Raw genomic sequence first — 114,479 nt, forward strand, 5'->3', positions numbered from 1 at the left:
GCCCGGGCTCGCGTGAGCGGCCCGGGCGCCGGTGTGCTGGTCGTGTCCCGGTCAGGGGCGCGGGGTCGCCGCCCTGTCCAGCATGTCCCGCGCCACGGGGAGGACTTCGGCGCGGTCCTCGGGCACCACACCGATGCGGGTGCGGCGGTCCAGGAGGTCTGACTCGTCCAGGGCGCCCTCGTGGTGGACGGCCCACAGGAGTTCGGCGCGGGTGACGGGATGGCCGGGGAGCACCGGCTCGGCCAGGGCGGGGTCCTGCACGGCGAGGGCGTGGACCGCGACGGCCTCGGTGCCGTAGCGGCGGACCAGGCGGCGGGGTACGGGCAGCGCGCGCAGCCGTTCGGGGGCGGCGGCGCCGACCAGCGGCAGCGCGGCGGTGGGGGAGGGGGCCGTGCGCAGGCCCCGGGTCGCGGCGGCGGCGTCCACGGCGTCCTGTGCCATCCGCCGGTAGGTGGTGAGCTTGCCGCCGACCACGGTGGTGACACCGTCGGGGGAGGTCAGTACGGCGTGCCGGCGGGAGATGTCGGAGGTGCGGTCGGGTGAGCCGCCCGCGGACGTGTCGAGCAGCGGGCGCAGTCCCGCGAAGGCGCCGACCACCTCGTCCCGGCCGACCGGCGCGTCCAGGGCCGAGCCCAGCACGTCCAGCAGGAAGCCGATGTCGGTCTCGGGCACCTCCGGCACGTCCGGTATCCCGCCCTCGACCGGCTCGTCGGTGAGGCCCACGTAGACCCGGCCGTCCCCCTGCGGCAGGACCAGCACGAAGCGGTTGGTCTCCCCGGGGATCGGGATGTGCAGGCCGGCCGGCAGGGTGCCGAGCCGCTCCGAGCGCAGGACCAGGTGGGTGCCGCGGGACGGCCGGATCCGGATGCCGTCGGCGAGGGTGCCCGCCCACACCCCGGTGGCGTTGATCACGGCGCGCGCCCTGATCTCGCCCTCCTCACCGGTGAGTTCGTCCCGGACGCGGGCGCCCGTCCCGGTCAGCCGCAGCGCGCGCACCCGGGTCAGCACCCGGGCGCCGTGCGCGGCGGCCGTCCTGGCCAGGGCCGTCACCAGACGGGCGTCGTCGGTCACCTTGCCGTCCCAGGACAGCAGTCCGCCGCGCAGCCCGGCCGCGCGGACCGAGGGTGCCAGGTGCCGGGCCTCCGTCGCGGACAGCCGGCGCGGAGCGGGCAGGACCTGGCGCGGGGTCCGGGCGGCCAGCCGCAGCATGTCCCCGGCCCGGAACCCGGCCCATGCCAGCGAGGCCTGGGACCGGGACACCAGCGGGGTCAGCGGCAGCACGAACGGCTGGGCGGCCACCAGGTGCGGGGCCGTCCGGGTCATCAGCACCCCGCGTTCGACCGCGCTCTCGTGGGCGACGTCGAACTGCGCGGAGGCCAGATAGCGCAGCCCGCCGTGGATGAGCTTCGAACTCCAGCGGGAGGTGCCGAAGGCCAGGTCGTGGCTGTCCACCGCGACGACGTCCAGTCCGCGGGCGGCCGCGTCCAGCGCGACTCCGGCCCCGGTGGCGCCGAGCCCGACGACCAGGACGTCGACCGTCCGGCCGTCGGCGGCCTCGGCCAGTTCCCGGTGGCGCCGGTGTGCGCTCAGGGACGAGCCGGGCGCGGCCTCGGTGTGGCTCATGGCGTCAGGGTCCTCTCCAGGAGGGTGCGCAGCTCACCGAGGAACGCGGCGGAGTCCAGTTCCGGATCGTCCTCGTCGGTCATCGTGCGCAGGGACAGGGTGAAGGACTGCACGGTCAACAGCAGGGAGCGCGCCTGCCGTTCGGTGTGGCCGGGCCGTACGGACCCGTCCTTGTGGCCCTCGTCCAGCGCCTCGGCCAGCAGCGCCAGCAGCGCCTCCTGGCTCGCACCGCGCCGGTCGAGCACGTACGGCAGGAGCAGTTCCGGATCGACGTCGACGATCTTGCGGAAGAGCGGGTGGGCCCGGAACGCCTCGACCCCGGCCACGAGTCCGTCCACGATCCGGGCGCGCGTGCCGGTGCCGGGCGAGGGCTCCGGGATGGCCCGGGTGGCCACGTCGATCCACTCCCGCGTCATCAGGTCGCCCACCAGGGTCCGCAGGTCCGGCCAGCGCCGGTACAGCGTCATCCGGGAGACGCCGGCGCGGCGGGCCACGTCGGCGAGCGTGGTGCGCCGTACCCCGACGGCCAGTACACAGTCGCGTACCGCGTCGAGCACGGCGTCGTTGTCCGAACCGTTGCCCGAACCGTTGTGACGAATAGGCGTCATGTGTCACAGTGTAACGCCCCGGGGCCCGGACGGAAGCGGCCCGGCCCCGGAGGCGGCAGCAGAGCCGCGCGGACCGAGCGTCCCGACCGGCACACCGACCAGCACACCGACCTGTGAGGACGACCGTTCAATGGACATGCTGTGGAACGGCTGGGGCGACCCGGCCAAGGCGGCACCGCTGCCCGAGACGGTGACCGGGCTGCTGCGCGACCTGCTCGGTGTCAAGCCGCGCAGCACCCCCGCCCTCGCCCTGGAGGACATCCGCCCGCCCGCCCCCACAGCCGCCCCCGCCGCCCTGCGCGCCCTGGCCGCGGCCGTCGGCGACGAGCACGTGCGCACGGACGCGGAGAGCCGCGTCCGGCACACCCGCGGCAAGTCCACCCCCGACCTGCTGCGCCTGCGCGCCGGCGACGTCAGCGACGTCCCGCAGGCCGTCGTCCTGCCCGCCACGCACGACGAGGTCCTCGCCGTCCTGCGCGCCTGCGCCGCTCACGGCCTCGCCGCGGTGCCCTTCGGCGGCGGCACCTCGGTGGTGGGCGGACTCGCCCCGCAGCGCAGCGCGTTCATCGCCCTGGACCTGCGCCGCATGAACGGGCTGCTCGACCTCGACCCGGTCTCCCGCACCGCCGTCCTCCAGCCCGGCCTGCGCGCCCCCGAGGCCGAAGCCCTGCTCGCCGGACACGGCTTCACCCTCGGCCACTTCCCGCAGTCCTTCGAATGGGCCACCATCGGCGGCTTCGCGGCGGCCCGCTCCAGCGGCCAGGCGTCCGCGGGGTACGGCCGCTTCGACGAGATGGTGCTCGGACTGACCCTCGCCACCCCCGAGGGCACCATCGAGACCGGCCGCGCCCCCCGCTCCGCCGCCGGACCCGACCTGCGCCAGCTGATCCTCGGCTCCGAGGGCGCCTTCGGCGTCATCACCTCCGTCACCGTACGGATCCGCCCGCTGCCCGAGGCGCGGGTGTACGAGGGCTGGCGGTTCGGCTCCTTCGAGGAGGGCGCCGCCGCACTGCGCCGGCTCGCCCAGGACGGACCCCGGCCGACCGTGCTGCGCCTGTCCGACGAGACCGAGACGCTCATCGGCCTCGCCCAGCCCGACGCCATCGGCGCCGACCCGGCCCAGGGCGGCGCGGGCTGCCTGGCGATCGCCGGGTACGAGGGGACGGCCGAGGACACCGCCTACCGCCGCGAGCGGGCGGCGGCCGTCCTGACGGACTGCGGCGGCACCCCGGCCGGCGCCGAACCGGGCGAACGCTGGGCGCACGGCCGCTACTCCGCGCCGTACCTGCGCGACGCCCTGCTCGACGTCGGCGCCTTCGCCGAGACGCTGGAGACCGCGGCCTTCTGGTCCCGCGTCCCCGAGCTGTACACGGCCGTCCGCACCGCCCTGACCGACACCCTCACCCGGGCCGGCACCCCGCCCCTGGTGATGTGCCACATCTCCCACGTGTACGAGAACGGCGCCTCCCTGTACTTCACCGTCGTCAGCGCCCAGGGCGAGGACCCGGTGGCCCACTGGACGCCCGCCAAGCACGCGGCCAACGAGGCCGTGCTCGCGGCCGGCGGCACCATCTCCCACCACCACGGGGTCGGCACCGACCACCGCGACTGGTACGTCCGCGAGGCCGGCCCGCTCGGCGTCTCGGCCCTGCGCGCCGTCAAGCGCCGCCTGGACCCCGAGGGGCTGCTCAACCCCGGCGTCCTGCTGCCCACCGACTGACCCCACCCGATCCGACCGCCTGCCTCGGAGGCCCACCGATGCGCCAGTTCACCGCCGTCGTCAACCCCACCGCGGGCGGCTCCACCGGGGCGGCGACCCTGCTCCGGCTGGCCCGGCTGCTCCGCGCGGCCGGCGCCGGGCTGGAGACCGAGTACAGCCGGAGCCTCACCCACGCCCAGGACATCGCCCGCGCGGCCGGCGAGCGGGGCCGGATCGTCCTGGCCGTGGGCGGCGACGGCATCGCGGGCGGCATCGGCGGCGCGCTCAGCGGCACCGGGACCGTGCTGGGCCTCGTACCCGCCGGACGCGGCAACGACTTCGCCCGCGCGCTGGACCTGCCCGCCGAGCCGGAAGCCCTCGCGGACGTCCTGCTGCACGCCGAGCCCCGGCCCGTCGACACCATCGAGGTGGAGTCGGCCGTCCACCCGCGCACGGTGGTCCTGGGCAGCGTGTACGCCGGCGTCGACGCGGAGGCCAACCGGTACGCCAACGACGCGCGGCTGCTGCGCGGCGCCGCCTCCTACTACGCGGGCGGCCTGCGCGCCGTCACCACCTGGCGGCCGGCCGACTACCGGGTCACCGTCGACGGCGAGGAACACCTCCATCGCGGCTACACCGTCGTCGCGGCCAACTCCCCCTACTACGGCTCCGGCCGGCTCATCGCGCCCGGCGCGCGCGTCGACGACGGACTGCTGGACATCGTGCTGATCCGCGAGGCACCGCGCAGGCTGTTCTTCACCCTGATGAACGAGCTGAAGACCGGCGCCCACGTCCGCCGCCCCGAAGTACGCGTCCTGCGCGGCCGGGAACTGCGCATCGAGGCCGGCCGGCCCGTCCCCTACGGCGCCGACGGCGAGGTGGACGCCGTACTCCCGGTCACCGTGCGGGTACGGCCCGGAGACCTGCCGGTGCTGTACTGAGGCCCCGGCCCACCACCCGCCCGCCGTTCACGGCGGTAAACCCCTCGCTGCGCCGGTGGCGGGTGTGTCAGCCTGGTGATCATGCGCAGTGACGCTGATGCCCCGAGCCACCCCGTCAACCAGGCGCGGCGTCTCGCCGCGGAGTGTTTCCCGGACGCCTTGAGCGTGGTCCTCGCGGGCTCCGCTGCGTCCGGCCGCGTCACCACCACCAGCGACCTGGACGTCGCGGTCCTGATCGAGGACGGGGGTGAGACCCGCCGGGAGACTCTCCGATTCGAAGGACGGCTGGTCGAGTTGTTCCTCCACACGCGGGCTGGTCTCGCCGAGCTCTTCGCGGCTGACGCAGCCTCCCGTCGCGGCGTCATGCAGCGCATGTACGCCGAGGGACTGGTGCTGTGTGAGCGGGACGGAGCGGCCACCCGCATCAAGCAGCACGCCGAGGACGCGCTCCGTGAGGGCCCCGGCGCCCTGGCCTCCGCCACGGTCGAGAGCCGGCGCTACGTGCTCACCGACGCGCTGGACGACCTCGCCGACGCGGCTGACGTCGTCGAGCGCCTCGCCGTGGCCAACGTCGTCCTCGGCACCGCCGCCGACCTTCTCTTCGACCACCGCCGGGCATGGACCGGAAGCGGAAAGTGGCTTCCCCGCCGCCTGTTGGAGGCCGACCCCGAACACGGCGGAGCCCTCCTGGACGGCTACCGCCGCCTCTGCGAGAACGGCGAGCCGGAAGACTTCGCCGATGCCGCCATGGGAATCCTCACCCTCGTGGGCGGCCCCCTCCGCGAGGGCTACGCCCGAACGTGGCGCGCCGCCGCGGAGCCGGCCGCCCGCTGACTCCCGCAGCTGACGGCCCGGAAAACCGGGTGCGGTCGGCTGAGCTGGGCTGATAGGTAAGCGATGTGACAGAGTGTCTTGAGTATTCAGCCCTGCTGCAGCTGATCGACGAGCGGTCGGCCGCGTTCCGGAGTGCGGTTGCCGCCGCGCCCGGCCTTGACGCGCCGGTGCCGTCCTGCCCCGAGTGGACGTTGTTCGATCTGGTGCAGCACCTGGGTACGGGCCAGCGCTGGTGGGCCGCGATCGTCGCCGCGGGCCCGGCCGAGGCTCCGCCGGCCAAGGATGCCGCGGAGGCGCCCCGCGAGCTCGAGGCGCTGCTGGCCTGGTACGCCGAGTCGAACGAGCTGCTGCTGAGTGCGCTGCGCGAGGCCGGCCCGGAGCGCGAGTGCTGGGTGTGGTGGGGCGCCGGCGTGTCGCCGCCGAACGCCCGGGGCGTTGCCAGGCGCCGGGTGCACGAGGTGCTGGTGCACACCTACGACGCCCAGCTCGCCGCAGGCGCCGTGCAGCCGATGCCGGCGGACGTGGCGATCGACGGCGTGGCCGAGTTTCTCGACACCTGCAACTCCACCCCGGCGGCCTGGCCGCACGAGCCCGCCACCATCCACTACCACGCCACCGAGGGCCGCTCCTGGCTCCTCACGCTGGACGGCACCGGCGCCTGGCCCGCACCCCTCACGGACGACGCCGCGCCCGCCTCCGCTTCGGCCACGGGCACGGCCGAGCAACTGCTCCTCTTCGTCTGGGGCCGCCTCACGCTGGGCGACCTGAAGATCGACGGCGACCAGCAGGTGTTCGAGCGGCTGATCGCCTGGGAGCCCGAGGAGTAGCCATGCGAAGCCACTCCTTCTGCGCATCGCATCCGGTCTATTCGGCCCAGGCACGCTCCAGCAGGGCGCCGAAGGTGGCGGGCTCCCGCCCGATCAGCTCGGCGAGCGTCGGGTCCACGGCGGTGAACTCGCCATTCCGCGCCGCGGCGAAGATGCTCAGCAGCAGGTCGGCGATGGGTGCCGGGGTGCCGTGCGCCAGGGCCTGCTCGTGGAAGGCGTCGTCGGGGACGACGGTGCGGGTGAAGGGGCGTCCGGTGGCCTGGGACGCGATCTCGGCGATGGTGCCGAAGTCGAGCGCCGCCGCGCCGGTGAGCGGCGGGGTGGGCCCCTCGAAGCGGCCCTCCTCGACGAGGATCGCGGCGGTGGCCTCGGCGAGGTCGTCGTGGCCGGTCCAGGCAACGGGGCCGTCGGCGGGGAGGGCGATGTCGCCGGTGTGGCGGGCGGACTCCAGGAACAGCAGGGCGCTGGCCGCGTAGAAGCCGTTGCGCAGCGCGGTCCAGGGCAGGCCCGTGGAGCGCAGCAGGTCCTCGGTCCGGGCGTGATCGCGGCACGCCTGGAAGTGGGAGTCGTGGGCGGCGCCCATCTGACTGGTGTAGAGGATGCGGCCGACGCCGGCCTTCACGGCGGCGTCGATGGCGGTGCGATGGCCGGTGACGCACTCCTCGCCCGTGCGGTCGAGGGAGACGAGGAGCAGCTGCTCGGCCCCCTCGAAGGCGTGCACGAGCGAGGCGGGGTCGTCGAAGCTGCCCTGCCGGACACGGACGCCGCGGTCGGCGAGGTCCTGGGCCTTGCGGGGGTCGCGGACGCTGACGCCGACGCGGTCGGCGGGCACGCGCTCCAGGAGGCGTTCGACGGTGCGACGGCCGAGCTTTCCGGTGGCTCCGGTCACGATGATCATGGGTTCCCCCCACGTTGTTTCCAGTGGAATCATTCTTACGTTAACACCGGAATATCGCTGGAACCAAGTCCTCGATATCATTGGTTCATGGTCACGCGCGACACCACCGACAGCCCTCGCCGCCGCATCGTCGAGGCGGCCGTCGAGCTGCTGGAGAACGGCGGTCCGGACGCGGTGAGCACCCGTGCGGTCGCCGCCGCGGCCGGGATGCAGCCGCCGGCGATCTACCGTCTCTTCGGCGACAAGGAGGGTCTCCTCGAGGCCGTCGCCGAGCACGGCTACGCGCAGTTCCTGGAGAGCAAGCGCGCGCTGCTCGGTCTCGAACCTCAGGACGCGGTGGAGGACCTGCGCCGCGGCTGGGACATGGTGGTGGAGTTCGGGATCTCCCGCCCCGAGCTGTTCGCGGTGATGAACAGGGCCACCGGCCGGGGGGCGGACATGGCGCACCGCGCGGGCTTGGAGATCCTCCATGGCCGGGTGCGCCGGCTGGCGGCCGGGGGGTGGCTGCGCGTCGACGAGGAACTGGCTGCCCAGATCATCCAGGCCACCGGCCATGGTGCGGTCACCACCTGGCACTCCACCCCGGCAGACCGCCGCAATCCGACGCTGCTGACCACCCTTCGCGAGGCCATGGTCGCTGCCATCACGCGCGCCGAACCCACGGTCCCCGCCGCGGAGACCGGCCCCGCCGCGGCGGCCCGCGCACTGCGCGCCGCTCTCCCCGACGACGCCGATGTCCTGAGCGACGCCGAGCAGCACCTGCTGCGCGAGTGGCTCACCCGCCTTGCAGGGGACGGCGGCGCTCCACATGCCTGATCGCGCGGCAGGAGCCCTCGGACAGCTTGCGAGACGGCCGTGGTCTGCCGGCTGCCGAGTGAATCCCCGTCGACCGGGCGCCGCCTGACGCCGGACCAACTGCACCGGGCACCGACAGAGGAGACCGCCGGCACACCGTTGCCGGCCCCCGTGCGCTTACCTCCAGGGGCACACACCGGTGCCACGGCTCGGTGTGAACAGCCCTGTCCACTGGACCGACGTGAACCGCCGAACACCCCGGTCCGCTCAGCGACCCGCCCCCGTCTCGGACGGCGGCGCCAGGAATCGTTGCCGGTCGACGATCGCGCGTTCGATCTCGCCCGTCGCGACCACCCCGCCCGACCCGTCGACGGCCCGCACCGCGAAGGCCAGGCGGCGGCCCGCCGGGGCGGCGGTGGCGGGCTCGGCGGTCACCTCGATCTCCCCGCCCACCCGCGTGGCCCGCAGGTGCTGGACCCGCACCGCCGTACCCACGCTCGTCTGGCCCGCCCCCAGGAACGGCGCCGCGGCCCGCACGGTCGCCGCCTCCATCCACGCGATCAGCCGGGGCGTCGCGAGCACGGGCACGTCACCGCTGCCCAGCCGCACCGCGGTGTCGTCGTCGGTCACCTCGTACCGCATTCCACCAGGCTAGGGCTGTTCGCGGGTCCGCGGGAACCGGCGGTCTCCGCTTGCGGTGCCGTCCGCACGGGGTTTCAGTGAGTACTGACCCCGCGCAGACTCCCGTCCCGGATTGCTGCCCCCTCGCGCGCCAGGAGCCGTCATGTCGATGTCGTTCGGTGGGCCGTTCGCTTCGTCGGATTCGTTCAGCGAGCTGCTGAATCGATTCTTCGGGATGTCCCCGGCGTCCTCGCCCCCCGCGGTGCAGCGCGTCCCCATCGGACGGCTGCTGACGGAGTCGTCGCAGGAACTGCTGAACCTCGCCGCGCAGCGGGCCGCCGAGGACGGCACCTCCGACCTCGACACCGAGCACCTGCTCTGGGCGGCCACCCAGGTCGCCCCCACACGCCGGCTGCTCGCCCAGGTGGGCGTGGACCCCGACAGGGTCGCCGCCGAGTTGGCCAAGGTCCTGCCGCGTGAGTCCGGCGAGCCCTCCGCGCAGCCGGGCCTCACCCCGGCGGCCAAGCGCACGCTGGGGGCCGCCTTCGCCCAGTCGCAGGCGGCCGGCGTCTCCTACATCGGCCCCGAACACATCCTGAGCGCCCTGCTCGGCGACCGCGACACGGGTGCCGCCCGGATGCTGCGGGCCGAGGGCCTGGACACCGGGCGGCTGGCGGGCCTGACCGAACAGACGGCGGCGCGCGCCGAGGGGGCCCCGGCCGAGCGGAAGAAGCCGGCCACGACCCTGGACGAGTACGGCCGCGACCTGACGGAGGAGGCGAGGGCCGGCAAGCTCGACCCGGTGGTCGGGCGGGCCGAGGAGATCGAGCAGACCGTCGAGATCCTCTCCCGGCGCACCAAGAACAACCCCGTGCTGATCGGCGAACCGGGCGTCGGCAAGACCGCCATCGTGGAGGGACTTGCCCAGCGCATCGTGGCGGAGGAGGTCCCCGACGTCCTGAAGAACAAGCGGGTCGTCTCCCTGGACCTGTCGGGCATGGTGGCGGGCGCGCAGTACCGGGGACAGTTCGAGGAGCGGCTGAAGAAGGTCATCGAGGACGTCCAGGCGGCCGGCGGCGACGTCATCCTCTTCATCGACGAGCTGCACACGGTCGTCGGCGCCGGCGCCACCGGCGAGGGTTCCATGGACGCGGGCAACATGCTCAAGCCCGCCCTCGCGCGCGGGGAACTGCACGTGGTGGGCGCCACGACCATCGACGAGTACCGCAAGTACGTGGAGAAGGACGCCGCCCTGGAGCGCCGGTTCCAGCCGGTGATGGTCCCGGAGCCCACCGTGGAGGAGACGGTGCAGATCCTCGAAGGGCTGCGCGACTCCTACGAGGCGCACCACCAGGTCCGCTTCGACGACGCGGCGTTGGTGGCCGCCGCCGAACTCTCCGACCGCTACATCAGCGACCGCTTCCTGCCCGACAAGGCGATCGACGTGATGGACCAGGCGGGCGCCCGGGTGCGGCTGCGCAGCGCCGGACGCTCCACCGAGATCGTCAGCCGCGAGGACCGTATCGCCAAGCTGCGGCGGGAACTCGAACAGGCCGTGTCCGCCGAGGACTTCGAGAAGGCCTCGGGCCTCAAGCGGCAGATCGCCGAGGCGGAGGGCGAGCTCGCCGGCATCGAGGAGCGCCGCGAGGGCGTCGTCTCCGTCACCGCCTCCGACATCGCCGACGTCATCTCCCGTCGCACCGGGATCCCCGTCTCCCAACTCACCGCGAACGAGAAGGAGAAGCTGCTGCGGCTGGAGGAGGAGATGCACGCGAGGATCGTCGGCCAGGACGAGGCGGTCACCGCGGTCTCCCAGGCCGTACGCCGCAACCGCGCCGGCATGGGCGACCCGAACCGCCCCGTGGGATCCTTCCTGTTCCTCGGTCCGACCGGCGTCGGCAAGACCGAACTCGCCAAGACCCTCGCCGCCCTGCTGTTCGGCGAGGAGGACCGCATGATCCGGTTCGACATGAGCGAGTTCCAGGAGAAGCACACCGTCGCCCGGCTGGTCGGCGCGCCTCCCGGATACGTCGGCTACGAGGAGGCGGGCCAGCTCACCGAGAAGGTACGCCGCCAGCCGTACAGCGTGGTGCTGTTCGACGAGGTGGAGAAGGCCCACCCCGACGTCTTCAACACGCTGCTGCAGATCCTGGACGACGGGCGGCTGACCGACGCGCAGGGCCGCACCGTCGACTTCCGGCACTGCGTCGTCATCATGACGTCCAACATCGGCGCGCACCGGATCCTGGACCACAAGGGCGATGTGTCCGAACTCAAGGACGCGTTGATGGACGACCTGCGCGGCCGGTTCCTGCCCGAGTTCCTCAACCGGATCGACGACATCATCATCTTCCACGGCCTGACCGAGCACGACCTGGAGCAGATCCTGGACCACCTGCTGGACCGGAGCCGGCGCAAAGTGCACGCCCAGGGCATGGGCCTGGAGGTCACGGACGCGGCCAAGAGGCTGCTGATCGCGCACGGTTACCAGCCGGAGTTCGGTGCCCGCCCGCTGCGCCGCACGATCCAGGCCGAACTCGACAACCGCATCGCCTCCATCCTGCTCAGCGGCGAGGCCGAGCCCGGGGACACCATCGTCGCCGACGTCCGGGAGGACTCGCTGCACTGCTCGGTACGGCGGGGCGAGTCCGGACAGCCCGCGTGAAGGCCGGCGCGGCCCCGGGTGCCCCGGTCATTCCCCGATCGACACGACGACCGCCGTCGCCGGTCCGTCCGGGGTGTCGTAGTGCACGGTCTCCCCGGGCCGGCGTCCGATCAGTGCGCGCCCGAGCGGGCTGTCGGCGGTGACCAGCATCTGGTCCAGCGCCTCGGCGACCTCGCCGATCTGCAGGGTCTCCGTCGCGCCGTCGGAGAAGCGCACACCGACCGTGCTGCCCACGCCGACCACGTCGGTGGGGGCGGGCCCGGCCTCCGCCGCCTGGCGGAGCCGTACGGTGATGTCCTCGATACGGCGGTCCAGGCGCTCCAGCTGGTCGGCGCGCCGCAACTCGTCGGCCTGGTCGGCCTGATCGCCCACCGAGGCCGCGTCCCGAAGCGTGCCGGCGACCAGCCGGCGCTCGGCCCGGAGGTCGGTCAGTTCCTGCTCCAGCGCCCGGCGGGCCTGGGCGCTGATCGGCTCCGGATCACCGGTCATGGCGTCTGCTCCTCTGCGCGCGGACGGGCAGCCGGATGGAGTAGGGAAAAATCCGGCATTCTGCATCATAGTCAGGGGAGTAGTCGGAGCCCGGCTCCGGTGGAGTGGCGGGGAATGCGGGGATATCGTGCTTATGTCCCCGGACGGAGCCGATCGTGCTCCGCTCACTGCCGCCAGGAGGTGCCCATGTCCTCGAAGCGACGTCGGAAGAAGAAGGGGCGGCGCAAGCACGCGGCCAACCACGGGCGACGCCCGCAGTCCTGACACACACTCCTCTACGGGAGAAGGGGGGGGCGACTGAGGGGGGCGGCTCGTCAGCCCTCCAGGGCGTCGCCGACGCTGGGGTAGCAGGGGAGCAGGGGAGTGAGGCCGACGATCTCCAGGGTGCGCAGTACCGGCCTGCGCACGCCTGCCAGCCGTAGCCAGCCCGTGGGGGCGTGGGCCTGGTGGCCCGCGATGAGCACGTTGATGCCGCTGGAGTCCATGAACGGCACGCCGCTCAGGTCCGCCACGGTGCGTGCCCCGTCGGGGTCCGCCGGGGTGAGCGCCCGACGGAGGGCGCCGGAGGTGTGGTGGTCGACCTCGCCGACCACCGTGACGACGGTGACACCGTCGACGACCGACCGGGTGACCGACAGCCCGTCCGGTTCCGCCTGTTCGTTCGTGTCTGCCGCGCCTGCCGTGTCTGCCACGTGATCCTCGTCCACGCTCGCCCGATCCTTGCCCAGAGCTTTCCTCTCCGGGAGGCTGCCCAGGATCGCACGGAGGATGCCGGTCGGTCGCCCCGGGGCTCCCGCGACACCCGGTGAATTCCCTGCAACCTCTCACGCCTCTCGTGTGTCCAGTACATGACGACCGGGCCGTACCGGGCCCGGCCGCCGGCTGGTGGCATGCCGAGGTGCATACCCCTGTGCATACCGAAGAGGAGATTCACCGTGCGCTCACCCCTCCGTTCCACGGCGGCGGCCGCGGCCGCCGCAGCGATCGGTATCGGCGTTCCCGCCCTCGCCGTTCCCGTGGCGCACGCCGAGGAACTCGCCCCCGACCTGGTGATCTCCACCCTCCCGACCGCCTCTCCCAAGCCGGGCGAGATCTACGACCACGCCGTCACCGTCACCAACAAGGGCACGGCGCCCGCGGCCCACGTCACCTTCCGGATCCGGCTGACCCGCGGCCTGGACTTCCCGGACCAGGTCAAGGGCTGCACCTACACCACCCTCGCCGACCGCGTCCGCCAGGCGCTGTGCGAACTGGACACGCGTGTCGAACCGGGCGCCTCGATCACCACGCCGGTCCGGTTCAAGGCCCTGCCGCAGGCCCTGATGGAGGCCGTCGAGTACGGAACGGGCCGCACCGGCGAGACACCGGGGGAGGGCTTCGGCGACAGCTACCGGCGGCTGGCCCTGACCGCGGACAGCACCGCAGACCTGGCGGCGGAGGGGGACCTGGTGGAGGGCGCGCCCGGCAGCCGGGTCACGGTCACCGCGACGCTGCGCAACCACGGCCCCGGCTGGATCCGTGACGAGGAGAGCGACGACCAGCCGGCCCTGCTGGTGCGCATCCCGCAGGGAACCGTCGCCAAGGAGGTGCCCGAGGACTGCGAGCCGTTCGGCACCGACGGGCCGACGGGCCCCTCGGAGCCGGGCCACGCACGGTACGTCTGCCGGCCCACCGACCGCACCATCGAGGTCGACCAGTCCCTCGACTACACCTTCGTCCTGGAGATCGGGAAGACGGCACGCGACACCAAGGGCCGGGTGACGGCCAGTTCGGTGTACGGCATCCACCCCGCGTTCGACAAGAACCCGGCCAACGACACCGCCTACCTCGCCGTCGACGTCACCGGCAGCGAGGACCCGGGCACCAGCACCGCCGGCGGAACCACGACCGGCGGCGGCACCGGCAGCGGCGGCTCCGGCACCGGAGGCGGCGGCGACCCGCACGGCCAGTCGACGGGCGGCTCCGGCACGACGGGAACGACCGGTACGGCGGGCACGACCGGCACCACGGGCGCGACGGGCACGACGGGTACGTCCGGGGGCACCTCCGGTACGACGGGCACCTCGGGGTCGGCGGCCACCGGTTCCACGACCTCCGGTTCCGGCACCGCGACCGGCGGCACCCTCGCGAGCACCGGCAGCGACGGCATGCCGCTCCTGGCCGCCGGCGCGGTGGGCGCGACGGCCCTCGGCGGCCTCGTGCTGGTCGCCGTACGCCGCCGGAGCGGCGGGAAGTGACCGGTGGCTCCCGGCCCCACCGGGAGCCACCGGCCGGCCGCGCCGCCCCGCCCCGCCCCTTTCCATGCTCCCTACCCCCGCAGGAGAACACCTGTCCCACACCACCCGGTGAAGGGGTGCTTCTTGACGGCCGTACGCGCCACCGCGCTCGCCACGGCGCTGCCCTCCTCCGCGATCAACTCGTACAACGCCACGCCCGCGCCCGAACGCACCGAGGTCGGCGCGCTCGTGGCCACGTGGAACGACGACAGCGACCCGGCGACCCCGGACCGCGTCGACTGGGTCTGCTCCGGCACCGTGATCACCAACTAGCGAAATCGGAGGCTGGGTTGTCAACCAAAGGACCATCGGTGCATCCGCCTGGTGGCTGACGCCTCGCCGTGTCCCCGCTGCCTAGGGTCACTGGTGATCATTTCGTTCTTGGGTTCGAGAGGGGGGCGCTGGTGTTCACGGCGCGATCACTGACGTGGCCCAGCAGGTCCGCGGTGGCGGCCCTGGTGGCCGGGACTTTCCTGGTGGGATGCACGGTGTCGGCGGGTCGGACGGACCGGCAGGCGGAGGGCGGCAGGGCAGGCGCGTCGGTCGACCTGCTGGCGGGTCACGACTGGAGGCACTTCGCCGGTGCCCAGGTCACCTCGGGCAGCGTTCACATCACACCGCTCGACCGCAGAATCGTCAGGCAGGACGGCTCGGGAGGACAGCCCAACCCGCCCGTCAACCTCCGGGGTCCGAGATTGCTGGTCACGGATGACTTCGAGGTGTCGGCGGAGTTGGCCGGGACCGGGGACGCCCCGGCCTACCTCCAGTTGTACGGGGAGGTTCCCGTGGTCTATGACGAGTGGCGGCAGGAGCGGCCCAGTGTGCGGCTGGGCGTGGTCGGGGGCGCGCTGGAGGTCGCGCTCTGGGACGGCACGACGGCGAAGCCGGCGGTCACCAGGCACTTCGGCGCAGAGGTGCCCGCCGATGCCACGGTGACGGTGCGGCGGACCGGCACGGCTCTGCGGTTCCAGGTGGGGGACCGGACGGTCGGCAGCCTGCCCGATCCGGGTGTGTTCCGGTCCGGGCAGGTCTGGTTCGGCGCCGACGCGGGAAAGGGCGGTCCCGGCTGGGATCTCGAGGGGCTGCGGGCACGGGCGTTCGGCGGCGGTACGGTGCGGGTCGCGGACGCCCCTGCGCTCGCCCAGCGGCACGACGACCCCGGCGCGCTGCGCAGCCTGGCCGCCGGACGGGACCGGCCGCTGCCGATGGGCGCGGCTGTCGCCGGCGGCCCGCTGTTCACCGACGACGGCTACCGGGCCCTGGTCGCGGGCCAGTTCTCGATGCTCACCCCGGAGAACGACATGAAACCCCAGTTCGTCCATCCCCAGCCGGACGTCTACGACTTCACCGAGGCCGACTCGCTGATCGACTTCGCCGCGGCCAACGACATGCAGGTGCACGCCCACACGCTGGTGTTCGGCGAGGCGCTGCCGCGGTGGATGCGCCAGGTCCCGCCCGCCGGACTGGAGAAGGTGATGACCGACCACATCACCAGAGTGGTCGGGCACTTCCGCGGCCGGGTGGCCGAGTGGGACGTCGTCAACGAGCCCCTGTCGCCCGACGACTCCGACTTCGTCGACGGCAAGCCCGGACTGCGCCGCCACATCTGGGAGAAGGCCATGGGCGAGCGGTACATCGACACGGCGTTCCGGGCGGCCAGGGCGGCCGACCCCCGCGCGAAGCTCTTCCTCAACGAGTTCGGCCTCGAAGAGGATGGCGACCGGTGGGAAGCGCTGCTGAGCCTGGTCAAGCGGCTGAAGCAGCGCGGTGTCCCGATCGATGGTGTCGGTTTCCAGTCGCACATCCACGAGACCGGCGACCACGTCGACGCCGCCGTTTTCGCTGCCCACGTCAAGGCTCTGGCCGACCTGGGCCTGTCCTCCAGGGTCTCGGAGATCGACGTACACGGCGACGACACCGACGCGCAGGCCCAGCAGTACTCCCTGGTCCTGAGGGCGTGCGCCGACGCGCCGAGCTGTAGTTCCTACGGCACCTGGGGAGTCACCGACCGCTACGGTTCCACGGCGGAGGAAGACAGCTATCCGCTCGAGCCGGGCGACGAACTGCTCTGGGACGTCAGGCTGCGCCCCAAGCCCGCGGTGGAGGCCCTCCGCGACGCGCTGGCAGGCTGACCCGTCGCGACGGACGCGGGGACGGCCCAGGCCGGAGCGGATGCGACGGCATGGTTTCATGCTCATCATGCGACAACTGCTCCGGCCGCCGCACCCGCTGTGGAAGGTGGTCCGCGGCAGCGCGCCGACCTTGGTGGTCCTCCTGATCGGCGTACCGCTCGCCGCGGGCGACCCCGACGTCGGCCCGACCGGCCGGACCGGTGTGAATGCCGCGCTGATGGCCTTCGGCGGGCTGGCGCTGGCATTCCGCGACCGCGCGCCGCGGGCCGTCTTCCTCGCGGCGCTTCCCGCGGGTCAGCTCCCCCTGGCGGTCGCGCTCCACACTGCGGCTGCGCGCCGGTTGCGGACGTCGACCCTGCTGACCATGGCCGTGACATCGGCGGTCCGGCTGACGATTCCCTTCAGCTTCTCGGACCTGGCCGACTGGTCAGGACGGGCGGCCCTGGCCGAGGACCCGATCGTCTTCGGCGCGTTGCCGTTGCTGTTGGGTGTGACCGCCGCACTCAGGTCGTCGCAGATCGACGCCTTGTCGGAACAGGCCCGGAGGCTCGAGGCCGAGCAGACCCTCGCGCGGGAGCGGGCGGCGACGGTTGAGCGCAGCCGGCTGGCCAGAGAGATTCATGACGTGGTCTCCAACCGGGTGGCACTGATCGCCCTGCACGCAGGGGCCTGTCTGCACTCCGGCGTGGACGATCCCTCCACGGTCCGGACTGAACTGGAGATCATCCGTGGACTGGGCGACCAGGCCCTCGGTGAACTCCGCTCCATGCTGGGAGTGCTGCCGGTCGACGCTGTCGAGCCACCCTCGCTGAAAGGCCTTTCACACCTTGTCGAACAGTCCCGCGCCGCGGGGATGGACGTGCTGCTGACGGTGACCGGGCCGCTGGAACCGGCCGATTCCGCCGTGGAACACGCCGCCTACCGCATCGTCCAGGAGGCGCTCACCAACGCCCACAAGCACACCCGGGACGCACGCGTCCACGTCACGGTCACCCCTGCCCTCGACCACCTGGAACTGCTGATCTCCAACACCGCCGGATCTCCCGATGCCGTCGCTCCCTCCGCAGGCGGCCGTGGCATCGCGGGAATGCGCCGCCGGGTCGAGGAGCTGGCGGGCGAGTTCTCCGCCGGGCCCACCGACGAGGGCGGCTTCGCGGTCCGCGCGATACTCCCCGGCACGGCGAGGAACCAATGATCCACCTGGTGGTCGCCGATGACGAGGACCTGGTGCGCGCGGGGCTGCGGCTGCTGCTCAGGGCCGAGGACGACATCGAGATCGTCGCCGAGGCGGCCGACGGCGCCGCCGCGCTCGAGGCCGTACGTCTGCACAGGCCCGACGTATTGCTACTCGACCTACACATGCCAGGCCTTGACGGTCCAGGAGTGCTGCGAGCCCTGCGGCAGGAGGAACGGCCGCCCAGCGTACTGGTCCTCACCGCGCTGGACGGTGACGAGCACATCTTCACGTGCCTGCGAGCGGGGGCCGCCGGATACCTGCTCAAGTCCGCCCGACCGACCGAGCTCGTGCACGGCATCATGGCGGCAGCGGCGGGCGACGCGGTGCTGTCGCCTGCGGTGGCCGGCCGGGTCGTCGCGAGGATGCTGCGGCAGGAGGCGGCCCTCAACGGCCACGCCCCCGATGACCGCGAGCGACTGCTGGCCACCCTCACCGCCCGCGAACGAGCGGCACTCGGTCTACTGGCGGCAGGCATGTCCAACGAGCAGATCTCCGGAGAACTGGGCCTGTCCCTCTCCACCGTCAAGACCTACGTCAGCCGCCTGACCACTAAACTGGGCGTGTCCAGCCGCCTCCAGGCAGGTCTGCTCGCCCACCGCCTGGGTCTGCTCGACGACCCGGCCCCATCAGCCCGTGGCGGATAGGCACGGACATGATGATCAAGGACCCAGACCGCTACGCCACGTTCCGGCTGGAGTTCGGCACGGTCCTCAAGGAAGGACTGATCTTCTCCCGGTTCACCCCCGCTCTCGGCAAGGGCACGTAGACTCCCGCTTCCCGGGCCGCGCCGAGCGGATGCGCCTGCGCCGAACCGGGCCGCCTGTGAATCGGGTGTGCATCTGCGCTGTTCGGACGACGTGTTTGCTAGATTGCGCAACTACGCAATCGAGCGCTGGTGCGACCGTTCAGGGGAGTGGGAGATGAGCGACCCGTGGGACGGGCCGGCCGGCCAGGCCACGCGCAGCCGCGGCGCGCAGGTTCCCGGTCAGCGCGGAGCCGAGCCGGACGGCGCGCGTCCGCCGGGCGGCCGCGCCGCGGCCCGGGTCGCCACACGGGCGCGCGGCGGCTCACGGACCCGGCGAAGGGGCCGCCCGGCGGGCCGCGGCAAACGGTTCCTGAAGATCGCCGGTATCTGCCTGTCGGTCCTCATCGTGGTCACCGCCGGCGCGGGCTGGTGGTTCTACCAGCACCTGAACGGCAACATCCACAGCGTCTCGCTGGACGGCAAGGGCGGCACGGAGAAAGCCGACGCCTTCGGCCGCACCCCCATCAACATCCTCGTCATGGGCTCGGACGGCCGTACCAGCGCGACCGACTGCAAACTCGGCGGCGGCTGCGCGAAGACCGGGGTGCAGACCGGCAGCAACGCGGACGTGCAGATGGTGCTCCACATATCCGCCGACCGCTCCAACGCCACCGTGATGAGCATCCCCCGGGACACCATGACCAAGGTGCCGGCCTGCAAGGACCGTGAGACCGGCCGGTCCACCGCCGGCTACTACGGCCAGATCAACAGCGCGCTCCAGTACGGCCCCGCCTGCCAGGTGGCCACGGTCCACCGGCTCACCGGCATACCCGTCGACCACTTCGTCAAGCTCGACTTCTCCGGCGTCGTGAAGATGTCCGACGCGGTCGGCGGCGTCTCCGTGTGCGTCAGCGACGACGTCTACGACACCTACTCGCACCTGAAGCTCTCCCAGGGCACCCACACCCTCAAAGGCGTCGCGGCCCTGGAGTTCGTACGGTCCCGGCACGGCTTCGGCGACGGCAGCGACCTCGGCCGTACGATCTCGCAGCACATCTTCCTGAGCGCGATGATCCGCAAGTTCAAGAGCGCGGGCACGCTCACCGACCCCACCGCGGTCTACCACCTCGCCGACGCCGCCACCAAGGCCCTGACCGTGGACGACGGCCTGGGCACCGTGAAGAAGCTGATCGCGCTCGCGGACGACGTGAACAAGGTCCCGACCAAGCGGATCACCTTCACCACCATGCAGACGGCCCCCGATCCGGCCGACAGCGACCGGGTCGTGGTGGGCGCCGGCGCCCGGTCCCTGTTCTCCACGATCGCCGACGACCAGCCCCTGACCACCGGCTCCGGCAGGAAGTCGGCGGCGGCCTCGGTGACCGCGAAGGCGACGGCCACCGCCTCCGCCGTACCCGCCGCGCGCATCACGGTGACCGTGGAGAACGGCACCACGGTCACCGGCCGTGCCTCCGCAGTCGCCACCGCCCTCACCGACAAGGGCTTCAGCCCGGGCACCACCACGGCGAACGCCCCGAGCCCCGCGGCGAGCACCACGCTCACCTACGGCGCCGGCCACAAGCCTGAGGCGCAGACCGTGGCCAAGGCACTCGGCCTGCCCGCCTCGCACCTGAAAGAGGGCACCGGCCCGGGCCTGACCCTCGTGATCGGCGGCGACTGGCCCAGCGGCAACAGCTACCCGGGCGGCGGCTCCGCGCCCGCGCCCGCCGACACCAAGGCCGCCGTCGGGGGCGCCCACGCCTCCACCGCCGACCAGGCCAAGACCTGCGCGAAGGTCAGCCCGTACAAGACGGTCAGCATCGACGGCGTCGCCATGACCCCGGCCCAGGCGTACGCGGCGGCGCGGAACAAGCCCGACTCCGACGCCTGAGCGCGATGGCCGGGATCCGCCGGATCAGACCTTGCGCCAGCGCGCGTTGCACCAGGAGAAGACGCCGAACGCGGCCAGGCCCAGCGCGACCAGGGCGAGCAGCCACGGCCCGGCCGGCAGGTCCCGGAACCCGCGCAGGGTGTCGTCCATGCCCCTGGCCTTCCCTGGCTGGTGCTGGACGGCGGCGACGACGGCGAAGACCCCGGCCGCGGCGAAGACGACACCGCGGGCGCTGCCCCCGGTCACGCCGAGGGCTTCCACGACCTTGCGGGTCCTGGCGGACATGTCGTGGGTCCGCAGGTGCTTGCGGAACGTCCGCCGCACGGCCCGTACCGCCACCCACAGCCCCGCGATCACGACTCCGGCACCCGCGACGCCGAGGAGCCACTGGCCGCCGGGCCACTCCAGCACCCGGGCCGTGACGTCGTCGGACTGCCGGTCGGAGGACCCGCTGCCGCTGCCCCGGTCCCCGGCCGCGTAGGCGAGCACCGAGTACGACACGAAACAGTAGAAGACGAAACGGAACAGGTCCGCCGCCCGCCGGGAGAGCTTGGACCCGTCGGGTCCCGGCCCGCCGAACACCGCCTCCGACAGCCGCCACACCGCCATCCCGGCCAGTCCGATGCCCACGATCCACAGCATCGCCGACCCGAACGGCCGGCCGGCCAGCTCACCGAGGGCGCCACCGCGGTCGGCCTGGTGTCCGCCGCCGTCACCACCGAAGGCGATCTGCAGTGAGATGACCGCCACGAGTACGTAGATCAGCCCGCGTGCCGCGAAGCCCGCCCGGGCCGCCACGGCCATGGCCGTGCTGTCCGCTGCCCGGCGCGCCCCGAACCGTCCCCGCAGTGCCCATGAGCGTGCATTCATATACCGCCGATGCCCCCACACCGCGGTCCGACACCTGCCCACCGCGGCACGTCGGCGGCATCCCGCAGGGACCCGTCCCGCGCCCGGGGCAGGGGGGATCGACGAGTCAGCGGTGGCGGAGTGTGAGCAGGCGGCCGCCGAGCAGCACCGCGCACGCCCCCGCGGTCAGCAGTCCGCCGACGAGGAAGGTGCCCCGTACACCGGCGAGCGGCAGGACCAGCCCGCCGAGTGCGGCACCCGCCGCGATGCCGGCGTTGTAGGAGCCGGAGTTGGCCGCGAGCGCGATGTCCGTGCGGCCCGGCGCGCAGTGCAGCATCGCGTTCTGGGCCGTCATGAACACCGGCCCGAGCGCACCGCCCATCAGGACCAGGCCCAGCACCGCCGCCACCGGATGCGCGCCCGCCGCGTACAGGGCGAACATCCCTGCGGCCTGCGTGGCGACGGCCGTGGTCAGCGCGGAGTGCGGGAAGCGGTCCAGCAGGGCCGCCGTGAGGCTCACCCCGGCCAGGCACGCGACACCGAAGACCGCGAACAGGGCGCTGACCGTGTTCGCCGGGAACCCGCTGACGGTGCCCAGGAACGACACCAGGTAGGTGAACCCCGCGAACGCCCCGGTGGCGGACAGGAATCCCGCCGCCAGCACCGTCCCGAACCGGCGGGCGTCGGGGCTGCTCGCGTAGGCCGCGGGCTCCTCCTCCGGACGCGAGGTCGGCAGCAGGACGGCGATCGTCACCAGGGACGCGAGCCCCAGTACGGCCAGCAGCGCGACCGGCACCGGCCAGCCGCCGCGCCGGCCCAGCCACGTGCCGACGGGCACCCCGAGCACCAGGGCGAGCGAACCGGCGACCGACAGCGCCCCGACCACCCGCCCGCGGACCTCCGGCGCGAACAGTCCCACCGCGACCGGCCCCATCACGGCCCAGAACAGCGCCTGGGCCAGCGCGGTGAGCAGCCGCGCCACGAGGAGCAGCCAGTAGGACGTGGCGACTGCCGCGACCACACTGGACACGACCAGGGCCGCCAGCAGCCCCGTGAGGACATGACGGCGGGGGACCGCCCGCACGGCGTGGGCGAGCGGCAGCGAGGCGACGGCCACCGTCACGCCGTAGCCGGTGACCAGCAGACCGACCGTCGACAGCGACACCCGCAGGCTCTCGGAGATCAGTTCGAGAAGGCCGACCGGCAGGTTCTCCGCGGTGTTGAAGGTGAAGGCGGCCAGCATCAGGGCCCCCAGCACCGCGGCCCCGTGCCGGCGAGCCGGCCGCGCCGTGACCTCGCGGTCGCGTCCCGACCCGGACCGCCGCGCCTGTTCGGTGACACCGCCCATGGACCCACCTCAACGGCCGAACCGTTCCCGCCGCAACCGAATTGCGGCCCACGGCACCACCGCGGAACCGTCCCCGGACGACGGCGCTCGTCCGTATGCCGGGCGCATGTGCCAACTGTGCGCCAACCGCCCCGGCGCGCCTTCCCGTTGAGATCCGTGCGGTATGGTACGAGCTGTTTGGTTTAATTTTCAGCTTGGGGGAGGGTCCATGGCTCAGCAGGAGCGAGCTGTCCGGACCCGACGCGCTGTTCTGGAGGCCGCCGCGGCCGTCTTCGCCGAACGCGGCTACGCGGCCGCCACCATCGCCGAGATCCTCAACCGGGCCGGCGTCACCAAGGGCGCCCTGTACTTCCACTTCGACTCCAAGGCGGCCCTCGCCCGAGGCGTGCTCCAGGAGCAGATGCGGACCGAGTACCACATCCCCCGGGAACTCAAGCTCCAGGAGTGGGTGGACGCGGGCATGACCCTGGCCAAGCGGCTGCCCCAGGAACCCATACTGCTCGCCGGGGTCCGGCTCTCGGCCGACCTCCAGGGCCACGACGTCCTCGGCAGTGCCTGGCCGGCCTGGGCCCGGCTGACCTCGTGCGTCCTGACGGAGGCCAAGCAACGCGGCGAGGTGCTCCCGCACGTCGTGCCCGAGGAGACCGCCCAGGTCTTCCTCGGCGCCTGGATCGGCGTGCAGTTCGTCTCGCAGGCCGTGGCGGGCTGGGCCGACCTCGACGAGCGGATGTCGGCGCTGTACGGCCACCTGCTCCCCGCGATCGCCGCCCCGGCCGTCCTCGTCCGCCTGGACACCGCCCCGGACCGGGGCGCCCGCGTGATCGCCGAGGTCCACGAGAAGTCGGCGTCCCTCGCCGGCGTCCCCGGCTGACTCGTTCCCCCTACGGCCGCCTCCCGCGCGGCGCGACAGGCACACCCGCCGACGCGTACCAAACCGCTGAGACGGTTTATGTCCCACCCGGCCGACGGCGAACGGTCGGCCCGTTCGGGGGCGCTGGCGGCCGTGGCATCGTCACCGTCGTCCGTACGATCACGTCCCACCGGAAGGGCACGGGCCGCGATGACCGACTGGGAGTGGGACGAGACGCTCTTCGCGGGCACGGCCCCCTCCTACCAGCAGGGCCGGCTGCCGTACGCGCCCGGGCTGGTGCGGCGGCTCGCCGAGGTGCTCGCGGCCGACGGCACCGGACGCCTGCTCGGCGTGGGCTGCGGACCCGGCACGGTCACCCTGCCGATGGCACCCCTGTTCCGCGAGGCCGTCGGCGTGGACCCGGACCCCGGCATGATCGCCGAGGCCGAGCGCCGGGCCGCCGCCGCGGGACTGGCCGCGCGGACCCGCTGGCTACGGCTGCGTGCCGAGCAACTCCCCGCCGACCTCGGCACGTTCACGGTCGCGGTCTTCGCCCAGTCCTTCCACTGGACGGACCGGGAGCGGGTGGCGCGGACCGTCCTCGGCATGCTGGACCCCGGCGGCGCGCTGGTGCACCCGGCCGACCTGAAGACCGAGACCCGCACCACCGAAGGCCAGCCGTACCCGGCCGTGCCCTACGCGGACATCGCCGACCTGGTCACGCGGTACCTCGGCCCGTCCGCCGGGCCGGGCAGGGCCTGTTGCCGGACGGCACACCGGGCGGCGTGGCGGCGGTGCTCGCCGGGGCCGGGTTCGCGGGACCCGAGCGGCACGTCGTCCCCGGCGGGGAGGCCGTGGTGCGCACGACGGACGACGTCGTCGCCTGGACCTTCTCGATGTCCTTCTCCGCCCGCACCTGTTCGGCCCGCACCGCGAGTCCTTCGAGGCGGACCTGCGCCGCCTGCTCGGCACCACGTCCCCGCCGGGCCGGTTCGCCGAACGCCTCCCGAGCACCGAGGTGTTCGTCTGGCGCCGGCGTCTCCCGTGAGCCGCCCGAGGCCACCGGGGAAGTCCACCAGCAACGCGTGGAGCACGCCCTGTGACCACGACATTCCAGCCCCCGGCCGGCCGGCGTGGGCTCAGGGCCGGCCGCCGCGCTCCAACGGGATCCGCTCACCGGCCTCGACCGCGACCGGCAGCCGGTTCTCGGCGGGCGGCAGCGGGCAGGTCGCCAGGTCGGTGTAGGCGCAGGGCAGGTTCGCGGCGCGGTTGAAGTCGAGGGTGACCGAACCGTCGGGGCCGGGCGCGGCGATCTGCAGGGAGCGGTTCGCGGCGTACGTCGTCACGCCCGAGGTGGTGTCGGTGAACAGCACCATGAGGCCGCCGGGCGCCGAGCCGTTGAACGCGGTGAGACGGTGGCGCGCGCCGGCCAGCTCGAACTCGACCTGGCCGGGGGAGTCGTAGACGTGCTCCAGTCCCTCCACGGCGGCGCCGACCGTGACGGGCCGGGGCTCCGCGAAGGGCAGGAAGCGGCCGGTGACCACCCAGCGCGGGTCCGGTTCGTAGGCGGGCGTGTAACGGAACGCGGTGCGCAGCGCGTTGCCGGGATGGCGGGGGCGCAGGATGTCGTGGCCGCCGCGCCGGGCGACCTCCAGCACGGCGTCGCCCCAGCCGGCGTACCGGCTGTCCCGCTCGGGGACGACCCCGAACGCGTACCGGCCGCGCACCACCGTTCCGTCCACGGTCAGTTCCTCGCCCTCGGCCAGCTCGACCACCACCCCGTCGGCGGTCGCCGACCAGGCGCCGGGGGCGTCGGAGAACCGCTCCGGTTCGGGACCGAGCCAGTGCAGTCCGGTGATGGCGAGGAAGCCGTGCGGTCCGGCCAGTACCTCCTCCTTGGCCCGGTGCCACTCCTCCCACTGCTTGGCGAAGTCCGCTCGGTCAATGCCCTGCACGGTCATGTCCGCTCCCTCGGTACGGTGCTGCCGGTCGGGTCCCGCCCACCTGCCAACCACCGCACCCCACCGGTTCATCCCATCCCGTCGGCCGACTTCCCGCCGATCTCCCGCGCGGCAGCCCTCCGTTGGCGGGCCGTTCACCGTCTGGCCTCGGCTTTGTCCGGAAAATTGGCCGGTTTGCCTGTCCGGCCCCCACCGCGCGCGTCTCGTGCGGGAACGCGTGTTCACGGTCACTAGGATGTGAGACCAAGACAACCATGCGACCGGCCCGTTGGATCCGGGCCGGTCGGGTCGCCGATGCCAGGGACCGCTCCCCGGGCTGCGGTGATCTTCCTTCCCAGGAGGACCCTCCGCATGTTCCGACGAATAGGCAACGCCGTCGTCCGTCATCCCATTTGGACGATAGTGGCGTGGCTGATCGCCGCGGTGGCGATTGTCGCCACCGCCCCGAGCCTGCCCTCCAACAGTGACGAGAGCAGTTTCCTGCCCAAGAGTTACGAGTCCATCAAAGCGGCGGATCTCCAGCAGAAGGCGTTCCCCAGCGCCTTCACCCCGTCCGCGATCGCGCTCTACCAGCGCACCGACGGCGGCAAGCTCACCGCCGCCGACCAGAAGGACGTCGCCCGGATCACCACCCAGCTGGGCGACAAGCACATCGACCAGGTGCAGAAGGTCATCCCCGGCCAGCCGTCCAAGGACGGCAGGTATGCCCTGACCCTGGTGCAGATGGACAGCAAGAACGCCGGTCAGCCCAAACAGGCCGACGCGGCGAAGGAGTTGCGTGACGAGGCCAAGAAACTGGCCAAGGGCACCCATCTTGACGTCAAGCTCGGCGGCTCCGCCGCGCAGGCGCTCGACCAGCAGGACTCGTCCAAGCGCGGCGAGGCGTTGATCGGAATCGGTACCTTCGTCATCATCCTGGTGACGCTGCTGATCATCTTCCGGGCGCCGCTCCTCGCCATCCTGCCCCTGGTGCTGATCGGACTCGTGTCCGCCGTCGCCAACGGGCTGATCGCCTACGCCACCAAGCTGTTCGACCTGGAGGCCAACAGCTCGATCTCCTCCATCCTGATCGTCGTGCTCTTCGGTGTGGGCACGGACTACTTCCTGTTCCTGATATTCCGTTACCGCGAGCGTCTGCGGGCCGGTGACGAACCCAAGCTGGCCATGATCAACGCGGTGGGCCGGGTCGGCGAGGCCATCGCCTCGGCGGCGGGCGCGGTCATCATCGCGTTCCTCGCCCTGGTGCTGTCCACGCTGGGCTTCCTGAAGCAGATGGGCCCGGCGCTCGCCATCGCGGTCGGTGCCACCCTGGTCGCGGGCCTGACCCTGATCCCCGCCGTGGTCTCGCTCATCGGACCGAAGGTCTTCTGGCCCTCGAAGTCCTGGCAGAAGGAACCGCAGAACGCCCGCTTCGCCGCCCTCGGCCGGGGCGTCCAGCGCCGCCCGGCGCTGACCGCCGTCGCGTCCGGACTCGTCCTGCTCGCCCTGTCGACCGGCATCCTCGGCTACAAGGCCACCTTCGACCTGGCGTCCGGCTCCATGCCCAAGACGAAGGAGTCGATGGTCGTCCAGGACGAGATGCAGAAGGCGTACTCGGCGGGCGCCGCGGCACCCACCGACGTCTACCTGTCCAGCACCGACGGCAAGCCGCTGCAGCGGGCCGCCTTCGACGCGTACGCGCAGAAGCTCGGCGCCGTGGATGGTGTGGCGAGCGCCCGCATGACCCAGGTGAACAAGGGCGGCACCACCGCGGACTTCACCGTCACGCTCAAGTACGAGGCGTCGACGGACAAGGCGATCGACGCCGTGGGCCGGGTCCGTGACGTCGCGCACTCCTCGGCGCCCGACGGCACCGAGGCCCTGGTCGGCGGCATGTCCTCGATCTACAAGGACATCGACGCGGCGGTCAACCACGACTACCGCACGGTCTTCCCCGTCGCCGCCCTCCTCATCATGGTCATCCTGGGCCTGCTGCTGCGCAGTGTGGTCGCCCCCTGGTACCTCATCGCCTCCGTGGGCCTCGGCTTCGGCGCCACCCTCGGTGCCACCGTGTGGATCTTCCAGGAGGGGCAGGGCCACTCGGGCCTGATGTTCATGCTGCCGGTGATCATGTACCTCTTCGTGGTCGCGATCGGCACCGACTACAACATCCTCATGATCGCCCGACTGCGGGAGGAGGCCCGCGAGGGCCGGGAGCCGCGCGAGGCCGCCGGCATGGCACTCCGGCACGCCGGGCCGACCGTCGCCGCTGCGGGCTTCATCCTGGCGGCGACCTTCGCCACGATGATGCTCGCGGGCAACTCGCTGCTCTCGGAGATGGGCTTCGCGGTCTCCTTCGGCATCGCGGTGGCCGCGTTCGTCATGGCGATGTTCTTCACGCCGAGCCTCACGGCCCTGATCGGCCACGCGGCCTGGTGGCCGGGCCACGGGGACCGGGCGGAGGTGCCGGCCGCCGGCACCGCGGGTTCCGGTCCCGTCCGGGGCGACGAGGAGCGGGACGGCACCGCCCACGATCCCGCCGGGCGCCGCGGCTAGGGTCTTTCTTCCGGATCAAGCCCCGCGACACCGGCAAGATCCGGAAGAGAGGCCCTGGCGGCACGCGGTGTGAGCGACGAGTCCTGCCGGGCCCCGCGGCCCGGCAGGACTTTTTCCTGCCCGCGACCGCGTGCCCGTACGGCTCAGCGGCCGGCGTCCGCCAGCCGGCGCAGGACCTGCACCGCCTGCTCGGCCTGCTCGTACGGCACGAAGAGGTGGTCGTGGTGGAAGCCCGCCACGACGTTGCAGCTCAGGCCCGCGTCGGCGAGAGCCCGGGCGACCGCGGCGGTCAGACCGACCGCGTCCAGCGCGGAGTGGACGCGCAGGGTGATCCACCCGGCCACGTAGTCGTACGCCATCCCGGCCGCGTCCGCGTCCGCCTGCGGCACCACGAGGGTCAGCCCCTCCTGCTCGGCGACCGTGACCACCGGAGAGACCCCGGAGGGCACACCGCCCTCGGCCATGGTGAAGACATAGCGGCCCGGGTTCAGCTCCGGCCGCATGTCGCTCAGGAGTGTGCGCAGATCCGTCTCACCGGTCACGACACCCACCCTAGGAACCCCTGACGGAAAGCCGCCGTGCCACCCTCCGCTTCCTAGTGGCTCGGTCCGGCCGCGTAGGCCAGCGGAGGGGCGATTGCCTGGGCGTCCGCTCCCTCGCCGACCCACAGCGCGATGAACAGCGCGGCGGTCGCTTCCAGCAGTCCCGCACGTTCGAGACCGCCGCCGGCCACGGGTTCACAGCCCACGTCCCGTACCAACTCACGCACACGCACGAGTGCCGTCTCGTCGTCCCCGCAGACCGGAACAGCCAATGGTCGCCCATCGAAGACGGGCGGCCGCATGCGCCACACGTCCTCGTGGCAGAGGTTGAAAGCCTTGACCACATGGGCTCCCGGGGCCGCCGCAGCCAGTTGCTGCGCGGCGGAAGGACCGCCTTCCGTCAGCAGCCGGAAGCCCGGCCCGACCGGATTGGAGCAGTCCAGCACCACCTTGCCCTCCAGGGCCGCGTGCAGGTCCCGCACCACGTCTACTCCCGCCCCGAAGGGCAGCGCGGCCAACACGACCTGACCGGAGGCGGCCGCCGCGCGCAGACTGGCAGGCTTCGCGCTGCCTCCCATGCGCGTCGCCAGCCGCTCAGCCTTGTGTGGGTCCCGTCCCCCGATAGTCACCTCGTGCCCGGCCCGCACCCAGTGGGTGGCGAGCGCGTCGGCCATGTTGCCCGTGCCCAGTACACCGATTCTCATCACGTGGTACCTCTCCGTGCTTGTTTCGACCGTTCGCACCGACGCTAGATGGCCGTGCGGGCACCATTTGGTACGTGACGACCGACGCCTTCCTCGCCGACTGCCGCGCCCGCCTCGCCTTCGACCTGCTCTCCAACACATGGAACGCCGTGGTGCTCTGGGCACTGCGCGACGGCCCCAGGCGCCCGGTCGAACTACGAGAGCGGATCGGGGGCATCAGCTCCAAGGTTCTCACCGAGACTCTGCGCCGGCTGCAGTTCAACGGACTGGTCGACCGGCAGGCAGACGACGACCGCCCATCACGGGTTGAGTACCAACTCACCGCTCTGGGCCGGACCTTGCTGGCACCCATCGACGCCGTCGGTGCATGGGCCTTCGAACACGGCGATGAGGTTTTGGCCGCCCAGGAAGCAGCATGCACTCCCGACCCGCAGTCTCCTCGTCCACCTTGCTAGGTCGTGTATCGAGAGTGGATCTTGAGCCGTGAATGATCTCGGTTCATGGGTCAGGGAGATCTCACGGACGAACCGTGGGCGGTGCTGGAGCCGTTGTTGCCGAAGGGTACGAGGGTCGGGCGGCCACCCGTCTGGCCTCGGCGGCAGTTGATCGACGGCATACGGTTCCGAGTCCGAACCGGTGTTCCGTCGTGGAGACCGGTCGACCGGCCGTCATGGAACCGGACCCGGTGCCAGCCGAGCTCGTCCTGCCGCGCAAGGTCGCCGCGGGACTCCGGGCCGCGCGGTCGAGCGGCTGGACACCCCGCTCCGACGGCTCGCCGTTCGAGCCGCGCCTTTCCGCCGCCGGCTGACCGGGACGGAGCGCCGGAGGGTCCAAGAAATGGTTTGCCGACCCGGTGGCTGTGTGTCACCGTTCGGCCTGGACCGGCAGTTGATCATCGGCGGCCGGTCGATGTCGACATGTCGGCGGCCTCTCGGGGATCCACCGGAGAGGTGACGAAACGATGGGAACCGGTGCCGTGGGGAACAATTACGAGGACGAGTGTCGCCGGTCGTTGGCCGAGGAGCAGGCGAAGAGCCTTGCCGGGACCAACAACTGGGAACATGTGGACAGGGAGCGGGTCCACCAGGACTGGGACGTCCTGTACCGGGAGATCACGGCTTTCCTGGACGGCGGCTCCCTGCCAGGCGACCAGCAGATCCAGGAGCTCGTCCGCAGGCACTTCGACATCGCCTGCCGGTTCTACACCCCCTCCAGGGAGGCTTACGTCGGCATGGCGCTCTTCTACGCCGAGGACGAGGCCATGAGGGCGTTCCACGATTCCTACCACCCCGGGATGGTGGATTTCCTGGGCGCCGCGATCAAGGTGTTCGCCGAGCAGGGGAGCGGGTTCGCCCCCAGCGCAGGGGCCGAGGCTTCGGCGTAGTCGGGCGGCACGGGCCAGGAAGCAGAGACCGGGGTCTCGGGCTGGTACCGAGACAACATCGTGCGTGAGGACGACTTCGCCTGCGTCTTCTGCGGGAGCGATCTGCCAGCGGCGTGGAACGTGGATCCCGCTGCGTGAGACGGCGGGTCACTGCCACTCGTTAATGGTCGCGACGAGGACGGTCGCCTCGTAGCGGACGGCGAGCTTGTCGTATCGCGTGGCGACAGCGCGATGTCTCTTGAGGCGGTTGATCCCGCACTCGACCGCGTGACGCTCGCGGTAGTCGGCCGGGTCGAATCGCGGCGGCCGGCCGCCGCGGGAGCCGAGCTTCCGGCGGTTGCGCGCCTGGTCGGCCTTGTCTGGGATGGTGCAGCGGATCCCGCGTCCGCGCAGATAGGCGCGGTTCTTGCGGGAAGCGTACGCCTTATCGGCCCGCACCCGGTCGGGGCGGAGGCGTGGCCGGCCCGGCCCGGTGCGAGGCACGCGGATCTTCCCCAGCACGGGCTCGAACTGAGGCGAGTCGCCGCGCTGACCGGCCGTGACCACGATCGCCATGGGCTTCTGACCGTGCTCGACAGCCAGGTGCAGCTTGGTGGTGAACCCGCCGCGCGAACGTCCCAGCCCGTGATCGCCGGGCTCGGTTAACACGCCACCCGGTGGTTCTTTCTGCAGGTCATCCTGCTTGTGGGCCCCGGCCGCATGCTGATGAGCTCGGCACACCGTGGAGTCGACGCTCAGGTCCCATGTGATCGCACCTTCCGCGTCGGCCAGGGGCTGGAGACGGGTGAGGATCCGGTGCCAGGTGCCATTCCGCTGCCATCGGCGGAATAGGTCGTAGATCCGGCCCCACGGTCCGTACTCGACGGGCACGTCCCGCCACGGAACACCGGTTCGGACGCGGAACCGTATACCGTCGATCAACTGCCGCCGAGGCCAGATGGGTGGCCGCCCGACCCTCGTACCCTTCGGCAACAACAGCTCCAGCAGCGCCCACGGTTCGTCCGTGAGATCTCCCCGACCCATGAACCGAGATCATTCACAGCTCAAGATCCACTTTCGATACACGGCCTAGAAGGGTCAACCGCATGAGTGCAGACGTCGCCAGCAGATGAGTGCACATCCCAGGGTGAGGAAGGCTTCGTGGATGTCGTCGCGGATCTCCCAGCGGATCCGCAGGCGGCGGAACCAGCGCAGGTGGGCGAATGCGCGCTCGCTTCCCGCCACCGTGCACCGCGCCGGCCGAGCACCTCCAGTGCCGCCTGCCGGGTGCGCAGCGCGTGCGCCAGCTGGATCGTGTCGCTCCCCAGCGCGTTGAGGGACTTCGCCGACACATCCGGGGCGGCGGCCAGCTCGGGTTTGCCGGGAAGAGCAGGGTCGCCGGCGAACAGTCTCGTCGAGCGTGACCGCCCGTCCTGCCCCCGAACCCTCCCCTTCCGCAGCGGCCTTGCGCATACCCACTGGCACACCGCTTCTGCTGTACCTCTCGGCAAGCTTGGACGGGTGATCGAGGCGGGTCGCGTCCCACGGAGTTCGTTCCCCAACGCCGCCCGTGCGTGTGAACTACCGGATCAGCTCACGATGTTCTGGGTTGTTCTCAAGGAAGTTGACGCGTCAATTACGTAAGCTGGACACAAGTCGACAAAGCATCCACCGCTCGCTACGGTCGATTTGTAGGCGTCGCAAGGCGGAATCCACCGGCCCACATGGTTCCCAACGCATCGCGGTGCAAATGCTGTGGTCTGCTCCGGCCGGGTCAAGGCGCCGGGTGCGCGTTCCATCTCGAAGGAGAGGATAGCTATGCGTGCGAAGCGAATCATGGCAGTCCTGGCGAGCCCCCTCGCCGCAGCAGCACTGGCGTTCTCGCCGACGCTGGTGGCGCAGGCGGCAGTCGGTACCGGTCAAGCGTCGACGGTGGTCGCCCCGCAGGTCCCAGAAGCAAAGAGTCCCAGCAAGCAGGGTGCGATAGACGGAGCAGCGGCCGGAAGCAAGGACGGAAAGCACTGCAATTGGGGATTGCACGATAACCCCGAAGCAAAAAAGAGCGCTTATAAGAAGGAGAGGGACTACAAGGCGTACGAGGACGCCTATGAAGCGGCGTACAAGACGGCCTACGAGAAGCTCGACGATACCTGCGACCCCGATGAGTAGTGCTCAGTGCCCGTACGGGTCGCCCACTCGGTGAGAATTGCCGCACGCCACGTGCGTGAGTCCGTCAAGACACTGATCGGCCTTCTGAGCGGCGGGACTCTCGCTCCCGACGTACGCGAAGACGCCACGCTCGTTGCCCCAGTCGACCTGGGCCTGGGCGCCGGGGATCACCTCGAACCGCCGGTGCAGGACCACTCTGTAGAAGTGGTGCTCGGAGACTCCGGAGATAGCCCGCAATGACGATCGACCGTGTCGCCGGCCTCGCGGAGACCCGGCGCGCCCTCGCCGACGGGGACGTGACCTTCCGTGCGCTGGTGGAGCAGGCCCTGGCTCGGATCGAGACCACGCAGCCGACGCTGAACGCCTTCCGGATCGTGCGCACCGAGGCCGCGCCCGGCCGCCCGGGTCCCGGGCTGGCGCCCTGGCCGTCGGATGCGGGCAGTCGCGCACCAAAGCACAGGGACGCACGGTATCACTGGCAGGGCGCGCTCCTGGCGGTCGTCCACGGCCGCGCGCTGGCCGAAGCAACCGAACCAGGTGACTACCTGGCTTTACGCAACTCACGTTGCGACATGACAAGCGTGTCCGCACGGACGTGCGGATAACCGCGAGGCCTCGAGATCCACTGTCACACGGTTCGAGGCCCCGCATGGGAGTTATCCCGCAACCAGCCGCGGTCCTAGGTGTTGCGGGACATGGCGTTGGTGACACAGGCCGATGTCAGTGAAACCAAGATGCTTCGACGGGCATCGGTCGGGTACCGTGCGGGCCATGTCGAGTCCTGAGTCAGACAAGGTGGGGGCTTTCGGTCACGCCGTCAGCCCCTGAACTACTGAGCTCGTAGCCCTGTCGTCGCGCCGCATTCTGCGGCCGGGCGAGCGTGCCCTTGGGGCTGGCCGCGGTGACGAGATGACCTTCTCGTGCTTCTCCTCACCTCGGAGCCACTCGATGCCTCTCCCGCTGTACCTGCTTGCCATGGCGGTTTTCGCCATGGGCACCTCGGAATTCATGCTTGCCGGCCTCTTGCCGGACATCGCCTCAGACCTCGATGTCACAGTCGGGACCGCCGGAACGCTCACCTCGGCCTTCGCGGTCGGCATGATCGTCGGTGCCCCACTTTTGGCCGCGCTTGCCCGCAACTGGCCCAGGCGCGCCAGCCTTCTCGGGTTCGTCCTCGTTTTCGCGGCAGCTCATGCCGTGGGCGCCATGACCACCAGCTTCCCGGTCCTGTTCGCCACCCGGGTCGTCGCCGCGCTCGCGAACGCAGGGTTCCTTGCCGTCGGTCTGACGGCTGCCGCCACGCTGGTCTCACCCGACAAGAAGGGACGTGCGCTGGCCGTGCTGCTGTCCGGCACGACGGTGGCCACGATCGCCGGTGTCCCTGGCGGCTCGGTGCTCGGCACGTTGCTCGGCTGGCGGGCCACGTTCTGGACTGTCGCCGCTCTCTGCCTGCCGGCAGCTCTCGGCATCCTGAAGGGAATCCCAGCAGGACGTGATGAAGATGAGGCGACGGGCAGGCCAGCGTTGCGAGCGGAGCTCGCCCAGCTCACACGGCCGCGGATGATTCTGGTGATGCTGCTCGGCGCGCTGGTGAACGCGGCAACCTTCGGAAGCCTCACCTTCCTCGCCCCCGTGGTGACCGACAGCGCCGGCCTGGGCGAGTTGTGGATCTCTGTCGCTCTGGTGCTCTTCGGCGCCGGTTCCCTCGTGGGCGTCACCGTCGCCGGCCGGCTGTCCGACCGGCGTCCCGGTCCGGTCATCGCAGTCGGCGGCCCACTGCTGCTCATCGGCTGGCCGACCCTCGCGATGCTGGCCAACGAGCCGGTCGCCCTGTTCATCCTCGTGTTCATGCAGGGCGCACTGTCGTTCGCGCTGGGCAGCACGCTGATTACGCGGGTCCTCTACGAGGCCGCGGGAGCCCCCACCATGGCCGGCTCGTATGCGACCGCGGCGCTCAACGTGGGCGCCGCCGTCGGCCCCGTCATCGCTGCGGCCACCCTCAGCACCGAAGCCGGGGACCTCGGGCCGCTCTGGGCAAGCGGACTCCTCGTCGCGGTCGCGCTGCTCATCGCGTTCCCCCTCCTCACCGCCATCACGGCCGGCCGGAGCACCGAGGTGCTCCGGTGAGCCTTCCTCAGCCTCGCTTGCAGCATCATCTGCTGGCGACGGCTGAAAAGCTCCGGCCGCGTCAACCGTTGGCGTCCTGGGCGGCCCTGAAGCCGCGATCTTCGATCACAGGGAAGACCTGCTGCGTGGTGGTGATCCAGTTGTCGATGTCGGCATGAGACGACCTGATGGCGCTGATCAGCGCCTCAACCACGTCCAGCTTCGGCTTACCGACGTTCAGGCTGAGCTCGCCCATCGAGACCTCTCGGTACGACATGACCAGCTGCCACCAGAACCGCATCAGGCATCATCACGAAAGCCGTTGTTGAGGTCAGTCAGGGGCACGTCCAGACAGTAGCAACCACGTTCGCTCACGACGTGGGCACGCCCGCAGGCCCGCCTGGAGCATTCCGTTAGGAGTTCTAAGGGTCGTCGGGCCGGTCGGCCGCCCAGGCGTCCTGTGGGCGGACGGTCGGCATGCCGGGCAGCGCGAGGGACGCGACACCGCCGGGCCTGTGACAACGGGTCCCCGCGAGGCGACAGCCGCTCTGCTGCTCCACAACTCCCGTACGGCGCAAGGCGTTACGGAACCCCCGTCGGCCCACCGCGTTCTCGGAGCGCGGGGCGCATGCTCGTGTGAGCCCTGTATGCGCCCCCTGCCCCGCGACAAGACTGCGCTGTCGGCGGGCGGCGGCCGCCACCGTCCGCCCGTCGTCCGAGCCGAGAAAGGCAGGTGGCCCGCCGTGCTGTTGCGTCTGCCCACGTCCGTGACGGAAGCCCGGGAATGCCTGGCCGAGGGGGCCGTACCGATCGGCGGGGCGACGCTCGTGTGGGCGACCTGGCAGCGGGACGGATTCCCCGAAGCGGCGTTCTCCCTGCGGGAGTTGCCGGAGGCCAACGTCCTGGGGCCGGACACCGTCGGCGGTGCCGTGCTCCTGCACCGGATCGACGCCACCGTGCCGGACGTCCTGCGGCTGGCCGCCGGCACCGTCGGCACCGGTGCGGTGCGGCGGACGGCGACCGTCGGCGGCAACATCGTCGGCAGCACGCTGCGCTGCCTGCTGCCCGCCGCACTCGTCCTGGACGCCCGGGCGACCGTCCTGGAACCCGACGGCGTCCGCGAGGCGGACCTGGCCGAGGTGGTCGCCAAGCGTCCCGTCCTGCTCAGCCTGCGCTGGGACCCGCCGACGGCCTCCGCGTACCGCAAGCTGTCCGGCGAGGTGGGCGGAGCACCGCCCCTCGTCGTGGCCTCCGCGCTGCACGCCCGGATCGGGGCGCCCGACCGTCTGCGCGTCGCCGTACGGGACGGCTACGACGTCCTGAGCGGCACCACCCCGTGCGAGCCCGACGCCGGAGCGACCCTCGACGCGCTGCGCGCCACGGCCCTCGGTGACCTGCCCGCCGCCGCCTGGGACGTCGTCCGGCCCCAGGTCGTCGGCCTCCTGGAGAGCCGCGGCACGGACTGACGCGACGGCCGGCCCGCCGGTCGTTTGCGGTCTCGGCAAAGACGCTGGCCGGTCGGCGCCGTCCTGCCCGAACCTGGCCCGGTACCCGACCCGCGTACCGGAGAGGCGGACGATGACCGTGCCGACGACGTCCCTGGCCCAACCCCCTGCGCTGAGCAGACGCAGACGCTGGACGGTGCTGGCCGTCTGCTGTCTGAGCATGTTCCTGGTCGGCCTGGACACCACCATCGTGAACGTCGGCCTGCCCGCCATCGGGCGCGGCCTGGACGTGGGGACCCGCGGCCTGGAATGGACCGTGGACGCCTACACCATCGTCCTGGCGGGTCTGCTGATCTCCTCCGGCGCGCTGGCGGACCGCTTCGGCCGGCGGCGGGTGTTCCAGTGGGGGCTGACCGTCTTCGGGGTGGCCTCGCTGGGCTGCGCGCTGGCCCCGTCGGTGGGCGTGCTGGTCGCGGCCCGCGCGGTGCAGGGCATCGGCGCCTCCATGCTCAGCCCCGTCGCCCTCGCGATCGTGGTGAACGCGATGCCGGACCCGCGGGAGCGGGCGCAGGCGATCGGCGTGTGGGCCTCGGTGTTCGGGCTCAGCATGGCGGCGGGCCCGGTCACCGGCGGCGCCCTCGTCGCGGGCCTCGGCTGGCGGTCGCTGTTCTGGATCAACGCGCCGGTCATCGTGGCCGCCCTCGTGCTGAGCGCGGTGTTCGTGCCCGAGTCCCGGGCCCGGCAGGCGCGGCGGCTCGACCTTCCGGGGCAGCTGCTGCTGATCGTGACGATCGGGGTGTGGGTCGGCGTCCTCATCGAAGGGCCGCGCATCGGCTGGACGTCACCGGCGGCGCTGGCCGCCTACGCGGTCGCCACGGCGGCCACGGTGGCGTTCGGCCGGCTGGAGTTGCGCCGGGACGAGCCGCTCATGGATCCCCGGCTCTTCCGCGGCCCGGCGTTCAGCGGCGCGGTCCTGGGCGCCGTGGCCGTGTTCGTCGCCCTGAACGCGGCGCTGCTGCTCAACACCCTCTACCTGCAGCACACCCGGGGCTTCAGTCCGCTGGCCGCCGGGACGGCGACCCTGCCCATGGCGGTCGGTGCGACCGTCTGCGCCCCGTGGTCCGGCCGCCTGGTCGGCCGTAGCGGCCCGCGGTTGCCGTTGTGCCTGGCGGGCGGCTTCCTCACCGCCGGCGGGCTGTGCCTGTCCGGGCTCGACCGGGACACGGGCCTCCCGCTGCTGCTGTTCGCCTACCTGCTCATCGGGATCGGGTTCGGCTTCGCCAACGCGCCGATCACCAACACCGCGGTCAGCGGGCTGCCGCCCGCCCGGGCCGGCGTGGCGGGCGCGATCACGTCCACCGCGCGTCAGGTCGGCGCCGCCCTCGGGATCGCCCTCGCCGGCGGCCTGGTCGCGGACACCGGCCCGGCCGGGCTCGCCCACGCCGCCCGCCCGGGCTGGCTCCTGGTGGCCGGCTGCGGGCTCGTCGTACTCCTCGTGGCCCGCGCGGCGGGGCGCACGCCACGGACGCGGGTCTCCGGTACGGCGTCCGTGGCGGGGGCACGCTGAACGCCCGGGGTGTTCGCCGGGCCGCCGGGGGCGTGCCATCGTGGCGGGTATGGCGACGGAACCGGACGTGGCGGTGCTGGTCGGGCTGCAGGCCTCCGGGAAGACCACGTTCTACACGCGGTGCCTGTCCGACCGGTACGCGCTGGTCAGCAAGGACCTGTTCCCGCGCGGTGCCCGGAACAAGCAGCGCCGGCAGATGAGGCTGCTGGCGGAGCACCTGGCGGCCGGCCGGGCCGTGGCCGTGGACAACACCAACCCCTCGCCGCAGGAGTGGGGTCCGCTGGTGGAGGCGGCCCACGCCCGGGGCGCGACCGTCACGGCCTACTGGTTCCCGCCCGACGCGGCGGGTTCCCTCCGGCGCAACGCCGGCCGCGAGGGCCGCGACCGGGTTCCCGACGTCGGCGTCCTGGCCACCCTGAAGCGGCTGCGCAGGCCGACGGCGGCGGACGGGTTCGACGCGGTGCACGAGGTGCGGTTCGACGGGCGGGGCGGTTTCGAGGTACGGCCCTGAACTTCCCCCCGAGAGAGTGGGTTTCCCGGATTCGGCTGTTTTGTTCCCCACCCGGAAACCCCTGGTGAGAGGGGACCGGCGCCGGAAACACAAGGTCGGCGGGGCCTACCGGTTCGACGGCCGACGGGATACCCCTGGAAGGGCGGCCTCCGCCGAGGCCGCTACCCCGTGGAAGGAGTCCGGCCGTGGACGGATGGTACGTGGACGACCGCTGCACGAACTGCGACGTGGCCCGGCAGTTCGCACCCGAGCTGATCGTCGAGGCCGACGGGAAGTCGCGCATCCTGCGCCCGCCGGCCGACGAGGCGGAGAACCGGCGCTTACACGCGGCCGTCTTCGCCTGCCCCACCCGCTCGATCCGGCCGGTGACCGGCCGGGCGGACCAGACGCTGGACCCGTTCCCGATGCCCCTGGACGACGGCGTACTGATCTGCGGGCACAACTCGCCGCACACCGCCGGCGCCAACTCCTACCTGCTCCGGCGGCCCTCCGGCACCAGCATGATGATCGACACGCCCCGCTGGAGCCGCACCCTGGCCGAGCGCTACACGGCCGCGGGCCCCGTCACCGACGTGCTGCTCACCCACCGCGACCACGCCGCACACGGCCGCCGCTACGCCGACCACTTCGGCGCCCGGCTGTGGATCCACGAGGACGACCTCGACGCCGCCCCGGACGCCGACCAGGTGATCCGCGGCCTCGATCCGCTGGAGATCGCCGAAGGCGTCACCGTCCACCCCCTGCCCGGTCACACCCGGGGCAGCGTCCTCTACCTCGCCGACGACCGGTACTGCTTCAGCGGCGACAGTTTCTTCTGGTCGCGTACGACCGCTGATCTGGAGGTCGCCGAGAGCGTGACCTGGTACTCCATCGAGGAACTCGCCGCGTCCCTGGCCAGGACGGCAGGGCGGCTGCGGTTCGAGTGGGTGCTGCCGGGCCACGGGGACCGGCGCCGCCTGCCGGCCGACGAGATGTCCCGGCGGCTGCACGCCCTGGCGGACCGCACCCGCCTGCTGCGCCCGCGCCCGATCGACTTCACAGGGCTCCGCTGGTGAGCACCGGCCGGGCCGTTCGCCGACGGGCCCAGAGGCGCTCGGAGTCGGGGATCACGTGGTGTCCGTCCGGCCGTCCTCATCCGACAGCGCCGCCGGTCACCCCGGCGGCGAGCCGGCGCTGGGCGACGACGAGGAGCGCGGACGCGGGGAGGGACGCCAGGACCGCGGTGGCCATGATGGCGTTCCACTGGTTGGTGTGGGCACCGATGTACTCGTAGATGCCGACGGTGACCGGTCGCACCGTGTCCGTGGTGTTCAGGGTCAGCGCGAAGAGGAAGTCGCCCCAGGCGAACAGGAAGCTGAACACGCCCGCGGTGATCAGTGCGTTGCGGCTCACCGGCAGCACCACCGACCACAGGACGCGCAGCCGCCCGGCGCCGTCCACGCGGGCGGCCTCGACGATCTCGCGTGGAACGGCCCGCATGGCCGCCCGCAGGACGAGGATCGCGAAGGGCACCCCGGCGGTGGAGTCGGCGAGGATCAGACCGGCGTACGAGTCGAGGAGCCCGAGGCCGGTGTAGGCGCCGTACAGCGCGTTGGCCACGACGATGCCCGGCACCATCTGGGTCACCAGGACGCCGAACAGCACGGGAGTGGTGCCCCGGAGCGGGAACCGGGCCAGCGCGTAGGCCGCCGGCACGGCGAGGGAGAGGCTCAGCACCACACTGCCGAGGGCCACGACGAGGCTGGTGAACAGGTTGCGGCCTTGGTCGTGCAGGGCGGTGGTGTAGCCGCTGAAGTCCGGGTGGCGGGGGAACCAGCCCGCCCCCGGGTCGGCGCCCGCCGGTTGCAGGGAGGCGTTCACCATCCAGTACACCGGGAACAGCATCACCGCGAGCAGGGCGACACCGGCGATCGTGGACAGCCGGCCGCGGGTGGGCTTCATGGCACCGTCCTTCAGGCGTTCCGGGCGCGACGGCCGGCGCGCAGGTGGACGAGGGCGAAGACGAGCGAGACGAGGATGAGGACGTTGCCCAGGGCGGCACCGCGTCCGAAGTCGAACTGCTCGAAGGAGAGCGCGTAGGACCGGGTGGCGAGCGTCTGCGTGGCCTCGGCCGGTCCGCCGCCGGTCACCACGAGGATGATGTCGAGGACCTTGACCGTGTAGACCGCGCCCAGCACCAGCACGACGCCGGTGACGGGCCGCAGCAGCGGCCAGGTGACGTGGCGGAACACGGCCAGCGGGCCGGCGCCGTCCAGCTTCGCCGCCTCGTACAGGTGCTCCGGGATGTCCTGGAGGCCGCCGTACAGGAGCGCGGTGTTGAAGGGGACGCCCACCCAGATGTTGACCAGGATCACCGAGACCAGCGCCTGGGAGGTGCCGGTGAGCCAGGGGATGCCGGAGGACACCAGGTGGAGGTCGCGCAGCACCCGGTTGACGACCCCGGAGTCGGTGTCGAGCATCCACCGCCAGGTCGTCCCGGAGACGACCAGGGGCAGCAGCCAGGGCAGCAGCAGGAGCGACCGCAGGACGCCGCCCAGCGGAAACCTGCGCCGGAAGAACAGGGCGATGCCCAGCCCGAGCACGAACTGCCCGGCGAGCGAACCGGCCGTGAACAGGACCGTGGTCAGCAGCGCCTCCCGGAACATGTCCGACGACAGGACGTCCGCGTAGTTGCGCAGCCCCACGAACGGCGCGGTACCGGTGTAGAACGTCGTGGTCGTGTACCGCTGGAAGCTCATCACGACGTTCCTGACGAGCGGGTAGCCGAAGAACAGCAGCAGGTAGGTCAGCGCGGGCAGGAGGAACAGCCACTGCGTGACGCGCTCCCGCAGCCGTGCCCGCCTCCGGTCAGGAGCCGGTCGCGGTCCGCTGCGCACGCCTGAGTGCTTCCTGCGGTGTCTGCTCACCCGTCAGCGCGGCCTGCACCGCGGTGTAGATCCCGGTCGCCGCGCGGGGCCACTCGACGCCGAGCCGGCTGGTGCGGGACCGGGCCCGCTGCACGCTCTCGGCGAACGCGGCCATCGAGGGGACCTCGTGGGCGTACCGGGACGCCACCGCGGAACGGGACGGTACCGTGTGGTACTGCTCGGCCAGGGCCAGCATGTTCTCCGGGTCGTTCAGACAGGCCAGCACCCGGGCGGCCGCGCGCTGCCGGGCCGCGGAGGAGTTCTGCGGCACGGTCCACACCTCACCGCCGAGCGGGGTGACGAGGGTCTGCCCGGGCACGCGGACCGGGAGCGGGGCCACGCCCCAGTGCAGGTGTCCGGCCTTGTTCAGCTCGGAGATCCGCCAGGGGCCGTTGACCATCATGGCCGTCTTCCCGGCCACGAACTGGTCGTGGACGTCGGCCTGCGTCCAGTTCAGCACCGACCTCGACATCGATCCGCTCTCGACCAGATCGACCCAGAGCCGGAGGGCCTGCGCGGCTTGCGGGGTGTCCAGCCGGGTCTCGTCGCCGCCGTTGGACCACAGGAAGGGCAGGAACTGCCAGGTGCCCTCGAAGGTGGCGTTCGCGTCCACCGCCATGCCGTAGCGCCCCGGGCGGGTCAGCTCGGCCGCGGCCGTCTTCAGCTGCGCCCACGTCTTCGGTACGGCGACCCCGGCCTCCGCGAGCATGTCCTTGTTGTAGAACAGGGCGATCGTGCTGACCGTGGGCGCCAGCCCGTACACCTTCCCCTGGTACGTGCCCGCCGACAGGATGCCCTCGGCGTAGCCGCCGGAGTCGACGCCGTACCGGTCCAGCGGCGTCAGGGCGCCGGTCCGCGCGATCTGCTGCACATCCGGGTTGTCGAGCATCAGTAGATCGGGCAGGGTCCGCGAGGACGCCTGCCGCAGCACCTGCGGGACGAGCGAGGCGCCCGGCACGCTCCGGTGCTCGACGGTGACCCCGGCGGCCTTGCCGCAGGCGGTGAGCCGCTCACCCCACTGGGCGTGCTCGGTCGCGTCGGTGTAGTAGTCGAGCGCGGTGATGGAGGTGGCCTTGCCGCCGGCGGACGCGGAGCCGGTCTCGCCCCCGCACCCGGCGGCGGCCAGGACCAGGGCGACGGTGCCGAACAGAGCGGTGAACCGCCGCCCCGACGGTATGGCCGCTGAGCTCATGTGGTGCCTTCCGCGCAAGATCCGGTGCCGCAGGGGAAGTGCGGGCGAGAGGGTCCATACCGGCATGTTCCGGTCCGGCCAGGGATGCTACCGCACACGACCGATCGGATGATCACAGGATCGGATGACTGCGGCCGCGGCCTCCCCGATCATCGCCGCCACGGCCTCGGGCCGGGACAGGGGAACGGCGTGCGAACCGTCCAGCAGGCTCTCGGTGGCCGCCATGCGCTGTGCCATGAAGCGCTGAGCCGTCGGGTTGAGCATCCGGTCGGCGGCGGCGACGGCGTACCAGGACGGTTTCGACGCCCACGCCGGCGAGCCCGAACCGGCGGTCAGCGCGCTCCGGGCGAGGGGCCGTTGCCGCACGGACAGGACACGGGCGGCCCGGGCGGACAGGTCGGCGGCGTACATCTCGGCGAAGCGCTCCCCGCGGAGGTACAGCTCGCCGTCCGTGCCCGCGGAAGGCCTCCCCGGGAGGGCGGCGGTGAACGCCGTGTCCGCCCCCGGCATCGGCGGGAAGCGGTCCGTGACGTCCAGCAGGCACTCGCCGGCGTCGAGCCCGAACGCCGCGACGTACGCCAGGGCCACGACGTTGTCGGCGTCGGCAGCCGTGACGACCGCGCCCCCGTAACCGTGGCCGACCAGCACCACCGGGGTGCCGAGCTGCCGCACCACGCTGCCGATGTAGGCGGCGTCGTGCGCCAGGCCGCGCAGCGGGTTCGCCGGGGCGCGCACCGCCAGCCCGGCCGCGTGCAGGAGCCGGATCACCCCCGTCCACGACGAGGCGTCGGTGAACGCCCCGTGGACGAGCACGACGGTCGGCGGTACGGGGATGGGTCCGGGCACGTCGGTGACCTCCGACTGGGTGGGGTTCCCAGCCAAGCCCATCCCGGTCCGCCCGGCATCGCGTGAACGTACCAGGGATTCGCTCAGTCCTCGGGCAGGGCCGTCACCAGGTTGGCCAGCTGTACCCGGGAGTTGACCGACAGCTTGCGGAAGGCGGCGGTCAGATGCGTGTTCACGGTGTGCGGGGACACGACGAGCAACTCCGCGGCCGTACGGTTGCTGTGGCCCTCGGCGACCAGCCGCGCCACCTTCCTCTCCGACGCCGTGAGCGCCTCCCAGCCCTGCACGGGACGCCGCCCGCCCGCCGCCCGCCGGCCCCCGGCGCCCGCACGCCGCAGCTCGCGCTGCAGCTGCGCCGCCACCGCGTGCGCGCCCGACGCGGCGAACGCGGCCTGGGCCTCGGTCAGAACGGTCACCGCCTCGGGCCTGCGCCCCGCCGCGAGCAGCGCCCGCCCGAGGTCGGCTCGGGCCGCAGCCCGGACCAGCGGGCGCGGGCTGCTCCGGAGCAGGGCGACGGAGCGTTCCAGCAGGGCCGGGTCGTCGAGCACCAGCCCGCGGGCCCGCGCCGCGATCCCCGTGGCCGTCGGCACCGACGGATTGCGCTCGGCGTGGGCCTCCGCCTGCGCGGCCAGGTCCTCGGCGAGCTCCCGGTCCGCGCCGCGCACAGCGATCCGGATCGCGGAACCCACCCAGGTGCGCAGCAGCCGCCAGCGCAGGAAGGGACCCTCCTCCTGCACCCGGCGGATCCGGTCGACGGCGAGCCGGACGTCCCCGTCGGCCTCGGCGTGGACCGCCTCCAGGAAGCGCACCGCGGCCGTGTTCCCCGGGTTCGGCTTGGCCGCCAGCCTCGCGCGCGCCTGGTCCAGGTGCTCCCGCGCCGCCTCCCGGTCACCGCGCAGCAGGGCGATCCGGGAGCGGATCACCCGGCCGTTCACCTGCTGGACGTGCGCCTGGACGTCGTCCTCCAGACGCTCCATCGTCACGAGGTCGGCCTCGGCGTCGTCGAGCCTGCCCAGCTCCAGGTGCTGCTGGCCCTGCGCCCACAGCAGCATCGCCTCGCGGACCCCGCCGGCCTCGTCGGCCGCCTTCGCCAGCAGCCGCTCGCCGGTCCCGAAGTCGTCCACGTGCTGGTGGGCGACGATCTCCTCGGGGACGTAGGCGGGGTCGACGGCGCAGAGCGCCGAGAAGCGCTCCCGGGCGAGGGCGTTCTCGCCCGCGTTCAGCGCGATCTCACCGAGCGCGAACAGCGCCTGGACATGGGCTTCCCGGTCGCCGATCGCCAGCGCCGCCCGCAGCGCCTCCTCGCCGGCCGCCCGCGCCGGCACCAGGTCGTGCGCCCGGGACAGGGCCAGCGCCCGCAGCGCGGCCAGCCGCGCGCCCACCTCCGGCGCGGCACCCCCGACCGCGAGGGCCGCCTCGGTGCGGCGGCGCAACTCGTCGGCGAGATCCAGGTTCCACAGCGTGCCGCCGAGGGCGGCGTGCAGCCGGCCGAAGACGTCCACGGGCGGCCGGCAGGCCAGCAACCGGTCACCGGTCGACAGCGCCTCCCGGTTGCGGCCGGCCCGGGTCAGGCAGACGATCGCGTGCTCACCCACGGCGAACCACGACGGCCGCGCGGTCGGCACCAGGTCCAGGGCGCGGGTCACGAGGTCGGCGGCGAGCTGCGGGGTGACCGGCAGCACGTCGTCGGCGGCCCGCCGCAGCAGCGCCACCGCCTCCTCGTCCCCGGGCTGGGCACCCCTGAGGACGTGGGACACCACGTCGATCGGCTGGTGGCCCGCGGCGACGAGCCGGCTCGCGGCCTCCCGGTGCAGCGCCTTGCGGGCCGACGGCGGGACATCCACGTACACCGCCTGGCGCAGCAGATCGTGCCGGAAGACCAGCTGGTCGCCGTCGTCCTCCAGCAGGCCAGCGCGCACCGCCTCCTCCAGCGCCGGGATCAGCTCGACCGGCGGCCGGCCGCAGAGCGCGGCGGCGTCCCGGAAGGCGAAAGCGCGCCCCAGCACCGCTCCCCTCTGCAGGAAACGCAGTGTGTCGGGGTGCAGCGAGCCGAGCCTGCCGCGCACACCCACCACCAGCCCCGGGGGCACCGGCTCGGCCGAGCCGTCGGCGGTCCGCAGTCCGGCGAGCATCTCGACGGCCAGGAACGGGTTGCCGCCGGCCCCTTCGAGCAGGTCACGCACCCGGTCGTCGACGGCGCCGCCCAGGACGTCGTCGGCCAGCAGGCCGATGGCCGCGCCGGACAGCGGGCCCAACGCCACGGTGTGCACCGGGAGTTCGTCCCGGACGGCCGAGACGATCTCCTCCGCGGGCCCGTCGGCGCCCCGCCGCTCGGACAGCAGCCACAGCACCGGCGAGGTCCGCAGCCGCCGCGGCAGCTGTTTGAGCGCGAACCGGCTGAGCGGGTCGGCCCACTGGACGTCGTCCAGGGCGAGCAGCACCGGCGTGCCGGCGGCCCGCTCCTCGATCACCTCGGCCAGGCGCTCCACCAGCCAGATCCGCTGATCGTGCCGGCGCGCGAGATCGACCAGCGCATCACCGGACAGCAGCGGCCTGTCGCCGTGCAGGACACAGGTCGCCAGCGACGACAGCGGCACGAGGTGATGCAGTTCGTCGGCCTTGCCGAGACCGACGGAGAACCCCGCCGCCGCGGCCCCGGCGACGACTTCGGTGAGCAGCGTGGTCTTGCCGATGCCCGGTTCCCCGCGGATCAGGGCCAGCGCCCCGCTCCCGGTGCGCGCCACCGAGCCGATCAGGGCCCGCAGCTCCGCCAGCTCGGCCTCCCGGCCGCGCAGACCGCTGCGGGACAGCGATCCGCCTGCCCCCGCCACTCGGGCCCTCCCCCTCTGCGCACGCACCGGCCGCGCCGGCGCCCCGGAGGCCCACTATGGCAAGACCAGCAGCTCAGCGCCTACGCGAGGGGTGCGGCGAGTGACCCAGCTCATGCCGCGCGGTGCCGGGCGGAGCTGCGCCACTCGGCCGGCGTGACGCCGTAGGCCGCCCGGAACACCCGGCTGAAGTGGGAGGCGCTGGTGAAGCCCCAGCGGTGCGCCACCGCGGCGATGGTCAGGTTCGCCGCCTCCCGGCGGGCCAGGTCACGCCGGCACCGCTCCAGCCGGCGCTGCTGGATCCACCGGCTGACGGTGATGTCCTCCAGCGCGAACAGCTTGTGCAGGTAGCGCACCGAGATGTGGTGGGCCCGGGCGATGGTGTCCGGCGTCAGGTCCGGGTGCGCGAGGTGCCGGTCGATGTACGCCCGGATCCGCACCAGCGACAGCCGGGCCGCGTCCGCCGTGTCCACGCCGTCCCTGCCGAGCCGCTCCTCGGCCAGCGTCTGCACCAGGTCCACGACATTGCGGGCGATCAGCTCGCCCGTCCGGTCCGGGTACGTTTCCGCGGTGTCCACAAGCCGGGACAGCAGCGGTGTCAGCAGCCCGCCGAGCGCCGAGTCGGCGCCGAGCGGGGACGCCGTGATCCGCTGCAGGTCCGATTCGCTCAGGCCCAGCAGCCGGCGGGGCAGGACCAGGGACTTCGTCCGGAAGCGCTCGGGGAGCGTCAGCCGGACCGGCCGGGCCATGTCGTAGACGAAGAGCTGCCCCGGCTGCACGAAGGCCTCACGGCCGTCCTGCTCGATGCGGGCCACCCCCCTGCTCAGCAGCTTCACCACCACGTGGTCGTCGTTGTCGCTGCCCGCGATGAGCCGCCGCGTGCGCAGGGCCCGCAGCGGATCGCCGTCCACGACGACGGCCTGCGCCGGGCCCAGCGGCGACGCACGGATCGCGCCGCACTCGACCTCGTCGGGCACGCCCATGTCCACGGCACCGAACGTACGGGAGAGGACTTCGCGCCAGTACGCCCGGCGCCGGTGGGTGGGGACCGTTTCGGTGGTGTAGAGGGTGCCCGGGGGCCCGGGTTCCGGTGTCGTTGCCTGCGGCGCCATGATCTCCGCCCTTCCCCAAGTGCGCTTTCCGGACAGACCCTGCCAGCGGGGGGAGGCCGCCACATCACGTGAATCCGTGAGACCAGGGGTACGGGGAAGGGCGCCGGGCTCCGTGTGAGGTGCCCCACGGGCCCTTGGCGTGGCCGAAAACTGTCCCTAAGTTCGGTCATATGTCCGATCAAGAACCCGCACTTCCCCCCGAGCCGGTCGACTTCGCCGTAGACCTCACCGGCCATGAAATGACCCGGCGGACCCACGTCATGGCCGCGCTGGGCGCCGACTGGGACCCCGTCGAGGCGCTGCGCGGCGAGGAGGAGGCGTACGACATGCTGTACTCGGGCCTCGACGAGGAACAGCAGCGACTGTACGACACCCTCGTCGAAGCGGGGGTCCTGCCGCGGCGCGGGAGCGGCCGTGCTGCCGCTTGATCCGCAGGCGGACATCGGGCGCCGCGCCTGGGTGACCTGCCCGAACTGCGAGGACCACCTCGCGTGCGCCACCTGCCGGCAGGGCCGCAGGTGCACGGACCACTGGCGCTACCTGCTCTCCAACACCGGCAGCCTCCTCCACCTGCAGTGCCCCTCGTGCACCCACATCTGGGACCACGAGACGGGCTTCGGCGCCACCCGCACCCGCTGGACCCGGCGCATCAGCGGCCGACGGCCGGAGTGACACCCCGCGTGCGCGCCCGGACCGTCCGGCGCGGTGCGCTGTGCGGGTGTGCGGGGTCGGCGTGCCGGTGCGGTGCGCTGTGCGGGTGTGGCGGGGCCGACGTGTCGGTGCGGTGCGGTGCGGTGTGCGGGTGTGCCGGGGTCGGCGTGCCGGTGCGGTGATTGCGTCCGTGCGGGGCGCCGGCCACCGTTGACGGGTGATGCTCGTTCCGGGCCGGCTGTGGCAGTGGGGGACGGTGGGCCGGGGCGTGGGGGCGGGGCTCGCCGCCGGGGTCTTCTCGGCGCTTTCGTCCTCGTCGAGTCGGGGGCATGGGCGGGCGCCGCGGTCGTGCTCGTGGTGCTCGGCCTGTTCTACGGGATCCGCGTGCCGCGCCGCATGAACCGGCTCTGGCCCGAGGCCGAGGACCTGAGCCGGGCCGAGCGGGCGGCGGTGGTGTGGGCCACCCGGCGGGGCGAGCCCGTCGCCGATCCCGGGCTGGCCCCCTCGGTCGTGGCGTACGCCGGCGCCCTGCGGCGGGCCGCGGAGGAGGACCGGCTGCGCCGCTGGGCCGTTCTGCTCGTCACCCTGCTCGTGATCGCCCTCGCCGTGTACGACACCCTGGCCGGGCCCACCGGCGAGAAGGTCTCCTCATGGCTGGTGGCCGTCCTCTGCCTGGCCGACCTGGCGTGGTGGCCCCGCAGACGGACCCGCCTGCTGGACCGGGCCGACCGGGCGGTGGCGTCGGCCCGTCCGTGACCCGGCCGGTGCGGTTCCCGGACCCGGCCGAGGCACCCGGCCGCGCAGGCCGACGTCTTGCTCCTGCGGGCGGCCCTGGCCCGCCGCGGATCGCGGATGTGCGCCGGTGTCCTGATGCCGGACGGGCGGGGGCACCGACGCAGCCGGCGGGACCGCGCACCCCCGCCCCCGCCCGGCTCAGGAGCGGACGAGCGGGGTGTCCACCAGGTGTTCGGCCAGGAACCAGGCCTGCAGCTCACCGGTGCGGATGATCTGCGAGACCAGCAGGTCGTTGGTGCCGTCGTCACCCAGCTCGGCGACCCGCGCGGCCGCGTCGTGGGCCTCGGTCAGGATGGTCTCGTGGGCCTCCAGCAGCCGCGAGAGCATCGCCGGGACCTCCTCGACACCGTCCGGCGGACGCGGGATCGAGGTGAGCTCGGCGACGTGCCGGGAGTCGCCCACCGCGACGCCGCCCAGGGTCTGCACGCGTTCGGCGAGGGTGTCCACGAGTTCCAGCTGCTCGCCGGCGTGCTTGTCCAGGAGCAGGTGCAGCTGGTAGAAGGTCGCGCCCCGCATGTTCCAGTGGTGCTTCTTGTACAGCCCGTAGAGGATCTGGGTGTCCGCCAGCACCTTGTTCAGGCGCTGGCTGGAGTACATGCGCGCCTCGTAGGACAGGGCGAGCGGGAACTGCTTGACGGTTCCGAACTCCTGGATGACCTCACCCTTCTGGTGCAGCCACGGCTGGCTGCTCGGCGGGTTGGTGCTGGTGGTCATGAGGTGCCTCCTGCGGACGGCGTGCTGTGTAGTGCTGTGTACGCGCTCGACGCTAGGGGCGCGATCAGGGGGCGGGTTGTCCAGGAGCGCACGTACGGGTGCTCGTCAGCGCACCGGGCGGATCACTCGCTGCCGGCCGTCAACTGCTCGACGACCCGGTCCAGATCGATGTGGCGGTGCTCGGTGCCCGGCGGCACCAGCGCGTCGGCGCGCCGCAGGAAGGCGGTGACGGCGGCGCCGGCGACCTCCACGACCGCCGCCCCGGTACGGGACCTGAGCAGGATGCGGATCGCGTCGGAACGGGGCCGCGGCCTGGGGAACACCACGACGTCCCCCGACCCGCTGGGCCGGCGCAGCCCCTGGGCGAGGAGCGACCGGGCGAAGACCCAGTCGACGGAGGGGGCGACGGGTGCGCCGAGGGACAGGCACACGGCGTAGGGGTCGGCCGCCGAGTACCGCAGCTCGGCGGGGAGCGGCACCGGCGGATCGTCGGCCACGGTGACGTGGACGCTCGTCCTGCATACGATCGGATCTTCGTCCGTGGCCCCGGCGGGCTCCTGAGACATGCCGTTCCCCTGTCTGCGACGGTTCGGTTCGGTTGTTCGGTCCGTGCCAGGGCGGCCCGAGGTGCTGACGACCGTACGGCGGGTCCGGGGGAGCGGGTTGCCGAGGAGTGCACGGGTTGTGGTCCGAAGACGCATCGGCTTGGCGCCCGGACCCGTCCGGCCGCATGATGGTTGAATATAGAACAACTAGCGGGTCGAGAGGTGGTCCACGATGAGCAATGTCGAGACGGAGCCCGTCGAAGTGCGCTGCGGTACGGCGGTGGCGGAGGAGCCGGTGGCCGGGACGCCCCGGGTCGATGTGCTCACCCCGCGCGACGTGCCCCTCGGCGGCCCCCGGGCGATGACCGTGCGGCGCACGCTGCCCCAGCGCACCCGGACCCTGATCGGCGCCTGGTGCTTCGCCGACCACTACGGCCCCGACGACGTCGCCGCGACCGGCGGCATGGACGTCGCCCCGCACCCCCACACCGGGCTGCAGACCGTGAGCTGGCTCTTCAGCGGGGAGATCGAGCACCGCGACAGCCTCGGCAGCCATGCCCTGGTACGCCCCGGCGAGCTGAACCTGATGACCGGCGGGTACGGCATCAGCCACTCCGAGGTCTCCACCCCGCGGACCACCGTCCTGCACGGCGTCCAGCTCTGGGTGGCCCTGCCGGAGGAACACCGGGCCGCCCCACGGGACTTCCAGCACCATGTGCCCGAGCCGGTGCGGACCGACGGCGCCGAGATCAGGGTCTTCCTCGGCTCCCTCGCCGGGGCGGCCTCCCCGGTACCGACCTTCACACCGCTGCTCGGCGCCGAGATCGTCCTCGAACCGCACGCGGTCCTCACGCTCGCCGTGGACCCCGGCTTCGAGCACGGCCTCCTGGTCGACCAGGGCGCCGTGCGCCTCGCGGACGTCCACCTGAAGCCCGCCGAGCTGGGCTACGTCCACCCCGGCCCCGGCGCGCTGACCCTGGCCAACGAATCGGACGACACCGCGCGGGCGGTCCTCCTCGGCGGAACACCCTTCGACGAGGAGATCGTCATGTGGTGGAATTTCATCGGCCGCAGCCACGAGGACATCGTCAGGGCCCGCGCGGACTGGCAGAACTCTTCCGATCGCTTCGGCGCCGTCGAAGGATATCCGGGAGACCGTCTCCCCGCCCCCGCCCTGCCGAATGCGACCCTCACGCCCCGCAGGAATCCACCGCGTCACTGACGCCGCCCGAAAGGCACCCGATGAGCCAGCCTTCCCCCGTTTCCGTCGTCGAGCGCGTGGACGCCCGGAACCGCTACGAAATACGCGTCGACGGCGAGCGCGCCGGACTGACCGCCTACCGTGACCGCGGCGAACAGCGGGTCTTCTACCACACCGAGATCGACGACGCCTTCGCCGGACAGGGCCTCGCCTCCCGGCTCGTTCAGGAGGCGCTCACGGACGTACGCGCCTCCGGGAAGCGGATCGTGCCCGTCTGCCCGTACGTGGCCAAGTTCCTCAAGCGGCACGAGGAGTTCGCCGACCTGGTCGACGCCGTGACACCCGACGTCCTGCGCTGGCTGGACGCCGAACTGGGCTGACCCGCTGGATCCGGTACCCGGTCTACCGTCGCCGGAAAAGGCCGCTACGGGCCCGACTTCGATGTGCCGGCGACCATACAGGCGCGAGCGGCAAGGGCACGCGTACCCTTGCCGCCCGCGCGTGCTCCCACACCAAGTCCTTTCGCCCCGATCGTACTCTGCTCGAGTTTTTCCAGGAATCTGGTCCCGGATTCGGGCGGCTCATGAAGTCGATAGAAGACGAATGCAGCCGTCCGCTCGACATGCTTGCCCGAGCCAGGCAGAACTTCGCGGTGAATCCGTATGTGGCCTGGAGGGCGGTAAGCGACTTCAGGGAGCAGAACGGGTTCTCGGACTTCAGCCAGCCGTTGGCGAACTTCGAAAGGCGGGTCTGCTGGAGATGGACGACTGAGCGGTCGACGGCTCCCACGTCAGGTCTCTCAAAGGGGGGCCCGTGTGGGACCGTCACCGGTCGATCGAGGCCGTTCCGGCTCCAAGCACCATGTGCTCGTCGATCGCCGCGGCTTCCCGCTCGCCGCCTCGCTGCCCAAGCGGCTCTACGCCGACCGCGGATACGACTACGACAAGTACCGTCGCCTGCTGTGGAAGCACGGCATCAAGCCCCTCACCGCCCGGCGCGGTGTCGCCCATGGTTCCGGCCTGGGCAAGACCCGGTGGGTGGTCGAGCACACCTTCGCCTGGGTCCACCAGTTCAAGCGACTGCGAACCCGCTACGAGCGCCGCGCTGACTTGCATCCAGGACTTCTGCAACGTGCATGCTGTGTCATCTGCCTGCGCCAACTGCCCAAGCAAATGTCTAGTGATCAGGCTGTCCGAACCTGAGTGCAGTGACACACTGGCCAGCTGTCACACTCGCTCGATGAGCATGAAGAGTCAGCAAGGTCATTCCGTTGATCCGGAAGAGCTACTGCTGCGGACAGACTGGAACTCGGTCGAGCACTGCTGCCCGAATGTTGCGCCAGCGACGCCTGTGATCTTGCGACAACTCCTCGACAACCACGCGGGCAAGCAGGGAGCTGCTCTCTGTGACCTGCAACAAGCCGTCACGCATTCGAGCACCTTCTACAGCGCCACGGCCCCGGCGGCGTCGTTCGTGGCGGCGATTCTTGGGGATCCGCGGACTCTCGCCGAGGTCACTGACCAGAGGCCATGGGAGACCGCTGACCTCGGTGAGGAACCGCGTTTTCTCCTTCGCGTGGGTCTCCTGAACTGGCTCGGCAGAACCGCTTGGGACGCCAACGAAGAGTCACCTGACGGGTACGACGCTGACATTGAAGCGTTCCGTGCCCTTCGACCGACCCTCTATGACGCCATCCAACCCTTCCTCACAGAGGAGGATCAAACGGTCCGCGATGCCGCCCTGGCTGCTGTACTTCCTTTGCTTGTCTCACCAGAGCTCGCCCACCACGCTGAATGCCTGCGTGATGATGTGTGGGCTCTCGCTGCCAACAGTGCCCCTTACCGGCAGCGCGCGATCGACACACTCGCCAGCTGGGGCGCGGATATCACGCCCTTCCAGCGGTACAGGCACACGCCGGCTGACGTCCGGGCGCATGAGGAGGGTTGCGCCGGTGATCCGCCTTTCTGAAACCACCTTTTAGTACTGCAGCCGCAGTTACGGGGGTCTATGGCTTCGGCGGCGGTAGTGGCTGAGACGGGCGCGGTGTTGATGGCGGCGGCGCCAGCGTGACCAGTGCAGGATGTGACCGGCTTCGTGGCGGACAGCGTGGGCGAATCTGCTCAGCAGGCGGCGGATCTCGTTCACACTCAGTTGGACCAGGTCGCGTCCGCGTCCCCTTTTTCGTGGGCGGTGGCCCGGACCGCGGCCAGGTGGGCGGCAGCCGCCATGGCGAGGGTTATGTGCCGGTACCAGGCCAGGTACTGACGGACTTGGTAGTGGTCGAGGCCGGCTTCGTTCTTGGCCGCTTGGAAGCACTCCTCGATCGCCCAGCGGGCCCCGGCAGCGCGGATGATCTCGGCCTGCGGGGTGTTTGCGGGCGTGTGCACCAGGTAGTAGGCGCGTTCGCCGTCGGTGAGGCTGCGACGGATCAGCAGCGCGTCGTCGAAGCCGTCGGCGCCCTCGCCGGGCAGCGAGACCAGGGCACAGGCGTATTCGCGGAGGCCCTGGGCGCCGTCCCCGGCGGAGCGGATCTCCCAGGCGGGCTCAGGCAGGATCGCCGAGACGGTGCGGGCGTTCTGCCCGCGCGGCCCGCAACGATGCTTGTAGCTGATCGCCAGCACATAGCTCAGGCGCTGCTCGGCCAGCCAGTCGCGCAGGACGGGGTCCTGGCCGTAGACCTCGTCGCCGGTCACCCAGCGAAACGGCAGTTTCGCCGCGAGGGCCCGCTCCAGCATCGCGCGGGCCAGCGCGGGTTTGGTGCGGAAGGTGATCCCCTCGCCGATCTTCGCGTCCGCCCGGCGGGCCGGGTCCTCGATCCAGGAGGTGGGCAGGTACAGCTCCCGGTCGATCAACGCCCGCCCCCTGTTGGAGGCGTAGGCCAGAAACACCCCCAACTGACAGTTGTCGATCTTCCCGGAGGTGCCGGTGTACTGCCGCTGCACCCCGGCCGAGCGCACACCCTTCATGATGAACCCGGTCTCGTCGACGATCAGCACCCCGTCCTTTTCGCCGAGATGTTCCAGCACGAAGCCACGGACCTCATCACGGACGGCGTCGGCATCCCAGTCGGCTTGATTCAGCAACCGCTGCATGCCGTCCGGGCAGAGTTCCCCGGCCTGCTCGGCCAGCGTCCAGCCGTTCTTGCGTTCCAGCGGTGCAAGCAGACCCCGTAGATACTCTCTTGCCCGCCGACGTGGCTCCGACCTGCGGAAATACCCACCGATCCGAGCATGCAGAGCGTCCAGACCAGCCGCCCAGCGGTGCACCTCATCAACCGTGACGTCCCCACGCACGCTCAGCTGAACGAGCATCCCGACCGCCGGTCACAGCAACCGCAGCTGTTCACAAGCCCATGGGCAGGGATAGGTCTTGATTAAGATGTGGCGCGCCCAGTGGGGAAGGGGGCGCCAGAGGGGGCATTGACGGAAATGACGACGACGGCTTCGCTGGTTCTGCGGGGGAAGAATGGCTTGGTCCTGCGCCTGGAGGACCAGGCAGTGGTGCTGCGGAGTGCCGCTGAGGAGCGGCTCATACCGCTGGCAGCGATAGCGGGCGTGCGCGCTGAATGGCGCACTGTCGAGGTCGAGCTGCTGGGCGGGGACGAACCCGTGGTCTACCGGGTTCAGGGCGTCACCGAAGCAGGGGCAGACGCGTTCACGCAGGCGGTGCGCCGGCTGCTGCCGGAGCGCGATGGTGATGTGGTGCCGGTGGACGGGGTGTCGCTGGTGGAGGTTCGTCCGCTGGCTGGGCGTGCCAACGGGTGGTTCTCCGAGCGCAAGGCGGTCACTGCGGCGGGCGCGCTGCTCTACCTCGGGCTTCTGGTGACAGTGGGAGTGGTCGGTGGCTGGGCGCAGGCGGGCTCGCTGGTCTTCGGCTCTCTCTTGCTGCCCGTCGGAGGCTTCCTGGTTTTCGTCTCGGTCCGGGCGATCCTGCGGGAGCGGCGGCTGACGCGGCACGGCATCACGGTCATGGCCGAGTTCTCGCACTACACCAACAAGTGGCGGGTGTACTCGTACACGACGGCCACGGGGGCAAAGTACACCTACCAAACGACAGGCGTTAACGCGGACCGGATCGAGGTCACCTACGACCCCGCGACGCCCGGCGTAGCGACGCAGCCCGGTTCCTTCCTGGGCACGACCGTCGGGATGCTCATCGTCGTTCTGATGGGAGCCTCCATGGTGACAGTGGGCCTTTCCCTGATCGGCCAGATGATCGCCGAGGTGTCGGGCGGCTAATACTGCAGTCCCCGTAACTGCGGCTGCAGTATTAGTACTCCAGCTCTAGATCGTGATCTTCATGTCTGGGATGCAGCTTGTCGCCGGTAGTGGCTGGTGGGGGACCGGGCTTGATGGCGGCGTCGCCAGTCGGACCAGCCGAGCCAGTGGGCTGCATCATGGACCGGCTGGACGACGAGCGTGATGAAGGCGCTGGATCTCGTTGCAGGACAGCTGGACCAGGTCGGCCGGCCCGGGACGACGGGCGTGTTCGTCGGCACGGACGACGGCGAGGAAGGCGTGGGCGAGCATGGCGAGGGTGATCCAGCGGGCCCAGGAGGGGCAGCGGCGGACCTGGTGCTCATCAAGCCCTGCCAGCCCCTTCTCACTCTGGAAGGTCTCCTCCACCCGCCATCTGGATCCGGCGACCCGGACCAACTCGGTCAGCGGTACCGGCTGGGGTGAGAAGCAGCGGTAGTAGGCGAGTTCACCGGTGGTGCGGTTGCGACGGATCAGTAGCTGGTGGTGGCCGGGGCGGGGGTCGGCCAGGCCGATGACCGCCCAGTCGTAAAGGCGGTGCCCCTTGGCTCCCGTCCCGGCGGACACCTTCTGCCAGGCCCGCTTCGGCAGCCGCTTGACCAGGCGGTCTGCCCGGAACTTCCCTGCTCTGGTGGTCACTTCGGTCGAGCGGGCCACTGCGAGGACGTAGCCGATGCCGCGCTCCTCCAGACCCGCCCGCAGTTTCGGGTTGCCGCCGTAGACCTCGTCCCCGGTGACCCAGCCCACGTGGTGTCCGGCGTCCAGGAACCGTTCGATCATCGTGCGGGCCAGGTCCGGCTTGGTCGCGAAGACGGCGTCCTCGCCGAGCCCCGCGGCCCGGCAGCGGTCCGGGTCGCCCGTCCAGGAGCGCGGGAGGTACAGCTCCCGGTCCACCGCCGCGTGTCCGCGCACGCCCGCGTGTCCGCGCACGCCCGCGTAGACGAGGTAGACCGCGACCTGGGAGTTCTCGATCCGCCCGGCGGTGCCGGTGTACTGGCGCTGACCGGCGACGGTGTGGGTGCCCTTCTTCACGTCGCCGGTCTCGTCGACGACCAGCACCGCGGCCTCGTCGCGGAGGTGCTCGACGACGTATTCGCGCGCGTCGTCACGGACCGCATCCGCGTCCCAGGAGGCCCGGCACAGCAGATGCTGCATGCCGTGCGGGCCGGTCTCCCCAACCCACTCGGCGATCGTCCAGCAGTTCTTGCGCGGCAGGTCCGACAACAGACCCAGTACCAACCGCCCGGCCCGCAGACGGGGTTCGACCCGGGCGATCCGGCCCGCGATCCGGCCCACGGCCACCTCGAACGCCTCCCGCCAGCGGGCGGGATCTATGCTGTGACCTGCGGCCACCGTCTCGTCGTTAGTCCACACAACTCACGATGGTCAACGGTGGCCCCCTGTCCATCACAAGCGATGACGCGGACAATACGGGACAGGCCCGCGGCTCACTCCGGACGCGTGGGGGCCTCGCCGACGGCGGCGAGCAGTTCGAAGGGGAGCTCTCGATCGACTTGGCCGATGGTGAGCCCGAGCCAGCGAGCACGGCCGAAGTGTAGGGCTCATGACAGGTGTCGTGCCCAGATGACAACTTTCGCGCCCAGTCACACCCCATCAGCAAAATCACGATCTACAGCTGGAGTATTAGGGGCCAGCAGCGGTAGGCGGGCGGGCGCTCCTTCCGGAGTCCGGACACCGTGCCTCGTCGGTCAGGACGGCGGCCGGGTCCAGGGTGCGTCGCCGGCGGACAGGCGGTGGGTCGCCACGGAGGTGAGCGCCAGGAGCAGCAGGCACAGGCACAGCGTGAGCACCAGATGGCCGTGCAGCACCAGTCCGGCTCCGCCGAGGGCGCCGGCCAGCATGGCCAGCACGGACAGGATCCGGCGGCCGGGCCGCGGCGCCGCACCGCCTGCCGGGGTGGAGTCCGCGGCCAGACCGGTGAGGGTCAGCGTCAGCACGGTCGTGGTGAGGTCCGGAACCCCGAGGCGCCGGGCGACCGCGTTCTGCAGGCCCATGGCGAGCCCGAGGCACACGATCAGCGTGTACTCGACCGCGGTGGTGACCCGGCCGGCGGTGACCGCCGTGACGACGACGGTGACGGCGACCAGGACCGTCTGCACGGCGGTGGCCGTCGTCAGCAGGCGGCCGCGGTGCCCGCCGAACCGGCTCCCCAGCCTGCCCCCGGCCAGCGCGCCCAGGAGGAACGCCGTCAGCGCGACGACCGAGGCGAGCGCGGACAGGGTCTTGGCGCCGCCCAGCGCGAAGCCGAGGAACACCACGTTGCCGGTCATGTTGGCGACGAATACGTGCCCTAGCGCAAGATAGCTCACCGCGTCGACCAGACCGGTGACCACCGTCAGCGTCAGCATCAGGGGAGGCAACGGCCCGTGTCGGTCCCCCCGGGGCGGTGCCAGCGTCCGGACGGCGTCAGTCAACAGACCGCGCATGGCTCTCTCCTTTCGGTGCCGTGGGCGCCCGGTGCAGCACCAGGCGGGTCAGCAGCCCGCTGACCGGGCCGGCCACGATCGCGGCGAGGGCGACCCACACCGGCCACGGGGTGACGCCCAGCGCGTGGTCCAGGGACCACCGGCCGGGGCCGGTGAGGGCCAGCGCCGCGGAGACGACCACGAGGACCAGCGGATACTCGTAGCCGTCGTTCTGTACCCATAGCCCCTTGGGCCACTTGACGGTGCCGGCGACCGTCATCACGCCCATGGCGGCCATCGCCGCCAGGGGCGTGAGCAGACCGGCGGTCAGGAACAGGCCGGCCCCGATCTGGCTGGCGCCCGCGACGACCGCGGTCAGCCGGCCCCCGCGGAACCCGTCGTGCCGGAACTCCTCGGTTCCGCCTGCCAAGCCGTGGCCCCCGAGCCGGAAGCTCACCTTCTGCACTCCGTGACCGGCGACGAGGAGTCCCGCCACCACCCGGAGGACCAGCAGTCCCGCGTCCATCTCTTCCTGCCTGTTCCTGCCTCGGTCGTCGATCGCTGCGCTGGGGGAGGGGTCAGCCGGCCGCGTGGCCGCCGATGAACGCCTGGGCGTACACCAGGCCGAGGCCGTAGGCGCCGCCGTGCTCCTTGACGACCTCCGTCACCGGCACGTACGTCTCGCCGCGGGCCCAGTCACGCTGGAGCTCCAGCAGCACCTGCACCCAGGTGACCGGGACGGCGCCGCCCTGGATCATGCGCTGGACGGCGTGCTCGTGGGCCTGCGGGCTGACTCCGCCGGACGCGTCCGTGACGACGTAGACCTCGTAGCCCTGGGCGATGGCGGAGAGCGCCGGCAGCACGACGCAGACCTCGGTCCACAGACCGGCGATCACGAGCTTCCTGCGGCCGGTCGCCTTGACGGCCTCGACGAACGCCGGGTCCTCCCAGGCGTTCATCGTGGTGCGGTCGATGATCTTCTGGTCCGGGAACACGTCCGCCAGCTGCGGCAGGATCGGACCGGAGAACGACTCGGCGGCCACGGTGCTCAGCACGACCGGCACGTCGAACACCTTGGCGGCCTTGGCCAGACCCAGGGTGGAGTTGATGATCGCGGTCCGGTCGCCGCTGCCGGTGCCGAAGAACATCTGCGGCTGGTGGTCCACGAACAGGACCGCACAGTTGTCGGGGGTCAGCAGGTCGGGGCTGGGGGACGCGGTGACCTGGGCGATGTCGACCATGAGAGTGCCTTTCCATCGGTAGGGCGCGGACGGGCGTCCACGCCGGGCAACAACCGTCCGGCGGACGGGGGTTCGTGGGTGTCCGCTCCGCTCAGAGGACGAAGCAGGGATCGAACGGGGCGTCGGCGGCGCCGGGGGCCGGACCGCGCCGGGCGCGCCACGCCCGGTGCAGCTCCGACTCCGCGACGGCCTCGCCGAGCGCCTCGGCCTGGCGCACCCCGGCCGGCCGGGACGCCTGGTAGCCGCCGAAGTGCGCCACCGGGCTCCAGGCGGGGGAGACGGGCGGCAGTTCCTCGTCGAGGCCCTCGTACTCCCCGGCGGCGTAGACGATCCGGCCGCCGGTGACCGTGAGCAGCGACTCGATGTGCGCGATGTCCGGCTCGGGCACGGTGAAGTAGTCCTCGGACAGCACCGCTAGGTCCGCGTAACAGCCCGGCCGCAGCACGCCCTTGACCTGCTCCTCGCCGGTCAGCTCGGCGCCGGCGACGGTGAACATGCGCAGGGCGGTCTGCCGGTCGACGCGGTTGCCGCGCGGGCGGAGCACGGCGTCTCCGACGGTGCGTCCGCTCACCAGCCAGTGCAGGGCGACCCAGGGGTTGTAGGTGGAGACCCGGGTGGCGTCCGTGCCGGCGGCCACGGTCAGTCCGCGGTCCAGCATGGCCCGGATCGGCGGGGCGTCCGCGGCCCTGCCCGGGCCGTAGCGGCGCAGGAACGCCTCGCCCTGGAAGGAGAGCCGGTTCTGGACGGACAGGGCACCACCGAGCGCGGCGACGCGGTCGAGGCTCTCCGCGGACACGGTCTCCGCGTGGTCGAACAGCCACCGGTTCCCCGCCGGGAAGAGCCCCTCGGCGGCGAGCTTCTCGAAGACCGCGAGGTCCCGGCGGATGGTCTCGTCGTACGTGGCGTGCAGCCGGAAGCCCCAGCCGTGCTCCATGAGCAGCCGTACGGCCTTCTCGAACTCACCCTCGTAGGCGCCGAGTTCGGGGCGCGGCTGGCTGAAGTTCTCGAAGTCCGCCGCCGCCCAGGTGAGGTTCTCGCCCGCGCCGTTCAGGCGCAGCCACGCGTCCCCGTCCTCCGGGCGGGCCGTCTCCGTCCAGCGGGCGAGGTCGGCGAGCTCCTGGCCCGCGGTCTGCGGGAAGAGGTGATAGGCGATGCGCAACGACAACTGGCCGGCCTCCGCCAGCTCGACGACGGTGCGGTAGTTCTCGGGGAAGTTCTGGAATCCGCCGGCGGCGTCGATCGCGGAGGTCAGGCCGAACCGGTTGAGTTCGCGCAGGAAGTGCCGGGTCGAGAGCTCCTTGTCCGCCCCCTCCAGCACCGGCGCCTTGGCCAGCGTCGAGTACAGGACGAGGGCGCTGGGCGCGGCCAGCAGCATGCCCGTGGGCTCCCCGTCCCGGCCGCGGACGATCTGGCCGCCCCGGGGATCGGGCGTGTCCCTGCCGAAGCCGGCGGCCCGCAGCGCCGCCCGGTTCAGGACGGCCGCCTGGTACAGGTGCAGGACGAACACCGGGGTGTCCGGGGCGGCGGCGTTCAGCTCGGCGACGGTCGGCAGCCGCCGTTCGGCGAACTGCTCCGCCGACCAGCCTCCCACCACCCGCACCCACTGGCCCTTCGGTGTCCGCGCGGCCTGCTCCCGCAGCATGGCCAGCCCCTGGCGGAGCGTCGGAACGCCGTCCCAGCGCAGCTCCAGTACGTAGTTGAGGCCGCCCCGGATCACATGCAGATGGGCGTCGTTGAGTCCGGGGATCAGCCGCCGGCCGAGCGCGTCCACCACCTTCGTGCCGGGTCCGACGTGCGGGGCCACGTCCCTGTCGTCGCCGACGACCGTGAGGACACCGCCGCGGACGGCGAGCGCCTCGGCGTGCGGGCGGACCGGGTCACCCGTGTGAATTCTCGCGTTGCGGACGACGAGCTCCGCGGCATCGTCGACGGCCTGGGGAACCAGCCCGCCGACCGGCATGGCAGACACGTGTGCAGGACCTCCTCGGGGATGAGCCTTCTTGGGGTGAGCCTCTTGGCTGTGCGCCGCGCCCGGCCCGGCGCACGGGGGCGCGGGGGAGACGGGAACGCGACGGGGAACAGCGGCGAGGCGCGAGAGCCGGCCGTCGACCGCCGTGCCCTCACGCTAGGTCCACGGGACGTCGCCGGGTGTCCCGTCCGTGCACCGGCGCGTTCCCCACAGCGCACCGGCCGTGGTGCGCGAGGCCGCCGTGCGCTGTGAGGACGCCAGGCGTGCGCTGGCGGACAACTACCGGCCCGACGGCGGTCCTACGGTGGCGGTCAGCGGCGCCGGAGTGCCCGGCACAACGACCCGGGTCGTGGCCGGACCGACCGGCGCCCCCTACGCAACATCCAGGAGATACCCATGTCTGAAGCCCTGTCGCCGGTGGAGCCGGTGCTGGAGCCCGCGGCGGCCGAGTTCGCGGCGGCGACCGCCAACCCGCCCTACCTGTTCGACCTGCCCCCGGCGGAGGGCCGCAAGGCGGTCGACGAGGTGCAGTCCGGCGAGATCGACAAGCCGGCCGTCGACGAGGAGTGGATCACCGTCCCCGGCGGCCCCACCGGCAGCGTCCGCACCCGGATCGTCAGGCCCGCCGGCACCACCGGCCCCCTCCCCGTCATCCTCTACATCCACGGCGCCGGCTGGGTCTTCGGCAACGCCCACACCCACGACCGCCTGGTCCGCGAACTCGCCGTCGGCGCCCGCGCCGCGGTCGTCTTCCCCGAGTACGACCTCTCGCCCGAGGCCCGCTACCCGGTCGCCATCGAGCAGAACTTCACCGTCGCCAGATGGGTGGTGGACCACGGCACGGACCAGGACCTGGACGGCTCCCGGCTGGCCGTGGCCGGCGACTCCGTCGGCGGCAACATGACCGCCGCCCTGACCCTGATGGCCAAGGAACGCGGCGGCGTCCCGCTGCTGCAGCAGGTGCTGTTCTACCCGGTCACGGACGCGAACTTCGACACGCCGTCCTACCACCAGTTCGCCACCGGCTACTTCCTGCGCCGCGACGGCATGCAGTGGTTCTGGGACCAGTACACCACCGACCCCGCCGAACGCGCCCACATCACCGCCTCCCCGCTGCGCGCCACCACCGACCAGCTCACGGGCCTTCCCCCGGCACTGGTCATCACCGGCGAGGCCGATGTGCTGCGCGACGAGGGCGAGGCCTACGCCAACAAGCTCCGCGCCGCCGGTGTCCCGGTCACCGCGGTCCGCTTCCAGGGCATCATCCACGACTTCGTGATGCTCGACGCCCTGCGCGGCACCCACGCCGCCCAGGCCGCCATCGACCTCGCCGTGCGCACCCTGCACACCACCCTGCACACCGCCTGACACCGAGGAGAAGCACAGACATGTCGACCTCCACTCCCACCGTCGTCCTCATCCACGGCGCCTTCGCCGACGCGGCCAGCTGGTCCGGGGTCGTCGAGGAACTGCAGGGCGACGGCATCCCCGTGATCGCCCCGCCGAACCCGCTGCGCGGCCTGGCGGCCGACGCCGCGTACGTCGCCTCCGTCGCCGCCCAGATCGACGGCCCGGTCGTCCTGGTCGGGCACTCGTACGGCGGTGCGCTCATCACCGTGGCCGGCACCACGGAGAACGTCGTCGGCCTGGTCTACGTCGCCGCGTACGCCCTCGACGAGGGCGAGAGCCTCGGTGAACTGCAGGGCCGCTTCCCGCTGTCGCCGCTGGTGAGCAACCTCAAGCAGTGGACGTATCCCGTCGCCGGCGGCGATCCCGCCGTCGAGGTCACCATCGCCGAGGACGCCTTCCCGTCGGTCTTCGCCGCCGACGTGCCCGCGGAGGTCACCAAGGTCCTCGCGGCGGCCCAGCGCCCGCTCGCCGCCGCGGCCTTCGAGGAGACGGCCTCCGCCGCCGCCTGGAAGACCAAGCCGTCCTGGGCCCTGGTGGCCGCCGCGGACAACGCGATCAACCCCGAGGTGGAGCGCTTCGGCGCGAAGCGGGCCGGGGCGACGATCGTGGAGGTCGAGGGCGCCTCGCACGCCGTGGCCGTCTCCCAGCCGAAGGCCGTCGCCGACCTGATCCGCGAAGCGGTCCGCGCGACGAGCTGACCGACCCCACGACCGACCGCGCGGACGCCTCCCCCGTACAGCGTCCGCGCGGTCTCCCCGCGCCCCGGGCAAGGACTTCGGGTCGGGCCGCCCCAGGGAACGGGTCGTCCTGCGCCGGTAGCGGAAGTACGCGTCCTCCGGCTCCGGGACGGGGCGCCGTCGGCGGTGAAGCGGGGTGCCCCGGCGGCGGGCGGCCAGGGCATCGGCCGACCGGAGTCAGTTCTCCTCGGCCCGCTCCCACAGGTGCACGGACGTCCCGTCGTCGGAGATCGTGTACCTCCTGCCGTCTCCCGCCGCGCGGGCCGGCCGCCCCGGCGCCCGCCGGCTCGCCGTGCAGCAGTCCTGTCTCTTGGAAGCGGGTCGTCCCACCGAGGCCGTAGGCGGGGAAGTCGCCCGAGTGGCGCAGTCACCCCGGTGACGATATGACACCCCGTCATGGCATGGTTACTGTGTGCTTGTGATCAGGTCGCGGGGCAACGGGCACGGGCGCGCGGGGCGTTCCCGTGGCGCCGCCCTGCTGATCGGGCTGGTCCTGGTGATCGCCGCGCATCTCACCGGCGCGGTGCACGCCTGCGCCTTCGCAGGTCCCGACCCGAGTCCCGTCGTGGCGTACGACCTTCGGCCCGTCGCGGAGAGAGCCGCAGACTCGGAGCCGGCCGCGCGGCCTTCCCATCACCGGCGGCCGGTGGACGCAGCCCCGACCGACCCGCCTCCCCACCACCGCCCCGCGCCGGACGCGCTCCGCGCCCCAGGCTCCGCCGCGCCGCCTCCCCACCACCATCCCGCAGCGGACGTAACCCCGGCCGCCCCGTCCCCCCACCACCGGCACGCAGCGGACGCAACCCCCGCCGCCCCGTCCCCGTCCCCCCACCACCGGCACGCGGCGGACGGGCACAGTGATCACTCGGCGGACCGGCCGCGTGCCGGGCTCGACGACACCGGGCTCGGTGACGAGGCGCATCCGCCCCTCCACCCCGCGGGGGTGCGCGGGCGCTTTCCGGACACCAGCCGGCGCAGGGCGGCCGGTGTTTCCCTCCCGTGTGTGCACGGCTCCTCGTTCGCGCTCGGCTGCGTGCTGCGGCAGTAGGCCCGCCCCGCGCGCCCCGGGCCCGTCCGCGGTCCGGGGTGTGCCCGCGTGCCATGCCCCACCTGCACAGCGCCCGCCGTACCGCCGCCGGGCGCGGAGGAGTCGTACCCCATGCATACCTCCCTGTCCGCACACCTGCCCGAACCCTCAGGAGCGCGCACGTCCCGGCTGCTGACGGCCCGGCGTCCGTCCCACCTCGTCGGTGACACCCCGGTGCTGTGGGTGGACACGCCGTTCGCCCCGCCCGGCCGCGGCTTCCACGCCAAGCTGGAGGGCGCCAACCCGGGCGGCCTCAAGGACCGGCCCGCCCTGCACATGGTCCGTGAGGCCCGCCGGCGCGGCGACCTCGCGCCGGGCGCGCCGATCGTCGAATCCTCCAGCGGCACCCTCGGACTGGGCCTCGCCCTGGCCGGGCTGACCTACGGCCACCCGGTGACCGTCGTGACCGACCCGGGCATGGAACCGGCCGTGGCGCGCCTGCTCACCGCGCGGGGCGCACGGGTGGTCCAGGTCACCGCGCCGCACCCGGAGGGCGGCTGGCAGGAGGCGCGCCGTGCGCGGGTCGCCGAACTGCTGGCGCGGACGCCGGGGGCGTACTGCCCGGACCAGTACCGCAACCCCGACAACGTCGCCGCCTACCGCCCTCTCGCGGCCGAGCTGATCGCCCAACTCGGCTGGGTCGACGTGCTGGTGGCGGCGGTCGGTACGGGCGGACACTCCGCCGGTGTCTCCGCCGTGCTGCGGGCTGCCTTCCCGCGGCTGACGCTCATCGGGGTCGACTCGGTCGGCTCGGTGATCTTCGGCCAGCCCGCGGGGCCGCGGCTGATGCGCGGCCTGGGCTCCAGCGTCCACCCGGACAACGTCGACTACGCGGCCTTCGCCGAGGTCCACTGGGTGGCCCCGGCCGAGGCGGTCTGGGCCTGCCGCCAACTCGCCCGCCGGCACTACGTCTCCGGCGGCTGGAGCGTGGGAGCGGTGGCGCTGGTGGCCGGGTGGGCGGCGCGGACGTACCCCGCCGGCACCAGGATCGCCGCGGTCTTCCCCGACGGCCCGCACCGCTACCTGACGACGGTCTACGACGACGCCTGGTGCCGCGAGCACGGCCTGCTGGGGCGGACACCGCCGCCGGGGCCCGACGACATCGCCGAACCGGACGCCCGCGCGGTGACCCGGTGGGCCCGGTGCGGACGGGTCCGCGATCCGCTCGCGCGCGACCGGGCGAAGGCGGGTGCCCGGTGAAGCGGCTGTGGGCCCGCACAGGCTCCTTCGACCGGCCGGCCCGGCTGTTGATGGTGAACCAGTTCGCCATCAACCTGGGCTTCTACATGCTCATGCCCTACCTGGCCGACCACTTGGCCCACGGCCTCGGCCTCGCCGCCTGGGCGGTCGGCCTGGTGCTGGGCGTGCGCAACTTCTCCCAGCAGGGCATGTTCCTGCTCGGCGGCACCCTCGCCGACCGCTACGGCTGCAAGCCGATGATCCTCACCGGGTGCGCCCTGCGCGCGGTCGCGTTCGGGCTGCTGGCGGTGGTCGGCTCCCTCCCCGCGCTGGTGGCGGCGTCCGCGCTGACCGGTCTGGCGGGTGCGCTGTTCAATCCGGCGGTACGGGCGTACCTCGCGGCGGACGCCGGGGAGGAGCGGCGGGTGGCGGCGTTCGCCGCGTTCAACGTCTTCTACCAGGCGGGCGTCCTGGTCGGCCCGCTTGCCGGACTCGCCCTGCTGGCCTGGGACTTCAGCGTGGTCTGCACGGTCGCGGCGCTCGTCTTCGGTGCCCTGGCCGTACTCCAGGCCCGCGCCCTGCCCGCCCGGCCCCCCGCCGGCCGCGGCGGCGAACCCGCCTGGCGGGCGGTCGCCACCGACTGGCGCACCGTCGCCGCCAACCGCCCCTTCCTCCTCTTCGCGGCCGCCATGAGCGGTTCCTACGTCCTGGCGTTCCAGGTGTATCTGGCCCTGCCGCTGCACGCGCGCGCCCTGTTCGGCCAGCGCACCGGCGCGGTCACCGGCGCGGTCTTCGCCGCGTCGGCGCTGGCCGCGCTGGCGGGCCAGCTGAAACTGACCGCGTGGGCGCAGCGCACCCTGACCGGGCCGCAGGCCGTCGCCTGCGGGCTGGCGGTCATGGGCGCGGCCTTCCTGCCCCTGCTGCCCCGGTCGCAGGGCGCACTCGCCGGGGCGGCCGCCCTGACGCTGTGCGCGGTCCTGTTGGCCTGCGGCGGGGCGCTGCTCTACCCCTTCGAGATGGACACCGTCGTACGGCTCTCCGGCGACCGGCTCGTCGCCACGTACTACGGCGCCTACAGCACCGCCTCCGGCATCGCGGTCTCGCTGGGCAACCTGGCCGTCGGGGCGCTGTTCGACACCGGGGTGGCCTGGCTGCCGTGGGCCGCGCTGGCCACGACCGGGTTCGGCTGCGCCGCTCTGGTGGCACGGCTGCACCAGGCCGGCCACCTGGCGGCGCGGCCGGCTCCGGTGACCGGATGACTCCCGCCGGGGAGCCCGCCCGGGCGCCTTCGACGCCGGTGAGCCGGCCCGCTGACGGTCCCGCACCAGCCAAGTCCCTCGCAGAGGGGTTGTCCTGACAATCCCTCGCCCCTAGGGTCGTCCGGTACGGGGGCAAGCGCTTTCCACGGCTGCTCCCGACCTGTCGATCTCCGAGGAGCGCCGCATGTCCCTGCCCGCACACCGCCGGGTCGCCGTGATCGGCACCGGTGCCATCGTCACGGGCAGCCATCTGCCCGCGCTCGGAGCCCATGCCGAGCGGGCCGAACTGGTCGCCGCCGTCGACGTGGACGAGGCCCGGCTGGACGCCTTCCGGCAGCTCGCGGGTGCCCGGGTCGCCGGGTTCACCTCGACGGACGCCATGCTGGGCGCCGTACACCCGGACCTGGTGCTGATCGGCACCCCGCCGGCGCTGCACCGCGAGCAGACCGTGGCCGCGCTCAAGGCGGGCGCCTGGGTGCTGTGCGAGAAGCCGCTGTGCCTGTCACCGGCCGAACTCGACGACATCGCCGCCGCCGAGGAGGCCTCCGGCGCCTACGCCTCGGTCATCTTCCAGCACCGCTACGGCTCCGGTGCCGTACACGCCCGCGACCTGATCGCACGCGGCGAGCTGGGCGCCCCGCTGGTGGCGCACTGCCAGACCACCTGGCACCGGGACGGCGCGTACTACTCCCTGCCGTGGCGCGGGCGGTGGGCGACGGAGGGCGGCGGCCCCACGATGGGGCACGGAATCCACCAGTACGACCTGCTGCTGCACCTGCTCGGCGAGTGGGAGGAGATACGGGCCATGGCGGCCCGGCTGGTCCACGACATCGAGAGCGAGGACGTCTCCACCGCCCTGGTCCGCTTCCGCAACGGCGCGCTCGCCACCGTCGTCAACAGCGTGCTCTCCCCGGACGAGGTGAGCCGCATCCGCATCGACTGCGCCGACGCCACGGTGGAGCTGACCCACCTGTACGGACACGGCAACGACGACTGGGTCTACACCCCGGCCCCGCACGTCCGACCCGAGCGCGCCGCCGCCTGGCGCACCCCCGCCGCGGACGTCCCCAGCTCGCACACCGTGCAGCTCGGCGCCCTCCTCGACGCCTACGACCGCGGTGTACGGCCCCCCGGGAGCGGCCGGGACGCCCGCGCCGCCCTGGAGTTCGCCGCCGCGCTGTACAAGGCGGCGTTCACCGGACAGCCGGTGCGCGCCGGCGAGATCGGCCCCGGCGACCCCTACTACTCGGCCATGCACGGCGGACACCCCGACTGGGCCCCGAAGGAGCGCGCATGACCATCCGCGTCAGCCACGTCCACGGCGAGCACCTCGCGGTCGAGGCACCGAACGGCACCGAGATCCTCCGCTACGTCCACCGCCCCGACCCGGACCCCTTCGAGTCCCGCAAACCGTACGCCCACCCCGTCCGCACCCTGGCCGGTCGCACGGTGACCGGATACCGGCCGAACGACCACCGCTGGCACAAGGGCCTGCAGATGACGGCCAGCCATCTGTCCGGGCAGAACTTCTGGGGCGGCAACTGCTATGTGCACGGCCGGGGTTACCTGGCGCTGCCGGACCGGATCGGCTCCATGCGCCACGACCGCTTCACCGCGCTCACCGTCGAGGACCAACGGTTCGCCTTCACAGAGGAGTTGACCTGGGTCGAGAACGGCGGGCGGGAATGGGCCCGCGAAGTGCGCGGGATCGCGGTGCACTCGGTCGACGAGGACGCCGGCTCCTGGGCGCTCGACTGGTCGATCCGGCTCACCAACGTCCGCGCCGAGCCGCTGGTGTTCGGCTCCCCGACCACCGCGGGCCGGGAGCTGGCCGGGTACACCGGCCTGCAGTGGCGTGGGCCGCGCGACTTCACCGGCGGCCGGGTCCTCGCCCCCGACGCCGAGGACACCGGCGCCGGGAAGCTCATGGGCAGCCGGGGGCCGTGGCTGGCCTTCACCTCCGAGCACGACGAGGTCGACGGGCACTCCACTCTCGTCTTCGCGCACGCGCCGGAGAACCTGGACGAGACGTCCGCGATCCACGACTCCCACTGGTTCGTGCGCGCCGAACCCATCCCTACCGTCGCCTTCTCCTGGGCCTTCTTCGAGGAGTTCACGCTGGAGCCGGGGGAGTCCTTCGGCTACCGCTACCGGGTGGTGATCGCCGACGGTTCCTGGGACCGCGACCGGATCGCCGCCCACCTGGAGGGCCTGCCGTGGTGACGGAACCCGAGGACGCCCTGCCGCACCCACTGCCCGGAGCCGTCGGCCTGTCCCACCTGAGCGCCTACGCCTGGGAGGCCGCCGACGGCGTCTGCGGCGGCAGCCCGCATCTGCACCTGGTGTGCACGGAGGCGTACGTCGTCACGGGCGGCCGGGGCGCGGTGCAGACGCTCAGCCCCGACGGCTACCGGGACGTCCCGCTGCGGCCCGGCTCGGTCGCCTGGTTCACACCCGGGACCGTGCACCGCATGGTGCAGGGCGGCGACCTGCGCGTCACCGTGCTGATGCAGAACAGCGGACTGCCCGAGGCCGGGGACGCCGTGTTCACCTTCCCGCCCGAGGTGCTCGCCGACCCGGAGCGGTACGTGGCGGCGGCCGCCCTCCCGCCGGGCACCGGCCCGCGGACCGAGGCGGCGGCCCGGCGCCGCAGGGACCTCGCCGTCGAGGGCTACCTCGTCCTGCGCGAGACCCTGGTCGCCGGGGACGACCGCCCCTACCGGGACTTCCAGCGCGCCGCCGCCCGCCTGATCCGCGCCAAGGTGCCCGCCTGGCGTGAACGGTGGCGCGCGGGTGCTCTCACCGCCGCCGAACGCACCGGCGCCCAGCTCGACGCGCTGGAGGCGGGAGACCCGGCCTACCTCGCGGAGGCGACGGCGCACGAGACCACGCCCACCCGGCGCGGCGGCTTCGGGATGTGCGGGCGCCGCGACGAGTACGCCCTGCCGGGTACGACCCTGCCCTACCACGCCGGCTGAACCGGCTCGCCCCGGCACCGGTTCCGGCCCCTGTTTCGACCGGCCTTGGCCCTCGCGGGTCGTGAAGGCGAGGCCGACGGCGTACTCGTCCGCCGTGCACCGGCCCTTGTGGGCGCCGTACGGGACGGCCGGACGCATCGGCGGAGCTCCGGGCGACCGGCCGGCCTACGAGAGGGGCCTCAGCAGTACAGGTTGCCGCCCGGGCTGACGCCGAGGATCTGGGTGAACCTCTGGTAGGCGTCGACGCGGCTCTGCACCTGCCCGGGGTTCTTGCCGTCGCACTCCAGGGAGCCGTTGATGGAGCGGATGGTCTGGCCGAAGCCGGCGCCGCCCACCATGGCGTTGTGCGGGGTCATAGTGCCGGGCCCGCTCTGCGTGTTCCAGTACCACAGCCCGGTCTTCCAGGCCACGGCGGAGTCGTTCTGCACCAGCCACGGATTGCCGAGCAGGTCGATGCCGAGGGCGTCGCCGGCGGCCTTGTAGTTGAAGTTCCAGGACAGCTGGATGGGCCCGCGCCCGTAGTACGCCGCCTGGCCCGCCGGGCACCCGTAGGGCTGGCTCCAGTCGCAGTAGTGCGGGTAGTTGGCGGTGTTCTGCTCGACGACGTACACCAGTCCGCCGGTCTCGTGGCTGACGTTGGCGAGGAAGGCGGCGGCCTCCTGCTTCTTCACGGTGTCGCTGCCGGTGTTCGCGAACGCGGGGTAGGCACCGAGCGCGGCGGTCAGGCCGCTGTAGGTGTAGAACGAGTTCCGGTTCGGGAACATCTGGTTGAACTGGGCCTCGGAGACGACGAACCCGGACGGCGTCGTGCCGCCTCCGCCGCTCGCCGGCGCGTTCCACTTCTGGTTGGCGCCGCCGGAGCAGCTCCAGATCTGCAACCGCGTGCCGTTGGCCGAGTTGTTGTCCCGCACGTCGAGACACTTGTTCGCGGCCGGGTTGACGATGTCCTGCGCGGCGGTGACCACCCACTGCTGGTTGGCCCCGCCGGAGCAGTCCCACAGCTGCACGGCGGCTCCGTCGGCGGTGCCGCGGTCCACGACGTCCAGGCACTTGCCGAGCGCCCGCAGGGTGCCGTCGCCCGGGTTGGACCACCGCTGGGCCGCGGTGCCGTTGCAGTCGTAGAGCTGTACGGCCGTGCCGTTGGCGCTGCTCGCGCCGGCGACGTCGACGCACTTGCCGGCGAGGCCGCTGATCTGCCCGTCGGCGGCCTGCGCCGGTGTGACGGCGAACAGCACGGCGAAGGACGCGGCGATGACGGCGGCCAGGAAGCGTCCGAGGTGCATGCGGCGCAGCGGTATCCGTCCGGGGTTGGGGTGACGCATGAAGACTTCGCTCCAGTTCATGGGGCCGGTTGCGGTCCGGGAGACGTGCAGGGGGCGGTCCGCGGCGGTCAGTTGAGGACGGTCTGCGTGACGACGATGTGCCCGGCGTCCGGGTTCAGGCTGCCGCCGAGCCGGCTGAACGCGCCGTCGGTCAGGTCGAGGCACTTCGGCTCCTGCGGGGTCTGCACGAACGTGCCCCGGTCGTTGATGCGGACCACCAGCGACCGGCCGTTGGCGACATTGGTCACCTGCACCCTGGTGCCGAACGGCAGTTGGGGCTGACGGCTGAGCGAGGTCGCCGCCGTGTCGGCGTTGTTGTCGAACAGCTCACCGCTCGCCGTCAGCGCGCCGGGCGGCTGGGGGCCGTAGTGGGTGGCCCAGCACTGCTCACCGGCCTGCGCGGCCGGGGCGTTCCACTTCTGGTTGGCGCCGCCGGTGCAGGTCCATATCTGGGTCCGGGTGCCGTTGACGGAGGTGTTGCCGGTGACGTCCAGGCACTTGTCCGCCTGCGGGTTGACGATGTCGTGGGCGGCGGTCACGGTCCACTTCTGGTTGGCGCCGCCGGTACAGGACCACAACTGCGCCTTGGCGCCGTCGGCGGTCGCGTTGCCGGTGACGTCGAGGCACTTGCCGAGGGCGCGCAGGGTGCCGTCGCTGCCCACGGACCACTGCTGGGCGTTGGTGCCGTTGCAGTCGTAGAGCTGAACGGGCGTGCCGTCGGCGGAGTCGGCCCCGGCGACGTCGAGGCACTTGCCGGCGAGCCCGGTGATGGAGCCGGTGGCGGCCTGGGCGGGAGAGGCGGCCAGCGCGCCGGCCGACACGGCGACGGCGGCGGCGAGCACGGTGCGGAACAGGACCGAGCGAGTGGGGGGTTGTGCGGCCACGGGAGGAGATCACAGCCTTTCGCGGTCGATGAAGAACGGGCAAGGCCTCACCGAGCCGAGTGCTGCGGTGCGGAGGCCCACCCGGCACCCCGGGAAGCTAAGTGGTCTGAACCAGTACCGTCAAGTGCCGAACGAGGCATGCTGCAAAGGCAGTTGAGTGACCCTGAGGAGTGAATTCAGGCCAGGGTGCCGACGTGGGTGAACGTCGTTCGGCGTTCATTTGTTGATGCCGGTGACGGAGGGGCGTCGCTCCGGCATGCCGGCCGCCGCACTGTGAACAGCCCCTGAAGCGCGCCCCCTTGACGGTCATCTGGTCCGTACCTATGGTCTCGGTTCAGCCCGCGCGTTCAAGAAGCCGCCCAGAGTTCACATATGAGGACGAACACGATGCAGGAAACACCCGCCCGCCGCCGCCGCAGGTCCCGGCGTTCCGCCCTCGCCCTCACGGCGGCGGCCACCCTGCTCACCACCGGCCTGCTCTCCTGGCCCGGCACCGAGCGCGCGGAGGCCGCCCCCGCGACCTTCGTCCACCCCGGCGTCACCGTCTCCCGCGCCCAACTCGACTTCGCCCGCGGCAAGGTGCTCGCCGGCGCCCAGCCGTGGAAGAGCGCCTACGACCAGATGATGGCGAGCAAGTACGCGAGCCTCAGCCGCACCCCCCGGCCCCGCGCCGTCGTGGAGTGCGGCTCCTACTCCAACCCCAACTACGGCTGTACGGACGAACGCGAGGACGCCATCGCGGCGTACACCGACGCGCTCGCCTGGTACGTCACCCGAGACGAGCGCTACGCCAAGAAGGCGATCGAGCTGATGGACGCCTGGTCCGCCGTGCTCACCGACCACACCAACAGCAACGCTCCGCTGCAGACGGGCTGGGCGGGCTCCTCCTGGCCGAAGGCCGCCGAGATCATCAAGTACACGTACTCCGGCACATGGGCCAACTCAGGCCGTTTCGCGTCCATGCTGCGCAACGTCTACCTGCCGGAGATCATCAACGGCTCGAACTCCAACGGCAACTGGGAGCTGTCGATGATGGAGGCGGCCGTCGGCATCTCCGTCTTCCTGGAGGACAAGGCGTCGTACGACACGGCCATGGCGAAGTTCCGCACCCGCACGGCCGCGTACGTGTACCTCGCCTCCGACGGCGACCTGCCGAAGACGGTACCGAGCCAGAACCTGAACACCCGCGACAAGATCGTCTCCTACTGGCAGGGCCAGTCCACCTTCGTCACCGGCCTCACCCAGGAGACCTGCCGCGACTTCACCCACACCGGCTACGGCATCTCCGCCATCTCGCACGTCGCCGAGACCAGCCGGATCCAGGGCCAGGACCTGTACGGCACCGACGTGGGCGAACGGCTGCGGCAGGCGCTCGGCTTCCAGGCCAAGTACGAACTGGGCACCGCCGTCCCGAGCTGGCTGTGCGGCGGGTCGGTCAAGCGGGGGCTGGGCCCGGTCACCGAGGTCGGCTACAACGCCCTGCACAACCGCCTGGGCATCGCCATGACCAACACCCAGACCCTGACCGAGCAGAACCGCCCGGCAGGCAGCAACAACCTCTTCGTGGCCTGGGAGACCCTCACCCACGGCGACAACCCGAACTGACCCCGCCGCCGGTCCGCACCCGTGCCGGGCCCGTGGTCAACGAGCCCGGGGGCTCCGGCCGTCGCCATGCGACCGCCGGGGCGCCAGCGGTCCGGACGCGCTGCGCCGGCCCGGGTCGATCTGCCCGGCGAACGCCTGGAGCGCGGCCGAGCTGTTCGGCGGCAGGACCGCCATCAGCCCCCGGTCCTGCGCCTGGGCCAGCGTGTGCGCGGCCTGGCTGCCTTCCGGGGCGAGCACCAGCCGCACGTGCCCGTCGCCGGAACCCCGCCGGTCCACCGGCGTCACGGCGCCATGCGTGCCGTCGGGCAGGGTCACCCACAGCTGGAAGTCGTCGTACCGGAAGAAGTCCGCACCCTTCACCGGCCACGGGTAGTGGTGCTCTCCCGGCACCTTCGGCAGGATCCCCTGGTGGTTCCCACGGCTCATCGGCACACAGGAGTTGAAGAGGCAGTCGGTCCACGCCTCGACGCCGTCGGCGTCCGTGACCGGGGTGCGCAGCAGCTGCTCGGCCTCCTCGTAGCCCAGTTCGGCCAGGGCGGGCAGCGTCTCGGGGAAGGCCGCCACCAGTTCGGCCGCGTCCTGGCGCAGCCGGTCGATCTTGGGCGGGTCGGCGCAGAACTGCATGCTCCACTCGATGCCCACGCGGGCCCGGTACATCCGCCAGCCGCCCGCCGACTTCACCCACAGGCTGCCGCCGTGGTGCATCTCCCAGCCCTCGGGTGCCACCGGCCGGGGCCCGTAGGGCAGGTCCGCGTCGTCCATCTCGTCGAGGATCCGGTGCGCCGTGCGTTTCGCGGCCTGGAAGAACGGCGACTCGAAACGCTTCGGATGCTCCACCAGCCGGATCCTCCAGGGATGGTCCTCCGACATGGTGCCGCCCGGCTTGACCGTGTCGGGCATCACGTTTCTGGCAACGGTACCGGCGCGGGTCATACTGCCCTCCTCGTGCCGCCCGCGGCCCGGGTACGGCCCGCGGTGCCGAGTGCCCCCCGGGAACGGTCCCCCTGTGACTATCGTGCGCCTCGGGGCGGGAGTCTGCGAGCGCAGACACCGCCCCGAGGCGCCGGCCGGGGTGCTCAGGCGAAGTGGCGGACGAAGACGTCCGACTTGCCGTTGGTGTCGCCGGGCACGAGGTCGTCGGCGGTGGACTGGAAGACCACGTCGCGTCCCCCGGTGCTGACCGCGCCGGTCCCGGCCGAGGCGGGCTGGTTCGAGACGGCCTCCGTGGTGTCCGTCACCAGGTCGAGCAGCGCGAGCGACGGTCCGGTCGTGTCCTGCGGGGCGTACAGCAGATAGCGGCCGGTGGGATCGATGGCCAAGCCCCGCACGTTCGGCACCAGTCGGGCGGTGCCCGAGCTCACATCGTGGACGTAGGTGTCGGAGCCCGACAGGTAGACGACCTTGCTGCCGTCGTAGCTGAGCTGGACGAGGGTCGCCTTCGCGGACGGCCCCTCGATCGGGCCGGAGGCGGTGCCGCCGGTCCGGTCCCACACGAAGACGTCCTCCGTTTTGCCGTCCTGGTAGGCGACATAGCGGCCGTCGCCGCTGATGGACGGCCTGGACGGGAAGGTGTGGCCGAAGGTGGCGACGGTCTGGTTGGTGCCGGTTCCCTGGTTCTGCACCTCGATGCGCTGGCCGAACGACGGTTGTCGCGGAGAGAAGACGACATGGGCGACGTAACCGCCGTCCCCGCTCAGCGACGGCTGGTTGCAGCTGTAGGCCGAGCAGTTGAGGGAAGCCGTCGCTCCCGTGCTCACCTGGTACTGGCGAATCCGCACGTTGGTCACCCACTGCACCGGATAGGCGAGGTAGGCCCCGTCACCGCTGATCACCGGGGGCTGGAGCGGGGGCAGCGGCCCCATCTGCCGGGACCGGCCCGTCGGCTGGTCGCGGACGTACACCCGGTCGCCTCCCGTGGTGCCGTCGGGCGTGAGGTTCGTCGCCGACGAGGAGAAGACGATGCGGCGGCCGTCGGGCGTGATCGAGGCTCCCGCGGAGTTGTCGTCGGCCTGGGTGCCGTCGGCCGCGACACTGATCCTCTCGACGTCGGCTCCGCTGCCACCCGCGAGACCCGCGGCCTCGGCCCCGGCCGCGCCGGGCACCGCGGCCGTGACCGCGCAGACCGCGACCGCCACGCCCAGAGCGGCCCGCACACGTCTGGTGGTGCTCCCGTTCGCGTTTCCCCTCATGTTCCCCCCACACAGGACACGGTCCCCCTCCAGCCCTCCGCCGGAGGTCCGCAAGCATGCAATCGCGATGACGCAGTGGGTTCAAGGCGTCACACGACGCATCGATGCCGCGCCAACCCGCCGCCTCCTACGGCCTGGTGCGGACGAAAGCCAGCGTCCAGTAGCCCTCGCCGGGGCCCGGCTGCCGGTTCCAGGATCTCGTCCGGAACGTGTGCAGACGCCCACGGACGAGGGCGAACCGCGGCAACCGGACGCCGTACTCGGCGGCGAGCGCCTCCAGGGCCCGGCGCTCACCCAGCCGCTCGGCGGGCGGGTCGTCCGGCCGGAAGAGCCGCTCCGGATCCAGCGCGGCCGGCACGGAACCCCGTACGACCGCCTTTTCCCGCACCGTGAACCCGTACCGCTCCTCCCCGTCCTCCGCCACGGACAGATGGAACACACCGGGGCGGTGCCCGTCGGACGGCTCGCTCCACACCGTCACCGCACGGGTGCCGCGCGAGGCCGCGACGCCCGGGGAGACGAACCACTTCTCGGCGAAACTCCCGCCGGGCCGCCCCTCCAGGGCGAAGCTCCAGCCGGCACCTGCCCGGCCGACGGAGACCACCGCCCTGTCCTCCCAGCCCGACGCGTGCGCGTCGCCGCGCAGTAGCATGCGCGACTCCCACAAGGTCGTCGGCTCGCTCAGCACGGTGGTCCCGTCCGCGCCGAGACGGCCGGGCAACTCGGCCGGCTCCACCGCCTCCACGAGGACGAAGCGGTACGACGACGACAGCACGTTGCCGGGATCCAGCTCCGTCAGCCACGCCAGCCCCGGCGGATCCACGTCGGCCGCCGGAGCCGGCACCGCGCCCCGCTGCCCGGCCCGGGGCGTGGCCAGCAGCTCCCGGCCCCGCTCCGGCGTGACCAGCGGGCCCAGGAGCGGGTCGGCGCACAGCCCGACCGGCGCGATGTGCTCCGGGCCCACAGGCCGCCACTCGGGCAGCGCGGCGCGCAGGGTCCGCCACGCCCCGTCCGCGTCACCCCACCGCGCCTGCTCCCGCGCCTCCGCCACGGCACGCCCGAAAGCGCCTCCGGGGGCATAGCGGTAGATGCCTTCACGCACGTCGTGCAGGATCTCCCGCGCCGTCTCGGCCAGCGCGGGGGAGGCGCCGCCCAGGTGGTAGGTCCACGCCGAGTCGTCCCGGCACGCGCTCACATGCTCGGCCGCAAGGACGGGCAGGACCTCCGGCCCGTAGAGCGGATCGGCGTTGAGACCGTGGAACGACACCGTGTACGTCTGCCCGAGCAGCCGGCGGATCTGGTCGCGCAGCCCCGCCGCCCGCGGCCTGCCGTACTCGAGCGCCTCCGCCAGCGCCGCCTCGGCCTCCTCGTACCGCCCCCGCAGCGCCTCCAGCCGGGCCTCCTCCACCGACACGTCCAGCGCCCGCGTCGTCGCGTTGGCGAACTCCCGCCCGGTGCGGCGCGACCGGTCCGTCTGGAGGCTGTGGAACTCCCGGTACATGTCCTCCATGAACGCCCGGAAGGACCCGTACCGCTCCGGCGGGCTCGCCCGCCACGACGCGTAGGAGTACACGGCCCACTCACCGTCGGCGTCCACGTCCCCCGGGTCCATCAGGACGTGGACGGCGTCCGACTCCACGTCCAGTTGCAGGGCCCGGTGCCACATCCCGGCCAGCAACTCGTCCTCGGGCGTGGAGTCGTCGTCCAGCTCCCCGGGGAAGTACTCGGCCAGCCCCGCCGCGTCCTCGTGCCACCGGACGTCGCCGGTACCGGCGAGCAGCCACACGAAGCCGCCCGCATGCCGCCAGCCGTCGCTCACCGTCAGGAACGCCCGGTACGAGGGAGGCAGCCGGTGCCCGAGCCGCTGCTCCAGAGCGAGGATCCGCTCCTCGGAGGCGGGCGGGAACCCCAGCCACCGCGTACGCAGTATGTCCTCGTCTTCCGCGAGCCGCTCGTCTTCCGGCGCGTCCGGATCCTGCGCGTCCGCCCACTCGTGGCTCCAGCGCGTCAGTAACGCCCGCCAGTAGTCGCTGTCCGTCATGCCACCGATCGTGCCAGCCGGCACTGACAACGCCCTTGCGGCCGGTGGACGTCGGGCCCGCCGGAGGCGGACACCGGCTCGGCGGGTCCCCGGTCGACACCCGCGTGTCGCAGGGCCCGACATGAGACATGGCCCGAGCGGGTGTGCCCGGGCCATGTGCCTCGTACCTACGTCTCGTGCGAGACCTGTGTGGGGTCAGCCGATGTCGCCGGGTCGGACCCGGCCGCGCCACGCGCCGGACTCCCCGCCGCGCTCCTCGATGAACTGCTTGAACCGCTTCATGTCACCCTTGACGCGCCGATCGATCGTGCCGATCAGGTCCGCGGCCTTCTCCATGGCCCCGCTGGGCTCGACGTCCATCACCAGCTCGACCTTGGTGTGGCTGTCGTCCAGGCGCTCGAAGCGGACCGTGCCCCTCTGGCTGGTGTCGCCGCTCGTGGTGCGCCAGGTGATGCGCTCGTCGGGCAGCTGGTCGACGATCTCGGTGTCGAACTCCCGCCGTACCCCGCCGATCTTCGTGGTCCAGTGATTGTGCCGGTCGTCCAGCTGCCTGACCTCCTCGACGCCTTCCATGAAGTTCGGGAACTCCTCGAACTGCGTCCACTGGTTGTAGGCGGTGTGGAGCGGAACCTCGACCTCTACCGCTTCCCGGACCGTGCTCATCTCTGTACCTCCGTTGTCACTCCTTGCCTGGACCTGGCGAGTACCCGCAGAAGCGAAGGTCATGAGCGCTGAAGCCGGAAACGAGGAGCGTGAGGGAGCGAACACGCAGCGCATCCGCCCTTCCGCCGCCCCCGGTTCGATCCAGCCACTGCACCCCATTCGAGCCACCGCGCTGACGTGGTGTTTTACAGTGGCTGCACCAGTTCCAGCGACAGGACCTGTGAGGTATCCGCGAACATGCCGACTGAGACCTTCGAGTTTCAGGTGGAGGCGCGTCAGCTGCTCCAGCTGATGATCCACTCGGTCTACTCGAACAAGGACGTCTTCCTGCGGGAGCTCGTGTCCAACGCCTCTGACGCGCTGGACAAGCTGCGTCTGGAGAAGCTGTGGGACGACTCGCTCGACGCCGACGTGTCCGACCTGCACATCGAGATCGACATCGACCGGGACGCCCGTACGCTCACCGTGCGGGACAACGGCGTCGGGATGTCGTACGACGAGGTCGGGCAGCTCATCGGCACGATCGCCAACTCCGGCACCGCGAAGTTCCTGCAGGAGCTGCGGGAGGCCAAGGACAAGGCCGGTGAGGAGGGGCTCATCGGCCAGTTCGGCGTCGGCTTCTACTCCGGCTTCATGGTGGCCGACGAGATGACCCTGCTGACCCGGCGGGCCGGCGAGAGCCAGGGCACCCGCTGGTCGTCGCGCGGCGAGGGCACGTACACCCTGGAGACGGTCGACGACGCGCCGCAGGGCACCTCGGTCACCCTCCACCTCAAGCCGGCCGACCCGGAGAACCAGCTCCACGACTACACCTCGCCGTGGAAGATCAAGGAGATCATCAAGCGGTACTCGGACTTCATCACCTGGCCCATCCGGATGGTGCCCGAGGGCTCCGCCGACGGGAGCGACGAGGCGCCCGCGCCCGAGACCCTCAACTCCATGAAGGCGCTGTGGGCGCGGCCCCGCGACGAGGTGTCCGACGACGAGTACCACGAGCTGTACAAGCACATCGGCCACGACTGGCGCGACCCGCTGGAGACGATCCGGCTCCAGGCGGAGGGCACCTTCGAGTACCAGGCCCTGCTGTTCCTCCCCGCGCACGCGCCCCACGACCTGTTCACGCGCGACTTCAAGCGCGGCGTGCAGCTCTACGTCAAGCGCGTCTTCATCATGGACGACTGCGAGGCGCTGCTGCCGCCGTACCTCCGCTTCGTCAAGGGCGTCGTCGACGCGGCGGACCTCTCGCTCAACGTGTCCCGCGAGATCCTCCAGCAGGACCGCCACATCGAGATGATGCGGCGCCGGCTGACGAAGAAGGTGCTGTCCACGGTCAAGGAGATGATGACCAAGGACCGGGAGCGGTACGACACGTTCTGGCGGGAGTTCGGCACGGTCCTGAAGGAGGGCCTGGTCACCGACTCGGAGAACCGGGACGCCATCCTCGCCGTCGCGTCGTTCGCCAGCACGCACGACGCCACCGAACCGACCACGCTCAAGAGCTACGTGGAGCGGATGAAGGACGGCCAGGAGGACATCTACTACCTGACCGGCGAGTCCCGGCAGAGCATCGAGAACTCCCCGCACATGGAGGCGTTCCGGGAGCGGGGCATCGAGGTGCTGCTGCTCACCGACCCGGTGGACGAGGTGTGGGCGGACGCCGTCGGCGAGTACGAGGGCAAGAAGCTGCGGTCCGTCGCCAAGGGGCAGATCGACCTCGACGCCAAGGACGAGGACGCCTCCGACGCGGAGCGGGAGAAGCAGTCCGAGGACTACGCCGGTCTGCTCGGCTGGATGAAGGAGCAGCTGGACGAGGACATCAAGGAGGTGCGCCTGTCCTCCCGCCTCACCGTCTCCCCGGCCTGCGTCGTCTCCGACGCGCACGACCTGACCCCGGCCCTGGAGAACATGTACCGCGCGATGGGCCAGGAGGTGCCCCGCGCCAAGCGGATCCTGGAGCTCAACCCGGACCACCAGCTGGTGAAGGGCCTCAACCAGGCCTACAAGGAGCGCGAGGACCGCTCGGAGCTGGCCGAGACCGCCGAACTCCTGCACGGCCTGGCGGTGCTCGCCGAGGGCGGCCAGCCGAAGGAGCCCGCCCGCTTCGTCAAGCTGATGGCGGACCGCCTGGAACGCGCGCTGTAACACGGCGCCGCGGGTCCGGAACTCGCGGCGCCGGCCATTCGTTTCCCCCTCGCACGGATCGTCTCGCACGTCTCGGATCGTCTCGTAGGGACGTCCGGGCCGTGCCCGGCGAGGGGGAGGCCGAAGTGGACACGAGGGCGGGACACGGTGCCGGCACGCGCTGCCGGCCCGGGACGGGAAGGCGCCACGCCTCTGCGCACGCCTTGGCGAGATGCGGGCAGGCCACGCGCGTTGGCCGCGCCGACATCGCGACCTGAGGCACGCGATGCCGTTCGACGACAGGCTGGTGCAACGCGCGACCGAGGCCGTGACGGCGTACGAGCAGGCCAGGGCGAGGCCTGAGCCGTCCGCGGTGCAGCGGGCGTTGGCGCTGGCGGAAGCGTTGTACGCGCAGGTCCCCGCGGAGTATCCCGGGCAGGCGGCGATCGCCGCGTACCTCGTCTCCGCCCTGCTCCTCCTGCGCGCCGAAGCGGGCGGCGGCATGCGGGTGCGGGCCGACCTCGACCGCGCCCTGGACCACGCCGAACAGGCGGTCCGCCTGCGCGAGCGGACGGTCGACCCCGACCCCGGTCTGCCCTCGGTCGCCCAGTTCCTCGCGCACACGAGCGAGGTACGGCGGATTCGTCTGCGGGCCACCGGTGACGTCCGCGAACTCGACGCCGCGATCGACGCCGCCCGGGCCGCCGTACGGCAGCCCGGGACCACCGGGCCGGACCACGCCCACGTCCTGACCACCTTGTGCCGTCTCCTCACCGACCGGCATCTGCTCACCGGAGCCCTGGCCGACCTCGACGAAGCGGTCCAAGCCGGCCGGGACGCCGTCACGGCGGCGGGCCCGGCGCACACGTCCTACTCGCTGGCCTGCAACAACCTGGCCTTGGCCCTGCGCAACCGATCCGAACGCCGGGGAGAGGCGGCCGACCTGGGGGAGGCCGTCGTCCACGCACGCAACGGAGCGGCAGCCGCCCCGGACGGGGCCCTGCGCGCGGCCTGCCTGAGCACGCTGGGAGGCGTACTGGCCAGGCAGTACGACGTCCAGGGCGACCCGCACGCGCTGGACGAATCCATCACCGCGGGGCTGGCGGCCCTCGAAGCCCTGGGCGTCCCCTCACCCACCGCCTCCCCGGACCCGGACGAGGCCGACGCGGCGGGACCACCGGCCGGCGGCGCGGCCGACGCCGCGTCCGTGCTGGCGAACCTCGCCCTCGCGCTGCGTCGCCGGCACGAACGCACCGGTGACGTCGGAGACCTCGACACGGCCGTCGCCGCCGCCCGCGCGGCCCTGCGTGTCTCACCCCCGCGCGGCCCGGACCACCCGGCCTGCCTGGACCAGCTGGCCAATGCCCTGCAGTGGCGCTTCCAGCTGACAGGCGACGCCGAGGACCTGAACGAGGCGGTCGACGCCGGCTGCAAGGCGCTGCGGCGCTGTCCCGCCGGTCACCCGGCACGGGCGATCCTGCTCAACAACCACGCCCGTGCGCTGCGCCTGCGGTTCGAGCGCGGTGGTGACCCGGCCGATCTCAACCAGGCGATCGCCGCCGTACGGCAGGGCCTGGCCACCGTGCCGCCCGGGGACGCCGGACACGCCGTGTGCCACGCGCAGTTGAGCGTCCTGTCGCTGGCACGCCATGGGCTCGCCGCCGATCCCGTCGATCTCGACACGGCGGTGGCCGCCGCAGCCCAGGCCGTGACGGCCGCCGCCCCCGGCGACCCCCACCGGGGCCTGTACCTGAACGACCTGGGCATCGCCCACCAGGAGCGGTTCGCCGAACGGGCCGACCCCGCCGACATCGACGCGGCGATCCGGGCCGCCCGGCAGGCCGTGAGCGTCACCCCTCGCGGCCACCCGCTGTATGCCACCTGCCGGGAGAACCTGGGCAACACCCTGATCACCCGCTGGGCCTGGCGGCTCAAGGAGGACGACGACGGCGAACGGAGGCGCGGCCCGGGGCAGGCGCAGGCGCGGAAGCCGGCGGACCTGGCCGACCTGAACGAAGCCATCGCGGCGCACCGTGCGGCCCTCGACGCGGCAGTGGGCGCTGCCGAGCGCGTGATGTGCTCGGCCAATCTCGGGACGTCGCTCCGCTGGCGGTATCAGCAGACGGGAAGCTCCCGAGACGCCCGGGAAGCAGAGGCCCTGCTGCGGGCAGCGGTGCGCGCCGGGCCGGAGGACAGCTTCGTGTACGGCCGGCACCTGGACGCGCTTGGCTGGCTGCTGAGCGCGCGCTGGCAGCGCACCGGTGACCGGGACGGCGCGGCCGAGGCCGTCGCCCTGTGGCAGCGGGCGGCACGGCTGCCCGGCGCCGCGGCGGCCGAGCGGGTCGCGGCGGCCACGTCCTGGGGCGGCCTCGCGGCGGAACTCGGCGACTGGGCGCAGGCCATGGACGGCATGGCCACGGCCGTCGACCTGCTGCCGCTGGTCGCGTGGCGCGGCCTGGACCGCAGGCAGCGCGAACGGCTGCTCGCGGACTGCGCCGGACTGGCTCAGAACGCGGCCGCGGCAGCGTTGGCCGCGGGCCGGCCGGAGCAGGCCGTGGAACTCCTGGAACGCGGACGCTCCGTGCTGTGGTCGCAGCTGCTGGAGCAGCACGCCGAACTCGACGCCCTGCGCACCGCGGCGCCCGCACTGGCGGCCCGCCTGGACCGGGTCCGGGCCGCACTGGACGCCACGGTGGCCGCCACGCCCGCGCTGTCCGTCATGGAGGCCGCTGCCGGCACGACCGCACCGGCCCGCCCCGCCTGGCTGGAGCGCCACGACGCCGCGGACGGCCGCACGGCACCGGCCCACGAGTGGGAGGAGCTGATCGCGGAGGTGCGCCGGCTGCCCGGCTTCGGGGACTTCCTGCGCCGGCCTCCGCTGCGCGAGCTGCAGTCCAAGCTGCCCGGGCCGGTCGTCCTGGTCAACGTCAGCGAGCTGGGCTGCGACGCCCTGGTCGTCACCCCCGACGCGGTGCGCGTGGTGCCGCTGCCCGGCCTGACGGCCCGCGACGCGCACGCGCGCGTGGACCAGTTCCTCACCGTGCTCCAGGAAACGGACCGCGCCGGCGGTGCCGACGTCAGAGCCGTGCGCATGATCCGCGAAAGCACGCTCCGGGACATCCTGGAATGGCTGTGGGAGACGGTCGCCGCTCCCGTCCTGGATGCGTTGCGCCTCACCTCCGCCGTGCCCGCAGGCGGCCCCTGGAGACGGCTGTGGTGGTGTCCCACCGGTCCGCTCGCCCTGCTGCCCCTGCATGCGGCGGGCCGCGCGGGCGACAGCGTCCTGGACCGCGTCATCAGCTCGTACACCCCGACGCTGCGCAGCCTGGCCCCCGCGCCCGGCCGAGCGGGTCGGAGCGCGCACGGGTCCGGACTGCTCGCCGTGGCCGTCGCCGACGCACCCGGGCTGCCCGTCCTGCGCGGCGTACGGCAGGAAGCGGAGGCAGTGACCCGGTTCTTCCCCGGCCGGTTCCGCAGGCTGCTCGACGGCCCCGAGGCCACCCGGGACGCCGTCCGCACCGGACTCGCCGGGCACGCCTGGGCGCACATCGCCTGCCACGGCAGCCAGGACCTCTCGGCCCCGTCCCGTGCCGGACTCCACCTCCACGACGGCGTCCTGACCCTGGCCGAGCTGGCCACCGCCCGGCGCGCGGATCCGGGGGAGCTGGCCTACCTGTCCGCCTGCGAGACGGCCATGGGAGGTGCGAACGTGCCCGACGAGGCGGTCACCCTCGCCCACGCCCTGCAGTTCACCGGCTACCGGCACGTGGTGGCCACCTTGTGGAGCGTCGAGGACACCGTGGCGACCCGCACGGCCGAGGCCTTCTACACCGGCCTGGCCCGCACGGCCGTACCCGACCCGGCGCGGACGGCCGGCCCGGACCCGGCGCGGGCCGCGGAGGCCCTCCACCACGCGGTCCGCGCCCTGCGCGCCCGCATGCCCCACGCACCGGGGCGGTGGGCGTCGCACATACACGTGGGAGCGTGACGCACGTCGGCGGCCGAGGTGCACTTCGGCGGTGACCTCGGCGGCGAGCCGGTGCGGGCTGTCCGCCGTTGGCTCCGGCGACGGCGTCACGTCGGGTGGATGAGGCGGCTCTCGTAGGCGAAGATCACGGCCTGGATCCGGTCGCGGAGTTCGAGCTTGTGCAGGATCCGCCCCAGATGGGACTTCACCGTCGCCTCCGCGAGGTACAGAGTGGCCGCGATCTCGGTGTTGGACAGGCCGCGGCCCACCTGGACGAGCACCTCGCGCTCACGGGCGCTGAGCCGGCTCAGCCGCTCGTCGCGGTCGGCGCTGCTGCCGTCGGGGATGCGCGGGCGGAGGTGCTCCAGCAGGCGGCGGGTGATCCTCGGGGAGACCACCGCGTCGCCCACGGCCACACTGCGTATCGCGGTGAGCAGTTCCTCGGGCCTGGTGTTCTTCAGCAGGAAGCCCGAGGCTCCGGCGTTGAGCCCGGCGAAGGCGTATTCATCGAGGTCGAAGGTGGTGAGGATCAGCACCCTGCTCCGCGGGGAGACCCGGATGACCTGCTGGGTCGCCGCGATTCCGTCGGTCCCGGGCATCCGGACGTCCATGAGGACGACATCGGGGCGCAGCTCCCGGGCGAGGTGTACGGCCTGGTTGCCGTCCGCGGCCTCGCCGACCGGTGCCATGTCGGGCTGGGCCTCCAGGACCGTGCTGAAGGCCATACGGAGCAGCGCTTCGTCGTCGGCGATCAGGATGCGGATCGTCATGCGGTCGTCGTTCCGCTGCTGCCGAGGAAGAGGCGGGTACGGATTCCCCAGCCGCCGCCCGGAAGTGGTCCGGCCTGCAACTTCCCCCCGTAGGCGGCCGCGCGCTCGCGCATGCCGGGGATGCCGTGACCGGATGGGGTGGCGCCGGGACGCGGCGGGCAGGGGCCGCTGTCGGTGACGTCCACTGCGACGGTCTCGGCTGAGCACAGCACCCGGACCTTCGCGTGTGTGCCGGTGGGCGTGTGCTTGAGGGCGTTGGTCAAGGCTTCCTGTACCAGGCGGTAGACGGTCAGTTGTGCGGTGGCAGGAATGTGCGCATGGCCGCCCCGGACCTCGAGGCGGGTCGGCAGCCCGGCGGCGCACATCTGCTCGGCGAGAGCCTCCAGCTGTGCGATGCCGGGCAACGGGTGGCGCTCCGCGTCCGGTTCGTCGGTCCGCAGGATCCCCAACGAGCGCCGCATGTCGGTCAGGGCCTGCCGGCCCGTCTCGGAGATCTGGAGCATCGCGGTGGTGGCCTTGTCGGGCGACCGGTGCTGCGCGTAGACGGCGGCGTCGGTGAGCGCGACCATGACGGACAGGTTGTGGGTGACGATGTCGTGCATCTCCCGGGTGATGCGCGTTCTCTCCTCGGCGACGGCCAGCCGTGCCTGCTGGTCCTGTTGTTGCTCCAGGCGTGCGGCCCGTTCCTCCACGGCCGCGAGATAGGCGTGCGTGGTCCGCACGTTCACACCCAGGACGGCGGCGGCGACGACCATCGCGGTCACCGCGACGAAGAGGGTCACGAACGCGCCTTCCGCCGCCCAGCGCAGACAGGCCAGCAGGGCGCCTGCCTCCACGACGGCACCGGCGACGAGCGTGCCGCGCCGGCCCGAGTTCGCGGCCACCGTGTAGAGAGCCACCAGCAAGGCGACGTCCGCCGGTAGTTGGACGTCCGTCAGCCACTGGACGAAGGCCGCGGCTGCCACGGCGCCGAACACCGTGAGCGGGGCCCGGCGCCGCCACACCAGGGGCAGCGCGAGGGCGGCGGTGAGGGCCACGGTCACCGGAAGCTCCCGCGGGGCGCGCATGGTCACGATGTTGAGCAGGAGCAACACCGGCAACAGCGAGTCGCGCACCACGGGTGGCAGCCGCAGGCCCCAGCGCCGGGCGGCTTCCGCCAGTCGCGCCGTCCGCTTGGAGGCCAGGTCGGCGCATCCGGTCAGCCGTACGGCTGTCCTCGTCCGCCGCACGCGGTCCCCGTGGCGCACCGGGTGGGCGCTGCCCGGCTCTGCGGCCGCCTCAGTCATCACACGTCCCTGTCGATTCAGCATCATGGTGGCCCGGCAAGGGCCACCACCGCGTACCGGCGGAGCCGGGTCGGGTACAAGGAGGGCACACCCCACGCTCCCCAGCGTGAACCGCGGCCCTGTCACGGTAGGCCGCGGGCTCGCGAAGCACATGAGTCCACCGTCTGACGGCACGGCGCCGGGGTACGACCGCAGGAGGAGTCCCGCTTCCTTCCCCGGTCGCAACGCGGCCCTTCACCTGGCGTGCTCGAGTGCGACTCCGGTGGCACGGGCGGGATGCCTGGATGCCACTCCGGTCGCACCGGTGACATGCCTCGGATTGCGACTCCGGGTGCATGTGAGGGCGTCCCGGGACCGATGTGGCATGACGTGCGCCGCCCCGAGGATGGCCGGGTGACCGAGATCATCGCGGGGCTGTACATGTCCCCTCTGGAATTTCTTGCCTTGCTGGCTGCCGTCGCGCTGGTGGTGGCGCGCTGGCTACCCCCCGCCGCCCGCCCACGTGTCACGAGCGCGGCGGGAGCGGTTCTCGTGCTGTCCGCGATCGTGCTGAGTGTGGTGGGGATCCGCTGGCAGATGCTGCCGGTACTGGCAGGCGCTGCCCTCGCGTTGCCGTTCGCCCTCTCGCCCTTGCTGCGACGCCGTACCGGCCACACGGTGCGGCGGGCCCGATGGTGGCTGGCGTTGCCGGGGTCGGTGGCCTGCGTCGGCCTGATCGCCACGGGTCCGGTGGCCGCCTGGGCCTTTCCCGTACCCGTGTTCCCCGAACCGTCAGGCCGCTTCGCGGTCGGCACCCGCGTGGCTCAGTGGACCGACCCGCACCGCCCCGAGACCGCCACCGCCGACCCGCACGACCGGCGCACGGTCGTGGTCCAGCTCTGGTATCCCGCGCGGAAGAGCCCCGCAGGCGCGCAGCGGGCCCGGTACCTCGGACGCACGGAGCACGAGGCGCGCACCGTTGCCGACGCCCTCGCCCGCTACGTCGGCCTGCCCGGGTTCCTGGTCGACGGCGTCCCGCGTGCCCGCACCCGCTCCGTCTTCAACGCTCCGGTGGCCGGCGGGAGCGAACGGTTCCCGGTCGTGCTGTTCTCTCCGGGACTGGGCGGAGTGCGCGCCCAGAACACCGCCTGGGCGGAGGAACTGGCCAGCCACGGCTATGTGGTCGCCGCCCTCGACCACCCGTACGACTCCGCCGCCGTCGTCCTCGCCGACGGCCGGACGATCAAAACCAAGGTCTCGTCCACCGGCGACCCGGACAAGGACGAGAAACTGGGGGCCGGCTGGGCGACGGTTCGAGCCGCCGACCTCAGCTTCGTCCTCACTCAGCTGGGCCGTCTGGACCGGGGCGAGATCGCGGGCCCGCTGACCGGGCGTCTGGACACCGGCCGGGCCGCGGTGACCGGCCACTCCATAGGTGGCGGTTCCGCTCTGCAGGCGGCTCGCCAGGACCGCCGGTTCGACGCCGTCATCGACCTGGACGGCTATCCCTACGACCCCACCTCACGCTCCCTCCACCAACCGGCGCTCGCGCTCACCCAGGCGATCACCGCGGACACCGACCCGCACTACATACCCCGCCTCACCAGCGTCCTCAAGCTCAACACCGGGACGAGCTATCGGCTCACCATCCCCGGCGCCGCACACCTCACCTTCATGGACGGCCCCCTGTACCTGCCGCCCGTGCCCTCGATAGTCGGCTCCCTGGGCCGCACCGGGAGCCCGCACGTCGTCGCCGCGACCACGCTCGCCTTCCTGGACAGCACCCTGCGGCACCGGCCCGGTGACCCGGCCGCCGCTCTGTCGGCCTACGGCGACCTCAGCGTCTATCCCCCGGGCAACAGCCGCTGACCAGCCGCGCCGCGGGCGGAGACGCCACCCCGCCGACGGCACGGCCATGCGCTCGATCGAGGTCGCCATCCCGCCCCCCTGCGACGGCGCGCGCCTCGACCGTGTCGCGTACGCCGTCGAGGCTTGGCGCGGCGCCCGGCACCCGTCCGTGTCCTAGGGCTGCCGGCGCGCGAAGAGGACGGCCCCCGGAGCGCTCGTGTCCAGGTCGACCAGGAGATGTGCCTCGACCGTGAACCCGGCGTCCCGCAGCCGGTCCGACACCTGGTCGGGCCGGCGGCGGTGCACGTGGACGTTCATGGGGTGACCGCCGTAGCCCTGCGTCTTGTGCCGCGTGTCGTCGCCGACGTGGAAGCCGAGCAGCAGGGGCCCGCCGGGGCGCACCACGCGCCGGAAGTGACCGAGGACCGTGGGGACGGCCGTGTCGGGGACGTGGATCAACGACCAGAAGGCGAGCAGGCCCGAGACCGAGGCGTCGGGGAGGCCGAGGTCCGTCATGGATCCCACCTCGAAGCGCAGGCCGGGGTGGTCGCGCCGGGCCAGGTCGATCATCCCGGGGGAGAGGTCGATGCCGAACGCTTCCACGCCCAGTTCGTTCAGGTGGGCGGTGACGTGCCCGGGTCCGCAGCCGACGTCCGCCACCGGACCGCCGCCGGCGGCACGCACCGAGTCGGCGAACAGTGCCAGGGCCGCCCGCAGGTACGGTTCCCGGGCCAGCGCGTCGCCGATCAGGTCGGCATAGCTGACCGCGACCGTGTCGTAGGAGGTCCGGGTGTCGGCCAACCAGCTCTCGTCGTCCATGAGTTGACACAGTAGAACAGTCTCTTCGCGCGCGCCGCCGGCTCGGTTTGCGCATTGGCATGGACCTGACGTCACGGCGCGGCTAGGATCTGCCCCGCCACGCAGAGAGCGCTCTCAGACATCGGCTGTTCCACCCCACCCCTGGAACGACGAAGGGCAACTCCCATGAGACGCACACGACTCACGCATGCCGCGCTGGCCGCACTCCTGGTCCTCGGCGCGCTGGGCGCAGCGGGCACGATCCCCGCGGCGGCGGCCGGTTCCACGACCCACTCGGCGGACACCGCGGCAGCCACCCCCCAACCCGCCTCCGCCGGACTCGTGACCGCCATGCAGCGCGATCTCGGCCTCACGCGCAAGCAGGCCGAGGCCCGGATCGCCGCCGAACGGGCCGCCGCCGCGCTCGACCCGAAGGTGCGCCGCACGGCCGGGAAGGCCTACGCGGGCTCCTGGTTCGACTCCGCGAAGGGGCGCCTGACGGTGGCGCTCACCCCGGACGCCCCGGCGGACACGCGCCGTGCGATCAGGACGGCCGGGGCGGAGGTCCGTACGGCCGCGCACACGGCCCGGCAGCTGGACGCCGTCAAGGCGCGCGTCGACCGACTGTCCGCGCCGCCCGGAGTGAGCGGCTGGCACGTCGACCCGGTGGCCAACACGGTCGTCGTCGACATCGTCCGCAAGGACCGCTCTGACAACGATGTCCGGCGCTTCCTGTCCCGGGCCCGCCAGGCGGGTCCCGTGACGGTCCGGACCGTGTCCGCCGCACCCCGCACCTTCGCCGCGGGAACGGTCGGCGGCGACCCCTACTACACCGGCAACGTCCGCTGCTCCATAGGCTTCTCGGTGTACGGCGGCTTCGTGACCGCCGGGCACTGCGGCCAGCCCGGCGCCGGGGTCAGCGGCTGGGACGGCTCCTACATCGGCACCTTCCAGGGCTCCTCGTTCCCGGACAACGACTACGCCTGGGTGAGCGTGGGCAGCGGCTGGTGGACCGTCCCCGTGGTGCTGGGCTGGGGCACCGTACCCGACCAGCTCGTGCGCGGCTCGGCCGTGGCGCCCGTCGGATCCTCCGTCTGCCGCTCGGGATCGACCTCGCACTGGCACTGCGGGACGGTCCTCGCGATGAACGAGACCGTCAACTACAGCCAGGGCGCGGTGCACCAGCTGACGAAGACGAGCGTCTGCGCCGAACCCGGGGACTCCGGCGGCTCCTTCCTCACCGGGGACCAGGCACAGGGCGTCACCTCGGGCGGCTGGGGCAACTGCACCAGCGGCGGCGAGACCTGGTTCCAGCCGGTCAACGAGATCCTCGGCCGGTACGGCCTGACCCTGCACACGTACACCGGCTGACCTCGCACGCGCACCGACCACACGCGGTCGCACCGGGGGCCCGCACGCACCGTGGCGGACCCCCGTCCGTGGCGCCGCACCGACCATGGAGCAGACACCGTGCTGAGACTCCCGCCCCGCAGCACCCAAGCCCCTTCCCGACCGCCGCTCCGGGCCCCCCGGCGCCTACGGCACCTGGTGACCGCCGTCGTGGTGACGACGCTCGCCGTCACCACCCTCCTCGTCACCGGGGCGTCCCCCTCGCGCGCCGCAGGGTCCTGGACGCCCAGGACCGCCCCGATGTCCACTCCCTGGACCGACCAGGTGCCGGTGGACCACCCCCTGCCCGAATACCCCCGTCCGCAACTCACCCGGCCCGACTGGGCCAACCTGAACGGCATCTGGGACTTCGCCGTCACCCCCCGCGACGCCGGGCAGCCGGCGGCCTTCGGTGAGCGGATCCGCGTACCGTTCGTGCCGGAGTCCGCGCTGTCCGGCATCCAGCGCAAGATCACCCAGAACGACCGGCTCTGGTACAGGCGCACCTTCACCGTCCCCGCCGGCTGGGACGGCCGCCGCGTCCAGCTCAACTTCGGCGCCGCCGACTGGGAGACGACGGTCTGGATCAACGGCCGGCAGGCCGGCGCCGTACACCGCGGCGGCTACGACGCCTTCTCGTACGACATCACGCCCCTGCTGAACCGCGGCACGAACACCGTCGTCGTGTCGGTGTACGACCCGACGGAGACCGGCGGCCAGGCCATCGGCAAGCAGCGCATCCAGGACGTCACCCCGCACGCCGGGCACAGCATCGTCTACACCGCCTCGTCCGGCCTCTGGCAGACCGTCTGGCTGGAACCGACGCCGGCGGCCCACATCACCCGGCTCGACATGGTGCCGCACCTGGAGGACGACACCCTGCGCGTGACCGTACGCGGCAGCGGAGCGGCCGGCGCCGCCGTCAAGGTCACGGTCTCCAGCGGCGGGACGACCGTCGCGAGCGCCACCGGCACGGTCGGCACCGAGTTCTCCGTCCCGGTGCCCCACGCCCATCTGTGGTCACCGGACGACCCGTTCCTGTACGACGTCACCGCCCGGCTGACCGGCAGCCCCGGCGGCGACCGGGTCGGCGGCTACACCGGCATGCGCTCGATCGCCGTCAAGGACGTCGACGGCGTGCGCCGGCCGGTCCTCAACGGACGGTTCGTCTTCCAGACCGGCACCCTCGACCAGGGCTACTGGCCGGACGGCGTCTCCACCGCGCCCACCGACGCCGCGCTCAGGTACGACCTGCAGAAACACAAGGACCTCGGCTTCAACATGGTCCGCAAACACATCAAGGTGGAGCCGCAGCGCTGGTTCTACTGGGCCGACCGGCTCGGGCTGCTGGTGTGGCAGGACATGCCCTCCATGGACAGCGGCAGGACACCGGACAGCGCGGCCCGCAGCCAGTGGGAGAACGAGTACCGCGCCGTCATCGACCAGCACCGCAGCTCGCCCGCGCTCGTCCAGTGGGTCGACCAGAACGAGGGCTGGGGCCAGTACGACCAGGCCCGCATCGCGGACATGGTCAAGGCGTACGACCCCTCGCGCCTCGTCGACAACATGAGCGGCGTCAACTGCTGCGGCGCCCGGGACGGCGGCAACGGCGACGTGGTCGACCACCACAACTACGTCGGACCGGGCAACACGCCGACGGAGCCGGTGCGCGCCTCGGTGCTGGGGGAGTACGGCGGCCTCGGCCACCGGGTCCCCGGACACGAGTGGTACCCGGGCGGCGGCTTCAGCTACGAGGACCAGCCGACCCTGTCCGCGCTCGACGACCGTCTCGTCGGACTGCTCGACGGCATCCGGGAGAACGCCATGCCCGCCGGCGGCCTGTCCGCATCCGTCTACACGCAGATCACCGACGTCGAGAACGAGACCAACGGGCTGATGACCTACGACCGTCAGGTCGTCAAGGTCGACGAGTCCCGCGTCCGCGCGGCCAACCAGGCGCTCATCGCCGCCTCCCGCACCCTCGGCCCGCCGGTGCGGCTGCCGCTGGAGCAGTACGTCTCCCTCCGCGTCACGACACCCGGCCACACGGACCGCTACATCCGCCACGCCGACGGACTCGGCTACACCGAGGTGGTCGGCCCCGGCAGCAGCGACCTGCTCAAGCAGGACGCCACCTGGAAGGTGCGGCCGGGTCTGGCGAACCGGCTCTGCTACTCCTTCGAGTCGCGCAACCATCCCGGTGAGTACCTGCGGCACCGCGACTTCCGGGTCCGCCGCGAGGCGGGCGACGACTCCGCGCTGTACAAGGCCGACGCCACCTGGTGCCCCGACCGGGGCGACGGCGGCATCAGGCTCTCCGCGTCCGGCTTCCCCGGCCAGTACCTCCGGCACATCGACGCCGAACTCTGGCTGGCCCGCTCCGGCGGCACCCACACCTGGGACGACCCGAACACCTTCACCGAGGACACCACCTGGTCCGTCGAATCCCCCTGGGCGACCTGACCAGAGCGCCGCCGCCGGCCGACGTACTCCGCGCCGAGCAGACCGGGTTACTCCCGCCGCCGGACGGCACCGCCGGCCCCCTGCGGCACCGTGTCGTCCATGAAGCTGAGCCGACCCGCGCGCCGGGCCTCCCTCGTCGTCCACGTGGCCGCCTCCGCGAGCTGGCTCGGGCTCACGCTCGGGCTGCTCGCCCTCGCCGTCACCGCCACCGCCACCGGATCGGCGGTGACGGCCGAGGCGTCCGTCCGGGCGATGAAGCTCTTCGCGGATCTGCTGCTCCTCCCCGTCGCGTTCCTCACCTCCGTGAGCGGTGTCCTGCTGTCCGTCGGCACACCGTGGGGACTGGCCCGCCACCGGTGGGTCACCGTCAAGTTCTGGCTGACCCTCGCCGCGACGGCCGCCACGGCCTTCGCGCTGCGCCCCGGCCTCGCCAGGGAGGCCGCCGCCATGACGGCGAACGGGCCGGCCCCCGGCCCCGGCGACCTCCTGCCCGGCCCGCTCGTCTCCCTGTGCGCCTACGTCTTCATGACGGCGATCTCGATCCTCAAACCCTGGGGACCCACCAGGCGCGGACGGAACCACCGCGCCACGGCCCGCGGGCCGGCACCGACGCCGGCCGGGACGCCCGCGTCCGCTGACCGGCCCCGCCCTTCGCGGTGATGGGCAGGACGTCTTCGATGCCGTGGGCGTGGCACACCGCCCGACGGACCGACTGCAGCACGTGGCGTCGCTGGGGGTGTCGGGACGGGCGCTGTCCTTCGCCGCCGACGGACGGCGTGCAAGACGCGTGACGGGTGCGGTCTGCCCTCCGGACACGCCGACGGTCCCGACCACGTGGTCGTGCCGGTGCGCCAACTCCCAGGATGTCGGCGGCCCGTGCCCGACCGGCCCTGAGGTGCCGTGCGCCGCCGGCGCGACGGTCCGCACGGCCCGCTCGTCCCGCCGCGGTCCGGCCGCCCGGGGGCGTTGTCAGTGGGGCCGGATAGCGTGACCGCCATCTGATCAAGCAATCGATCCCACCCGGGATCGGCGGAGGAGGGGCTGTGCGGCGCACGGAGTCGGTCGGGGAGGGCTCGGCGATGGCAGAGGCCGAGGGGGAGGCTTCCGCGGTCGTCGGGGCAACGGGTGCGGCGGACGAGCCGGTCGCGCTGCCCGACGAGGACACGTTCCGGATGCCGCCGGCCTGGCGGCGGCTGGTGCATCCACGGCGGGGCGGGATCGAGCGGAGCGTCGCCGGACTGCACGCCGAGGCCGAGCAGCGGACGGCGCTCCGGCTGCACGAGGAGGCGGACTGGATCGAGGCGATGCTGGCCGCCCCGAAGAGCGACCCGCGGATCGTCCAGGCCACCAGGGACCACCTGAGCGGCCGTCACGACCCCCTGGGCGCCGCGGCGATCGCCTCGCTGACCTTCTACTGGCAGCACCCGGACGGCATCCACGTCGACGCCTGGGTCCGCGCACACGGACTGGCGTTCGCCGCCCAGGCGGTGGTGGAGTACTTCGACGTCGAGCCGCACTACCACCAGAGCGGCACCCGACGGGAGAACCCCTGGCTCGGCGTCCGCCCCGACGGGACCACGGGCCCCGCGTGGGCGTGGTCGAAGTTCGCCGAACGCGTGCGCGCCCTGCTGTCCGTGGCCGACGAGGACACCTACCGGGAGACGGTCGCCGCACTGGCCGGCTGCCGCACCGGCGTCCGACGCCGGATCGTCGTGTCCTACCTGCTGCCGACCGAGCAGCAGTGGGTCGACGAATGCTGCCTGGAGGCCGCGCAGGCCGACGGGTTGCTGCGCGCGATGCTGGCGTGCTCGCTGAACTCCCCGGAACAGCTGAAGCACTTCGGCGGCCGGGTGGGCCTCAGCTGGTACGGCTGGGCCATGTCGGTCTTCGCCACCCTCGCCGAGGGCACCGGCAAGGCCTTCGCCCCGCTCGTCGAGGAGGCCCTCGACCGGGCCTACAACTCCGAGCAGACCAAGGCCTTCGCTAACGCCCTGGTCGAACTGCCGTCGGACGAGGCGTTCCGTCTCCTCCTGAACCGCATCGGCGACAAGCACGTCCGCCCGCACCTGCTGGAGGCCATGCGCCGGTACCCGGTCCGCGCCCTGCGCCTGCTGGGCGCCGAGGCGACCGGCTCCGGCAAGAACGCGTCGATGGTCGAACAGTTGCTCGCAGCGCACGTCCTCGCGCACACCGGCATCACCGCGGCCGTACTGCCCGACCTGCCCGCCGAGGTCGCCGCCCTCGTGGCGCCCCACCTGACCCGCACCGACCGGGTGGCCGAGGCCCCCGTCGAGGCGCTGCCCGCCCTGCTGGTCAGCCCGCCGTGGGCCGGCAAGCGCAAGGCCCGCAGGACGCGGGTCGCCGCCGGGACACCCGCGGCACCCGAACCGCAGCTGGTGTGGTGGCCGGGCGAGCAGGAGGCCTGGGCCAAGGCCGACGGCTGGTACGGCAGGTGGCGCGTCGGCTACGACTGGTCCCGCGAGATCGAGCACCTTCAACGGACCGGACAGCTGCGGATCTCCCAGGACGTGCGCCTGTTCGTCGACGGCCCCGAGGACGTCGTACGACCGCTGCTCGCCGACTGCGCCCCCGAGGACTACTGGGACGGCGAGGCGGCGCTCAAGCCGGTGGCCGCCCGGCACTCCCTGGCCGCCCTGCCGCTGATACGACGTGCCGCGGCCCGGCACCCGAGCACCCTGGGCTCGCTGGTGCTGCCGTACCGGGACGTGGAGGTCGCCGCGCTGGTGTGCGACTGGCTGGCCCGGCTGAAGTCCGCCGACGCCACCGCCCGCGCCTGGCTGGCCCGGCACGGTCTGGACGCGGTGCCCTTCCTCGTCCCGTACGCGGTGGGACCGGCCGGCGTGGTCCGGCGCGGCGCGGAGAAGGCGCTGCGGCTGCTGACCGAGGCCCACGGCGGCACGGCGGTCTCCGCGGCCGCCGCCGGCTGCGGTGCGGAGGCCGCCGGTATCGTCGAGGAGACACTGGCCGTCGACCCGCTGGTCAGCGCGCTGCCCGCCCGTCTGCCGGCGATCGGTGCCTGGGCGGACCCGGCACTGCTGCCGCAGATCCTGCTGAGCGAGGGCGGCGCCCTGCCGGCCGACGCGGTCCGCAACGTGCTCACGCTGCTGGCCCTGTCCAAGCCGGGCGAGATCTACCCGGGCCTGGAAGTGCTGACCGCGCACTGCACCGCCGACTCCCTCGCCGGCTTCGCCTGGGCCCTGTTCGAGCAGTGGCGGCTGGCCGGCATGCCGGCCAAGGACAGCTGGGCGCTGCACGCGCTCGGCTGGCTCGGCGACGACGACACCGTGCGCCGGCTCACCCCCATCGTGCGCGCGTGGCCCGGCGAGGGCGCCCACCACCGTGCCGTGGAGGGCCTGACCGTGCTCGCGACCATCGGCACCGACGTGGCGCTGCTGCACCTGCACGGCATCGCCCAACGGGTGCCGTTCAAGGCGCTCAAGCTGCGCGCCCAGGAGAAGATAGCCGAGGTCGCCGAAGGCCTGGGCCTGACCGGCGAGCAGCTGGGGGACCGGCTCGTGCCCGACTTCGGCCTCGACGCCGACGGCACCACCGTCGTCGACTACGGCCCCCGGCAGTTCACCGTCGGCTTCGACGAGCAGCTGCGCCCCTACGTCCGGGACGCCGACGGCAAGCAGCGCAAGGCGCTGCCCGCGCCCGGCGTCAAGGACGACCCGGAACTGGCCCCGGCCGAGCGCAAGCGGTTCTCCGCGCTGAAGAAGGACGTCCGCACCATCGCCGGCGATCAGGTGCGGCGCCTGGAGGCGGCGATGGTTGCCCAGCGCACCTGGACGGCCGCGGAGTTCAAGGAGCTGTTCGTCGCCCACCCGCTGGTGTGGCACCTGGTCCGCCGCCTGGTCTGGCTCGCCGACACCGGCGGGGTGACGACGGCCTTCCGGGTGGCGGAGGACCGCACCTTCGCCGACGTCGACGACGACGAGCTGACGCTGCCCGAGGAGGCGACCGTCCGCCTGGCGCACCCGCTGCACCTGGCCGGCGAACTCGCCGCGTGGTCCGAGCTGTTCGCCGACTACGAGATCCTCCAGCCGTTCCCACAGCTGGGCCGGGCCGTGCACACGCTGACCGAGGAGGAGGCCGCCGGGCACCGGCTGACCCGGTTCGAGGGCGCGCGCGTGCCGGTCGGCAAGCTGCTCGGCCTCACCAAGCGGGGCTGGGAGCGCGGCGAACCGCAGGACGCGGGCGTGGAACGCTGGTTCCACCGGCGCATCGACGACGACCGCTATCTGGTCATCGGGCTCGACGAGGGCATCGCCGTCGGCGCGCTGGACGTGTTCCCCGACCAGACCTTCGAGAACGTCTGGCTCGACTCCCTCCCGGGCGACTACTGGCACAGCCGCGCGTACCCGCTGCGCTTCGGCGACCTCGACCCGGTCATCGCCTCCGAGATCCTCGCCGACCTCACCGAGGTGACCGCCAAGTGACCGCCACCGTCGAGGAGACCGGCGAGGCGCTGCTCCAGCGCCCGCCCGCCGAGGTCCGGTACGCCGGCGAACTGGCCGCCCTGCGCGCCTCGGACGACGATCCCCGCCCCCCGGGCTGGCAGTTGAGCCTGCGCGCGGCCCGCCGGTTCATCGTCGGCGACGAACCGGCCGGCATCAGCCGCAAGTTCGTCGGCAACGTCTCCCTGGTCGAGCGCGCGCTGGTGACCCTGGCCACCAACCGCGGCCTGATGCTCGTGGGCGAGCCCGGCACCGCCAAGTCGCTGCTGTCGGAGCTGATCGCGGCGGCCGTCAGCGGCAGCAGCGCGCTCACGGTGCAGGGCGGCGCGGCCACCACCGAGGATCAGATCAAGTACTCCTGGAACTACGCGCTGCTGGTCTCCGAGGGCCCCTCCGCGCGCTCCCTGGTGCCCGCGCCGATGCTGCGCGGCATGGCCGAGGGGCGGATCGTACGGTTCGAGGAGATCACCCGCTGCCCGCTGGAGGTGCAGGACTGCCTGCTGTCCCTGCTCTCCGACCGGGTCATCACCCTTCCCGAACTGGACGGGCCCGACGGCCTGGTCTTCGCCCGGCAGGGTTTCAACGTCATCGCCACCGCCAACACCCGCGACCGGGGCGTCAACGAGATGAGCGCCGCTCTCAAACGGCGCTTCAACTTCGAGACGGTGTTGCCGATCGCCGACTTCGAGACCGAACTGGGCCTGGTCGAGGCCGAGGCCGCGGCGCTGCTGCGGCAGTCCGGGGTGGAGCCGCCGCCGCGCCGGGACGTGCTGGAGGTACTGGTCGGCACCTTCCGCGAACTGCGGGGCACCGCGGCGCGGGGAGAGCGGATGTCGACGGTGATGAGCACCGCCGAGGCCGTGTCCGTGGCCCACGCGGTGGGGGTGCGGGCCTGGTTCCTGCGCGGCGAGCCGGGCAGCGCCGCCGACGTCGTGGCCTGCCTGGCGGGTACGGCCGCCAAGGACAGCCCCGAGGACCTCGCCCGGCTGCGCCGCTTCCTGGAACAGGAGGCACCGCGCCGGCCCGGCCCGCAGTGGCAGGCCCTGCACGAGGCCCGCCACCTCCTGGCCGACTGATGCCGGCCCCGGCAGCGCCCGCCGTCTTCCTCGGCGTGCGCCACCACTCCCCGGCCTGCGCGCGTCTGGTCGCCGACACGATCCGCACGCTGCGGCCGGCGTGCGTGCTGGTCGAGGGCCCGGCGGACATGAACGACCGGATGGACGAACTGCTGCTCGGGCACACGCTGCCCGTCGCCGTGTTCAGCCACTACCGCGACGACCAGCGCGTGGCGACGTCCTGGACGCCGCTGTGCGACTACTCACCGGAGTGGATCGCGCTGCGCGAGGGCCGGGCGGCCGGTGCCGAGGTGCGGTTCATCGACCTGCCCGCCTGGCACCCGGCGGTCGCCGGCCACACCGACCGGTACGCCAACCGCTACGCGGACGCGGAGACGCGGTACGCCGAGGCCACGCGCAGGTTGTGCGAGCACTTCGCCGTGGACTCCGTGGACGCCTTGTGGGACGGGCTGTTCGAGATCACCGAGCCGGGTACGGACCCGCAGGAGCTGCGCGCCCGGCTCGACGCCTACTTCGAGCTGGTGCGCGGCGACGCGGAGGCGGACGACGGGGACCGGGCCCGCGAGGAGTACATGGCCTCCTGGGTGCGGGCCGCGCTGGCCCGCACCGGCGACCGACCGGTGCTGGTGGTCACCGGCGGCTTCCACCAGCCCGCCCTGCGGGCACTGTCCGCACGGGACGGGGCCGCCGCGGCCCCGGCCGGCTGGCCCGCGGTGCCCGAACCGCCCGAGGGCGCGCTCGGCGGCAGCTTCCTCGTGCCGTACTCCTTCCGGCAGTTGGACGCGTTCGCCGGATACCAGTCCGGCATGCCCTCGCCCGGCTACTACCAGCGGCTGTGGGAGACGGGCCCGCCGGCGGCCGGGCAGGGTCTGCTGCGCGCGGTCACCGAGCGGCTGCGGGCCCGCGGGATCCCGCTGTCCACGGCCGACCTGATCGCCGCCCGCTCGCTCACCCAGGGGCTGGCCCGGCTGCGCGGCCACCCGTACGAGACACGGGTCGACGTCCTCGACGGCCTGGCCGGCGCGCTGATCACCGACGACCTGGACCGTCCGCTGCCGTGGACGACTCGGGGCACCCTCGGCGAGGGCACCCATCCGGTCGTGGTCGAGATGGTCGCCGCCTGCACCGGCGAGGCCGTGGGCCGGCTGCACCCCGACACGCCACTGCCCCCGCTGGTGCACGACGTGGCCGCCCACCTCGCCCGCCTGGGACTGGCCGACGCCGCCGCGCCGGTCACCCTGGACCTGACGAAGGAACAGGGCCTCGCCCGCAGCCGCGCCCTGCACCGGCTGCGCGTCCTGGACGTCCCGGGCTTCACCCGGGTCTCGGGACCGGCCCACGGGGCCGACCCGGTGTTCACCGAGGTGTGGGAGCCACGCCCGGCGGCCGGCGGCCGGGAGGCCGCGCTCATCGAGGCCGGCGCCTACGGGGCCCGTCTGGACGAGGCGGCAGCGGCGCTGCTCGGCGAGCGGACGCGCGCGGCGGGCCCGGAGCTCGGGGCGCTGGCCGGGCTGCTGTTCGACGCCGTGCTGTGCGGGACCGGCCCGCTCTGCGCCGACCTGCTGACGGCCCTCGCGGCCCGGGTGGGGCAGGCCGGCGACCTCGGTCAGCTCGGCGAGGTGCTGTCGGCGGCGCTGGGCCTGTGGCGGCACGACCGGGTGTTCGGCGTGGCCCGGGACGGGCTGCTGGGCGGAGTGGTGGGCCGTGCCGCCGACCGGGTGCTCTGGCTGGCGGCGGGGCTGCACGGCGGCCCCGGGGCGGACCTGGCGGTGCTGCGCGCGCTCGCGGCCGCACGGGACGCGCTGCGGCACGCGCCCGCCGTGCTGTCGGTCGGCCCCGAGGCCGCCGCCGAGGCCGCCGCCCGGATCAGCCGCGACCCGTCCGCCCCGCCGGCACTGCGCGGAGCCGCCTTCGGCCTGCGCTGGGCGCTGGGCGTCCCGGACGATCCCGGGCCCGTGGTGCAGGCGCTCGCCACGGCCGCGGTGGACACCCTCGGCGACTGGCTGACCGGCCTGTTCGCGCTGGCCCGCGAGGAGGTGGCGCACGGCACGACGACCGAGGGCGACTCCCTGATCGACCTCGTGGACGGGGTCGTATCGGCGCTGCCCGAGGGCGACTTCCTCGTCGGACTGCCCGCGCTGCGCCAGGCCTTCGCCTTCTTCCCGCCCCGCGAACGCGAGCGCATCGCCGAGCGCCTGCTGCACCGCCGCCGACTGCGCGGCTCGGCCCGCTCCCTGCTGCGCACCCCCGCCGACCCCCTGCTGCTGGCCCGCGCCAGAGCCCTGGAGGAGAACGTGACCCGACTGCTCGACCGCCACGGCCTGGCGGCGGCACCCCCGCCCGCCCCCCGCCCGGAGGTGGCCGGATGAGCCCCGCACTGCCCGACCATGGGCCGGCGCCCGCCGACCCCGGGCTGGAGCGCTGGCGGCTCATCCTCGGCGCCGCCGCCGAACGCTGCACCGGCCCGCTGAACGGCGCGTCCGCGGCCCGGGACGCCGCGCTGGACTGGCTGTACGGCCGCGACGAGGACCTGCGCCGCCGCGGGGTGCGCCGCGGGGCGGCCGACTCCCGGGAGGGCGGCAGCGGACCGTCCCGGCCGACCGCCGTGGACTGGCTCGACGGCATCCACCGGCTGTTCCCGAAGGAGACCGTGGAGCGGCTGGAACGCGACGCGGTGGAGCAGTACGAGATCCACGAGATCCTCACCGACCCGGACGTCCTCGCCCGCGTCGAGCCCAGCCAGACCCTGCTGCGGGCCGTCCTGCGCACCAAGCACCTGATGAACCCGCAGGTGCTGGCGGCGGCCCGCCGGATCGTCGAAACGGTCGTACGGCAGCTGATGGAACGGCTCCAGCCGGAGGTGCGCCGGGCGTTCACCGGCTCGCGCTCCCGCCGCCCCAGCCGGCTCCCGCTCGCCCGCGACTTCGACTTCCGCACCACCATCCGCGCCAACCTCGCCCACTACCAGCCCGAGGAACGCCGCATCCTCATCCAGCGGCCCCACTTCCACTCCCGCACCCGCCGCCACCTGGAGCACTGGCAACTGGTGCTGCTGGTGGACCAGTCGGGCTCCATGGCCGGCTCGGTGATCCACTCGGCGGTCACCGCGGCCTGCCTGTGGAGCCTGCCGGGCCTGAAAACCCATCTGGTCGCCTTCGACACCGCGGTGGTGGACCTGACCTCCGAGGTGACGGACCCCGTGGAGCTGCTGATGCGGGTGCAGCTCGGCGGCGGCACCGACATCGCCCGCGCCGTCGACTACGGCGCCTCGCTCGTGGAGAACCCGCGGCGCACGATCGTCGCCCTCGTCTCCGACTTCTACGAGGGCGGCGACCCGTTCCGCCTGGTGCGCACGGTGCGGCGGCTGGTCGAGCAGGGCACGACCGTGCTGTGCCTGGCCGCCCTGGACGAGGCCGCCGACCCCGTCTACGACCGCGGTCTGGCCGGACGGCTGGCCGCGGTGGGCGCCCCGGTGGGGGCGATGACGCCGGGCCGGCTCGCGGAGTTCGTCGCGGAGCGCATCGGCCGCGGAGGGCAGGCCCGGTGACCCGCTCCGACCTGCTGGCCCTGACGCCCGACACGCTCGCCTCGCTCGCCAACCGGGGCCTGGTCAAGCGCGCCGACAAGGACCTCGCGGCCGGCTCCGGACCGGAGGTGACCACCGGCGACGACGGCACCGTACGCGGCGCCTTCCCGGACGGCACCGTCACCGTGCTGCCGCCGGGCCGCAGCCTGGACGCGGCCGACTGCACCTGCGCCGCGGCGGGCATGTGCCGGCACCGGATCGCCCTGGTGCTGGCCTACCAGCGCGGCACGCCGGAGCAGCCGCCGGCGGCCGAGGAACCGCTGGTGGACTGGTCGCCCGGCGCGTTCGACGACGACGCCCTGGCCGCCGCGCTGGGCCGCCCCGCGCTGACCGCCGCCCACCGCGTCCGCGCCCGCGGCTACACCGCCCGCGTACACCGCCCCACCGCCGACGACCCGGCACCCCGCGTGGAACTGCCCACCTGCACCGTCCGCTTCCCCGTCCCGCGCGCGCTGGGCTACGCCCTCACCGACGCGGCCGCCGCACTGCGCGGCGAGGTCATCACCCTCGCGGTGTGGGCCTTCCGCGCCGCGGACGCCGAGCGGACGACCGAGGTGTCCGTCGGCGGCCGTACGACCACGCCCACCGCAGCCGCCGGCGAGGCGATGCGCGCGGCCCTGGCGCTCGCCGACGAACTCCTCCTGGACGGCGTGCGGCAAGCGGGCCCGGTCTTCACCGGCTCGCTCCGCCGCGCCGGACGCGCCCTGGCCGCCACCTCCCGGCACTGGCCCGCGGGCGCGGTCGACGACCTGCGGGAACAACTCGACGCCTACACCGCCCGCGCCACCCGCTACACCCCCGAACGCCTGGCTTTTCTCCTCGCCGAACTCCACGCCCGGCACCGGGCCTCGGACCACGAACCGGTCGGCGTGCTCGGCACCGCGGAGGCACCGGAGACACCGCTGCGACGGGTACGGCTGGTGGCGCTCGGCTGCCGGATCGGCGGCACCGCCCGGGACCGTACGGCGGAGACGTACTTCGCGCACGCCGACGCCGGCATCGCCCTGGTCCTGCGCACCCGCTGGGACCTGACGGAGGACCAGCACCCCACGGGCCACGACCTGTCCGAGCGCCGCCTGCTCGGCTCCCCGCTGCACGCGCTGGCCACCGCGAACGTCGTCAGCGAACACACCACGCGCGCCGCCGACCGCACGGTCACCCTCTCCCGCGGCCGCATCGCCGCGACGAGCATCACCCCGGTCGGCTCGGCCTGGACCGAACTTCCCCCAGCCCTGCTGGTGCGGGACACCGCCGCACACCTGCGGGCGGCCGGCGAGCGCCCGCCGCGCCTGATCCGCCCGCGCGTCGCCGCGGACGCCGTACGAGTCGTCATGGTGGACGCCGTCGAGGAGGTCGGCTACGACCCCGCCGCGCAACGCCTCGAAGCGGTGCTCCGCGACCCGGCCGGCAACGGCGTCCACCTCCACGCCGACTACAACCCGCTGTGCCCCGGCGGCCTCGACGCGCTGGCCGCGGCCCTGGCCGACGACGGGATCCGTGCCGTCAGCGGCATGCTGGGCCGGGCCCGCGGCCGTACCGTCCTGGACCCGCTCGCGGTCCTGACCGACGACGGCGTGACCGTCCCCGACCTGGCCCCCGGCGCCGGCGACAGCGCGCTCGAAGCGGCCGCGCACCGCCCGCACGACCCGGTCACCGCGGCCCTGCAGGCGGCGCTCACGGCCCTCGCGGACGCGGCACACCAGGGCCTGCGTCACCTGACCCCCGCGACCCGCACCGCCCTCACCGACGGCGCGGACCGTCTGCGCCGCACCGGCCTGAACGCCGCGGCAGGCCTCCTGGACGACCTGACCCGCGCCCTGCACGACGAGGGGGCCCCCGCCGCCGCCCCGCACTGGGTGACGGCCCAGATCCGGCTGACGACGACCCTGGACCTGCACCAGGAGGACGGCTGACGACCCTCAGAACGCCCCCAGGTCCGCGGCGACCCAGTGCTCCGGCCGCATGTGGACGAGGAAGTGCTCGCCGAGGTGCTCCCGGTCGTACTCCACGAACGCGGCGACCTTGTCTTCCGGGAGGTAGCGCGCGGCCATCTCCCAGGACCGCTCGGGGCTGTCCGGGGCCGTCCTGGTGACCGGCCCCTCCACCCACACATAGCGCACCGAGGGCTGCGTGCGCTGCACCATCAGACTGAAGCGTCCCGCGGAAAGCATCGCCCGGGCCTTGCGCGAATCGGGCCCGGTCCGCACCCACACCTCGCCGCCCGGCGTGTACTGGTACCAGATGGGAACCGTCAGCGGGGCGCGGTCCGGCCGTTCGACGACCGACAGGGCGCCGATGTGAGGCTCCGCCAGGAACTGTTCGCGTTCTTGTAAGGAGAGAGTCACGGGGCCGAGCCTAACGCCGATCGCCGCCCGGACGCCGGGTCATCCGGTTCCGCGGTCCAGGACCCGCCGGGCCGCCTCGGCCTCCGCCGCCGGCGGGGACAACTCGTCGAGGGTGTCGAGTTCGTCGTCCGCTTCCAGTTCCCGCTCCCAGGCCGCGGCGAGCTGTTCCTGTTCCTCGCGCGGCTTCGCGCCGACGGCCTCCCGGCGGTCGGGGTCCAGCGCCGCCAGGAATCGTTCGACGGGATCCTTCGGCATGCAGTGCTCCTTGTCGCCGCTCGCGGTGCCGCTCCCGGCCCAGCATGGCCAACCGCGCCCGCACCGGCCGCCCGACACGGCCCCGGACCACCCTGATGGACCTGGGGCGACGCCCCCGTCAGGTCTGCCGGGCGTGCACCGGGTCGTTGGCGACCTCCTCCGGGCACCCGCGGCGGGGCCGGTTCGCGCGCCGGTCGCGCTGCCAGTCGGCCGCCGCGAGCGCCAGGGACGCCGCCATGCCGACGAGGGCGGCGCCCAGCGCGGTGACGAGCGCGCCGCGATAGTCGTGGCTCCTGCCGAGCACCAGGTAGAAGAGGCCGGGCAGGGCGGCGGTCCCCAGCGCGGCGCCCAGCCGCTGCCCGGTCTGCAGGGCTCCGCCCGCCGCGCCCGCCATGCGCACGGGCACGTCCCGCAGGGTCATCGTGATGTTGGGGGAGACCACGAAACCGCCGCCGATGCCGCCGAGGAAGAGGACCGGAGCGGCGAGCCAGGGCGCCATGTGCAGCGGCGCGAAACGGAGCAGCAGCGCGGTGCCGCCCAGGCCGGCGATCACGCCCGCGAGACCGCACACGGTGAGCAGGCGCCCGAACCGTTCCACCAGCCGGCCCGAGACCACGGCCGCGCTCGCCGAGCCCAGCGCGAAGGGAGTCACGGCCAGGCCGGACCGGAGCGGGGAGAAGTCCAGACCGCGCTGGTAGAAGAGGGCGAAGACCAGCCAGACGCCGCTGAAACCGACGAAGTACAGCGTGCCGATGCCGGCGCCGACGGCGTAGCCGCGCACGGTGCTGAACAGGCGCGGGTCGAGCAGCGGCTGGGCGCCCCGGGCGACGAGGCGGTGCTGCCACCAGGTGAAGACGGTCAGCACCGCCGCCCCGGCCGGGAACAGCCACCACAGCTGGTGCAGGCCGCCGGAGTCCGCCTGGACCAGCGGATACATGAGCGCCAGGACGCCCAGCCCGAGCAGCAGCACGCCGGCCACATCCACGTGACCCCGCTCGGAGCGCCGGGTGCGGGGCAGCAGCCGACGGCCGAGCAGAACGGCCAGGATGCCGATGGGGACGTTGACGTAGAAGATCCACCGCCAGCCCTGGGCACCGGAGGCGAGGGCGAGGATGGCGCCGCCGGTGATCGGGCCGGCGGCGGAGGAGATACCGACGGTGGCGCCGAAGAAGCCGAAGGCGCGACCGCGCTCGGCACCGCGGAACATCTGCTGGATCAGCGCCGAGTTCTGCGGCGCCATGAAGCCCGCCGCCAGGCCCTGGGCGAGCCGGGCCACCACCAGCAGGGTGATGTCCGGGGCGGCCCCGCAGGCCGCGCTGCACAGCACGAAGCCGCTCAGGGCCAGCAGGAAGATCCGGCGCCGGTCCAGGGCGTCACCGAGGCGGCCCGCGGTGACCAGGGCGAGCGCGAAGGCCAGGGCGTATCCGGAGACCACCCACTGCACCTGCGCGGGGGAGGCGTGCAGGTCGCGCTGGATGGTGGGCAGGGCGACCGCGACGATCGTCACGTCCAGCAGGCTCATGAAGCCGGCCACCAGGGTGACCCACAGGGCACGCCACCGCTGCGGATCCGGCTCGTACCCGGCCTCCCGGGCACCCGGGTCCCGGCCGTCGGCCGCGGATGCAGACGCTGTCACCCGGACTCCTCTCGCCAGGGCCGCCACCCGGTCGAACCAAGTTCCCCCGCCCCGCACGGGCACACATGGTGCTGCCCCCTGCCGCCCATGTTCTCCGGCCGCTGACCGTCGCTCACGTCCGGGTGCGCCAGGAAGCGCACAACCCCGCTGCCCCCGTCGTTTCCGCACCGGGCCCCCGGGAACCCGGGCGGGCGACGAGTGGAGCGGAGGACGGCCATGACGGAACACACCGACGAGCCTGGCGACCGGTACGCACGGGCCCGTGGCGACGAGGAGCCCGGAGCACACTCGGGCGGCGAGAGCCAGGCCCGCGAGCGGACGGTTCCGGGCACGGCGAGCGCGAAGGAGGGCTACCAGCCCGAGGAGGGCACGGTGGCCGGCGAGCCGCTGCGCGGCGTGGGCGTGGAGGAGCAGGAGGGGGAGGGGCGGCCAGAGGGCGAGGACACGGGTTCCGGCGGGTAGCCGCCGGCCGGACCCACGGCACGGCGCACCGCGGACGGTTCAGGAATCGGCCGGCTGCCGCTCTCCCTCCCCGGCCGTCGTCTCGCCGCGCCGCGGGCCGTCCGCGGACGGACGCCGCACCACCAGGCTCGCCACCTCGAACGACATCTCGGTCGTCCCGTCGTCGGGCGACGGGTGGTAGCGGCCGGCGCTGACCGAGAGATTGACGATCAGATACGCGTGCCAGGCGCGGCCCACGCCCCGCCCGTCCGCGAAGACCCGTGCACCGTTCAGCCACCAGACCACCGACCGCGCCCCGAAATCGGTGCGCAGGTCCACCCAGGCGCCGGGCTGGACGGCGTCGTCTCTGAGGTAGCGGCTGCCGCCGCGCACATGGTTGGTGAACTCCAGCAGATCCGGGTTGTCCGGGTGGTACTCGAAGACGTCGACCTCCTGGTCGCCGTCCCGCCAGGTCCAGATGGCCGGCCAGGCACCGACCTCCTCCGGGAGTCGTACGCGCGCCTCCAGCACGTCCCCCGTCCGCACGGTGAACTCCTCCTGGCTGCCCTCGGTGGTGAGCAGCCCCGTGTCCCACCACCCGTCCGGCCGACGCGTCGCCCGGAACACGCCCGAGCGGCTGTAGTCGGCGTCGGGCACGAGGTAGTCCAGTTTGTTGTCGCCCGGGTTGACCGGGCCGCCTCCCGGATAGGCCCACGAGCGCCCCGCGACCCACTGGGTCTCGGAGGCGAAGTCCGCCGTGAACACGATGTCGGGCGGGGGCGGGACGCGAGGGCCCGGCAGCGGGCCGCGGGATGTCGATTCGTCCATATGCGATGTCTCACCGGCTGGCGACCGGCCATGCCCCCGGGCGGCGGCCCGCCCGGGGGCACATCCGTTCGGCGCTTCCACCGCACGATCCAGGAACCGCACACGCCCGGTCAGCGCAAGCTGGCGCCCTGCGCCCGGAGCTCCCGCTGGACCTCGCTCACCGGGACGTCCCGCGGCTGCCGGCCCCCGGTCGCCGCGAGGGCCGCGCAGACGCCCGCCGCCTGCCCGGTGGCCATGGAGATCGGCATCACGCGGTAGGAGGAGTGCGCCACGTGGTCCCCGGAGATGCAGCGGCCCGCGACGAGGACCCGGTCCACGTCCCGGGGGAGGAGGCAGCGCAGGGGGATGTCGTACGACTCCCCGCGGGGCAGCCGCTTCAGCGTGGTGCCGCGACCGCTCGGGTTGTGGATGTCGACCGGGTAGGCGCCGCGGGCGACGGCGTCCTCGAACGTGCGGGCCTTGAGCACGTCGTCGCCGGTCAGCTGGTACTCGCCCAGGATCCGGCGGGTCTCCCGCACGCCGACCTGGACCCCGCTCTGCACGACGTAGGAGTCGGCGAACCCCGGCACGCGGTCGCGCAGGAAACGGGCGATCTGCGCCATCTGCCGGTGTGCCGTGAACTCCGCACGGGTGAGGTCCCAGACGCTGGTGCCGAGCACCTCGGTGATCCGGGTGGAGTTGACCGCCACCTCACCGGTGTGCGGGGTGGCGAAGAACAGCACGTCCTCGCGCGGCAGGTCCAGTTCCCCGGCGTCCGCGGCGGCCCGGACCAGGTCCCACAGCCCGTGCACGCCTCTCCACTGGTCCGGGTGGGCGCGGGTGTAGGCGCTGAACTCCTCCTGGTCGAAGCGGACCATGCGGAACATCAGCGACATGGGCTGCGTCCAGCCGTCCTCCGGCCGGCCGATCTCGTACGACGCCCCGGCCGCCGCCGCGATGTCGCCGTCCCCCGTGCAGTCCACGATCACGTCCGCGTCCATGACGAGCGGCCCGGACTTCGTCTCGAACACCGCACGCGCCCGGTCGGGCAGGCTGAGGACGTCGGAGGCGAAGGCGTGCAGGAGCGTACGGACCTCGTGGGTCTCCAGCAGCTCGTACACCACCAGCTTGAACAGCTCCGGGTCGAAGGGCACGGTGTAGCCGGTCTCCAGCGAGGGCCGGATCGCCGCTCCCACCCGTACCAGCTGGTCGAGCAGCACCCACAGCACCCCGCCGACGACCGGCTCGCCCTCGCCGTGATCGGGTGGCAGCAGGCGCGTGGTGTCGCCGGCCACGGCCTGCTTGACCTCGTTGTGGAAACTCATCAGCGGCATCACCAGCGCCGCGGTCGCGTTGCCGCCGAGGAAGCCGTACCGCTCGACGAGAACGACCTCGGCGCCCGCGTTGGCGGCACCGAGGGCCGCGCCGATGCCGGCGGGCCCGCCACCGATCACCAACACCTGCGTGGAGCCCGCGTGCAGCGCCTGCCGCGGCGGAAGTTCCACCGTCCGGGGAACGCGGGGCGGCATCAGGTACGACACGTTCACTCCCTCCGGGAACCGGTGGCCGTCGGCGTCAGCCCACGGTGGAGGCGGGCACGGGCGCGACGCCCCGCAGGACCCGCTGCGCGGCCGCGCCGTCCAGGTAGGCGAGGAGCCGCTCGGCGGTCTCCGCCGCCCGCAGCCGCAGCGCCGCCGTCCGCACGGCCGTATCGGCCGCGCGGGCGCGCCGCTCGTCCCACAGGCGGTCCACCTCCGCCAGCAGCAGCCCCGTCGTCTCCCTGACCACACCGCGCAGGGCCGGCGCGCCGACCTGCTGGGCGAAGTCGAAGACCTTGCCCGCGTACGGCAGCGGCAGCAGGGGGATCCCGGCGAGCGCGGCGAAGATCAGGAAGTGCAGCCTCATCCCGACGGCCAGGTCCAGCTGGCCGACGATGTCGAGGACCTGCTGCGGCCCGTGGTCCCCGCGCAGCACCGTGCAGCGGTCCGCCTCCGCCATGCGTGACGCCACGGCGTGCGCGTGCCGGATGTCGCCGCGTTCCATGGAGACGAACACGACATGGGCGTCCAGCCGGTGCACGAGGAAGTCGCCCACGCTGGCGAGAAGCTGGTGGTACCCCTCCTCGTCCAGGTGCTCCGCCGCGCGCCCGGGCTCGCGCACGCTCATGCCGACCAGACGCACCCGGCGCGGTACGGCCTCCGCCCGCAGCAGCGCCCCGCCGCCGGCACCGGGCACCAGCAGCAGCGCCGGATCGGCGGTGACGGTGATGGGCCGGTTCAGTCCGGCCTCTTCGAGCACGAGTTTCGACTCCTCGTCCCGGACCGTCACCTCGACCGCGTCCGAGAGCACCGTACGGACCCACGCACAGTCCGCCTCGTCGGTGAGCGGACCGGCCCCCACGGCATAGGTGAACACGGGTACGCCGAGGTCCTGGGCGGTACGGGCCGTCCGCAGATAGCGACGCGCCTCGGTGTCGTAGAGGATGCCGCCGCCCCCGAGCACCAGGACGTCCAGCCGCCGCAGATGGGCGGAGATGCCCTCCCGGCAGACCCCCTCCCAGCCGACGACCTCCACCTCCGGATGGATGCTGCGGGTGTGCTCGGGATGGCGGGAGAAGATCACGAAGCGGATGTCCGGCCGGCCGGCGCGGACGCGGTCCAGCAGGGCGGTGAGGATGGCCTCGTCGCCCACGTTCCGGCCTCCGTAGGACCCCAGTACGCCTACGGTCACGTTGTCCGCGCCATCCATGACCGCTCCCTGCCGTACGACGCTTCGGGCATGTCTGTACCAGCTTGCAGCCTCCCGGTGAGAACCGCGCGACCGCGTCGTTCAGGGGCCGGCCCGTTCGGCGGGAGTCTCCCGCCCCGCCGCCTCCCGCACGAGGATCTCCGCCAGTTCGCGCGGTCGGGTGAACATGGGCCAGTGGCCGGTGTCCAGCTCGACCAGCCGCCACCGCCCGCCGGTCAGCAGCTCGGCCACCTCGGCGTCGGGACCGGAGGGGTTGCGCAGGCATCTGACGTACGTCGCCGGGATCTGCCGGAGCGGGCGGGCCAGGGCCACCGGCTCGGTCAGCGTGTCACCCGGATGCGGCGTCGAACGGTCCATGATCCGGGTGATCTGCGTGTCGGTCAGGCCCTGGCCGGCGTAGCAGGCCCGGTCGGGCGGCGGCCAGCAGCCGCCGTGCGCACGCAGCGCCGCCCGGATCGCTCCGCCGTCCGCCCACCGGGCCACGCACGACTCGCCGTCGGCCGGGACCGGCGCGTCCACCAGCACCAGGCGCGCCAGCCGGTCGCCGATCCTCGCGGCGGCCTGCGCGGCGGGCACGCCGCCGTAGCTGTGCCCGACGAGGACGACGTCGGCGACGTCCCGCGCGTCCGGACGTGCCGCCTCGCCGAGGACGTCCCGGACATGGGTCGACTGCCCCGCCGGCACGCCCTGCCTCTCGGCCAGCCCGGACAGCGTCAACGCGCGCACCGCATGGCCGGCGGCGCGCAGCTCCGGTACGACCGCGTCCCAGGCCCACGACCCGAGCCAGGCCCCCGCCACCAGCACGAAGCGCGCCACGGGTGCCGGGCCCCCTCAGCGGACGATGCGGTGCTTCCTGCCCCCTCGGCGGAAGCGCACGCCGGCGTAGACGAGGTCGAGGACGAGCACGACGACGCCGATGACCAGCAGGTAGAACAGGCCGTGGACGGCGACGCCGATGATGCCCAGGGCGACGGCCACGAGGATCAGGAACAGGAAGACGGTCATCGGATCTCCCGTCGGCTTCGGTGGGTCAACGGCGGCCCAGGCGCCGCTCGCCGCCGGCGCCCGGGGTGTAGGTCAGCTCGTAGTGGGCGAAGACCGACGGCTCCTCGGTGGCGGGCAGCTCCCCGTCGATGTCGATCGACGGTGCCTTCTTGACCCGGTCCTTGTCGTGGGCGACCTTCAGATACCCCGGACCGACGGTCGCGCCGGGGAGGGGTACGAACACCAGCCGGCGGCGGGTGGGCAGGCCCACGGTGACAGTGGCGAAAAAGGGCTGGTCGGTGCTGGTGTCCACATAGATGGCCTCCAGCGTGCCGATCTTGTGCCCGTCCGCGTCGACGACGTCGTGTCCTCGCCATTCGCGGATATCGGATGCCTCGAACATCACAACCTCCTCTGCGGGGGTACCCATGATCAGGCCGGTGATGTCACCCCCGCCAGCCGGGAGCACCCGCGCCGGTCCCGTGCCCCTCCGGGTCCAGCCGGACGTGCAGGCTCTGGACGCTGCGGGCGACCCGGGCCGGGCTGTACGACACCGGGTGGCCCGTCGGCCGGGGCCGGCGCGGGAGCAGGTGCGTGAGCGCCGCGGTGGCCTCCAGCCGGGCCAGTGCGGCGCCGAGGCAGTAGTGGCTGCCCAGCCCGAAGGCCAGATGCCGAGGCTCCCGGTCGAGCCGGAGCCGGTGCGGCTCGGCGAAGACACGCGGATCACGGTTGGCCGCGCCGAGCAGCACGAAGACGAGCGCGCCGCGCGGTACGGGCGTGCCCGCGATGTCGGCGTCGACCAGGGCACAGCGGGGCGCCAGCTGGATCGGCGGATCGAAGCGCAGCAGTTCCTCCACGGCCGCGGCGCACGCCCGTTCCGCGTGGCCGGCGGCCGCGAGCCGCGCCAGCTGGTCGGGATGCCGGAGCAGCGCGTGCGTGCCGTTGGCGATCAGACCCACGGTCGTCTCGTATCCGGCCGCGACGAGCTGTGCGCAGGTCGCCACGGTCTCGGCCCGGGCCGGCCGGCCGTCGGCGCCCTGGGCGAGGGCGTGCAGGATCCCCGTGCCGGCCGGCCGGCGCAGGGCGACGCCGATGTCCCGGGCCAGCCCGACCCGCGCCCGCGCGATCCGCTCCCGCGTGCCGGGGTCGATGAGACCGGGCGGATCCATGCCGCGCACCAGCAGCGCCGCCGCCTGCGCGAAGCGGTCACGCAGGTCCTCCGGCACGCCGATGAGATCCGCGACCACCCTCGCGGACAGGGGCCGCGCGACGTCCGCGACGACGTCCGCCGTACCGGACCGCGCCGCGTCCTCGACCAGACGCGCCGCGATGTCGCCGACCCTGCGGCGCAGGGCCAGGATCTCGCGCGCGGTGAAGGCGCGCCGTACGCGTTCACGCTGCCGGGTGTGGCCGGGCGGATCGGTCAGCAGGAAGGTGCGGGCCGGCACGCCGTAACCGGTCCGGTCCTGAGCCGTCTGGGCGCCGTGGCCGAAGCGGGGATCGCCCAGGACGGCCCTGGCCTCGAAGTAACCGAGCACGACCACGTCACCCGAGTCCGTGCGGTGCACCGGACCACTCGAACGGCGTACCTCCTCATAAAAGCGGTACGGATTCCGCACGAACTCGTCGGTGCCGATATCGAAGGGGAACTGCCTGGTCAGACAGTCGACGAACGTTTCTGATGCTTCCATTCGGAGTCAGGCTCCAGTGCCGTGGCAGCGCGCGGGCATTCTGGTAAAGAGTGCACATGACGGCTGAACGCGGAACGGATACCGCCGCTTTTCACGCGGCTGCGGGAAGAACGCGGAGACGCTGGGTGAGCGCCGGAGCAGTCTGCGCGGGGCTTTTTCTGCTGGGCATGGATCTCACCGTTCTCAACGTCGCGATCCCCGCCCTGCAGACCGCGCTCGGTTCGTCCGCGGGGCAGACCCAGTGGATCGTCGACGCCTACGCGCTGGTGCTGGGTGGTCTGGTGCTCACGGCAGGCGGCGTCACGGACCGGATCGGCCGCAGACGGGCGTTCCTCGCCGGCCTGGTCACCTGCGGGTTCGCCTCGGTGGCCGGTGCGCTGGCCACCGTGTCCTGGCAGCTGATCCTCGCCCGGGGCGCCATGGGCGCGGGCGCGTCACTGATCATGCCCGCGACGCTCTCGCTGCTCACCACCCTCTTCCCCGAACGGGAACCGCGGCGTCGGGCCATCGCGCTGTGGGCGGCCGTGGGCGGGGCGGGCGGTGCCCTGGGGCCGGTGATCGGCGGCTGGCTGGTCGGCCATCACTCGTGGCGGGCGGTGTTCTGGCTGAACGTCCCCTGCACCGCGGTCGTCATCGCGCTCACGCTCCTCGTGGTCCCCGCACTGCCGCCCGCCCGCAGCGAGCCCGTGGATCTCCCGGGGACCGTGCTGTCCGCGACCGGGCTGCCGGCGCTGGTCTGGGCGATCATCGAAGGCCCCGCCCGGGGGTGGACCAGTACGCCGGTCCTCGCCGTGTCCGCCGTGGGCGCCGGGCTGCTGACCGCCTTCGGGGTGTGGCTGCGGCGGGCGCCGGCGGCCATGCTGCCCCGGCAGGTGATGCGCCGCGAGGTCACCGTCCCGGCGGCGGCCCTGGCCATGATGTCGTTCGCGATGCTCGGCGCCCTCTTCGTCATCTCCCTTTATCTGCAAGGGGTGCTGGGCTGTCCGCCCTGGGAGGCCGGGGTGCGCACGCTGCCGTTGCCGGGCGCCCTCATCGCCGGCGCGGGGCTGGCCACGCTGCTCACCGCGCGGCTGACCCACCGGTCCGTCATGGTGAGCGGCCTCCTGGTGATCGCCGGCTCCTTCGTGCTGCTGTCCCGTACGACGGCGGAGTCCGGCTACCCGCACCTGGCCCTGGTGCAGGTCGTCGCGGGCCTGGGGGCGGGCCTGACGGCCGCCGCCGGGACCGCCGCGGTGATGGAGAGCGTGGGCGAGCCGTACGCCGGCGTCGGATCCGCCGTCAACGACGCCAGCCGCCAGGTGGGCGCCACGCTCGGCGTCGCCGTCCAGGGCTCCGTCCTGGCCACCGTCTACCGGGACAGGATCGGCGACGCGCTCGCCCGCGCGGGGCTGCACGGTCTGCCGTCCGCCGCCCGGGACGGCGTCGTCGCGGCCGCGGGGGGGGGGGGGGGGGGGCGCCCCCCCCCCCCCCCCCCCCCCCCGGGGGCCCCCCCCCCCCCCCGCCCCGCCGCGGGGCGCCCCCCCCCCCGGGGGGCGGGCGCCGGG

96 protein-coding genes and 6 pseudogenes are annotated in these 114,479 nt (G+C 72.8%); 55 read left to right on the forward strand and 47 right to left on the reverse strand.

Annotated elements, in window-relative coordinates:
- Positions 1 to 51: 51 nt before the first annotated feature.
- Together ABZ923_RS10305 and ABZ923_RS10310 are read right to left on the reverse strand one after the other, a co-directional pair.
- Positions 52 to 1,623, reverse strand: a complete 1,572-nt coding sequence (locus ABZ923_RS10305) for a glycerol-3-phosphate dehydrogenase/oxidase (protein ID WP_361469313.1) — start codon at positions 1,621 to 1,623, stop codon at positions 52 to 54.
- Positions 1,620 to 2,231: a TetR/AcrR family transcriptional regulator gene (locus tag ABZ923_RS10310; RefSeq protein ID WP_361469315.1), complete on the reverse strand. Its 612-nt coding sequence runs from the start codon at positions 2,229 to 2,231 to the stop codon at positions 1,620 to 1,622. Before ABZ923_RS10310 ends, ABZ923_RS10305 begins: the two co-directional genes overlap by 4 nt.
- A gap of 130 nt (positions 2,232 to 2,361) precedes the next feature.
- Between ABZ923_RS10310 and ABZ923_RS10315 the strand changes: the two genes are divergently transcribed.
- The 4 genes from ABZ923_RS10315 (at position 2,362) to ABZ923_RS10330 (ending at position 6,532) form a co-directional block, all read left to right on the forward strand.
- Positions 2,362 to 3,951: an FAD-binding oxidoreductase gene (locus ABZ923_RS10315; protein ID WP_361469318.1), complete on the forward strand. Its 1,590-nt coding sequence runs from the start codon at positions 2,362 to 2,364 to the stop codon at positions 3,949 to 3,951.
- A gap of 38 nt (positions 3,952 to 3,989) precedes the next feature.
- Entirely contained in the window at positions 3,990 to 4,871 is an 882-nt protein-coding gene (locus ABZ923_RS10320) for a diacylglycerol kinase family protein (RefSeq protein ID WP_361469321.1), read from the forward strand.
- Between the two features lie 81 nt (positions 4,872 to 4,952).
- Positions 4,953 to 5,705: a nucleotidyltransferase domain-containing protein gene (locus ABZ923_RS10325; RefSeq protein ID WP_361469324.1), complete on the forward strand. Its 753-nt coding sequence runs from the start codon at positions 4,953 to 4,955 to the stop codon at positions 5,703 to 5,705.
- Between the two features lie 65 nt (positions 5,706 to 5,770).
- Positions 5,771 to 6,532, forward strand: a complete 762-nt coding sequence (locus tag ABZ923_RS10330; protein WP_361469325.1) for a maleylpyruvate isomerase family mycothiol-dependent enzyme — start codon at positions 5,771 to 5,773, stop codon at positions 6,530 to 6,532.
- A 37-nt stretch (positions 6,533 to 6,569) separates the two neighbouring features.
- Here the strand turns inward: ABZ923_RS10330 and ABZ923_RS10335 are convergent, their stop codons facing one another.
- Entirely contained in the window at positions 6,570 to 7,430 is an 861-nt protein-coding gene (locus tag ABZ923_RS10335) for an SDR family oxidoreductase (protein WP_361469328.1), read from the reverse strand.
- A gap of 87 nt (positions 7,431 to 7,517) precedes the next feature.
- Here ABZ923_RS10335 and ABZ923_RS10340 point away from each other — a divergent pair, with 87 nt between their 5' ends.
- On the forward strand, positions 7,518 to 8,246 hold the full coding sequence (locus ABZ923_RS10340) for a TetR/AcrR family transcriptional regulator (RefSeq protein WP_361469331.1): 729 nt from the start codon (positions 7,518 to 7,520) through the stop codon (positions 8,244 to 8,246).
- Between the two features lie 246 nt (positions 8,247 to 8,492).
- Here the strand turns inward: ABZ923_RS10340 and ABZ923_RS10345 are convergent, their stop codons facing one another.
- Positions 8,493 to 8,867 carry a hotdog domain-containing protein gene (locus ABZ923_RS10345; protein ID WP_361469334.1) on the reverse strand — a complete coding sequence of 125 codons (375 nt, stop codon included), beginning with the start codon at positions 8,865 to 8,867 and terminating at the stop codon, positions 8,493 to 8,495.
- A 142-nt stretch (positions 8,868 to 9,009) separates the two neighbouring features.
- Between ABZ923_RS10345 and ABZ923_RS10350 the strand changes: the two genes are divergently transcribed.
- The gene (locus tag ABZ923_RS10350) at positions 9,010 to 11,511 is read left to right on the forward strand and encodes an ATP-dependent Clp protease ATP-binding subunit (RefSeq protein WP_361469337.1); all 2,502 of its coding nucleotides are present in this window, start codon (positions 9,010 to 9,012) and stop codon (positions 11,509 to 11,511) included.
- Positions 11,512 to 11,538: 27 nt separating this feature from the next.
- On the opposite strand, the gene ABZ923_RS10355 is transcribed toward ABZ923_RS10350, so the two are convergent.
- Positions 11,539 to 12,000 carry a GreA/GreB family elongation factor gene (locus ABZ923_RS10355; RefSeq protein WP_361469339.1) on the reverse strand — a complete coding sequence of 154 codons (462 nt, stop codon included), beginning with the start codon at positions 11,998 to 12,000 and terminating at the stop codon, positions 11,539 to 11,541.
- Between the two features lie 314 nt (positions 12,001 to 12,314).
- Complete coding sequence (locus ABZ923_RS10360) at positions 12,315 to 12,692, reverse strand: STAS domain-containing protein (protein ID WP_361469340.1); 378 nt, start codon at positions 12,690 to 12,692, stop codon at positions 12,315 to 12,317.
- Positions 12,693 to 12,935: 243 nt separating this feature from the next.
- Here ABZ923_RS10360 and ABZ923_RS10365 point away from each other — a divergent pair, with 243 nt between their 5' ends.
- From ABZ923_RS10365 to ABZ923_RS10390, 6 genes are all read left to right on the forward strand, one after another.
- Positions 12,936 to 14,237, forward strand: coding sequence for a hypothetical protein (locus tag ABZ923_RS10365; RefSeq protein WP_361469343.1), 1,302 nt, complete (start codon positions 12,936 to 12,938; stop codon positions 14,235 to 14,237).
- 123 nt (positions 14,238 to 14,360) lie between these two features.
- Positions 14,361 to 14,549 (forward strand): hypothetical protein, encoded by a 189-nt coding sequence (locus ABZ923_RS10370; RefSeq protein WP_361469346.1) that lies wholly within the window; start codon positions 14,361 to 14,363, stop codon positions 14,547 to 14,549.
- 131 nt (positions 14,550 to 14,680) lie between these two features.
- Positions 14,681 to 16,408 carry an endo-1,4-beta-xylanase gene (locus tag ABZ923_RS10375; RefSeq protein ID WP_361469348.1) on the forward strand — a complete coding sequence of 576 codons (1,728 nt, stop codon included), beginning with the start codon at positions 14,681 to 14,683 and terminating at the stop codon, positions 16,406 to 16,408.
- Positions 16,409 to 16,514: 106 nt separating this feature from the next.
- Positions 16,515 to 17,603 carry a histidine kinase gene (locus tag ABZ923_RS10380; protein ID WP_361469351.1) on the forward strand — a complete coding sequence of 363 codons (1,089 nt, stop codon included), beginning with the start codon at positions 16,515 to 16,517 and terminating at the stop codon, positions 17,601 to 17,603.
- Positions 17,600 to 18,289 (forward strand): response regulator transcription factor, encoded by a 690-nt coding sequence (locus ABZ923_RS10385; protein WP_361469354.1) that lies wholly within the window; start codon positions 17,600 to 17,602, stop codon positions 18,287 to 18,289. The genes ABZ923_RS10380 and ABZ923_RS10385 overlap by 4 nt, the downstream gene beginning before the upstream one ends.
- Positions 18,290 to 18,565: 276 nt before the next feature.
- Positions 18,566 to 20,281 (forward strand): LCP family protein, encoded by a 1,716-nt coding sequence (locus ABZ923_RS10390; protein WP_361469357.1) that lies wholly within the window; start codon positions 18,566 to 18,568, stop codon positions 20,279 to 20,281.
- A gap of 24 nt (positions 20,282 to 20,305) precedes the next feature.
- Here ABZ923_RS10390 and ABZ923_RS10395 read toward each other — a convergent pair whose 3' ends face one another.
- Together ABZ923_RS10395 and ABZ923_RS10400 are read right to left on the reverse strand one after the other, a co-directional pair.
- The gene (locus tag ABZ923_RS10395) at positions 20,306 to 21,085 is read right to left on the reverse strand and encodes a DUF1206 domain-containing protein (RefSeq protein WP_361469359.1); all 780 of its coding nucleotides are present in this window, start codon (positions 21,083 to 21,085) and stop codon (positions 20,306 to 20,308) included.
- 172 nt (positions 21,086 to 21,257) lie between these two features.
- A complete protein-coding gene (locus ABZ923_RS10400) occupies positions 21,258 to 22,373 on the reverse strand; it encodes an MFS transporter (RefSeq protein WP_361469542.1) in 1,116 nt (371 codons plus the stop codon).
- Between the two features lie 313 nt (positions 22,374 to 22,686).
- Here ABZ923_RS10400 and ABZ923_RS10405 point away from each other — a divergent pair, with 313 nt between their 5' ends.
- A complete protein-coding gene (locus tag ABZ923_RS10405; protein ID WP_361469362.1) occupies positions 22,687 to 23,349 on the forward strand; it encodes a ScbR family autoregulator-binding transcription factor in 663 nt (220 codons plus the stop codon).
- 189 nt (positions 23,350 to 23,538) lie between these two features.
- Positions 23,539 to 24,376, forward strand: a pseudogene (locus ABZ923_RS10410) (methyltransferase domain-containing protein).
- A gap of 91 nt (positions 24,377 to 24,467) precedes the next feature.
- Here the strand turns inward: ABZ923_RS10410 and ABZ923_RS10415 are convergent.
- Positions 24,468 to 25,289, reverse strand: coding sequence for a DUF1684 domain-containing protein (locus tag ABZ923_RS10415; protein WP_361469365.1), 822 nt, complete (start codon positions 25,287 to 25,289; stop codon positions 24,468 to 24,470).
- Positions 25,290 to 25,640: 351 nt separating this feature from the next.
- Between ABZ923_RS10415 and ABZ923_RS10420 the strand changes: the two genes are divergently transcribed.
- Entirely contained in the window at positions 25,641 to 27,824 is a 2,184-nt protein-coding gene (locus ABZ923_RS10420; RefSeq protein WP_361469368.1) for an MMPL family transporter, read from the forward strand.
- 143 nt (positions 27,825 to 27,967) lie between these two features.
- Here the strand turns inward: ABZ923_RS10420 and ABZ923_RS10425 are convergent, their stop codons facing one another.
- A complete protein-coding gene (locus ABZ923_RS10425; protein WP_361469370.1) occupies positions 27,968 to 28,366 on the reverse strand; it encodes an ACT domain-containing protein in 399 nt (132 codons plus the stop codon).
- Positions 28,367 to 28,419: 53 nt separating this feature from the next.
- Entirely contained in the window at positions 28,420 to 29,070 is a 651-nt protein-coding gene (locus ABZ923_RS10430; protein ID WP_361469373.1) for an NAD(P)-binding domain-containing protein, read from the reverse strand.
- Positions 29,071 to 29,144: 74 nt separating this feature from the next.
- Between ABZ923_RS10430 and ABZ923_RS10435 the strand changes: the two genes are divergently transcribed.
- From ABZ923_RS10435 to ABZ923_RS10450, 4 genes and pseudogenes are all read left to right on the forward strand, one after another.
- Entirely contained in the window at positions 29,145 to 29,525 is a 381-nt protein-coding gene (locus ABZ923_RS10435; RefSeq protein ID WP_361469376.1) for a helix-turn-helix domain-containing protein, read from the forward strand.
- Between the two features lie 45 nt (positions 29,526 to 29,570).
- Positions 29,571 to 29,723, forward strand: a pseudogene (locus tag ABZ923_RS10440) (transposase); the annotation flags it as partial.
- Between the two features lie 32 nt (positions 29,724 to 29,755).
- Positions 29,756 to 29,878 carry a hypothetical protein gene (locus ABZ923_RS10445; protein WP_361469379.1) on the forward strand — a complete coding sequence of 41 codons (123 nt, stop codon included), beginning with the start codon at positions 29,756 to 29,758 and terminating at the stop codon, positions 29,876 to 29,878.
- Between the two features lie 153 nt (positions 29,879 to 30,031).
- The gene (locus ABZ923_RS10450; RefSeq protein ID WP_361469382.1) at positions 30,032 to 30,454 is read left to right on the forward strand and encodes a TipAS antibiotic-recognition domain-containing protein; all 423 of its coding nucleotides are present in this window, start codon (positions 30,032 to 30,034) and stop codon (positions 30,452 to 30,454) included.
- 147 nt (positions 30,455 to 30,601) lie between these two features.
- Here the strand turns inward: ABZ923_RS10450 and ABZ923_RS10455 are convergent, their stop codons facing one another.
- The gene (locus ABZ923_RS10455) at positions 30,602 to 31,477 is read right to left on the reverse strand and encodes an IS5 family transposase (RefSeq protein ID WP_361469385.1); all 876 of its coding nucleotides are present in this window, start codon (positions 31,475 to 31,477) and stop codon (positions 30,602 to 30,604) included.
- A 54-nt stretch (positions 31,478 to 31,531) separates the two neighbouring features.
- A pseudogene (locus tag ABZ923_RS10460) lies at positions 31,532 to 31,639 on the reverse strand (IS5/IS1182 family transposase); the annotation flags it as partial.
- Between the two features lie 612 nt (positions 31,640 to 32,251).
- Here ABZ923_RS10460 and ABZ923_RS10465 point away from each other — a divergent pair.
- The 3 genes and pseudogenes from ABZ923_RS10465 (at position 32,252) to ABZ923_RS10475 (ending at position 34,729) form a co-directional block, all read left to right on the forward strand.
- Positions 32,252 to 32,602 (forward strand): hypothetical protein, encoded by a 351-nt coding sequence (locus ABZ923_RS10465; RefSeq protein WP_361469388.1) that lies wholly within the window; start codon positions 32,252 to 32,254, stop codon positions 32,600 to 32,602.
- 236 nt (positions 32,603 to 32,838) lie between these two features.
- Positions 32,839 to 32,994 (forward strand): annotated as a pseudogene (locus ABZ923_RS10470) (amidase); the annotation flags it as partial.
- 556 nt (positions 32,995 to 33,550) lie between these two features.
- Entirely contained in the window at positions 33,551 to 34,729 is a 1,179-nt protein-coding gene (locus ABZ923_RS10475; protein WP_361469390.1) for a Cmx/CmrA family chloramphenicol efflux MFS transporter, read from the forward strand.
- Positions 34,730 to 34,790: 61 nt separating this feature from the next.
- Here the strand turns inward: ABZ923_RS10475 and ABZ923_RS10480 are convergent, their stop codons facing one another.
- On the reverse strand, positions 34,791 to 34,964 hold the full coding sequence (locus tag ABZ923_RS10480) for a hypothetical protein (protein ID WP_361469391.1): 174 nt from the start codon (positions 34,962 to 34,964) through the stop codon (positions 34,791 to 34,793).
- Between the two features lie 487 nt (positions 34,965 to 35,451).
- Between ABZ923_RS10480 and ABZ923_RS10485 the strand changes: the two genes are divergently transcribed.
- From ABZ923_RS10485 to ABZ923_RS10500, 4 genes are all read left to right on the forward strand, one after another.
- Positions 35,452 to 36,174 carry an FAD binding domain-containing protein gene (locus ABZ923_RS10485; RefSeq protein ID WP_361469393.1) on the forward strand — a complete coding sequence of 241 codons (723 nt, stop codon included), beginning with the start codon at positions 35,452 to 35,454 and terminating at the stop codon, positions 36,172 to 36,174.
- 112 nt (positions 36,175 to 36,286) lie between these two features.
- Entirely contained in the window at positions 36,287 to 37,720 is a 1,434-nt protein-coding gene (locus ABZ923_RS10490; RefSeq protein WP_361469396.1) for an MFS transporter, read from the forward strand.
- 49 nt (positions 37,721 to 37,769) lie between these two features.
- Positions 37,770 to 38,231 (forward strand): ATP-binding protein, encoded by a 462-nt coding sequence (locus ABZ923_RS10495; RefSeq protein WP_361469398.1) that lies wholly within the window; start codon positions 37,770 to 37,772, stop codon positions 38,229 to 38,231.
- A gap of 185 nt (positions 38,232 to 38,416) precedes the next feature.
- Complete coding sequence (locus ABZ923_RS10500; RefSeq protein ID WP_361469400.1) at positions 38,417 to 39,286, forward strand: MBL fold metallo-hydrolase; 870 nt, start codon at positions 38,417 to 38,419, stop codon at positions 39,284 to 39,286.
- A 76-nt stretch (positions 39,287 to 39,362) separates the two neighbouring features.
- On the opposite strand, the gene ABZ923_RS10505 is transcribed toward ABZ923_RS10500, so the two are convergent.
- From ABZ923_RS10505 to ABZ923_RS10530, 6 genes are all read right to left on the reverse strand, one after another.
- On the reverse strand, positions 39,363 to 40,172 hold the full coding sequence (locus ABZ923_RS10505; RefSeq protein ID WP_361469402.1) for a carbohydrate ABC transporter permease: 810 nt from the start codon (positions 40,170 to 40,172) through the stop codon (positions 39,363 to 39,365).
- A gap of 11 nt (positions 40,173 to 40,183) precedes the next feature.
- Entirely contained in the window at positions 40,184 to 41,107 is a 924-nt protein-coding gene (locus tag ABZ923_RS10510) for a sugar ABC transporter permease (RefSeq protein ID WP_361469405.1), read from the reverse strand.
- Positions 41,079 to 42,329 carry an extracellular solute-binding protein gene (locus ABZ923_RS10515; protein WP_361469408.1) on the reverse strand — a complete coding sequence of 417 codons (1,251 nt, stop codon included), beginning with the start codon at positions 42,327 to 42,329 and terminating at the stop codon, positions 41,079 to 41,081. The genes ABZ923_RS10510 and ABZ923_RS10515 overlap by 29 nt, the downstream gene beginning before the upstream one ends.
- A gap of 87 nt (positions 42,330 to 42,416) precedes the next feature.
- Entirely contained in the window at positions 42,417 to 43,175 is a 759-nt protein-coding gene (locus tag ABZ923_RS10520; RefSeq protein ID WP_361469411.1) for an alpha/beta hydrolase, read from the reverse strand.
- An 83-nt stretch (positions 43,176 to 43,258) separates the two neighbouring features.
- Positions 43,259 to 46,006, reverse strand: a complete 2,748-nt coding sequence (locus tag ABZ923_RS10525; RefSeq protein ID WP_361469414.1) for an AAA family ATPase — start codon at positions 46,004 to 46,006, stop codon at positions 43,259 to 43,261.
- Between the two features lie 110 nt (positions 46,007 to 46,116).
- On the reverse strand, positions 46,117 to 47,115 hold the full coding sequence (locus ABZ923_RS10530) for a helix-turn-helix domain-containing protein (RefSeq protein ID WP_361469417.1): 999 nt from the start codon (positions 47,113 to 47,115) through the stop codon (positions 46,117 to 46,119).
- A gap of 170 nt (positions 47,116 to 47,285) precedes the next feature.
- Here ABZ923_RS10530 and ABZ923_RS10535 point away from each other — a divergent pair, with 170 nt between their 5' ends.
- The 3 genes from ABZ923_RS10535 to ABZ923_RS10545 all read left to right on the forward strand — a co-directional run bounded on the left by ABZ923_RS10535 (position 47,286) and on the right by ABZ923_RS10545 (position 48,522).
- Positions 47,286 to 47,543, forward strand: a complete 258-nt coding sequence (locus ABZ923_RS10535) for a DUF6400 family protein (RefSeq protein ID WP_361469420.1) — start codon at positions 47,286 to 47,288, stop codon at positions 47,541 to 47,543.
- A complete protein-coding gene (locus tag ABZ923_RS10540) occupies positions 47,530 to 47,787 on the forward strand; it encodes a hypothetical protein (RefSeq protein ID WP_361469423.1) in 258 nt (85 codons plus the stop codon). The genes ABZ923_RS10535 and ABZ923_RS10540 overlap by 14 nt, the downstream gene beginning before the upstream one ends.
- A 327-nt stretch (positions 47,788 to 48,114) precedes the next feature.
- Positions 48,115 to 48,522 (forward strand): hypothetical protein, encoded by a 408-nt coding sequence (locus tag ABZ923_RS10545; protein WP_361469426.1) that lies wholly within the window; start codon positions 48,115 to 48,117, stop codon positions 48,520 to 48,522.
- A 177-nt stretch (positions 48,523 to 48,699) separates the two neighbouring features.
- Here ABZ923_RS10545 and ABZ923_RS10550 read toward each other — a convergent pair whose 3' ends face one another.
- The gene (locus ABZ923_RS10550; RefSeq protein ID WP_361469428.1) at positions 48,700 to 49,275 is read right to left on the reverse strand and encodes a DNA starvation/stationary phase protection protein; all 576 of its coding nucleotides are present in this window, start codon (positions 49,273 to 49,275) and stop codon (positions 48,700 to 48,702) included.
- Positions 49,276 to 49,397: 122 nt separating this feature from the next.
- Positions 49,398 to 49,841, reverse strand: coding sequence for an SsgA family sporulation/cell division regulator (locus ABZ923_RS10555; protein WP_361469430.1), 444 nt, complete (start codon positions 49,839 to 49,841; stop codon positions 49,398 to 49,400).
- A gap of 211 nt (positions 49,842 to 50,052) precedes the next feature.
- On the opposite strand from ABZ923_RS10555, the gene ABZ923_RS10560 reads away from it, so the two are divergent.
- The 4 genes and pseudogenes from ABZ923_RS10560 to ABZ923_RS10575 all read left to right on the forward strand — a co-directional run bounded on the left by ABZ923_RS10560 (position 50,053) and on the right by ABZ923_RS10575 (position 52,989).
- A complete protein-coding gene (locus tag ABZ923_RS10560) occupies positions 50,053 to 51,042 on the forward strand; it encodes a pirin family protein (RefSeq protein WP_361469431.1) in 990 nt (329 codons plus the stop codon).
- A 20-nt stretch (positions 51,043 to 51,062) separates the two neighbouring features.
- Entirely contained in the window at positions 51,063 to 51,401 is a 339-nt protein-coding gene (locus ABZ923_RS10565) for a GNAT family N-acetyltransferase (RefSeq protein ID WP_361469432.1), read from the forward strand.
- 346 nt (positions 51,402 to 51,747) lie between these two features.
- Positions 51,748 to 52,223 (forward strand): annotated as a pseudogene (locus tag ABZ923_RS10570) (transposase); the annotation flags it as partial.
- 37 nt (positions 52,224 to 52,260) lie between these two features.
- Complete coding sequence (locus ABZ923_RS10575) at positions 52,261 to 52,989, forward strand: hypothetical protein (protein WP_361469434.1); 729 nt, start codon at positions 52,261 to 52,263, stop codon at positions 52,987 to 52,989.
- A 179-nt stretch (positions 52,990 to 53,168) separates the two neighbouring features.
- Here ABZ923_RS10575 and ABZ923_RS10580 read toward each other — a convergent pair whose 3' ends face one another.
- Positions 53,169 to 54,332, reverse strand: a complete 1,164-nt coding sequence (locus tag ABZ923_RS10580; RefSeq protein ID WP_361469437.1) for an IS701 family transposase — start codon at positions 54,330 to 54,332, stop codon at positions 53,169 to 53,171.
- 117 nt (positions 54,333 to 54,449) lie between these two features.
- Between ABZ923_RS10580 and ABZ923_RS10585 the strand changes: the two genes are divergently transcribed.
- Positions 54,450 to 55,259: a hypothetical protein gene (locus ABZ923_RS10585; RefSeq protein ID WP_361469440.1), complete on the forward strand. Its 810-nt coding sequence runs from the start codon at positions 54,450 to 54,452 to the stop codon at positions 55,257 to 55,259.
- A gap of 59 nt (positions 55,260 to 55,318) precedes the next feature.
- Here the strand turns inward: ABZ923_RS10585 and ABZ923_RS10590 are convergent.
- The 5 genes and pseudogenes from ABZ923_RS10590 to ABZ923_RS10610 form a co-directional block, all read right to left on the reverse strand.
- Positions 55,319 to 56,573: pseudogene (locus tag ABZ923_RS10590) on the reverse strand (IS701 family transposase).
- 413 nt (positions 56,574 to 56,986) lie between these two features.
- A complete protein-coding gene (locus ABZ923_RS10595) occupies positions 56,987 to 57,724 on the reverse strand; it encodes a YoaK family protein (RefSeq protein ID WP_361469442.1) in 738 nt (245 codons plus the stop codon).
- On the reverse strand, positions 57,705 to 58,229 hold the full coding sequence (locus tag ABZ923_RS10600; protein WP_361469445.1) for a DoxX family protein: 525 nt from the start codon (positions 58,227 to 58,229) through the stop codon (positions 57,705 to 57,707). The genes ABZ923_RS10595 and ABZ923_RS10600 overlap by 20 nt, the downstream gene beginning before the upstream one ends.
- 52 nt (positions 58,230 to 58,281) lie before the next feature.
- Positions 58,282 to 58,944, reverse strand: coding sequence for a hydrolase (locus ABZ923_RS10605; RefSeq protein WP_361469448.1), 663 nt, complete (start codon positions 58,942 to 58,944; stop codon positions 58,282 to 58,284).
- 91 nt (positions 58,945 to 59,035) lie between these two features.
- On the reverse strand, positions 59,036 to 60,904 hold the full coding sequence (locus ABZ923_RS10610; RefSeq protein ID WP_361469545.1) for an amidohydrolase: 1,869 nt from the start codon (positions 60,902 to 60,904) through the stop codon (positions 59,036 to 59,038).
- Between the two features lie 405 nt (positions 60,905 to 61,309).
- Here ABZ923_RS10610 and ABZ923_RS10615 point away from each other — a divergent pair, with 405 nt between their 5' ends.
- The 7 genes from ABZ923_RS10615 (at position 61,310) to ABZ923_RS10645 (ending at position 69,563) form a co-directional block, all read left to right on the forward strand.
- The gene (locus ABZ923_RS10615; protein ID WP_361469451.1) at positions 61,310 to 62,281 is read left to right on the forward strand and encodes an alpha/beta hydrolase; all 972 of its coding nucleotides are present in this window, start codon (positions 61,310 to 61,312) and stop codon (positions 62,279 to 62,281) included.
- A gap of 20 nt (positions 62,282 to 62,301) precedes the next feature.
- The gene (locus ABZ923_RS10620; RefSeq protein WP_361469454.1) at positions 62,302 to 63,021 is read left to right on the forward strand and encodes an alpha/beta hydrolase; all 720 of its coding nucleotides are present in this window, start codon (positions 62,302 to 62,304) and stop codon (positions 63,019 to 63,021) included.
- A 1,198-nt stretch (positions 63,022 to 64,219) separates the two neighbouring features.
- Positions 64,220 to 65,347 carry a pyridoxal-phosphate dependent enzyme gene (locus tag ABZ923_RS10625; RefSeq protein ID WP_361469457.1) on the forward strand — a complete coding sequence of 376 codons (1,128 nt, stop codon included), beginning with the start codon at positions 64,220 to 64,222 and terminating at the stop codon, positions 65,345 to 65,347.
- The gene (locus tag ABZ923_RS10630) at positions 65,344 to 66,585 is read left to right on the forward strand and encodes an MFS transporter (protein WP_361469459.1); all 1,242 of its coding nucleotides are present in this window, start codon (positions 65,344 to 65,346) and stop codon (positions 66,583 to 66,585) included. The genes ABZ923_RS10625 and ABZ923_RS10630 overlap by 4 nt, the downstream gene beginning before the upstream one ends.
- 184 nt (positions 66,586 to 66,769) lie before the next feature.
- Entirely contained in the window at positions 66,770 to 67,882 is a 1,113-nt protein-coding gene (locus tag ABZ923_RS10635) for a Gfo/Idh/MocA family oxidoreductase (protein WP_361469462.1), read from the forward strand.
- The gene (locus ABZ923_RS10640) at positions 67,879 to 68,808 is read left to right on the forward strand and encodes a PmoA family protein (protein ID WP_361469465.1); all 930 of its coding nucleotides are present in this window, start codon (positions 67,879 to 67,881) and stop codon (positions 68,806 to 68,808) included. Before ABZ923_RS10635 ends, ABZ923_RS10640 begins: the two co-directional genes overlap by 4 nt.
- Entirely contained in the window at positions 68,802 to 69,563 is a 762-nt protein-coding gene (locus tag ABZ923_RS10645; protein WP_361469467.1) for a cupin, read from the forward strand. The genes ABZ923_RS10640 and ABZ923_RS10645 overlap by 7 nt, the downstream gene beginning before the upstream one ends.
- 179 nt (positions 69,564 to 69,742) lie before the next feature.
- Here the strand turns inward: ABZ923_RS10645 and ABZ923_RS10650 are convergent, their stop codons facing one another.
- Both ABZ923_RS10650 and ABZ923_RS10655 read right to left on the reverse strand, forming a co-directional pair.
- The gene (locus tag ABZ923_RS10650; RefSeq protein ID WP_361469547.1) at positions 69,743 to 70,846 is read right to left on the reverse strand and encodes a glycoside hydrolase family 19 protein; all 1,104 of its coding nucleotides are present in this window, start codon (positions 70,844 to 70,846) and stop codon (positions 69,743 to 69,745) included.
- 107 nt (positions 70,847 to 70,953) lie between these two features.
- Positions 70,954 to 71,727 carry a lectin gene (locus tag ABZ923_RS10655; protein ID WP_361469550.1) on the reverse strand — a complete coding sequence of 258 codons (774 nt, stop codon included), beginning with the start codon at positions 71,725 to 71,727 and terminating at the stop codon, positions 70,954 to 70,956.
- 429 nt (positions 71,728 to 72,156) lie between these two features.
- Between ABZ923_RS10655 and ABZ923_RS10660 the strand changes: the two genes are divergently transcribed.
- Entirely contained in the window at positions 72,157 to 73,374 is a 1,218-nt protein-coding gene (locus ABZ923_RS10660) for an alginate lyase family protein (protein ID WP_361469553.1), read from the forward strand.
- Positions 73,375 to 73,410: 36 nt separating this feature from the next.
- On the opposite strand, the gene ABZ923_RS10665 is transcribed toward ABZ923_RS10660, so the two are convergent.
- From ABZ923_RS10665 to ABZ923_RS10680, 4 genes are all read right to left on the reverse strand, one after another.
- The gene (locus ABZ923_RS10665; RefSeq protein WP_361469470.1) at positions 73,411 to 74,307 is read right to left on the reverse strand and encodes a DUF6424 family protein; all 897 of its coding nucleotides are present in this window, start codon (positions 74,305 to 74,307) and stop codon (positions 73,411 to 73,413) included.
- A gap of 143 nt (positions 74,308 to 74,450) precedes the next feature.
- Entirely contained in the window at positions 74,451 to 75,527 is a 1,077-nt protein-coding gene (locus tag ABZ923_RS10670; protein WP_361469472.1) for a hypothetical protein, read from the reverse strand.
- A 163-nt stretch (positions 75,528 to 75,690) separates the two neighbouring features.
- On the reverse strand, positions 75,691 to 77,604 hold the full coding sequence (locus tag ABZ923_RS10675) for an SMI1/KNR4 family protein (protein ID WP_361469475.1): 1,914 nt from the start codon (positions 77,602 to 77,604) through the stop codon (positions 75,691 to 75,693).
- Positions 77,605 to 77,799: 195 nt separating this feature from the next.
- On the reverse strand, positions 77,800 to 78,267 hold the full coding sequence (locus ABZ923_RS10680; protein ID WP_361469478.1) for an SRPBCC family protein: 468 nt from the start codon (positions 78,265 to 78,267) through the stop codon (positions 77,800 to 77,802).
- 237 nt (positions 78,268 to 78,504) lie between these two features.
- Here ABZ923_RS10680 and htpG point away from each other — a divergent pair, with 237 nt between their 5' ends.
- Together htpG and ABZ923_RS10690 are read left to right on the forward strand one after the other, a co-directional pair.
- Positions 78,505 to 80,409, forward strand: coding sequence for a molecular chaperone HtpG (gene htpG, locus ABZ923_RS10685; RefSeq protein WP_361469480.1), 1,905 nt, complete (start codon positions 78,505 to 78,507; stop codon positions 80,407 to 80,409).
- Between the two features lie 265 nt (positions 80,410 to 80,674).
- Positions 80,675 to 84,376: a CHAT domain-containing protein gene (locus ABZ923_RS10690; RefSeq protein WP_361469483.1), complete on the forward strand. Its 3,702-nt coding sequence runs from the start codon at positions 80,675 to 80,677 to the stop codon at positions 84,374 to 84,376.
- A gap of 86 nt (positions 84,377 to 84,462) precedes the next feature.
- Here ABZ923_RS10690 and ABZ923_RS10695 read toward each other — a convergent pair whose 3' ends face one another.
- Together ABZ923_RS10695 and ABZ923_RS10700 are read right to left on the reverse strand one after the other, a co-directional pair.
- Positions 84,463 to 85,125 (reverse strand): response regulator transcription factor, encoded by a 663-nt coding sequence (locus ABZ923_RS10695; protein WP_361469485.1) that lies wholly within the window; start codon positions 85,123 to 85,125, stop codon positions 84,463 to 84,465.
- Complete coding sequence (locus ABZ923_RS10700; RefSeq protein ID WP_361469487.1) at positions 85,122 to 86,411, reverse strand: histidine kinase; 1,290 nt, start codon at positions 86,409 to 86,411, stop codon at positions 85,122 to 85,124. Before ABZ923_RS10700 ends, ABZ923_RS10695 begins: the two co-directional genes overlap by 4 nt.
- A 357-nt stretch (positions 86,412 to 86,768) precedes the next feature.
- Here ABZ923_RS10700 and ABZ923_RS10705 point away from each other — a divergent pair, with 357 nt between their 5' ends.
- The gene (locus ABZ923_RS10705) at positions 86,769 to 88,259 is read left to right on the forward strand and encodes a hypothetical protein (RefSeq protein ID WP_361469488.1); all 1,491 of its coding nucleotides are present in this window, start codon (positions 86,769 to 86,771) and stop codon (positions 88,257 to 88,259) included.
- Positions 88,260 to 88,412: 153 nt separating this feature from the next.
- On the opposite strand, the gene ABZ923_RS10710 is transcribed toward ABZ923_RS10705, so the two are convergent.
- Positions 88,413 to 89,057: a class I SAM-dependent methyltransferase gene (locus ABZ923_RS10710; protein WP_361469491.1), complete on the reverse strand. Its 645-nt coding sequence runs from the start codon at positions 89,055 to 89,057 to the stop codon at positions 88,413 to 88,415.
- A gap of 165 nt (positions 89,058 to 89,222) precedes the next feature.
- On the opposite strand from ABZ923_RS10710, the gene ABZ923_RS10715 reads away from it, so the two are divergent.
- The 8 genes from ABZ923_RS10715 (at position 89,223) to ABZ923_RS10750 (ending at position 103,941) form a co-directional block, all read left to right on the forward strand.
- Entirely contained in the window at positions 89,223 to 90,407 is a 1,185-nt protein-coding gene (locus ABZ923_RS10715) for a S1 family peptidase (protein ID WP_361469493.1), read from the forward strand.
- 177 nt (positions 90,408 to 90,584) lie between these two features.
- On the forward strand, positions 90,585 to 92,888 hold the full coding sequence (locus ABZ923_RS10720; RefSeq protein WP_361469496.1) for an AbfB domain-containing protein: 2,304 nt from the start codon (positions 90,585 to 90,587) through the stop codon (positions 92,886 to 92,888).
- A gap of 99 nt (positions 92,889 to 92,987) precedes the next feature.
- Positions 92,988 to 93,548: a DUF2269 domain-containing protein gene (locus ABZ923_RS10725; RefSeq protein WP_361469499.1), complete on the forward strand. Its 561-nt coding sequence runs from the start codon at positions 92,988 to 92,990 to the stop codon at positions 93,546 to 93,548.
- A gap of 383 nt (positions 93,549 to 93,931) precedes the next feature.
- Complete coding sequence (locus ABZ923_RS10730; protein WP_361469500.1) at positions 93,932 to 97,348, forward strand: DUF4132 domain-containing protein; 3,417 nt, start codon at positions 93,932 to 93,934, stop codon at positions 97,346 to 97,348.
- Positions 97,345 to 98,442: an AAA family ATPase gene (locus ABZ923_RS10735; protein ID WP_361469502.1), complete on the forward strand. Its 1,098-nt coding sequence runs from the start codon at positions 97,345 to 97,347 to the stop codon at positions 98,440 to 98,442. Before ABZ923_RS10730 ends, ABZ923_RS10735 begins: the two co-directional genes overlap by 4 nt.
- Positions 98,442 to 100,811, forward strand: coding sequence for a DUF5682 family protein (locus tag ABZ923_RS10740; protein ID WP_361469505.1), 2,370 nt, complete (start codon positions 98,442 to 98,444; stop codon positions 100,809 to 100,811). Before ABZ923_RS10735 ends, ABZ923_RS10740 begins: the two co-directional genes overlap by 1 nt.
- Complete coding sequence (locus ABZ923_RS10745; RefSeq protein ID WP_361469507.1) at positions 100,808 to 101,989, forward strand: VWA domain-containing protein; 1,182 nt, start codon at positions 100,808 to 100,810, stop codon at positions 101,987 to 101,989. The genes ABZ923_RS10740 and ABZ923_RS10745 overlap by 4 nt, the downstream gene beginning before the upstream one ends.
- A complete protein-coding gene (locus ABZ923_RS10750) occupies positions 101,986 to 103,941 on the forward strand; it encodes an SWIM zinc finger family protein (RefSeq protein ID WP_361469510.1) in 1,956 nt (651 codons plus the stop codon). The genes ABZ923_RS10745 and ABZ923_RS10750 overlap by 4 nt, the downstream gene beginning before the upstream one ends.
- 6 nt (positions 103,942 to 103,947) lie before the next feature.
- On the opposite strand, the gene ABZ923_RS10755 is transcribed toward ABZ923_RS10750, so the two are convergent.
- The 3 genes from ABZ923_RS10755 to ABZ923_RS10765 all read right to left on the reverse strand — a co-directional run bounded on the left by ABZ923_RS10755 (position 103,948) and on the right by ABZ923_RS10765 (position 106,264).
- On the reverse strand, positions 103,948 to 104,373 hold the full coding sequence (locus ABZ923_RS10755) for a pyridoxamine 5'-phosphate oxidase family protein (RefSeq protein ID WP_361469513.1): 426 nt from the start codon (positions 104,371 to 104,373) through the stop codon (positions 103,948 to 103,950).
- A gap of 39 nt (positions 104,374 to 104,412) precedes the next feature.
- Positions 104,413 to 104,628 carry a hypothetical protein gene (locus tag ABZ923_RS10760; protein WP_361469516.1) on the reverse strand — a complete coding sequence of 72 codons (216 nt, stop codon included), beginning with the start codon at positions 104,626 to 104,628 and terminating at the stop codon, positions 104,413 to 104,415.
- 118 nt (positions 104,629 to 104,746) lie between these two features.
- Entirely contained in the window at positions 104,747 to 106,264 is a 1,518-nt protein-coding gene (locus ABZ923_RS10765) for an MFS transporter (RefSeq protein WP_361469519.1), read from the reverse strand.
- 216 nt (positions 106,265 to 106,480) lie between these two features.
- Here ABZ923_RS10765 and ABZ923_RS10770 point away from each other — a divergent pair, with 216 nt between their 5' ends.
- Positions 106,481 to 106,726, forward strand: coding sequence for a hypothetical protein (locus tag ABZ923_RS10770; RefSeq protein ID WP_361469521.1), 246 nt, complete (start codon positions 106,481 to 106,483; stop codon positions 106,724 to 106,726).
- 39 nt (positions 106,727 to 106,765) lie between these two features.
- Here ABZ923_RS10770 and ABZ923_RS10775 read toward each other — a convergent pair whose 3' ends face one another.
- The 7 genes from ABZ923_RS10775 to ABZ923_RS10805 all read right to left on the reverse strand — a co-directional run bounded on the left by ABZ923_RS10775 (position 106,766) and on the right by ABZ923_RS10805 (position 112,935).
- Positions 106,766 to 107,533 carry a beta-glucanase gene (locus ABZ923_RS10775; RefSeq protein WP_361469524.1) on the reverse strand — a complete coding sequence of 256 codons (768 nt, stop codon included), beginning with the start codon at positions 107,531 to 107,533 and terminating at the stop codon, positions 106,766 to 106,768.
- A gap of 110 nt (positions 107,534 to 107,643) precedes the next feature.
- Positions 107,644 to 109,041: an FAD-dependent oxidoreductase gene (locus ABZ923_RS10780; RefSeq protein WP_361469555.1), complete on the reverse strand. Its 1,398-nt coding sequence runs from the start codon at positions 109,039 to 109,041 to the stop codon at positions 107,644 to 107,646.
- 46 nt (positions 109,042 to 109,087) lie between these two features.
- Positions 109,088 to 110,260, reverse strand: coding sequence for a polysaccharide pyruvyl transferase family protein (locus ABZ923_RS10785; protein ID WP_361469527.1), 1,173 nt, complete (start codon positions 110,258 to 110,260; stop codon positions 109,088 to 109,090).
- Positions 110,261 to 110,341: 81 nt separating this feature from the next.
- A complete protein-coding gene (locus tag ABZ923_RS10790; protein ID WP_361469530.1) occupies positions 110,342 to 111,076 on the reverse strand; it encodes an alpha/beta hydrolase in 735 nt (244 codons plus the stop codon).
- A gap of 15 nt (positions 111,077 to 111,091) precedes the next feature.
- Positions 111,092 to 111,265 carry a hypothetical protein gene (locus ABZ923_RS10795; protein ID WP_361469532.1) on the reverse strand — a complete coding sequence of 58 codons (174 nt, stop codon included), beginning with the start codon at positions 111,263 to 111,265 and terminating at the stop codon, positions 111,092 to 111,094.
- Positions 111,266 to 111,290: 25 nt separating this feature from the next.
- Positions 111,291 to 111,647, reverse strand: coding sequence for a PRC-barrel domain-containing protein (locus ABZ923_RS10800; protein WP_361469535.1), 357 nt, complete (start codon positions 111,645 to 111,647; stop codon positions 111,291 to 111,293).
- Positions 111,648 to 111,690: 43 nt separating this feature from the next.
- A complete protein-coding gene (locus ABZ923_RS10805) occupies positions 111,691 to 112,935 on the reverse strand; it encodes a cytochrome P450 (RefSeq protein ID WP_361469538.1) in 1,245 nt (414 codons plus the stop codon).
- A gap of 56 nt (positions 112,936 to 112,991) precedes the next feature.
- Between ABZ923_RS10805 and ABZ923_RS10810 the strand changes: the two genes are divergently transcribed.
- Positions 112,992 to 114,479 (forward strand): MFS transporter (locus tag ABZ923_RS10810; RefSeq protein WP_361469539.1); only part of this gene is annotated, 1,488 nt, incomplete at its 3' end.

It is taken from the genome of Streptomyces sp. NPDC046881, from assembly GCF_040645015.1.
Lineage (GTDB): Bacteria > Actinomycetota > Actinomycetes > Streptomycetales > Streptomycetaceae > Streptomyces.

Bases quoted from the DNA above. Each gene is read 5' to 3' on its own strand.
- ABZ923_RS10305 (WP_361469313.1), bottom strand. From the start codon at position 1,623: ATGAGCCACACCGAGGCCGCGCCCGGCTCGTCCCTGAGCGCACACCGG.
- ABZ923_RS10310 (WP_361469315.1), bottom strand. From the start codon at position 2,231: ATGACGCCTATTCGTCACAACGGTTCGGGCAACGGTTCGGACAACGAC.
- ABZ923_RS10315 (WP_361469318.1), top strand. From the start codon at position 2,362: ATGGACATGCTGTGGAACGGCTGGGGCGACCCGGCCAAGGCGGCACCG.
- ABZ923_RS10320 (WP_361469321.1), top strand. From the start codon at position 3,990: ATGCGCCAGTTCACCGCCGTCGTCAACCCCACCGCGGGCGGCTCCACC.
- ABZ923_RS10325 (WP_361469324.1), top strand. From the start codon at position 4,953: ATGCGCAGTGACGCTGATGCCCCGAGCCACCCCGTCAACCAGGCGCGG.
- ABZ923_RS10335 (WP_361469328.1), bottom strand. From the start codon at position 7,430: ATGATCATCGTGACCGGAGCCACCGGAAAGCTCGGCCGTCGCACCGTC.
- ABZ923_RS10340 (WP_361469331.1), top strand. From the start codon at position 7,518: ATGGTCACGCGCGACACCACCGACAGCCCTCGCCGCCGCATCGTCGAG.
- ABZ923_RS10345 (WP_361469334.1), bottom strand. From the start codon at position 8,867: ATGCGGTACGAGGTGACCGACGACGACACCGCGGTGCGGCTGGGCAGC.
- ABZ923_RS10350 (WP_361469337.1), top strand. From the start codon at position 9,010: ATGTCGATGTCGTTCGGTGGGCCGTTCGCTTCGTCGGATTCGTTCAGC.
- ABZ923_RS10355 (WP_361469339.1), bottom strand. From the start codon at position 12,000: ATGACCGGTGATCCGGAGCCGATCAGCGCCCAGGCCCGCCGGGCGCTG.
- ABZ923_RS10385 (WP_361469354.1), top strand. From the start codon at position 17,600: ATGATCCACCTGGTGGTCGCCGATGACGAGGACCTGGTGCGCGCGGGG.
- ABZ923_RS10390 (WP_361469357.1), top strand. From the start codon at position 18,566: ATGAGCGACCCGTGGGACGGGCCGGCCGGCCAGGCCACGCGCAGCCGC.
- ABZ923_RS10395 (WP_361469359.1), bottom strand. From the start codon at position 21,085: ATGGCCGTGGCGGCCCGGGCGGGCTTCGCGGCACGCGGGCTGATCTAC.
- ABZ923_RS10400 (WP_361469542.1), bottom strand. From the start codon at position 22,373: ATGCTGGCCGCCTTCACCTTCAACACCGCGGAGAACCTGCCGGTCGGC.
- ABZ923_RS10405 (WP_361469362.1), top strand. From the start codon at position 22,687: ATGGCTCAGCAGGAGCGAGCTGTCCGGACCCGACGCGCTGTTCTGGAG.
- ABZ923_RS10415 (WP_361469365.1), bottom strand. From the start codon at position 25,289: ATGACCGTGCAGGGCATTGACCGAGCGGACTTCGCCAAGCAGTGGGAG.
- ABZ923_RS10420 (WP_361469368.1), top strand. From the start codon at position 25,641: ATGTTCCGACGAATAGGCAACGCCGTCGTCCGTCATCCCATTTGGACG.
- ABZ923_RS10430 (WP_361469373.1), bottom strand. From the start codon at position 29,070: ATGAGAATCGGTGTACTGGGCACGGGCAACATGGCCGACGCGCTCGCC.
- ABZ923_RS10450 (WP_361469382.1), top strand. From the start codon at position 30,032: ATGGGAACCGGTGCCGTGGGGAACAATTACGAGGACGAGTGTCGCCGG.
- ABZ923_RS10455 (WP_361469385.1), bottom strand. From the start codon at position 31,477: ATGGGTCGGGGAGATCTCACGGACGAACCGTGGGCGCTGCTGGAGCTG.
- ABZ923_RS10465 (WP_361469388.1), top strand. From the start codon at position 32,252: ATGCGTGCGAAGCGAATCATGGCAGTCCTGGCGAGCCCCCTCGCCGCA.
- ABZ923_RS10475 (WP_361469390.1), top strand. From the start codon at position 33,551: ATGCCTCTCCCGCTGTACCTGCTTGCCATGGCGGTTTTCGCCATGGGC.
- ABZ923_RS10480 (WP_361469391.1), bottom strand. From the start codon at position 34,964: ATGGGCGAGCTCAGCCTGAACGTCGGTAAGCCGAAGCTGGACGTGGTT.
- ABZ923_RS10490 (WP_361469396.1), top strand. From the start codon at position 36,287: ATGACCGTGCCGACGACGTCCCTGGCCCAACCCCCTGCGCTGAGCAGA.
- ABZ923_RS10495 (WP_361469398.1), top strand. From the start codon at position 37,770: ATGGCGACGGAACCGGACGTGGCGGTGCTGGTCGGGCTGCAGGCCTCC.
- ABZ923_RS10505 (WP_361469402.1), bottom strand. From the start codon at position 40,172: ATGAAGCCCACCCGCGGCCGGCTGTCCACGATCGCCGGTGTCGCCCTG.
- ABZ923_RS10515 (WP_361469408.1), bottom strand. From the start codon at position 42,329: ATGAGCTCAGCGGCCATACCGTCGGGGCGGCGGTTCACCGCTCTGTTC.
- ABZ923_RS10530 (WP_361469417.1), bottom strand. From the start codon at position 47,115: ATGGCGCCGCAGGCAACGACACCGGAACCCGGGCCCCCGGGCACCCTC.
- ABZ923_RS10535 (WP_361469420.1), top strand. From the start codon at position 47,286: ATGTCCGATCAAGAACCCGCACTTCCCCCCGAGCCGGTCGACTTCGCC.
- ABZ923_RS10550 (WP_361469428.1), bottom strand. From the start codon at position 49,275: ATGACCACCAGCACCAACCCGCCGAGCAGCCAGCCGTGGCTGCACCAG.
- ABZ923_RS10555 (WP_361469430.1), bottom strand. From the start codon at position 49,841: ATGTCTCAGGAGCCCGCCGGGGCCACGGACGAAGATCCGATCGTATGC.
- ABZ923_RS10560 (WP_361469431.1), top strand. From the start codon at position 50,053: ATGAGCAATGTCGAGACGGAGCCCGTCGAAGTGCGCTGCGGTACGGCG.
- ABZ923_RS10565 (WP_361469432.1), top strand. From the start codon at position 51,063: ATGAGCCAGCCTTCCCCCGTTTCCGTCGTCGAGCGCGTGGACGCCCGG.
- ABZ923_RS10575 (WP_361469434.1), top strand. From the start codon at position 52,261: ATGAGCATGAAGAGTCAGCAAGGTCATTCCGTTGATCCGGAAGAGCTA.
- ABZ923_RS10580 (WP_361469437.1), bottom strand. From the start codon at position 54,332: ATGCTCGTTCAGCTGAGCGTGCGTGGGGACGTCACGGTTGATGAGGTG.
- ABZ923_RS10585 (WP_361469440.1), top strand. From the start codon at position 54,450: ATGACGACGACGGCTTCGCTGGTTCTGCGGGGGAAGAATGGCTTGGTC.
- ABZ923_RS10595 (WP_361469442.1), bottom strand. From the start codon at position 57,724: ATGCGCGGTCTGTTGACTGACGCCGTCCGGACGCTGGCACCGCCCCGG.
- ABZ923_RS10600 (WP_361469445.1), bottom strand. From the start codon at position 58,229: ATGGACGCGGGACTGCTGGTCCTCCGGGTGGTGGCGGGACTCCTCGTC.
- ABZ923_RS10605 (WP_361469448.1), bottom strand. From the start codon at position 58,944: ATGGTCGACATCGCCCAGGTCACCGCGTCCCCCAGCCCCGACCTGCTG.
- ABZ923_RS10610 (WP_361469545.1), bottom strand. From the start codon at position 60,904: ATGCCGGTCGGCGGGCTGGTTCCCCAGGCCGTCGACGATGCCGCGGAG.
- ABZ923_RS10615 (WP_361469451.1), top strand. From the start codon at position 61,310: ATGTCTGAAGCCCTGTCGCCGGTGGAGCCGGTGCTGGAGCCCGCGGCG.
- ABZ923_RS10620 (WP_361469454.1), top strand. From the start codon at position 62,302: ATGTCGACCTCCACTCCCACCGTCGTCCTCATCCACGGCGCCTTCGCC.
- ABZ923_RS10625 (WP_361469457.1), top strand. From the start codon at position 64,220: ATGCATACCTCCCTGTCCGCACACCTGCCCGAACCCTCAGGAGCGCGC.
- ABZ923_RS10635 (WP_361469462.1), top strand. From the start codon at position 66,770: ATGTCCCTGCCCGCACACCGCCGGGTCGCCGTGATCGGCACCGGTGCC.
- ABZ923_RS10640 (WP_361469465.1), top strand. From the start codon at position 67,879: ATGACCATCCGCGTCAGCCACGTCCACGGCGAGCACCTCGCGGTCGAG.
- ABZ923_RS10650 (WP_361469547.1), bottom strand. From the start codon at position 70,846: ATGCACCTCGGACGCTTCCTGGCCGCCGTCATCGCCGCGTCCTTCGCC.
- ABZ923_RS10660 (WP_361469553.1), top strand. From the start codon at position 72,157: ATGCAGGAAACACCCGCCCGCCGCCGCCGCAGGTCCCGGCGTTCCGCC.
- ABZ923_RS10665 (WP_361469470.1), bottom strand. From the start codon at position 74,307: ATGACCCGCGCCGGTACCGTTGCCAGAAACGTGATGCCCGACACGGTC.
- ABZ923_RS10675 (WP_361469475.1), bottom strand. From the start codon at position 77,604: ATGACGGACAGCGACTACTGGCGGGCGTTACTGACGCGCTGGAGCCAC.
- ABZ923_RS10680 (WP_361469478.1), bottom strand. From the start codon at position 78,267: ATGAGCACGGTCCGGGAAGCGGTAGAGGTCGAGGTTCCGCTCCACACC.
- htpG (WP_361469480.1), top strand. From the start codon at position 78,505: ATGCCGACTGAGACCTTCGAGTTTCAGGTGGAGGCGCGTCAGCTGCTC.
- ABZ923_RS10690 (WP_361469483.1), top strand. From the start codon at position 80,675: ATGCCGTTCGACGACAGGCTGGTGCAACGCGCGACCGAGGCCGTGACG.
- ABZ923_RS10695 (WP_361469485.1), bottom strand. From the start codon at position 85,125: ATGACGATCCGCATCCTGATCGCCGACGACGAAGCGCTGCTCCGTATG.
- ABZ923_RS10700 (WP_361469487.1), bottom strand. From the start codon at position 86,411: ATGACTGAGGCGGCCGCAGAGCCGGGCAGCGCCCACCCGGTGCGCCAC.
- ABZ923_RS10705 (WP_361469488.1), top strand. From the start codon at position 86,769: ATGTGGCATGACGTGCGCCGCCCCGAGGATGGCCGGGTGACCGAGATC.
- ABZ923_RS10710 (WP_361469491.1), bottom strand. From the start codon at position 89,057: ATGGACGACGAGAGCTGGTTGGCCGACACCCGGACCTCCTACGACACG.
- ABZ923_RS10715 (WP_361469493.1), top strand. From the start codon at position 89,223: ATGAGACGCACACGACTCACGCATGCCGCGCTGGCCGCACTCCTGGTC.
- ABZ923_RS10725 (WP_361469499.1), top strand. From the start codon at position 92,988: ATGAAGCTGAGCCGACCCGCGCGCCGGGCCTCCCTCGTCGTCCACGTG.
- ABZ923_RS10740 (WP_361469505.1), top strand. From the start codon at position 98,442: ATGCCGGCCCCGGCAGCGCCCGCCGTCTTCCTCGGCGTGCGCCACCAC.
- ABZ923_RS10745 (WP_361469507.1), top strand. From the start codon at position 100,808: ATGAGCCCCGCACTGCCCGACCATGGGCCGGCGCCCGCCGACCCCGGG.
- ABZ923_RS10760 (WP_361469516.1), bottom strand. From the start codon at position 104,628: ATGCCGAAGGATCCCGTCGAACGATTCCTGGCGGCGCTGGACCCCGAC.
- ABZ923_RS10770 (WP_361469521.1), top strand. From the start codon at position 106,481: ATGACGGAACACACCGACGAGCCTGGCGACCGGTACGCACGGGCCCGT.
- ABZ923_RS10775 (WP_361469524.1), bottom strand. From the start codon at position 107,533: ATGGACGAATCGACATCCCGCGGCCCGCTGCCGGGCCCTCGCGTCCCG.
- ABZ923_RS10780 (WP_361469555.1), bottom strand. From the start codon at position 109,041: ATGCCGCCCCGCGTTCCCCGGACGGTGGAACTTCCGCCGCGGCAGGCG.
- ABZ923_RS10785 (WP_361469527.1), bottom strand. From the start codon at position 110,260: ATGGATGGCGCGGACAACGTGACCGTAGGCGTACTGGGGTCCTACGGA.
- ABZ923_RS10795 (WP_361469532.1), bottom strand. From the start codon at position 111,265: ATGACCGTCTTCCTGTTCCTGATCCTCGTGGCCGTCGCCCTGGGCATC.
- ABZ923_RS10800 (WP_361469535.1), bottom strand. From the start codon at position 111,647: ATGTTCGAGGCATCCGATATCCGCGAATGGCGAGGACACGACGTCGTC.
- ABZ923_RS10805 (WP_361469538.1), bottom strand. From the start codon at position 112,935: ATGGAAGCATCAGAAACGTTCGTCGACTGTCTGACCAGGCAGTTCCCC.